At 38.7% G+C, this 105384-nt stretch carries 95 protein-coding genes, 6 tRNA genes, 1 rRNA gene and 1 riboswitch; of the genes, 61 read left to right on the forward strand and 41 right to left on the reverse strand.

Annotated elements, in window-relative coordinates; translation table 11 throughout:
* The first annotated feature begins 60 nt into the window (after positions 1 to 60).
* Positions 61 to 137 (forward strand) — tRNA-Thr (locus BTO22_RS19310).
* A gap of 17 nt (positions 138 to 154) precedes the next feature.
* Positions 155 to 270: ribosomal RNA gene (gene rrf / locus BTO22_RS19315) — 5S ribosomal RNA — on the forward strand.
* Between the two features lie 49 nt (positions 271 to 319).
* Here the strand turns inward: rrf and ilvY are convergent.
* Entirely contained in the window at positions 320 to 1204 is an 885-nt protein-coding gene (ilvY, locus tag BTO22_RS19320; protein WP_105056899.1) for an HTH-type transcriptional activator IlvY, read from the reverse strand.
* Positions 1205 to 1329: 125 nt separating this feature from the next.
* Between ilvY and ilvC the strand changes: the two genes are divergently transcribed.
* Complete coding sequence (gene ilvC / locus BTO22_RS19325; RefSeq protein ID WP_105056900.1) at positions 1330 to 2814, forward strand: ketol-acid reductoisomerase; 1485 nt, start codon at positions 1330 to 1332, stop codon at positions 2812 to 2814.
* Between the two features lie 109 nt (positions 2815 to 2923).
* Here the strand turns inward: ilvC and ubiK are convergent, their stop codons facing one another.
* The 4 genes from ubiK to BTO22_RS19345 all read right to left on the reverse strand — a co-directional run bounded on the left by ubiK (position 2924) and on the right by BTO22_RS19345 (position 8056).
* Positions 2924 to 3175, reverse strand: a complete 252-nt coding sequence (ubiK, locus tag BTO22_RS19330) for a ubiquinone biosynthesis accessory factor UbiK (RefSeq protein WP_105056901.1) — start codon at positions 3173 to 3175, stop codon at positions 2924 to 2926.
* A gap of 109 nt (positions 3176 to 3284) precedes the next feature.
* Positions 3285 to 6353 carry a multidrug efflux RND transporter permease subunit gene (locus BTO22_RS19335; RefSeq protein WP_105056902.1) on the reverse strand — a complete coding sequence of 1023 codons (3069 nt, stop codon included), beginning with the start codon at positions 6351 to 6353 and terminating at the stop codon, positions 3285 to 3287.
* A gap of 11 nt (positions 6354 to 6364) precedes the next feature.
* The gene (locus tag BTO22_RS19340; RefSeq protein WP_061005532.1) at positions 6365 to 7471 is read right to left on the reverse strand and encodes an efflux RND transporter periplasmic adaptor subunit; all 1107 of its coding nucleotides are present in this window, start codon (positions 7469 to 7471) and stop codon (positions 6365 to 6367) included.
* Positions 7472 to 7489: 18 nt separating this feature from the next.
* Entirely contained in the window at positions 7490 to 8056 is a 567-nt protein-coding gene (locus tag BTO22_RS19345; protein ID WP_081091628.1) for a TetR/AcrR family transcriptional regulator, read from the reverse strand.
* Between the two features lie 187 nt (positions 8057 to 8243).
* Here BTO22_RS19345 and rep point away from each other — a divergent pair, with 187 nt between their 5' ends.
* Positions 8244 to 10259: a DNA helicase Rep gene (rep, locus tag BTO22_RS19350; RefSeq protein WP_105056903.1), complete on the forward strand. Its 2016-nt coding sequence runs from the start codon at positions 8244 to 8246 to the stop codon at positions 10257 to 10259.
* A 74-nt stretch (positions 10260 to 10333) separates the two neighbouring features.
* On the opposite strand, the gene BTO22_RS19355 is transcribed toward rep, so the two are convergent.
* Positions 10334 to 10747 carry a c-type cytochrome gene (locus BTO22_RS19355; protein WP_105056904.1) on the reverse strand — a complete coding sequence of 138 codons (414 nt, stop codon included), beginning with the start codon at positions 10745 to 10747 and terminating at the stop codon, positions 10334 to 10336.
* Positions 10748 to 11027: 280 nt separating this feature from the next.
* Here BTO22_RS19355 and BTO22_RS19360 point away from each other — a divergent pair.
* The 10 genes from BTO22_RS19360 (at position 11028) to BTO22_RS19405 (ending at position 19406) form a co-directional block, all read left to right on the forward strand.
* Positions 11028 to 11104, forward strand: a tRNA-Arg gene (locus BTO22_RS19360).
* A 35-nt stretch (positions 11105 to 11139) separates the two neighbouring features.
* A tRNA-His gene (locus BTO22_RS19365) sits at positions 11140 to 11215 on the forward strand.
* A gap of 85 nt (positions 11216 to 11300) precedes the next feature.
* Positions 11301 to 11377, forward strand: a tRNA-Pro gene (locus tag BTO22_RS19370).
* Positions 11378 to 11419: 42 nt separating this feature from the next.
* Positions 11420 to 11495: transfer RNA gene (locus BTO22_RS19375), tRNA-His, on the forward strand.
* Between the two features lie 69 nt (positions 11496 to 11564).
* Positions 11565 to 11641, forward strand: a tRNA-Pro gene (locus BTO22_RS19380).
* A 558-nt stretch (positions 11642 to 12199) separates the two neighbouring features.
* Positions 12200 to 13915, forward strand: a complete 1716-nt coding sequence (locus tag BTO22_RS19385) for a dipeptide ABC transporter ATP-binding protein (RefSeq protein WP_105056905.1) — start codon at positions 12200 to 12202, stop codon at positions 13913 to 13915.
* Between the two features lie 64 nt (positions 13916 to 13979).
* The gene (locus tag BTO22_RS19390) at positions 13980 to 15533 is read left to right on the forward strand and encodes an ABC transporter substrate-binding protein (RefSeq protein ID WP_105056906.1); all 1554 of its coding nucleotides are present in this window, start codon (positions 13980 to 13982) and stop codon (positions 15531 to 15533) included.
* Positions 15534 to 15666: 133 nt separating this feature from the next.
* A complete protein-coding gene (locus tag BTO22_RS19395) occupies positions 15667 to 16644 on the forward strand; it encodes an ABC transporter permease (RefSeq protein WP_105056907.1) in 978 nt (325 codons plus the stop codon).
* 2 nt (positions 16645 to 16646) lie between these two features.
* Positions 16647 to 17588 (forward strand): ABC transporter permease, encoded by a 942-nt coding sequence (locus BTO22_RS19400; protein ID WP_105056908.1) that lies wholly within the window; start codon positions 16647 to 16649, stop codon positions 17586 to 17588.
* A 237-nt stretch (positions 17589 to 17825) separates the two neighbouring features.
* On the forward strand, positions 17826 to 19406 hold the full coding sequence (locus tag BTO22_RS19405; protein ID WP_061013937.1) for a BCCT family transporter: 1581 nt from the start codon (positions 17826 to 17828) through the stop codon (positions 19404 to 19406).
* An 80-nt stretch (positions 19407 to 19486) separates the two neighbouring features.
* On the opposite strand, the gene BTO22_RS19410 is transcribed toward BTO22_RS19405, so the two are convergent.
* Both BTO22_RS19410 and BTO22_RS19415 read right to left on the reverse strand, forming a co-directional pair.
* The gene (locus BTO22_RS19410) at positions 19487 to 20203 is read right to left on the reverse strand and encodes a 3'-5' exonuclease (protein WP_105056909.1); all 717 of its coding nucleotides are present in this window, start codon (positions 20201 to 20203) and stop codon (positions 19487 to 19489) included.
* 9 nt (positions 20204 to 20212) lie between these two features.
* Positions 20213 to 22093 carry a DUF294 nucleotidyltransferase-like domain-containing protein gene (locus tag BTO22_RS19415; RefSeq protein ID WP_105056910.1) on the reverse strand — a complete coding sequence of 627 codons (1881 nt, stop codon included), beginning with the start codon at positions 22091 to 22093 and terminating at the stop codon, positions 20213 to 20215.
* Positions 22094 to 22269: 176 nt separating this feature from the next.
* On the opposite strand from BTO22_RS19415, the gene BTO22_RS19420 reads away from it, so the two are divergent.
* On the forward strand, positions 22270 to 23148 hold the full coding sequence (locus tag BTO22_RS19420) for a hypothetical protein (protein ID WP_105056911.1): 879 nt from the start codon (positions 22270 to 22272) through the stop codon (positions 23146 to 23148).
* The gene (locus BTO22_RS19425) at positions 23132 to 23395 is read left to right on the forward strand and encodes a hypothetical protein (protein WP_181044705.1); all 264 of its coding nucleotides are present in this window, start codon (positions 23132 to 23134) and stop codon (positions 23393 to 23395) included. Before BTO22_RS19420 ends, BTO22_RS19425 begins: the two co-directional genes overlap by 17 nt.
* A 43-nt stretch (positions 23396 to 23438) precedes the next feature.
* On the opposite strand, the gene BTO22_RS19430 is transcribed toward BTO22_RS19425, so the two are convergent.
* The 10 genes from BTO22_RS19430 to BTO22_RS19475 form a co-directional block, all read right to left on the reverse strand.
* Positions 23439 to 25361: a BglG family transcription antiterminator gene (locus BTO22_RS19430; protein ID WP_105056913.1), complete on the reverse strand. Its 1923-nt coding sequence runs from the start codon at positions 25359 to 25361 to the stop codon at positions 23439 to 23441.
* Positions 25362 to 25553: 192 nt separating this feature from the next.
* Entirely contained in the window at positions 25554 to 26294 is a 741-nt protein-coding gene (gene dagF / locus BTO22_RS19435) for a 2-dehydro-3-deoxy-phosphogluconate aldolase (RefSeq protein ID WP_060994046.1), read from the reverse strand.
* 12 nt (positions 26295 to 26306) lie between these two features.
* Positions 26307 to 27410 carry a DgaE family pyridoxal phosphate-dependent ammonia lyase gene (locus BTO22_RS19440; protein WP_060994045.1) on the reverse strand — a complete coding sequence of 368 codons (1104 nt, stop codon included), beginning with the start codon at positions 27408 to 27410 and terminating at the stop codon, positions 26307 to 26309.
* A complete protein-coding gene (locus BTO22_RS19445) occupies positions 27394 to 28530 on the reverse strand; it encodes an amidohydrolase/deacetylase family metallohydrolase (RefSeq protein WP_105056914.1) in 1137 nt (378 codons plus the stop codon). The genes BTO22_RS19440 and BTO22_RS19445 overlap by 17 nt, the downstream gene beginning before the upstream one ends.
* Before the next feature lie 59 nt (positions 28531 to 28589).
* Positions 28590 to 29240 (reverse strand): DUF4310 family protein, encoded by a 651-nt coding sequence (locus BTO22_RS19450; protein WP_060994043.1) that lies wholly within the window; start codon positions 29238 to 29240, stop codon positions 28590 to 28592.
* Positions 29241 to 29254: 14 nt separating this feature from the next.
* Positions 29255 to 30034: a DUF4311 domain-containing protein gene (locus tag BTO22_RS19455; protein WP_060994042.1), complete on the reverse strand. Its 780-nt coding sequence runs from the start codon at positions 30032 to 30034 to the stop codon at positions 29255 to 29257.
* A gap of 60 nt (positions 30035 to 30094) precedes the next feature.
* Positions 30095 to 30391 (reverse strand): DUF4312 family protein, encoded by a 297-nt coding sequence (locus BTO22_RS19460; RefSeq protein WP_061005512.1) that lies wholly within the window; start codon positions 30389 to 30391, stop codon positions 30095 to 30097.
* Between the two features lies 1 nt (position 30392).
* Positions 30393 to 30755, reverse strand: a complete 363-nt coding sequence (locus BTO22_RS19465; RefSeq protein ID WP_105056915.1) for a glycine-rich SFCGS family protein — start codon at positions 30753 to 30755, stop codon at positions 30393 to 30395.
* A gap of 1 nt (position 30756) precedes the next feature.
* On the reverse strand, positions 30757 to 31104 hold the full coding sequence (locus tag BTO22_RS19470) for a transcriptional regulator (protein WP_105056916.1): 348 nt from the start codon (positions 31102 to 31104) through the stop codon (positions 30757 to 30759).
* Between the two features lie 330 nt (positions 31105 to 31434).
* A complete protein-coding gene (locus BTO22_RS19475) occupies positions 31435 to 34281 on the reverse strand; it encodes an Ig domain-containing protein (RefSeq protein ID WP_105056917.1) in 2847 nt (948 codons plus the stop codon).
* A gap of 225 nt (positions 34282 to 34506) precedes the next feature.
* Here BTO22_RS19475 and BTO22_RS19480 point away from each other — a divergent pair, with 225 nt between their 5' ends.
* Positions 34507 to 35370, forward strand: a complete 864-nt coding sequence (locus tag BTO22_RS19480) for a hypothetical protein (RefSeq protein ID WP_060994037.1) — start codon at positions 34507 to 34509, stop codon at positions 35368 to 35370.
* A 65-nt stretch (positions 35371 to 35435) separates the two neighbouring features.
* Here BTO22_RS19480 and BTO22_RS19485 read toward each other — a convergent pair whose 3' ends face one another.
* From BTO22_RS19485 to BTO22_RS19500, 4 genes are read right to left on the reverse strand one after another with little or no spacing between them, the layout of a single operon-like run.
* Positions 35436 to 37004, reverse strand: a complete 1569-nt coding sequence (locus BTO22_RS19485) for a hypothetical protein (protein ID WP_105056918.1) — start codon at positions 37002 to 37004, stop codon at positions 35436 to 35438.
* A gap of 5 nt (positions 37005 to 37009) precedes the next feature.
* Positions 37010 to 37576 (reverse strand): ECF-type sigma factor, encoded by a 567-nt coding sequence (locus BTO22_RS19490; protein ID WP_060994035.1) that lies wholly within the window; start codon positions 37574 to 37576, stop codon positions 37010 to 37012.
* A gap of 13 nt (positions 37577 to 37589) precedes the next feature.
* The gene (locus BTO22_RS19495) at positions 37590 to 39023 is read right to left on the reverse strand and encodes a chromosome partitioning protein ParA (RefSeq protein ID WP_105056919.1); all 1434 of its coding nucleotides are present in this window, start codon (positions 39021 to 39023) and stop codon (positions 37590 to 37592) included.
* 27 nt (positions 39024 to 39050) lie between these two features.
* Positions 39051 to 40385: a serine/threonine protein kinase gene (locus BTO22_RS19500; protein ID WP_060994034.1), complete on the reverse strand. Its 1335-nt coding sequence runs from the start codon at positions 40383 to 40385 to the stop codon at positions 39051 to 39053.
* 318 nt (positions 40386 to 40703) lie between these two features.
* Between BTO22_RS19500 and BTO22_RS19505 the strand changes: the two genes are divergently transcribed.
* The 4 genes from BTO22_RS19505 (at position 40704) to BTO22_RS19525 (ending at position 45163) form a co-directional block, all read left to right on the forward strand.
* Complete coding sequence (locus BTO22_RS19505; protein WP_105056920.1) at positions 40704 to 41294, forward strand: hypothetical protein; 591 nt, start codon at positions 40704 to 40706, stop codon at positions 41292 to 41294.
* Positions 41295 to 41818: 524 nt separating this feature from the next.
* A complete protein-coding gene (locus BTO22_RS19515; protein ID WP_105056922.1) occupies positions 41819 to 43915 on the forward strand; it encodes a protein-disulfide reductase DsbD family protein in 2097 nt (698 codons plus the stop codon).
* Positions 43915 to 44412, forward strand: coding sequence for a protein disulfide oxidoreductase (locus BTO22_RS19520; protein WP_061030533.1), 498 nt, complete (start codon positions 43915 to 43917; stop codon positions 44410 to 44412). Before BTO22_RS19515 ends, BTO22_RS19520 begins: the two co-directional genes overlap by 1 nt.
* A 22-nt stretch (positions 44413 to 44434) precedes the next feature.
* Positions 44435 to 45163, forward strand: a complete 729-nt coding sequence (locus BTO22_RS19525) for a DsbA family protein (protein WP_105056924.1) — start codon at positions 44435 to 44437, stop codon at positions 45161 to 45163.
* 98 nt (positions 45164 to 45261) lie between these two features.
* Here the strand turns inward: BTO22_RS19525 and gorA are convergent, their stop codons facing one another.
* Positions 45262 to 46617 carry a glutathione-disulfide reductase gene (gene gorA, locus BTO22_RS19530; RefSeq protein ID WP_105056925.1) on the reverse strand — a complete coding sequence of 452 codons (1356 nt, stop codon included), beginning with the start codon at positions 46615 to 46617 and terminating at the stop codon, positions 45262 to 45264.
* A 195-nt stretch (positions 46618 to 46812) separates the two neighbouring features.
* Positions 46813 to 47652, reverse strand: a complete 840-nt coding sequence (locus BTO22_RS19535) for a 23S rRNA (adenine(2030)-N(6))-methyltransferase RlmJ (RefSeq protein ID WP_105056926.1) — start codon at positions 47650 to 47652, stop codon at positions 46813 to 46815.
* Positions 47653 to 47804: 152 nt separating this feature from the next.
* On the opposite strand from BTO22_RS19535, the gene prlC reads away from it, so the two are divergent.
* Positions 47805 to 49847 carry an oligopeptidase A gene (gene prlC, locus BTO22_RS19540; RefSeq protein WP_105056927.1) on the forward strand — a complete coding sequence of 681 codons (2043 nt, stop codon included), beginning with the start codon at positions 47805 to 47807 and terminating at the stop codon, positions 49845 to 49847.
* A gap of 134 nt (positions 49848 to 49981) precedes the next feature.
* Here the strand turns inward: prlC and cyaY are convergent, their stop codons facing one another.
* Complete coding sequence (gene cyaY, locus BTO22_RS19545; RefSeq protein ID WP_105056928.1) at positions 49982 to 50296, reverse strand: iron donor protein CyaY; 315 nt, start codon at positions 50294 to 50296, stop codon at positions 49982 to 49984.
* 81 nt (positions 50297 to 50377) lie between these two features.
* Between cyaY and lptM the strand changes: the two genes are divergently transcribed.
* The 5 genes from lptM to xerC all read left to right on the forward strand — a co-directional run bounded on the left by lptM (position 50378) and on the right by xerC (position 54330).
* Positions 50378 to 50497: an LPS translocon maturation chaperone LptM gene (gene lptM, locus BTO22_RS19550; RefSeq protein ID WP_105056929.1), complete on the forward strand. Its 120-nt coding sequence runs from the start codon at positions 50378 to 50380 to the stop codon at positions 50495 to 50497.
* A 68-nt stretch (positions 50498 to 50565) separates the two neighbouring features.
* Positions 50566 to 51819: a diaminopimelate decarboxylase gene (gene lysA, locus BTO22_RS19555; protein WP_105056930.1), complete on the forward strand. Its 1254-nt coding sequence runs from the start codon at positions 50566 to 50568 to the stop codon at positions 51817 to 51819.
* A 78-nt stretch (positions 51820 to 51897) separates the two neighbouring features.
* On the forward strand, positions 51898 to 52728 hold the full coding sequence (gene dapF, locus BTO22_RS19560) for a diaminopimelate epimerase (RefSeq protein ID WP_105056931.1): 831 nt from the start codon (positions 51898 to 51900) through the stop codon (positions 52726 to 52728).
* The gene (locus tag BTO22_RS19565) at positions 52725 to 53426 is read left to right on the forward strand and encodes a DUF484 family protein (protein ID WP_105056932.1); all 702 of its coding nucleotides are present in this window, start codon (positions 52725 to 52727) and stop codon (positions 53424 to 53426) included. Before dapF ends, BTO22_RS19565 begins: the two co-directional genes overlap by 4 nt.
* The gene (gene xerC / locus BTO22_RS19570; protein WP_060994020.1) at positions 53419 to 54330 is read left to right on the forward strand and encodes a tyrosine recombinase XerC; all 912 of its coding nucleotides are present in this window, start codon (positions 53419 to 53421) and stop codon (positions 54328 to 54330) included. Before BTO22_RS19565 ends, xerC begins: the two co-directional genes overlap by 8 nt.
* Positions 54331 to 54500: 170 nt before the next feature.
* Here xerC and BTO22_RS19575 read toward each other — a convergent pair whose 3' ends face one another.
* Together BTO22_RS19575 and BTO22_RS19580 are read right to left on the reverse strand one after the other, a co-directional pair.
* Positions 54501 to 55298: a Cof-type HAD-IIB family hydrolase gene (locus tag BTO22_RS19575; RefSeq protein ID WP_105056933.1), complete on the reverse strand. Its 798-nt coding sequence runs from the start codon at positions 55296 to 55298 to the stop codon at positions 54501 to 54503.
* A 141-nt stretch (positions 55299 to 55439) separates the two neighbouring features.
* Complete coding sequence (locus tag BTO22_RS19580; protein ID WP_105056934.1) at positions 55440 to 56405, reverse strand: alpha/beta fold hydrolase; 966 nt, start codon at positions 56403 to 56405, stop codon at positions 55440 to 55442.
* A gap of 245 nt (positions 56406 to 56650) precedes the next feature.
* On the opposite strand from BTO22_RS19580, the gene BTO22_RS19585 reads away from it, so the two are divergent.
* Entirely contained in the window at positions 56651 to 57868 is a 1218-nt protein-coding gene (locus tag BTO22_RS19585) for an EAL and HDOD domain-containing protein (protein ID WP_105056935.1), read from the forward strand.
* Between the two features lie 78 nt (positions 57869 to 57946).
* On the opposite strand, the gene BTO22_RS19590 is transcribed toward BTO22_RS19585, so the two are convergent.
* The 4 genes from BTO22_RS19590 to hslR all read right to left on the reverse strand — a co-directional run bounded on the left by BTO22_RS19590 (position 57947) and on the right by hslR (position 63431).
* Positions 57947 to 59917, reverse strand: coding sequence for an AsmA family protein (locus BTO22_RS19590; RefSeq protein ID WP_105056936.1), 1971 nt, complete (start codon positions 59915 to 59917; stop codon positions 57947 to 57949).
* 178 nt (positions 59918 to 60095) lie between these two features.
* Positions 60096 to 61721, reverse strand: coding sequence for a phosphoenolpyruvate carboxykinase (ATP) (pckA, locus tag BTO22_RS19595; protein WP_105056937.1), 1626 nt, complete (start codon positions 61719 to 61721; stop codon positions 60096 to 60098).
* A 338-nt stretch (positions 61722 to 62059) separates the two neighbouring features.
* Positions 62060 to 62935, reverse strand: a complete 876-nt coding sequence (gene hslO / locus BTO22_RS19600; protein ID WP_105056938.1) for an Hsp33 family molecular chaperone HslO — start codon at positions 62933 to 62935, stop codon at positions 62060 to 62062.
* Positions 62936 to 63029: 94 nt separating this feature from the next.
* Positions 63030 to 63431, reverse strand: a complete 402-nt coding sequence (gene hslR, locus BTO22_RS19605; protein ID WP_105056939.1) for a ribosome-associated heat shock protein Hsp15 — start codon at positions 63429 to 63431, stop codon at positions 63030 to 63032.
* 279 nt (positions 63432 to 63710) lie between these two features.
* Between hslR and gspC the strand changes: the two genes are divergently transcribed.
* The 15 genes from gspC (at position 63711) to nfuA (ending at position 77184) form a co-directional block, all read left to right on the forward strand.
* Positions 63711 to 64619, forward strand: coding sequence for a type II secretion system protein GspC (gene gspC, locus BTO22_RS19610; RefSeq protein ID WP_105056940.1), 909 nt, complete (start codon positions 63711 to 63713; stop codon positions 64617 to 64619).
* A gap of 32 nt (positions 64620 to 64651) precedes the next feature.
* Entirely contained in the window at positions 64652 to 66685 is a 2034-nt protein-coding gene (gene gspD / locus BTO22_RS19615; RefSeq protein WP_181044706.1) for a type II secretion system secretin GspD, read from the forward strand.
* Complete coding sequence (gene gspE / locus BTO22_RS19620) at positions 66685 to 68184, forward strand: type II secretion system ATPase GspE (RefSeq protein ID WP_105056941.1); 1500 nt, start codon at positions 66685 to 66687, stop codon at positions 68182 to 68184. Before gspD ends, gspE begins: the two co-directional genes overlap by 1 nt.
* Complete coding sequence (gene gspF, locus BTO22_RS19625; RefSeq protein ID WP_105056942.1) at positions 68185 to 69402, forward strand: type II secretion system inner membrane protein GspF; 1218 nt, start codon at positions 68185 to 68187, stop codon at positions 69400 to 69402.
* Between the two features lie 63 nt (positions 69403 to 69465).
* Positions 69466 to 69918: a type II secretion system major pseudopilin GspG gene (gene gspG / locus BTO22_RS19630; RefSeq protein ID WP_045103155.1), complete on the forward strand. Its 453-nt coding sequence runs from the start codon at positions 69466 to 69468 to the stop codon at positions 69916 to 69918.
* A gap of 31 nt (positions 69919 to 69949) precedes the next feature.
* Positions 69950 to 70543 (forward strand): type II secretion system minor pseudopilin GspH, encoded by a 594-nt coding sequence (gene gspH, locus BTO22_RS19635; protein ID WP_105056943.1) that lies wholly within the window; start codon positions 69950 to 69952, stop codon positions 70541 to 70543.
* Positions 70536 to 70916 (forward strand): type II secretion system minor pseudopilin GspI, encoded by a 381-nt coding sequence (gene gspI, locus BTO22_RS19640; RefSeq protein WP_105056944.1) that lies wholly within the window; start codon positions 70536 to 70538, stop codon positions 70914 to 70916. The genes gspH and gspI overlap by 8 nt, the downstream gene beginning before the upstream one ends.
* Positions 70903 to 71571, forward strand: a complete 669-nt coding sequence (gene gspJ / locus BTO22_RS19645; RefSeq protein ID WP_105056945.1) for a type II secretion system minor pseudopilin GspJ — start codon at positions 70903 to 70905, stop codon at positions 71569 to 71571. The genes gspI and gspJ overlap by 14 nt, the downstream gene beginning before the upstream one ends.
* Positions 71571 to 72599, forward strand: a complete 1029-nt coding sequence (gspK, locus tag BTO22_RS19650; protein WP_105056946.1) for a type II secretion system minor pseudopilin GspK — start codon at positions 71571 to 71573, stop codon at positions 72597 to 72599. The genes gspJ and gspK overlap by 1 nt, the downstream gene beginning before the upstream one ends.
* Positions 72568 to 73848, forward strand: coding sequence for a type II secretion system protein GspL (gspL, locus tag BTO22_RS19655; protein WP_105056947.1), 1281 nt, complete (start codon positions 72568 to 72570; stop codon positions 73846 to 73848). Before gspK ends, gspL begins: the two co-directional genes overlap by 32 nt.
* Positions 73848 to 74339: a type II secretion system protein M gene (locus tag BTO22_RS19660; RefSeq protein WP_105056948.1), complete on the forward strand. Its 492-nt coding sequence runs from the start codon at positions 73848 to 73850 to the stop codon at positions 74337 to 74339. The genes gspL and BTO22_RS19660 overlap by 1 nt, the downstream gene beginning before the upstream one ends.
* Positions 74336 to 75097, forward strand: a complete 762-nt coding sequence (locus BTO22_RS19665) for a type II secretion system protein N (protein WP_105056949.1) — start codon at positions 74336 to 74338, stop codon at positions 75095 to 75097. The genes BTO22_RS19660 and BTO22_RS19665 overlap by 4 nt, the downstream gene beginning before the upstream one ends.
* A gap of 9 nt (positions 75098 to 75106) precedes the next feature.
* Positions 75107 to 75658 (forward strand): ADP compounds hydrolase NudE, encoded by a 552-nt coding sequence (gene nudE / locus BTO22_RS19670; protein WP_105056950.1) that lies wholly within the window; start codon positions 75107 to 75109, stop codon positions 75656 to 75658.
* A gap of 5 nt (positions 75659 to 75663) precedes the next feature.
* On the forward strand, positions 75664 to 76482 hold the full coding sequence (gene cysQ, locus BTO22_RS19675) for a 3'(2'),5'-bisphosphate nucleotidase CysQ (RefSeq protein WP_105056951.1): 819 nt from the start codon (positions 75664 to 75666) through the stop codon (positions 76480 to 76482).
* A gap of 117 nt (positions 76483 to 76599) precedes the next feature.
* Entirely contained in the window at positions 76600 to 77184 is a 585-nt protein-coding gene (nfuA, locus tag BTO22_RS19680) for a Fe-S biogenesis protein NfuA (protein WP_045103146.1), read from the forward strand.
* Positions 77185 to 77266: 82 nt separating this feature from the next.
* Here nfuA and recG read toward each other — a convergent pair whose 3' ends face one another.
* Positions 77267 to 79348: an ATP-dependent DNA helicase RecG gene (recG, locus tag BTO22_RS19685; RefSeq protein WP_105056952.1), complete on the reverse strand. Its 2082-nt coding sequence runs from the start codon at positions 79346 to 79348 to the stop codon at positions 77267 to 77269.
* A gap of 16 nt (positions 79349 to 79364) precedes the next feature.
* The gene (locus tag BTO22_RS19690) at positions 79365 to 79697 is read right to left on the reverse strand and encodes a DUF2500 domain-containing protein (protein WP_105056953.1); all 333 of its coding nucleotides are present in this window, start codon (positions 79695 to 79697) and stop codon (positions 79365 to 79367) included.
* Positions 79698 to 80036: 339 nt separating this feature from the next.
* Here BTO22_RS19690 and BTO22_RS19695 point away from each other — a divergent pair, with 339 nt between their 5' ends.
* Together BTO22_RS19695 and BTO22_RS19705 are read left to right on the forward strand one after the other, a co-directional pair.
* Positions 80037 to 80402 carry a DUF4145 domain-containing protein gene (locus tag BTO22_RS19695; protein ID WP_105056954.1) on the forward strand — a complete coding sequence of 122 codons (366 nt, stop codon included), beginning with the start codon at positions 80037 to 80039 and terminating at the stop codon, positions 80400 to 80402.
* An 844-nt stretch (positions 80403 to 81246) separates the two neighbouring features.
* Positions 81247 to 81489 carry a YecH family metal-binding protein gene (locus BTO22_RS19705; protein WP_105056955.1) on the forward strand — a complete coding sequence of 81 codons (243 nt, stop codon included), beginning with the start codon at positions 81247 to 81249 and terminating at the stop codon, positions 81487 to 81489.
* Positions 81490 to 81541: 52 nt separating this feature from the next.
* Here BTO22_RS19705 and BTO22_RS19710 read toward each other — a convergent pair whose 3' ends face one another.
* The 3 genes from BTO22_RS19710 to rsmD form a co-directional block, all read right to left on the reverse strand.
* Complete coding sequence (locus BTO22_RS19710) at positions 81542 to 82135, reverse strand: YhgN family NAAT transporter (RefSeq protein WP_105056956.1); 594 nt, start codon at positions 82133 to 82135, stop codon at positions 81542 to 81544.
* A gap of 137 nt (positions 82136 to 82272) precedes the next feature.
* Positions 82273 to 82545 carry a DUF1145 domain-containing protein gene (locus BTO22_RS19715; RefSeq protein ID WP_105056957.1) on the reverse strand — a complete coding sequence of 91 codons (273 nt, stop codon included), beginning with the start codon at positions 82543 to 82545 and terminating at the stop codon, positions 82273 to 82275.
* Positions 82546 to 83148, reverse strand: a complete 603-nt coding sequence (gene rsmD / locus BTO22_RS19720) for a 16S rRNA (guanine(966)-N(2))-methyltransferase RsmD (protein WP_105056958.1) — start codon at positions 83146 to 83148, stop codon at positions 82546 to 82548.
* Between the two features lie 70 nt (positions 83149 to 83218).
* Between rsmD and ftsY the strand changes: the two genes are divergently transcribed.
* The 6 genes from ftsY (at position 83219) to glpG (ending at position 88740) form a co-directional block, all read left to right on the forward strand.
* Positions 83219 to 84457, forward strand: a complete 1239-nt coding sequence (ftsY, locus tag BTO22_RS19725) for a signal recognition particle-docking protein FtsY (protein WP_105056959.1) — start codon at positions 83219 to 83221, stop codon at positions 84455 to 84457.
* A 3-nt stretch (positions 84458 to 84460) separates the two neighbouring features.
* Positions 84461 to 85129, forward strand: coding sequence for a cell division ATP-binding protein FtsE (gene ftsE / locus BTO22_RS19730; protein WP_060993993.1), 669 nt, complete (start codon positions 84461 to 84463; stop codon positions 85127 to 85129).
* The gene (gene ftsX, locus BTO22_RS19735; RefSeq protein ID WP_105056960.1) at positions 85122 to 86075 is read left to right on the forward strand and encodes a permease-like cell division protein FtsX; all 954 of its coding nucleotides are present in this window, start codon (positions 85122 to 85124) and stop codon (positions 86073 to 86075) included. Before ftsE ends, ftsX begins: the two co-directional genes overlap by 8 nt.
* Positions 86076 to 86294: 219 nt before the next feature.
* Positions 86295 to 87155 carry an RNA polymerase sigma factor RpoH gene (gene rpoH / locus BTO22_RS19740; RefSeq protein ID WP_060993991.1) on the forward strand — a complete coding sequence of 287 codons (861 nt, stop codon included), beginning with the start codon at positions 86295 to 86297 and terminating at the stop codon, positions 87153 to 87155.
* Between the two features lie 421 nt (positions 87156 to 87576).
* Positions 87577 to 87900, forward strand: coding sequence for a thiosulfate sulfurtransferase GlpE (gene glpE / locus BTO22_RS19745; protein WP_105056961.1), 324 nt, complete (start codon positions 87577 to 87579; stop codon positions 87898 to 87900).
* Positions 87901 to 87906: 6 nt separating this feature from the next.
* Positions 87907 to 88740: a rhomboid family intramembrane serine protease GlpG gene (gene glpG / locus BTO22_RS19750; RefSeq protein WP_105056962.1), complete on the forward strand. Its 834-nt coding sequence runs from the start codon at positions 87907 to 87909 to the stop codon at positions 88738 to 88740.
* 72 nt (positions 88741 to 88812) lie between these two features.
* Here glpG and BTO22_RS19755 read toward each other — a convergent pair whose 3' ends face one another.
* Positions 88813 to 89223 (reverse strand): flagellar basal body-associated protein FliL, encoded by a 411-nt coding sequence (locus tag BTO22_RS19755; protein ID WP_105056963.1) that lies wholly within the window; start codon positions 89221 to 89223, stop codon positions 88813 to 88815.
* 121 nt (positions 89224 to 89344) lie between these two features.
* Between BTO22_RS19755 and BTO22_RS19760 the strand changes: the two genes are divergently transcribed.
* Entirely contained in the window at positions 89345 to 89884 is a 540-nt protein-coding gene (locus BTO22_RS19760) for a chorismate lyase (protein WP_060993987.1), read from the forward strand.
* Positions 89884 to 90741, forward strand: a complete 858-nt coding sequence (ubiA, locus tag BTO22_RS19765) for a 4-hydroxybenzoate octaprenyltransferase (RefSeq protein ID WP_061005457.1) — start codon at positions 89884 to 89886, stop codon at positions 90739 to 90741. Before BTO22_RS19760 ends, ubiA begins: the two co-directional genes overlap by 1 nt.
* Positions 90742 to 90828: 87 nt before the next feature.
* Here ubiA and plsB read toward each other — a convergent pair whose 3' ends face one another.
* Complete coding sequence (gene plsB, locus BTO22_RS19770) at positions 90829 to 93252, reverse strand: glycerol-3-phosphate 1-O-acyltransferase PlsB (RefSeq protein ID WP_060993985.1); 2424 nt, start codon at positions 93250 to 93252, stop codon at positions 90829 to 90831.
* Between the two features lie 241 nt (positions 93253 to 93493).
* Here plsB and lexA point away from each other — a divergent pair, with 241 nt between their 5' ends.
* From lexA to dinF, 3 genes are all read left to right on the forward strand, one after another.
* Positions 93494 to 94114, forward strand: a complete 621-nt coding sequence (gene lexA, locus BTO22_RS19775; RefSeq protein ID WP_060993984.1) for a transcriptional repressor LexA — start codon at positions 93494 to 93496, stop codon at positions 94112 to 94114.
* Positions 94115 to 94254: 140 nt separating this feature from the next.
* Entirely contained in the window at positions 94255 to 95049 is a 795-nt protein-coding gene (locus BTO22_RS19780) for a class I SAM-dependent methyltransferase (RefSeq protein ID WP_060993983.1), read from the forward strand.
* A 105-nt stretch (positions 95050 to 95154) separates the two neighbouring features.
* Positions 95155 to 96486, forward strand: coding sequence for an MATE family efflux transporter DinF (gene dinF / locus BTO22_RS19785; RefSeq protein ID WP_060993982.1), 1332 nt, complete (start codon positions 95155 to 95157; stop codon positions 96484 to 96486).
* A gap of 82 nt (positions 96487 to 96568) precedes the next feature.
* On the opposite strand, the gene sthA is transcribed toward dinF, so the two are convergent.
* Positions 96569 to 97984, reverse strand: coding sequence for a Si-specific NAD(P)(+) transhydrogenase (sthA, locus tag BTO22_RS19790; protein ID WP_060993981.1), 1416 nt, complete (start codon positions 97982 to 97984; stop codon positions 96569 to 96571).
* Positions 97985 to 98217: 233 nt separating this feature from the next.
* Between sthA and fabR the strand changes: the two genes are divergently transcribed.
* Both fabR and BTO22_RS19800 read left to right on the forward strand, forming a co-directional pair.
* On the forward strand, positions 98218 to 98895 hold the full coding sequence (gene fabR, locus BTO22_RS19795; RefSeq protein WP_060993980.1) for an HTH-type transcriptional repressor FabR: 678 nt from the start codon (positions 98218 to 98220) through the stop codon (positions 98893 to 98895).
* A 51-nt stretch (positions 98896 to 98946) separates the two neighbouring features.
* Positions 98947 to 99321 carry a YijD family membrane protein gene (locus tag BTO22_RS19800; protein WP_060993979.1) on the forward strand — a complete coding sequence of 125 codons (375 nt, stop codon included), beginning with the start codon at positions 98947 to 98949 and terminating at the stop codon, positions 99319 to 99321.
* 101 nt (positions 99322 to 99422) lie between these two features.
* On the opposite strand, the gene trmA is transcribed toward BTO22_RS19800, so the two are convergent.
* Entirely contained in the window at positions 99423 to 100529 is a 1107-nt protein-coding gene (gene trmA / locus BTO22_RS19805) for a tRNA (uridine(54)-C5)-methyltransferase TrmA (protein ID WP_060993978.1), read from the reverse strand.
* Between the two features lie 148 nt (positions 100530 to 100677).
* Positions 100678 to 100907: riboswitch (cobalamin riboswitch) on the forward strand.
* A gap of 46 nt (positions 100908 to 100953) precedes the next feature.
* On the opposite strand from trmA, the gene BTO22_RS19810 reads away from it, so the two are divergent.
* From BTO22_RS19810 to murI, 3 genes are all read left to right on the forward strand, one after another.
* The gene (locus tag BTO22_RS19810; RefSeq protein WP_060994065.1) at positions 100954 to 102801 is read left to right on the forward strand and encodes a TonB-dependent receptor domain-containing protein; all 1848 of its coding nucleotides are present in this window, start codon (positions 100954 to 100956) and stop codon (positions 102799 to 102801) included.
* 49 nt (positions 102802 to 102850) lie between these two features.
* Positions 102851 to 103522 (forward strand): Dph6-related ATP pyrophosphatase, encoded by a 672-nt coding sequence (locus tag BTO22_RS19815; RefSeq protein WP_061005452.1) that lies wholly within the window; start codon positions 102851 to 102853, stop codon positions 103520 to 103522.
* Between the two features lie 65 nt (positions 103523 to 103587).
* A complete protein-coding gene (murI, locus tag BTO22_RS19820) occupies positions 103588 to 104376 on the forward strand; it encodes a glutamate racemase (RefSeq protein ID WP_060993976.1) in 789 nt (262 codons plus the stop codon).
* On the opposite strand, the gene BTO22_RS19825 is transcribed toward murI, so the two are convergent.
* Positions 104339 to 104821 carry an RNA recognition motif domain-containing protein gene (locus BTO22_RS19825; protein WP_060993975.1) on the reverse strand — a complete coding sequence of 161 codons (483 nt, stop codon included), beginning with the start codon at positions 104819 to 104821 and terminating at the stop codon, positions 104339 to 104341. The two genes, murI and BTO22_RS19825, sit on opposite strands and share 38 nt — an antisense overlap.
* Positions 104822 to 105384 lie beyond the last annotated feature (563 nt).

Below are 105384 nucleotides of genomic sequence, written 5' to 3' on the forward strand. Positions count from 1 at the left end.
GAATTTTAAAAAGCCATCTTAACGGATGGATTTTTTCGATTACATAAGTAAATAGATATTGCTGATATAGCTCAGCCCGGTAGAGCGCACCCTTGGTAAGGGTGAGGTCCCCAGTTCGAGTCTGGGTATCAGCACCATTTACTGACAGATTTTGCTTAGCGACCATAGCGTTATGGACCCACCTGATCCCATGCCGAACTCAGAAGTGAAACGTAATAGCGCCGATGGTAGTGTGGGGTTTCCCCATGTGAGAGTAGGACATCGCTAGGCTCAAATTTTAAAAGGCTTCCCATTGGGGAGCCTTTTTCCGTTTCTAAACCTAAATAAATGTATTTTCTGCTATTTGCCATAAAGCTTGAACTACAGGGTCATTAAGCTTTGATTTTTTACAACATAGCCCTAATTTAAATGGTGCTATAGGTGTAGTATTTAAGCGTTGAATTTTGTCTTTTACAGGGCTGTTATTAATAACCACATCTGGCGCAATTCCAATCCCACAACCTAAAGCCACCATGCTGACAATAGCTTCATGTCCTGAAACTTGAGCGTAAATTGTTGGTTTGATTTTTTGTTCTTTAAACCATTGATTTGCTCTGTTTCTAGCGGTTCCAGATTCAGGAAGAATGAAAGGCAGTGAATTCCAATTTGTATTTTCTTTATTTATATCGCCAATAAATTGATTATTTCCTGTAGGGGCAATTACAGATAGTGGTATTTCACTGATGATTTCAAAAGCTAATTTATTTGAAATCTTCTCTGGAATCGCAGATATAGCAATGTCAGCATCTGAGCTTTCAATTTTTTCTATTGCTTGTGCTGGATCTCCAGTAGATAACTTAATGTCTATATGAGGATAATTAACTTTAAAATCATTTAGTAGTTGAGGGAGGTGACTATAGCTAGCAGTTACGGAGCAAAATAGTTTTAACTGCCCTTTCAAAGCATTATTTACAATATTTGAATGTGTTTTATAACTATTCCATTCTGAGCATATATTCATTGCGACTGGTATTAATTGTTTGGCTGCGCTAGTTAATTCTACACTGCGATTGTCTCTGATAAATAAGGGATGTCCTATGTCCTCTTCAAGTTTCTGAATTTGCCTACTTAATGCTGAAGGACTTAAATGCATAGCTTTAGATGTATAAGTAAAACTATGGCTCTCACAAAGGTGTAGAAATGTTTGTAGTAATTTTATATTCATATCGTTGCTATTTTTGCAATCATGTGTTGCTAATATATCACTTTTTACAATGTTAATCTTTCGTTATTATCTTTGTATACAAAGAATCATCCTAATGGATTAAATGATATTTACGGAGTTTTATCATGGCTAACTACTTTAATACACTGAATTTACGTGAGCAATTGGATCAACTTGGTCGTTGTCGTTTCATGGGCCGAGAAGAATTTGCAACCGAAGCTGATTATCTAAAAGGCAAGAAGGTTGTAATTGTTGGTTGTGGTGCTCAAGGGCTTAATCAGGGCCTTAATATGCGAGATTCAGGTTTAGATGTTGCATATGCACTACGTCAGGCTGCTATTGATGAACAACGTCAATCATTTAAAAATGCAAAAGAAAATGGGTTTGTAGTTGCTAGCTATGAAGAATTAATTCCCCAAGCAGACCTTGTTGTTAACCTAACCCCAGATAAACAACATACGAATGTTGTTGAAACAGTAATGCCATTAATGAAAGAGGGTGCGGCATTAGGTTATTCTCATGGCTTTAATGTTGTTGAAGAAGGCATGCAGATTCGTAAAGACATCACTGTTGTTATGGTTGCTCCTAAGTGTCCAGGTACAGAAGTTCGCGAAGAATATAAGCGTGGCTTTGGTGTTCCGACTTTGATAGCTGTTCATCCTGAAAATGATCCAAAAGGTGAAGGTTGGGATATTGCAAAAGCATGGGCTGCTGGTACTGGCGGACATCGTGCTGGTTGCCTTGAGTCTTCTTTTGTTGCTGAAGTTAAATCTGACTTAATGGGTGAACAAACAATTTTATGCGGCATGTTACAAGCTGGTTCAATTGTTTCTTATGAAAAAATGATTGCTGATGGCATTAAACCTGGTTATGCCGGTAAGCTATTACAATTTGGTTGGGAAACTATCACTGAAGCACTTAAATTTGGTGGTGTTACTCACATGATGGATCGTTTGTCTAATCCAGCTAAAGTTAAAGCTTTTGAACTTTCAGAAGAGCTTAAAGATTTAATGCGCCCTCTATACAATAAACATATGGATGACATCATCCAAGGTGAGTTTTCTCGTACAATGATGGCGGATTGGGCAAATGATGATGTTAACCTTCTAGGTTGGCGTGAAGAAACAGGGCAAACAGCTTTTGAAAACTACCCTGAGTCTGATGTTGAAATCTCAGAACAAGAATATTTTGATAATGGTATTTTGTTAGTGGCAATGGTTCGTGCTGGTGTAGAGCTGGCGTTTGAAGCAATGACGTCATCGGGTATCGTTGATGAGTCTGCATACTATGAATCACTGCATGAGCTTCCATTAATTGCAAATACAGTAGCTCGCAAGCGCTTATATGAAATGAATGTCGTAATTTCAGATACTGCTGAGTATGGCAACTACCTATTTGCTAATGTAGCAACACCGTTGCTTCGTGAGAAGTTTATGCCATCTGTTGAGACTAATGTAATTGGTCGAGGTTTAGGTGAAACATCAAATCAAGTTGATAATGCAACGCTAATCGCTGTTAACGAAGCCATTCGTAATCACCCAGTAGAGTATATTGGTGAGGAGTTGCGTAGCTATATGAGTGATATGAAGCGAATTGCCGTAGGCGGTTAATTCTAATTGAATTAATATCTGAATTAAAAAGGCTTGGTTTAATGACCAAGCCTTTTTTGTATCTTTTGGATAACGTAATGATTTATCCTAGTCGTATATAAATACGATTTTATTTTTCTGACAATTTTTCTTCTATTTCAGTAAGTTTTTGTTCCATCGCTGTTAGTTTCTGACGGGTACGTAGGAGAACTTGTGTTTGAACATCAAATTCCTCTCTACTCACCACATCAAGTTTATTCAATTGCCCCTGAATTACTTGACGTACTTTTTGCTCTACATCACTACCTAACTCTTTGACTGGTTGTGGCATTGAATCATGAATCTGTTTTGCTACCTGCTCTAACTTTTTTGGATCAAACATCATTTATTCCTTGGTCGATACTTTTCTTTATTTTAAATAAAGCACAGCTCATTGTCGCTATTCAAATATAAAAAAGGCTACCGAAGTAGCCTTTAAAATTTTACTTACCTTATTCTTGAATTTCTTTGCCTTCTTCAAAAACAGGTAGTGGTTTATGTTCACTTGCTAAGTAGCTGTAAATTACAGGAAGTACAAATAGAGTAAACAGGGTACCAATTGCTAGTCCCGCAACGATAACAATACCAATACTAAAGCGTTGTGCTGCACCTGCACCAGTTGCGTACATTAACGGAATTAAACCGGCAATCATTGCAGCTGTTGTCATTAGGATCGGGCGAAGACGAACTTTTGCAGCTTCGGTTACCGCTTCCATACGAGTTTTTAGATTGTGTAATTGTTCTTCTTTGGCCACTTCACAAATAAGAATACCGTGTTTTGTAATTAGACCAACCAAGGTGATTAGGCCTACTTGTGAGTAGATATTCATTGTTGCGGCACCCCAAGCAAGTGCAATTAATGCTCCACAGATTGCTAATGGAACAGAAACCATAATTACTAATGGGTCTCTAATTGATTCAAATTGAATCGCAAGAACTAAGAAGATGATCGCTAACGCTAAACCAAAGGTTGCATATAATGCGCTACCTTCTGTTACATATTGGCGAGCTTCGCCCATGTAATCATGATTGTAACCACTTGGTAGTGTCGTGTTTGCTATATCTTCAAACCAAGAAATCGCATCACCCATAGCCACTCCTGGAGATGGTACAGCTCCAACGGTAGCAGAGTTTAACTGATTGAAGTGAGGTAAAGAACGAGGTTCAGCAATTACATCAATAGAGACTAAGCTACCTAATGGAACGGCTTCACCACTGAGAGAGCGAACATAATAACTGTTCATTGATTCAGGGTTTAAGCGGTATTTACGCTCTACCTGAGGGATTACCTCATAAGATCGTCCATTTAGATCGATACGGTTAACGTAGCCATCAGCCATCATTGTACTTAACGTAATACCAATATCTTGCATGGTTACGCCATAAGCTCCTGCTTTGTCTTTATCGATATTGATTTTCATTGTTGCTGAATCAAAGTTTAAATCGATATCAGAATAAACAAATAAAGGACTACCTTTAACATCAGTTAATACTTCGGTTGCTATTTGGAATAGGCTCTCAAAGCTATTTGGTGTTGTAATTACAAATTGAATTGGTAAACCAGAACCAGCTCCTGGCAGTTCAGGCATTTGGAAGGCAGTTACAGCCATACCTGGAACATCTTGTACTAATTTGCCTACACGACCAGTTACATCAGCTTGACTTGCTTCTCGTTGGCTCCAAGGAACCATTGATGCAATACCAAATGCTTGATTTGAGTTAGGTACCCCAGTAAATACTTGAGCAAAGGCAATTTCAGGTTGGTCTGAAAGAATTGCGTTAACATCATTCATTGTATTTTGTAGATAATCTAAGTTAGCGTTAGATGTACCAGTACCCATCAGCATTACAACTCCTTTATCTTCAGAAGGAGCGAGCTCACTTGGAATGAACTTGAATAGCAATGGTAGACTGGCAAAAACGATAACAGCGAATGCTATGATTACTGGACGGTGTTGCATTACCGAACCGAGGATGCGCTCATATTTGCTTGTCATGCCATCAAGGAAGTGATGAACTGTGCTTTCAAACTTACTTGGTATTTCATTTGCTTTAAGCATCTTAGAACACATCATTGGAGATAGTGTTAGTGCGACGATCCCTGAAACAAATACTGAGCCAGCAAGGGTTAAGGCAAACTCTTTAAATAGAGAACCAGTAATACCGCCCATCATAGCGATAGGAGCATATACGGCACCCAGTGTTAAAGTCATTGCAATTACAGGTATCGCAATTTCACGCGTACCAATAATCGCAGCCCTAAATGGAGTCTCTCCAAGTTTGACGTGCCTATCTACGTTTTCAAGTACAACGATAGCATCATCTACTACCAAACCAATGGCGAGAACCATGGCAAGAAGTGTCATCAAGTTCCATGAGAACCCCATAGCTTGCATTACCATTGCAACACCAACAAGAGATAATGGGATCGTTACAATAGGGATGATTACTGCTCGGAATGAACCTAAGAACAATGTGATAACGATAAGTACGATAACAGCCGCTTCAACAATGGTCTTAATTACTTCATGGATTGATTCGTTAATCGCAATCGTAGAGTCGTACATGATGTTCATTTTGATGTTTTTAGGAAGGTTTTTCTCTAGTTGAGGTAACAGTTCCAAAACATCTGCAGCAATGTTAATCGGGTTAGCGCTTGGTGCAGCATTGATTGCAGCAACAACAGCTTCTTTACCGTTAGCACTTGCTCGGTATACATCATGACTTTTTTCTAGGGATACTTTCGCAATATCACTTAGACGAACAACTTCACCATCTTCACTTTTAATAACTAAACGTTCAAGTTCTTCTACATTAGAGACTTGTGTGTTTGCGCTACCATTATAAAGAACGAACTCACCGGTTGCTTGACCTGCTGCTGATTGGAAGTTATTGGCATTTAATACACCCATAACATCAGTTGCTGTCATATTTATTGCAGCCATACGAGCAGGGTCTAACCAAATACGTAACGCATATTTCATACCACCATAAAGGTCGATTTTTGAAACACCATTCACAGTAAATAGTTGAGGATTAACCACTCGCTCTAGGTAATCGGTAATTTGACTTGATACAAGCTCATCACTTGTAAAACCAATATAAAGTACAGCAGTTGTAGAGCCTGTCGACATAGTAACTGTTGGATCTTCGGCTTCTTTTGGAAGCTGAGATCGAACAGAGTTAGTCTTAGCTAACACATCAGACAATGCGGCGTTGGGGTCTGTATTTAATTTCATCGTTACCGTAATAGTCGATTGACCCATTACAGATTGTGACGTCATGAAATCTATATTATCAGCCTGAGCCACCGCTTGTTCTAAGGGTTGAGTGATGAAACCTTGGATAAGGTCAGCACTCGCACCGTAGTAGCTTGTTGTTACCGTTACAACGGTATTCGTCATTTCAGGGTATTCACGAACCTGCATTTTGAAAATAGCTTGGATACCAAGCAAAGCAATCAAAAAGCTGATTGATACCGCTAAAACTGGACGTTTAATAAAAACATCAGTAAAGCGCATAGTTCCTCCGGTTACAGCATTGGTGTTTCAGCAGGTGGTGTTGTTGCATCGCTTTCAACGATACGTACTTTCGCGTCATTACTTAAACGAACTTGGCCAGATGTAACAACAACATCGCCAGGTTTAACACCGTCAAGAATGTGTGCGATAGCTTCTGAACGCTCACCAACTTTTACTACATGCTGTTGAACACGCTTATCACCGTCTTTTTCAGTAACGATGTAAACATTGTCACCATAGAGAGTGTAGGTAATTGCTGTTTGCGGGATAACAACTTGGTTCTCTAATGTAGGTAAGATGATATCTGCTTGAGCAAACATACCACTACGTAGTTTTCCACCATTATTAGGGATATCAGCTTGAACTTGAATTAGACCACTTTGAATATTTACCGCTGGCTCAATCGCGCTAATTGATCCTTTAAATACATCATTAGGGTATGAGTCAACCGTAATATCAATATCTTGGCCAATGTTGATACGAGAAATATCCGTTTGAGGAACAGTGAAACGTAAACGCATGATGCTAGTGTCTTCTAAACGAACGATATCAGTACTTGGTTGTAAGTATTGACCAAGATACACGTTACGAATACCAACTACACCAGAGAAAGGTGCTTTAATCTCACGACGCTCAATTGATGCTTTCATACCTTCAATATCAGCAGCAAGAGAGAAATAATTCGCTTCAGCTTCATCGTATGATTCTTTAGAAATAGACCCTTTTTTGTACAAGCCTTTATAACGCTTATATTTTGCTTCAGCTGCAGGTAAGCGAGCTTGAGTACTTTTTAAATTGGCTTTTTCTACTTTAGAGTCAAGAGAAAGCAGTAATTGCCCTTCTTTTACTTGGCTGCCAGAATCAAAGGAAATCTTATCGATTACGCCATTAACTTCAGTGGTAAGAGTTACACCTTGGTTTGGCTCAATGAAACCAATCGCTTCGATAGTTGGAGTCCAAAGAGACGAAGTAACCGTTTCAACCGTAACAGGAAATTCAGGTTCAGGTCTGTTTGCCATGTACTCAGCAATTTTTTGTTGTTTAAACATGTTAAAACCAATAACGCTACCAAAAAGAAGTAGCGCAAGAAGTAACATAAAGAAAGTCCACTTTTTCATTCTGATTAGAACTCCAAATTAGTGTTTAATAATGGCATCCCAACTGGCTTCAATTGCCGCGTCAAGATCATCGTTTGTTAAAGTAAAAAAACCTTGAGCATGTTTTCGAGCTAAACAAACACTCGCTTCTAAACTAAGGCCAGTTAATATTTCTACGCTAAGAGGCTTAAAGACACCTTGCTCAAGTCCATCAATAAAGAGTTGATTAACTTGGGCAAACATTTTTTCCTCTAGTTCCTTTAGTTTGACTAAATCAAAGCAAGGAAGTGAATCGTATTGATTGCGGTTCAAAAATGTATTTCTTTCTGAAATAGCAAAATGCCAAATATTTAACCACATAGTACGAAAACGGACTTTAATTGGATCTGAATCTAGTACGTTTTCTTGAATAGCAAAGGCTACTCGTTGCATTATATTTAGCTTTATTTCTTGGATTAATGCTTCTTTATCATCAAAGTAGCGATAGATAGTACCTGCGGCAACACCCGCTTGGTTTGCTACTTTTTGCATGGATAAACCGCTAAACCCATCGGTGGCTAACAACTGTTCAGCTGACTCAATGATGAGTTGGCGTTTTTCCTTCATAAATAGATCCTTATGAAATGAATGAACGTTCATTCATTATTCTAGGACACGACGAATAAAATGTAATCTATTTTTGTGTCAAGAAACGTAAAGGTCACATTTTTTGATTGATTGTTTACATGGTATTCCAAAGTAGACCGCTTTATTATAGACCCAAATAATTCATTATCGATTTAATAGGTGATTCATGAGACTTAATCCACAGCAGGATGAGGCAGTTAAATTTGTCTCAGGGCCATGTTTAGTATTGGCTGGTGCAGGGTCAGGTAAAACCCGTGTAATCACAAATAAAATAGCTTACCTCGTCCAGACGTGTGGTTATAAAGCGAGAAATATTGCAGCGGTAACATTTACCAATAAAGCGGCACGAGAAATGAGAGAGCGTGTCGGGCAAACGCTAAACAAGCAAGAGTCCCGAGGGTTAATGGTTTCTACTTTTCACTCATTAGGCTTAGATATTATTCGACGTGAATATAAAGTACTTGGCTTGAAAGCTGGTTTTTCTTTATTTGATGATCAAGACCAGCTGGCTTTATTAAAAGAGTTAACAGAAAAGCAGATTGATGGTGATAAAGATTTACTGCGTCAGTTATTAAGCAGTATATCTAATTGGAAAAATGACATGCTGACACCTGCGCAAGTTAAAGGCTTCGCTCGTTCAGAGCAAGACCAATTATTTGCCTTTTGTTATGAGATGTATCTAACACAAATGAAAGCCTATAACGCGCTTGATTTTGATGATCTTATTTCATTACCTGTATTACTGCTTCGAACTAATCAAGAGGTTCGTGAGCGTTGGCAAATGAAGATCCGCTATTTACTTGTGGATGAGTACCAAGATACCAATACCAGTCAGTATGAATTGGTGAAACTATTAGTCGGAGAAAGAGGCCGCTTAACAGTCGTAGGGGATGATGATCAATCAATCTACTCATGGCGTGGTGCAAAACCTCAAAATTTGGTGCTATTAAACGAAGACTATCCAAATTTACGAGTGATTAAATTGGAGCAAAATTACCGCTCGACCAGCCGAATTCTACGAGCAGCTAATATATTGATTGCTAATAATCCCCATGTATTTGAAAAGCGTCTTTTTTCAGAGATCCCTGATGGTGAGCAAATAAAAGTACTTACTGCAAAAGATGACGAACATGAGGCCGAACGAGTGGTGGGTGAAATCATTGCTCATCGATTTTTAAATAGAACAGACTATAAAGATTATGCCGTATTATACCGTGGTAATCACCAATCACGTTTGATAGAAAAATCGTTAATGCAAAACCGAGTGCCTTATAAAATATCAGGTGGGACTTCCTTTTTCTCGCGAGCTGAAATCAAAGACATCATGGCGTATTTACGCTTGCTAACAAACCCTGATGATGACAATGCATTTTTACGAGTGGTAAATACGCCTCGCCGTGAAATTGGCCCTGTGACGTTAGAAAAATTAGGTACTTACGCCAATATGCGCGGAAAGAGTTTGTTTGAAGCCAGTTTTGAAATGGGATTAGAGCAAACTCTTACAGGGAGAGGATTAGAATCACTACGTCGTTTCAGTCATTGGATTGTTTCTATTTCTGAAAATGCAGAACGGGGTAATACAGTAGAAGCGGTGCGTTCGTTAGTAAAAGACATTCATTATGAAGACTGGTTGTATGAAACATCAACCAGTGCAAAAGCCGCTGAAATGAGAATGAAAAACGTCTCAGATCTCTATTCATGGATTGTTGCTGATTTAGAAGGTGATAATTACGATAATGAAGAGAAGACATTAAAAGAGGTGGTACAGCGCCTTACACTTCGGGACATGATGGAGCGAGGTGAAGACGAAGATGGTGCCGATCAAGTTCAGCTAATGACCTTACATGCATCAAAAGGTTTGGAGTTTCCGTATGTCTTTTTAATTGGTGCTGAAGAGGGTATTTTACCTCATCAAGTTAGTATGGATGAAGACAACGTAGACGAGGAGCGTCGTTTAGCTTATGTAGGAATAACACGAGCTCAAAAAGAACTGACTTTTACATTATGCAAAGAACGTCGACAATATGGTGAATTAATTCGTCCGGAACCAAGTCGTTTTCTAGAAGAGTTACCACATGACGATTTAGATTGGGAGATGAAAAAACCAAAGCCAACTCAAGAAGAGAGAATGGAAAGAGGGAAGAGTAATATTGCTAACCTTAGGGCCATGCTTAAAAAGTAATAGAAAGAAAAATGCCCACAGCTATTTAGTTGTGGGTATTTTTGATTAACTTATTTGTTTGGATTAAGTCAGTCTTAATTTACTAACCCTTTAACTAGGTAATTAATTGCATCGACAACTTCGTCATCAGTACAATTCATACAAGTACCACGAGCAGGCATCGCATTAAAGCCATTAAGAGCGTGCTCTTTTAATACGTCCATGCCTTTTGCTATACGTGGGGCCCAATCTGCTGCATTTTGAGTTTTTGGTGCACCAGCAGCTCCAGTTGAGTGGCAAGCAGTACAAAATGTTTTGTATACTTGCTCCCCTGAGCGAGGTCCTGTCGGCTCTTCAACCACAGGAACGTCACTTGCTAGGTAAACTTGACCTACAGGCTTAATTCGTTCAGCTATTGCATCATCAGAGTTACCCGCTGCAAAAGAGGTAGTTGAAAAAGTTAATGCAGCAACCGTTGCAATAATGATGTTACGAATAGATTTTTCCATAAAGCTCACTTTCCACTCCCAGTTATTATTATTGGCTTCAGCCCATTTTATTGTATTTACCCAGTTGAAAAGCGAACTTAATAAAATAGCCGCGTTAACTTTGTGTAAACATTGAGTGAGTATATCTGCTTAAATTGTTGCAATAAACCACTAGAGCTAAAGAAAATGAGGATAAATAGGTAGAAATTGTTGAAAAAGAGACCAAACGATAAAAAAAGTAAAAAAAACACTAGACGCAGGTCACGCAGATCCGTATTATTCCTCTCCGCCGATAGGGTATACGCCCGTAGCTCAGTTGGATAGAGCGTTGGCCTCCGGAGCCAAAGGTCGAAGGTTCGAATCCTTTCGGGCGTGCCATCCGGAATATAAATTAAAGGCGAAAAAAAGTAGTGGTGGCTATAGCTCAGTTGGTAGAGCCCTGGATTGTGATTCCGGTGGTCGCGAGTTCGAATCTCGTTAGCCACCCCATTATTTTGGTAACCAAGTTTTATGTAGTGAATAAGGTTTCCAGTTTTGATTCAAGAAACACCCCAAGAATCGAAACGAAATTTGTCGGTGAATAGCGCAGCTTGGTAGCGCATCTGGTTTGGGACCAGAGGGTCGGGGGTTCGAATCCCTCTTCACCGACCACTATTTCAATAATCGCAATAGCGGTTATATAAAAAATTAGTGGTGGCTATAGCTCAGTTGGTAGAGCCCTGGATTGTGATTCCGGTGGTCGCGAGTTCGAATCTCGTTAGCCACCCCATTAATTTTGGTAACTGTAAAAGCAGTTTCCCTTTTGATTCATTTATACCCCAAGAATCAAATAAAAGCTCGGTGAATAGCGCAGCTTGGTAGCGCATCTGGTTTGGGACCAGAGGGTCGGGGGTTCGAATCCCTCTTCACCGACCACATTTGAAAGCCTCGTCAGAAATGACGAGGCTTTTTTCATTTCTGCTTTATATTATTCTTATCTTCATCACAAAATCGCTATTTTACATTACGTTCTATGCCTCATTTCTTTCTTTTTTCTTTGAGTTCCAACTGCTTCTATTTATCTTTATTTTGATAGCTTGCACTGATTATTTATAGTTAAATCAATATAAAACACTGACTTTTACTTCTAATTCCAATTAAAAAGTTGTTTTAAATGTTAAATTTATTTTTGTCTATTTATCTAAAGTGAGATGGGTTTTAGATAAATCACTATCTTAGTAGTTTATTTTTAACTGTATGTTTTATTTGGTTGTTATTGCTATTTAAAATAGTTCTTCATATTAGGCTAGGTTACGTAAAGTGAATTTTTATTCAATATATTGGCATGTATTAGTTTTATACTCTTTGATTGTTGCTTTTTTGTGAACAATTGACTACATTGGTGTCCTAGTCAAGTTACAGTACTTATTGCTGTTTCGAATGGAATCAATGTGCAGACAGGGCAGGATGCTGCCGAGTAGTCGGAGTCTGATAATGTCACTTTTAGAAGTTAAAAATTTACGTATCGAATATCCATCTCGTCATGGGGTTCATGCCGCGGTTAAGTCGCTGTCGTTTTCAATAGAACGCGGTGAGATTGTTGGTGTTGTTGGAGAGTCTGGTGCAGGTAAGTCAACTGTCGGTAATGCTGTAATTGATTTATTAAGCCCTCCAGGTGTTATTGCTGGAGGTGAGGTATTTCTTGATGGCGAAAAAATATCAGGTCTAACAACAGAAGATATGCGTAAAGTTAGAGGTTCTAAAATTGGTTTTATTTTCCAAGACCCAATGACCTCGTTAAACCCTTTATTTACGGTTGAGCAACAGTTAACCGAAACCATTCATGCCAATTTAAAAATGTCATCTGGAGAAGCTTATGCGAGAGCATTATCTTTGATGGAGCAAGTTGGTATTCCGCAACCTGAAAATCGCTTAAAACAATATCCACACCAATTTTCAGGTGGCATGCGTCAACGTGTTGTTATTGCAATAGCATTAGCCGGTGAACCGGACCTTATTATTGCCGATGAACCGACTACAGCCCTAGATGTTTCGATTCAAGATCAAATCTTAAGTCTTATCCGAGATCTTTGTGTTAAGAAAAACGTAGGTTGTATGCTTGTTACTCATGATATGGGGGTTGTATCAAATGTAACGGATAAAGTCGCGGTAATGTACCGTGGTGATTTGGTTGAGTTTGGTAAGACAGAGAAAGTATTAGGTAATCCTGATCACTCATACACTCGTAGTTTGATTTCTGCGGTTCCTCGCTCTGATGTTAAGTTAGAACGTTTCCCGTTAGTGAGCTATATCGAAGAAGCTGTTCAACACGACCCTATTGATGTAAAGAATCATTGGTTAGGTCAAAGCCAAGATCAGCGTGAATACGTAGGGCCGTTATTAAAGGTAGAAAATGTAAATTTACGATTTATAACGAAAGACTCATTTTTCGAAAGTCGCCGTGAATACGTTCAAGCCTCTAATAATGTTAGCTTTGAAATTCATGAAGGGGAAACATTCGGCCTTGTTGGTGAGTCTGGTTCAGGTAAATCTACCATTGCCCGTATTATCTCTGGTTTATATCCGCCTAATTCCGGTTCTGTTATTTTTGAAGGCATTGACCTTACAGCGTTGAAATCAGAAAAAGAGCGCCGTCCTATGCGCCGTCAAATGCAAATGGTGTTCCAAAACCCTTATACGTCGATGAATCCTCGTATGAAAATTTTCGATATCATTGCAGAACCGATCCGTTTTCATAAGCTAACGCGTTCAGAATCAGAAACGCAACAGATCGTTAATGATCTTTTGGATCATGTTGGTTTGGGAAGAATGGCTGCATTGAAGTATCCACATGAATTTTCTGGTGGTCAACGCCAACGTATTTCTATTGCTAGAGCATTAGCAACGCGCCCACGTCTACTTATTTGTGATGAACCTACATCTGCTTTGGATGTATCAGTTCAAGCTCAAATCCTCAACCTATTAAAAGATTTACAAGATGAGTTAAACCTAACCATGTTGTTTATCAGTCATGATTTACCTGTTATTCGCCAAATGTGTGATCGTGTCGGTGTAATGCAAATGGGAACACTTTTAGAAGTGGCTCCAACGGAAAATCTTTATACCAACCCACAGCACGAATATAGCAAGCAATTGATTTCGCTTATGCCTGAGTTTAAAGGGTTAAGAGATGATCTAGCAGCGGTTTAAACCGTCTAATAATAAGTATAAATACAACAAATTAGGGATAAATTCCCGCATAAGGAGTTATGCAATGAAAACCATGAAGACAAAATTAGCTATCGCACTTATGGCTGCTGGCCTAAGTTTTAGTGCGGCAGCTGCTGACATTACTGTTGCTTACGATGCCGATCCAGTATCACTTGATCCACATGAGCAATTGTCTGGCGGTACACTACAACTTTCTCATATGGTGTTTGATCCCCTAGTGCGTTATACGCAGTCATTTGATTTTGAACCACGTCTTGCTGAAAAGTGGGAACGTATTGATGAAAAAACATTCCGTTTTAATTTACGTAAAGGCGTTAAGTTTCATTCAGGTAATGAGATGATGGCTGACGATGTTGTTTGGACGTTTGATCGTCTAAAAGACTCTCCTGATTTTAAAGCGATTTTCGAACCTTATGAAAAGCTAGTTAAAATTGATGATTACACGGTTGAACTTGTTTCTAAAGGCGCTTATCCGTTAGTTCTGCAGACAGCAACATACCTTTTCCCAATGGACAGCAAGTTCTATTCTGGTAAAACAGAAAATGGTAAAGATAAGTCTGAAATTGTAAAACACGGTAATTCATTCGCTTCAACACACATTTCTGGTACGGGTCCATTTGTTGTTAAATCTCGTGAGCAAGGCGTAAAAGTTGTTTTTGATCGTTTTGATGGTTACTGGGATAAAAACTCTCCAGGTAATGTAGACGAATTAACTCTTGTTCCAATTAAAGAAAATGCAACGCGTGTTGCAGCTCTTTTTTCTGGTGATGTTGATGTCATAGCTCCTGTGGCCCCAAATGATCACAAGCGAGTAAAAAATACCAAAGGTATTGATTTAGTTACGCTACCAGGAACTCGTTTGATTTCCTTTCAAATGAACCAAACAAGTAATGAAGCACTAAAAGATGTACGTGTTCGTCAGGCAATCGTTCATGCAATTAATAACGAGGGCATCGTTAAGAAAATCATGAAAGGTTTTGCTACTGCAGCTGGCCAACAAGGACCTTCAGGTTATTCTGGTTATGATGCTGACTTAGTTCCACGTTATGATCTTAAGAAAGCAAAAGAGCTAATGAAAGAAGCGGGTTACGAGAATGGCTTTAAACTTAGCATGATGGCGCCAAATAACCGTTACGTAAATGATGCAAAAATTGCTCAAGCTGCTGCGGCAATGCTGTCTAAAATTGGCATTAAAGTTGATTTAAAAACTTTACCAAAAGCGCAATATTGGCCTGAGTTTGATTTATGTTCAGCGGACATGATGATGATTGGTTGGCATTCGGATACAGAAGATTCAGCGAATTTCTCTGAGTTCCTAACAATGACGCGTAATGAAGAAACTGGTAAAGGTCAGTACAACTGTGGTCATTATTCAAACCCTGAAGTTGACCGTTTAGTCGAAGCGGCAAATGTAGAAACTGATCCAGCTAAGCGTAGCCAAATGCTAAAAACAGTAGAAGATACACTGTATAACGATGCTGCGTTTGTTCCACTACATTGGCAAAACCTTGCATGGGGTGCGAAATCTAACATTGATATCAAACCAATCGTAAATGCAATGGAATACCCATACTTTGGCGACCTAGTTGTTAAATAGTCATTAAACAAAAATAAGTAGGTTGCTTTGAATGAATCAAGGCAGCCTTTATTTTATACCCACAGCAATAACAACAATGTGTTAGGCATGAAAATAATCATGTCATTCTTAGGATAGATTAAGGGGACAAGGAATGTTTACGTTTCTGGTCAAGCGCCTGTTTCAGGCACTGATAGTGATGTTTGTGATCAGTCTGGTTGCGTTTTCCATTCAAGATAACTTGGGTGACCCGTTACGTGAATTGGTTGGACAATCAGTTTCAGAAGCAGAGCGTCAAGCTCTGAGAGATGATCTTGGGTTAAATGACCCATTCATTACAAAGTATACTCGTTTTATTACTAATGCGGTTCAAGGTGATTTGGGCACGTCTTATTTCTTCAAAAAACCAGCAGTTGAGGTCATCCTTGATAAGCTCGTTGCAACCCTTGAGTTAGTACTGGGTTCTGCGGTTATCATTATATTTCTCTCAATCCCTCTGGGCGTATATTCGGCGATTCATCCAAAAAGTTTTTTTACTAAAGCCATTATGGCGTTCAGTAGCATTGGTATATCGATCCCTGTCTTCTTAACCGCAATAATGCTGATGTATGTTTTTTCAATTGAATTGAATTGGCTTCCGTCTTATGGACGTGGAGATACCTATAATTTACTTGGTTGGGAATCAGGTTTTTTTACTATTGATGGTTTAGCTCACTTAGTATTACCTTGTATTTCATTAGCTTCCATTATGTTACCCCTATTTATTCGTTTGGTGCGTTCAGAAATGCTTGAAGTATTGAGTTCTGAGTACATTAAGTTTTCAAAAGCTAAAGGTGTCGCAACGAATAAAATTTATTATCAGCACGCATTAAAAAATACCATGTTGCCTGTCTTGACGGTTGGTGGTGTTCAAATTGGTACTATGGTGGCATATACAATTTTAACTGAAACTGTTTTTCAGTGGCCGGGAACAGGCTCTTTATTCTTAGAGGCGATTAACCGTGTAGATACTCCTTTGATTACCGCTTACGTTATCTTTGTCGGGTTGATCTTCGTCGTAACGAATACGATTGTTGATTTATTATATGGACTAATTAACCCAACCGTAGATATTACAGGTAAAGGAGCGTAATCATGAACACTACAACTAACCACGTTCCAACTCGTTGGGAGCGATTTAAATCTTCAGATTTTTTGTATTATTTTTTACGCGACAAAGTGGCAATGTTTAGTTTTGCTGTCTTTTTGGTCTTTGTTCTGGGGGCATTACTTTCACCAGTTATTGCTCCAAGTAATCCATATGATCTTAGTTCAATTGATATTATGGATTCAGAGTTACCTCCTTCTGGGATGGAAGAGGGAGATGAACGCTTTCTTTTAGGCACTGATGACCAAGGTCGTGATGTATTGTCGACCATTCTTTATGGCTCGCGTTTATCATTAACGATTGGCTTCTTAGCTGTAGCAGTACAACTGACATTAGGTATTATTATTGGCTTATCTGCAGGTTATTTCGGTGGTCGAATAGATAGCTTTTTAATGCGATTTGCTGATGTGCAGTTGTCTTTTTCAACCATGATGGTTGCAATCATTGTTTCTGCTATCTTTAAAGCCAGTTTTGGAACAGAGTTTTTTAGTCAATATGCCGTCGTAATGTTGGTGGTTATTATCGGTATTGCTGAATGGCCACAATACGCACGTACAATCCGTGCGTCAGTATTGGCTGAGAAGAAGAAAGAATACGTAGAAGCAGCGAAAGTGATGGGCTTTCGTTCTCCGAGAATCATGTTCCGTCATATTCTGCCTAACTGCTTATCTCCAATTTTAGTTATATCTACAGTACAAATTGCCAATGCGATTATGTCTGAAGCTGCGTTGTCTTTCTTAGGTTTAGGTTTACCGGTAGACCAACCCTCATTAGGTTCATTAATCAGTATTGGATTTAATTATATTTTCTCTGGTTCATGGTGGATTACCGCTTTCCCTGGATTAGTTTTGGTTACTTTAGTCTTGGTAATTAATTTACTTGGTGATTGGTTAAGAGATGTATTTAATCCTAAAATCTATAAAGGTTAATCATAGCTAACTAATAAAAAGCGATGATTTAGTCATCGCTTTTTTTTCATTTGTAAAACATAAACAATGTCTTACAGATAAGGAAATTTCGCTTGTTTTATTGTTTTTCTGGCTTATTTACCGCTTTTACTGGTAATAATTTGCTCAGTTGTTAGGATCATAAGGTGTGTTTAAATATTTTAAAGCGAGTATTTGAATTAAACCAAAACAGAGAGCTAAGGCTCGAAGTGAGGAATAATGAGTAGAAATAAGGACAAGTACAGTATAGATAATACAGATTATACTGTTGGACAGGATAACGTTCAAAAATGGGGATTGGATATTCATAACTCCGTCTTCGGTATTAGTGCTGGCTTGATTGCACTCTTCTTAATAGCAGTTGCAGTGACGGATCCTGAAACTGCAAAAACAGTGCTAAATGGTTTGAAATTACAGATTATCAATGCATTTGATGGTTTGTTTATGTGGTCAGCGAATATCTTTGTTATTTTCTGTTTAGCATTGATTGTCTCACCATTTGGTAAAATTCGTCTTGGTGGTGATAAAGCAAAACCTGATTACTCGATGGTCTCTTGGATCGCGATGTTATTTGCTGCTGGCATGGGTATTGGTCTTATGTTTTGGGGTGTATCAGAACCGGTTGCTTACTTTACTGGTTGGTTTGAAACACCACTAGGCGTTGAAGCGTATACACCGGAAGCAAAACAATTAGCACTTGGTGCAACCATGTTCCATTGGGGTATTCATCCATGGGCTATTTATGGTGTTGTTGCCTTGTCATTAGCTTTCTTTTCTTACAATAAAGGCTTACCACTTTCTATGCGCTCAATCTTCTATCCAATTTTAGGAGATCGCACATGGGGATGGCCCGGTCATATTGTTGATATTCTTGCTGTTCTAGCAACGTTATTTGGTCTTGCTACCTCTTTAGGTCTTGGTGCTCAACAAGCAGCAAGTGGCTTCCAACATGTGTTTGGAATTGAAGGTGGATTAGGTTTACAAGTCGCGATTATTTTCATTGTTACCTTGCTTGCTGTTGTTTCAGTAATGCGTGGTATTGATGGTGGTGTAAAAGTCATCAGTAACATTAATATGATTATTGCGATTGTATTAGTTGTTTTTGTTGCTTTGGTTTCATTTTCTGTCTCGATGGGGACGATTCCAACGACAGTTATGGGCTACATTGAAAATATTATTCCATTAAGTAATCCACACGGTCGTGGTGATCAAGCGTGGATGCACGGTTGGACTGTTACTTATTGGGCGTGGTGGATTTCATGGTCTCCATTTGTAGGTATGTTTATTGCTCGAGTATCTCGTGGTCGTACTGTTCGTGAGTTCTTGATTGCAGTATTAGTTGTACCAACTGTATTTACCGTGCTTTGGATGTCTACGTTTGGTGGTGTTGCGATTGATCAGGTGATCAATCATGTAGGTACCTTAGGCTCTGAAGGGTTAACGGATGTCTCTCTAGCTATGTTCCAAATGTTTGATGCTCTACCTATGGGGAATATTCTTTCTCTGATCGCGGTTGTGCTAGTGTTGGTATTCTTTATCACCTCATCAGATTCGGGTTCATTAGTTATCGATAGCATTACTGCTGGTGGTAAAGTTGATGCGCCTGTACCACAACGAGTGTTCTGGGCATTTATGGAAGGGGCAATTGCAGTTGCTCTGCTATGGGTTGGTGGTACTCAAGCAATTGAGGCTCTTCAAGCTGGGGCTATTTCAACAGCCTTACCATTCACCATTATATTGCTTGTCATGTGTGTGAGTTTACTTATGGGTATGAGAACTGAGAAACATAACCGTTCTTAATTTTTTAGTGAACAAACAATAAAAAGCCGATGAGAGATAATCTTCATCGGCTTTTTTGTTTTTAGGTTGAACGGTTTTTATTATTGCCATAACTTACGAATAGGGTCATTCTCCGAGAAGTGATGACGCACTTGAGCCTGAAATAATTCAGCTGTCGCAATCGCATCAGTTAATGCGTGATGAGGAGGGTAAGCCGGTAGGCCATAACGTAATCGGCTATTTGCCAAACGGATTGATTCAGGACGCTTTCCTTTAAGCCAATTAATTAGGCCTTTAGATTGACCTTGTTGATAATCCCCCTCGATTTGCATTGTATCGACCACTGGAAAAACAATACCCTCACCAATCAAGCTTCGTAAATTAGCATCAAAAAAATCACGTTCTATTTTTCGGTAATGAACCACTACGACTTTTCCTGCTAACGCATCGAGCACCTTCTCTAAGATACGACGTAAATCAGGAGCGCCTTGTAAGTCAGAGTGAGTAATTCCGTGAATGACAACAGAATTTTCCTCTAAGCTGTCTTGAGCTTTAACAAACCAATGTTGAGATTCTCGACAACGAATACGCTGTAAAGTAAATGGCACTAAACCAATACTAATAATGCTGTTTTGATTTGCATCTAATCCTGTTGTTTCAAAATCTAAAGCAACAAATTCAATATCTTTGAGTGGTGTTTCTTCTTCATACGTTCCGGTTTGGTAAAAATTTTTAAGCCGTTTATCTTTACTCATTTCAAACTTATGCGTAAAGAAAGCAGGCCAGTTGAGAATTTCTTGTTGAGTGTTCGATATCATCATTCACTCCTAAAATTTGTTAGCGCTATAACGGAACTTAAGGAAGTTTTGCGCATTACTCAGTACTTGGAACGCATCTTTTAGATTTCGACGTTCAAAGTCAGACATGTTCTCTGGCTCTATATTGTTATCAGGTTCTATCCCCGCTTCGACATCTAATGCCTGATGGCGTAGACGAACCAATGAAATTAATTCCATTGCATGGTGAAGATCACTGCCTTTTGATTTAGGTAAAATACCAGCTTCAATAATATCGTCTAAACGTTCAAATGAGTTTTGTGCTTGAGAGCCAATCGCTAATGCATGAACTCGGATTAAATCAGCAAGAGGTGCTGTACCACGGCGTTTTAAATTTATTGAATTATTATGGCGGCCATCTTTCTCCATCACAAAATCCTTAAAGAAACCCAGTGGTGGTGTTCGGCGTAAACCATTTCGAGCAAGGCAAGCAAGGAAACGGTTATTTTTCTTTGCTCGACGGACAATAAATCCATTGAGTTGTTCTGCCCATTTGGTTCGGCCATAAACGCCATTTAAGTCAAAGAAAATAGAACTATTTAATAGTGCTTGTGGATCTGGGTTATCAATCCAATCGGCAAAACATTCTTCCCATTCTGATTGCGTTTTACGCCATTCAGGATTCGTTGCCATTATGTCGCCAGTGCAGTAGGTATATCCACACGCAGCTAAACCATCACAAACAAAAGTAGATAATGCTTTAAAGTATTCACCATGCTCTTGTTCGTTATAATCATTATCTAAAATAATCGCGTTGTCTTGGTCTGTAACAATTAACTGCTCATCACGAGCCATAGAACCAAGCGCTAAGAAGCAATAAGGGACTGGAGGTGCACCTAGTTCTTCCTCGGCCAACTCTAATAAACGTTGTTTAAAGCTTCGACCAATCTCAGACATCGCGCTACCAACCATGTGAGAATTAGCGTCTTCATTTACCATTCGAATAAAGCAATCTTTCAATTGGCTAGATAAAATAACCAAGTCTTCGATAGTTTGTTGTTGGAAAATACTGCTTACGAACAACAGGCTATTTTGAGATTCGTAACGTACGATGTCAGACACCTCTAGAACACCGATTGGTTGCTTATTTCTCAATACTGGTAAGTGATGTACGTTGTATCGAAGCATCATGAGCATGGCTTCAAATACATAGGCATTATGGTCGAGTGAAATCAGCTCTGTAGACATGACTTCAGATACGGGGGTTTCAAAATCTAACCCACAGGCAAGCACTTTAGTACATAAATCACGGTCAGTAATAATACCGACAAAATCATTGTCTTCTTCTTCTGTATCGATTTCAGGATCGGTGATTAATACCGCAGATACGTTTTCTTCTGCCATGGTTTTAGCGGCGGATTGAATTGTTTCGTATTTGGTAATCATGACCGCTTCACGAGTCAGTAATGTTTTTACTTTGGACGTGGTTAGATCGTTAGCGTCATCATGATTGTTTTCAACCGCTTGCTTTAAGCGAGTGGCATCTTCTACTTCAACAAAATCTGAGAACTCATCATAGCGTTCACAGAAATCATCAAATACCGATTCAGGGATGCAATATAATAAAGAATCGTTCAGAGCCTTGGCTGGGAAACGAACCTTATTATTCATTAATAGGCCCATTTGCCCGAAAATACTGCCTTCATCAAGTCGGTTATAAAGCTCGCCATTACGACGATAGACTTCAATTATTCCGCTGCGAACCATATAAAGGTCTTTGATCTCATCACCAAACCCAATCACCATACTTTCTGTACGGTAATAAGATATTTCTACGCTTTGAGCCGCTTCTTTTATTGCCTCTTCAGGTAATAAGTTAAAGGGCGGGTATTGTGATAAAAAGTGTTGGATCTCTAACAGTTCAACTTCCATGCGTCACTCAACATAAATTAAAGGAGAATAGACTATAATTTTAGTTTATCGCTTTATGGATAGCTATGTTAATTCAATTAAATTGAGTGAGACGAAGGCATTGGAAATAGGATCTCGGATCTGAAACAGAACTTTTGCTATGCTGATAATATTGTAAGTTTGTTTGGAGAAGTCTAGTGGCTAAATTAATAAAAAGAACAGCAATATCATTAGGTGTTCTCGGTAGTTTCGTAGCAGTCGCAAGTGTATCTGCGAACGAAAAGGCGACAGAGTCAGAAACTCTAAATAAAGGTGTTTTATCTGCGGTTTGCTTTTCTAAAGGAGACAATAAAAAAGAAGAGCATATTTTGTCTGAACTTTGCCCGATAGGGGAAGGACTATGGGGAAGTCTACCTACAAAAGAGAAAGTTGATAATAGTGAGTACTGGATCCAATGTGGCCTGTTTAAAAAAGAGTTAACTAAAGACGCTATTGAACAAATTAATCGCGCGGTAGATATGCCAATTAATATGAAAAAAGAAGGAGAGCTTAACCGTTGTTTAGTTGGTCCGTATATTGATTATTTTATAGCGAATAAAGAATTGAAAGCTTTACAAAATCAGCGGTTATTTAAACATGCAGGACTGCGTGAAGTCGATTTATCAGATGTTAATAAAGAAGCACTGATGCCTGAAAAGGTAATAGAACCAGATCCGATAACTATTCGTAAAGAAGTGATTATTAACCAAGTTCATTTTGCAGTGCCGTTTATTGATAATGGAAATGAAGGCTTCTATATGGAAAATAAAATGCCTTGGTTAAGAGTAACAGCACAAAATGCTCACACAGTTTGCCAAAAAATAGAGATGGATTTATTGACGAAAGAGCAATGGCAAATACTAGTTGATTCAACGATAATGACAAAAGATAAATGGCCAATGCAATTACCTTATTGGGGCGCGGATAATATCGGTCTCTTTAAAGGGGGTACAGCCAGAAAATTAAAAAACACATCGATGCTGAATGTGGTGTGTACTAAGAAGATAGAGGATAAAGTCGTTGGAAATTCAATTTAAAGGTCGTTGGGACAGTAAATCTCTGGCTGAGAACTTACAAGAAGCATTAGAAACATTAGAAGAAGAGTTTGGCGTTAAGGCGTTATCAGATATTTCATTAAATATCTGTCTGGAAGATGAGCACAAAGAAGAGCTCGCACTGCTAAGTCCAACAGGTCGAGCATTAGATTTAATCGTGATTAATAACCCTAAAGATGTGAATGACGGTGAAAAAGCGCCAGTATTGGAGTTTAAGCCGCGACCGTAATCTCTTTTCTATAAAAATCCCAGTTATGCTGGGATTTTTTATACTACCAATCTTTTTTTCTATTAAACCAACACTCTTTCGCTACGTATTGAAATTCTTCATACGATAAACAATCAAGAATGGTATCCACTGCTTTTCCATTCATGAAGGTCACGAATAAATCATAAAGGCTCATCGCTTCTTCATAATCATCTTTATTTATCGCAAAAAGAAAAATGACATGCGCTATTTTCCCATTTCCCCAATCAACACCATGAGGTGAGATAATGGTGTATACCTTGGTCTCATTGGCTAATAACCCCAGAGAGTGAGGGATAGCGATACCCTCCCCTAAAATAGTCGATGTAATATTTTCACGTTCGATCACTGAATTATAAAATCCAGTTGGGGTGATATTGTCTTGAGTTAAGTGGCTCGAGAAGGTTTTTAATAACTCTGCTTGTGTGGTTGGTTTTTCGAGCACAGAAAAATAACGATGATCAAAAAACTTATCCAACATATAGGGATGAGAGCGATTCATCAGTATCAATTTATTTACTTGTTCTATCTGAAAACTGGTTGGTATTGGTGATACTGCGATAGTCGGTTTATTTTTTTGTGATACTTTTTCTGTAGAGATAACAAAGTCAGCATCTATTTTTGTTAACGCTTCATATTCTCTGACAGAGCCTATTTTTTGGATATCTAATTGCGGTAAAGATCTAAGTAATTGAGATTCAAGCAGACGCATAATAGAAGTACCAGAATCACACACCAATAAAGCTCTAGGAGGTTGCTGTTCTTCTAAGGCAAAATTTCGTTCTAATCCAACCCCAATATGCATGACTAGATAACCTACCTCTCCATCAGGAATTAAATGTTTCCCCCAATGAGAAATAGCGGCTACGGTCATATCGTAAGCGAGTGGATAGTAGCGTTTGATATGATCTACTAATGGATTTGGAATGGTGATTTGGTATTTTACACGCAATATCATCGTCGTGATATGACACAATAAATCACGCTTCAGTAATTCGTCGTTACGTAAATCGTAATTATAATGCTTGTTAACGTAATCCAATAAAAAATTCGTTAATTCTAACTGTTCTGTATGCTTTTCTGTGTCGATCACTGTGACCCATGTAACTCGACGAGCTGCAATTTGAATACTTAAATAATCTATCTCTGATTGAGGTAAAGGAGCTCCAAGTAAGATTTCAATCGTTTTACTGAGGTCTAACGCGGCACTTTGTGCTTCATTGCTGAGTTGTGGTTGATGAACATGATGAATAATGGCATTTAATTTAAGTCGATGTAAGGTAACACCGCAATATACTAATAAATGATGAAGTCCTTCATCAGTTAATTTTATGTGATTCTGATTAATTAAATGAAGTAAGTCTTCGCGTAAAGAAGGAAGGTTTATTTCAGGAAAAAAATGCTCACATACATCAACAAATGTGCGATCACTGGGTTTGAACTGAAACAAGACATGAGCGATGCATCCTCGAATAGCTTGTTCTTCACCAAACAACTTCAACCCATGGTGGGCTTTACTGACAATTTCTAAATTATACTGCTCTAATATTTCACGAATTTCGCTCATGTCTGCCTGTAAAGAGGTTCGGCTAACAAACCACTGATTGGCTAAGTCATCTAATTTGCATTCTTCCTCTTGAGAAAGAAGACGCATAATTAAATACACCACGCGATCTTTTGCATTTCGTGGTGAGGTTTTCATCTTTTTTGTTTGTTTTTCAATATCAGAAAATCGTGTTTCATCGTAAATATCGAAGTAATAGCCTTTTCCGCGTTGATGCTGAATTTGAGCACCATAAGAGGCTAAAATATCATTTAAGGCAGAGATATCTGTACGAATGGTTCGAGTTGAAATATCACAGCGCTGTGCAAGCTCTTGTTGAGGAAGAGCTTCGTATCTAAGAGCTTCAAAGATGATGTTAAGGCGTGGATAAGGCAATTGAATCATAAGAAAACCGATAAAGTTAATTGATGTTTATTAACAATAATATCAACCAGTTTTAAGTAACTAGATATCAATATTTATTGAATGTGTGATTGCTATCTTGAGTTATTTTTTTTCGACTAAAAATAAGTATATTTTTAGAAAATAAAAAAGCCAGAAACCTGGGGGCAGGGTTCCGGCTTTGGAGGAGCAAACTTAGTTAAGCAATTTTTTTGTCATCTCAAGTAGAGTTGTTACGTCTTCTGGGCGGGTGTTTCCTGTCGCTTTATCAATAATCGAGCTATAGATGTGAGGGATGATTTTACTCACGCCTGCATCTAATGCGATTTGCATGATTTCTTCGTAGTTTTCAAGATCAATACCGCCAGTTGGTTCTAACCAAAAATCTTGTTCTGCACAAGCTTTAGCAACGTACGCAAATTCTTCGCGACTTTCTAGGCCACCCATTGGGAAGTATTTTACAGAGCTTCCGCCCATGTCTTTTAGCATCGCAATCGCGGTTTCAACAGGAACAATCGCATCTTCAGCTCGAGAGCTTAGTGGGCCCGTTGAGATTTTCACCATACCAACAGTACCTGTTGGTGAAATTAAACCATTAACGATACTTTTATCTTGCCCAACTAGTGCTCTGCTTGTGGCTACACCCGTAAATACTTGGTTGATGTGTTGTGGCTGTACATGCTGAGAGATAAGAGAAACCATCATTGATTGATTTGGATCGCCAGCGCCCAAGCCAACAGAAACGGCATTGTTTGTTACTTCGCTGTATTTTTTCATGTCACTAACGGCAGTATCAACATCTGGGTAGTTTTTAGATAAAACACCAACCAAAACATGGCCTTCTGCGGCGTCATAAATTTCACCTGCATTATCAACAGAGCCTGCTAATACGTTTAGGCATACACGATTTTTGTAGAAGTTAGCTTTTAAAGTCATGGAGTGTCTCTCTTAAAATAATTCGTTAATTTTTACGAAAATAGTATTAAGCTGAGTAGCGTTAACACTACGAACGTCAATTTCGATAATGCCTTCGTTGGCTTTGTAACCGCGGCAATAGATTGCTGGGTTACCGTGATTTAATCGTTTAACAATATCTGTTGTGGTGGTACTTAAAACATCATGGTCAAATGCGATTTCAGCTCTTGCAATATCACGACCCGCACTGTCCCATACCACACGAGATTTAACGCCGTTAATGGTATTGATATCAAAGATGAATTTTTCCATCTTAGCGACCATCTCTTGGCCTGTTTCTTTTTCAATTGTCAGGTAATCAGTAATGGCATGGGTTAGTCCTAGGATGCCTTCTTTGCCAACCTTCATTGCTCGACCAATACCTTGAGATTGTTTTCGCACCCAATCTACATATTGTGTTTTACCTACAACCAAACCACTTGTAGGGCCTTCAATTGCTTTCGCGCCACTGTAAATAATTAAATCAGCACCCATAGCAAAATAGCCTTGTAAATCTTCTTCAGCAGCGGCATCAACAATTAATGGCAAATTATGTTTTTGTGCGACAGCAACGGCTTGTTCAACCGTTAAAATACTTTTTTGAACACAATGGTGAGACTTTATATATAAAATAGCTGCGGTATTTTTTGTGATTGCTGCTTCTAGCTGCTCAGCGGAACATTCATTGGCATAACCTGCTTCTTTGATAGTACCGCCGCCTAATGTCACCATGGTGCCGACTGGAGCGCCAAAGTTAACGTTGTGGCCTTTTGGAAGAACAATCTCAGAAGGAACATCATGCGCGTGAGCGTGTAAGTTTTCTAATCGATATTGGCTGTCTTTCACAATCACAGCGGCAACAGATTGAGCGATGCCCGCAGAGGCACAAGAAACAACAACGGCTGCATTAACATTTAAAAGGTTTGCAATATATTCACCGGTTTTTATCACCAGATCTTTCATATCAAAATATTGACCAAGGCCTTCTTTCACCGCATTTACAACGTCTTCGTTTGGCGTTGAAACCCCTAATGCTGTCATTCGACCTGATGCATTAATCACTTCAGTAAGACCGTATTTTTCATGCATTGAAGACATTATGTTGTTCCCCATGTTGTGTAGTAATTAGTTTGCCTGAAACAATACAGGCTAGCGGTAAAAAGGATTCAGAGCCTTTGCGCGAACCTTGCTCTGAGTCTTCAAAGGTACAAGGTTCATTGAGAATATTAAAAATAGTGATATCAGCGTCTTTGCCTACTTCTAATCTCCCTTTCGTTGTTATTTTTAACGCATTAGCAGCGTTGGTGGTGACACATTCGATCACTTGTTCCATTGGTAAGCCAATAGTTAAAAACTTCGACATAATATGAGATAAGCTACGTACAGGGCCCGAGATTCGATTTTTACAGTAAATATCAGAGCTTATAGTGTCTGGATAAATACCTTTCTTAATTGCCTGCTCAGCAACATCAAAACTGAAACTGGCACCGCCATGACCAACATCTAAAATAACGCCGCGTTTAATCGCTTTTTTCATCGACTCTTTTAACTCACCCTCAGGGGTTAAAATTCGGTTTGGTTTCCCGTTATAACAGTGTGTAATGATGTCACCTTCTGTTAGTAGCTCGGCAATATCATCTAAATTTGGTGGATTATTTCCAACATGCACCATTAAAGGTAGGTTGTTATTTTGAGCCTGCATTTCTTTGGCTCTAACCAGTGGTGCTAATCCGTTATTTTTTACTACGCTGCCACTCATTCTTGCTTTAATACCAACGACAAAATTGGAATGGTTAGTAATGGCGGTTTTTGCAACATCTAAATCAATATCACTCATGTCAGCCAGTTCATCTTGTCGTAATAAACCAATGCGAGAGATATTTAAAATACTGTATACGTTAGTTGCACTTTGTTGAGTTAAACGATAAAAATCATCGATGTCATCAGCACCAACACTACCGGCATCAACTACGGTAGTAACGCCATGAGTAACACCAATTAAATCTGGTTCGTCGTTGTAGATTGGCGATAAAGGGTAGCAATGAGTGTGTAAATCAACCCAACCAGCACTAAGGTAGTGTAAACCTTGTAAATCTATTGCTTTAGTCGCTACTTCGTTGATATTAGAGCCAAGTTCCGCGATTTTTCCATTTAGAATAGCTACATCGATAATGTCGCCATTTGTTAGTTTTCCGTTTTTTATCAGTAAGTCATACATAATTCTTACCTGTATTACTAATGCCCTCTCTTATTGAAAGAGCATTAATGTGGAGAAGATTAGCCAATAGCGACTGGGAATAGAGAACCAAATACCATTGCACCGATAATTGCACCGCCAGTGATTGGCTTTTGCCATTGATAGAATGCAAGCGCACCAATTAATGAACCGATACCAATTGGAATTGACGCGGCAATTGCAGATAGAACAATCAGTGGACCTAAGAATCTACCTGATGAGTTACCTGCACCCATCATGACATCAGCACCATAAGTCGAGTTACTTTGACCAATGGTATATTTACGAGCCAAGATAATGATGTAGCCAATCGCTAAGCCTAGTAAGAAGCCGACAATCAATGAAGCGACGAAGTTTTCTAATGGGTAAACGATACCAGCACCGAGCAGCAGGGCAGGAACACCTAAACCAACACCCGTTTGAACCGCGCCACCAATATCTAAAATACCAACCAGTGAACCTTCAATGATTCGAGCGAATAAGAAGCTCGCACCAAAGGCAGCTACTGCACCATATACACCACTGTCCATTCCTGCGCGTAACATCGATACGAATGCCACTTCATTAAATGCGCCAATGCCGTATAAATAGTACATGTGTGTACCAGCAAACACGCCTGAAGACAGCAGACCTACGAAGAAAGGAAAAGACCAATCTGCGTACCAAAAGTTATTCTTTAATTTGTCATCCATTTTCAACTCCAGACTTACTGATTGCCGCTAAGGGTGGTATGAACATTCTCTAACCAAGTAGGAACGGTGAGCCTGAAAGACTCGATAAGCTCAATGTCGAATCCACGGAAGAAGGCACTCATAACAAACAGAGTGATAACCGCTGCCAGCATGATTTTAGTAACTTTATTCCATCCGCCATCTTCAACGCCTTTACCGATTAAGATGCCAAGAACAAGGCCTGGTACAGCGTTACCCATGATCATTTGAGCAAGGCCACCAAAAATAGTTGCCCAAAAACCAGAGCGACGGCCTGCTTCGATAGCGGCTAACCAGAAGATTACTGGCATCGCAATGTTTACGAGTAAATTAGCGGCAGGAACTAGAACTTTTACCGCGGTAATTTGTAGGCTCTCAGGAACAGCAGACGCAGTTGAGTTTAAAAATGCCACGACAATCATGCCGATAATGCCACATGCAATACCCATTTTTTTTGGATCATGCATTGTCTCTGCAACATTTTTGTTTTTAAACATTAGAGCTGCAGCACCCCAGTGAGGGATGATTCGATGGTCAACATCTTGAGTGAAGGCACCCGCTGCAACAGAAGACGCCCATGCGTTAAAGAAGAAGCCAAGGCCAAAAGAAAAGTGAGATGCAGGATCGCCTTCACAAGAGTTAAGTTCACCAAGAGTACGGAATGCGCCCATACCTTGAACGGTTGGAGCGTGGAACATACGAGCGGCACCCACACCGACGCCCACGCCCACTAAAGCCCCTATTATTAGAGACTTCATTAATATAATTAAGAACATCTATATATACCTTCCATTTATATATTTAAATAAGTTTTACTATTTAAAGCGAATAGGTTTTTATATTGATTTAAAATCCAGTTGGTCAATATTAATAATGGTGACATTAACAGTGACATCTAATGTTACTGAATACGTGGCTTTATTTCGTGGTAAAAAGAAAAACATAAACTTTTCTATTCTTTCTTTTTTGTCCGCAGTAATTAATTTCACATCAACAGGTTCTATACGTAAAATAACTTGTTCATTATCTTTAAGAATTGTTTTTTGAATATTATTTAATGCGGCACTGAAAGCTGATTGTTTTGTATTTCCATCACCACTAACCGTTACGGTTGTTGTAATAGATTCTTTCATATTAGCTTCTGTATTTTTTAACAAATGCTTCAACCAATTTTTGGCCAAGTTCTTCTTTATCCATGAAACCAAAACCTAAAACGTTGTAGCCTTCATTAATAGCTGTTACGCCTTCTTCAACAGAACGCATTCCATATTTTGCTTTGTAGCCATATTTGTTTTGAGCTGTGATTGCACCAGCGCCGCCGCTGCCACAGAAAGAAATACCAAAGTCTGCTTGCTCTTGGTTCATGATGTCACCAAGCTTCATGTCTGCAGCCATTCCAGGAATAACGGTAACAATACCACCTGCTGCTTCAGCGCCTAAACCTACTTTTTGCCCTTTACCTAAGCGGTCGCCAATCACTACTGTTATATTTGTCATGTTATGCTCCAAATTCTTCGGTTAATTCGTTTTCTTTTGCCACTTCAAAGTGAACAGATAATAAATAAGATTCTTCGTACGCTAATGTTGGAAATAAATTAACAACATCTTCTGCTAATTTGTGTGATGATTTTGATATTTCATCAAACATGTCAATTTCAACTTCGGGTAATGGTTCATGAGTATGAGATCTAATTACCATTGCTTTTAAGTGAGAATAAAGCATTTGTTTTTGAACACTGTCTGGAAATATTTTCTCAGCTCTTAAAATAGAAATTATTTTATTGAACGTTGAATCTACTTCTTCAGTGAATAACTCTTCATTAATTTCTAGAGTAGGACTATCCACGTTTTATATTTCCCTTAAATAATAAGTTTTTGTGTTTAACTTGATGATGAAAGAATATAAGTGGAAGGGAAAAGTGAACAGGGGTAGTTTTTCCACTTTGAAGTGGAAATTGGAAGGTGTTGGTGGGGTGAGTTCAAAGTTTTAAATTTATTTACTTAAATATTATAGGGTTATGAACTGGAAATCGCAGTAATGGAAAGTGGAAGCTAAATTGAGAGTAATGAGTTTTGTGATTCTGGTTGGATTTTTAGATTGAATTGGAAGTTAAGGTTTGGGTCGTAGATAAAAGAAACCCCGACGAGTGTCGGGGTTTATCATAAATCATTAGAATTAGTCGTTGATTGCAGGACCAGTCCAATCCATGTTGAAGTTGATATCACTAAGAGCTGATCCCCAATCATTAGAGACTTTACCCATAATGCTGTAGGTTTCATTCGCATTTAATTTGTAGTTGTTGTTCATACCAAGTAGGAATGAAATAACAGCGTTTGGTGTTCCATTTTCTTCCGAGGTAAAGCATCCAGAGTGATGTAATTGGTTACTGTACTCATTATTCCGAGAAATTGAATCGGATGTTACGATGAATTTTTCAAAGATAGGACCGTCACCATCGATACCTTCGAATAAACCGTCACAGCTCACACCATTAATCCAAACTTTAATATAATCATGACTGTTGCCAGGGCTATTTTCTGCTGTATTCATTTGCAGTGATGTTGATCTCAGTACATATTCACCATCTTGCTGACCTGGCCAGTATAGAGGTGCATCACGTAACTCTGGACCGTCATTTGAGTTTACATTAATGCGTTTTTCTGCATCTACGTTATCGGCAAAGAATGTTTTTGTTTCATGCTCAATTTGACCTTGTTCTTCCATTGAGAAAAGAACTGATTTAGAACCAATTGAGATTTCATCCATTGGTGCATTAGTATCGTCATTAATTGAGACAGTGAAGGTCTCTGTTAATTGTTCGCCATTTTCGATGAAAGTAAATGTAGCAACAATGTTGTTATTTTCATCAATTACGTATGTACCATTGTCATCTTGTGCAAAAATTTCATCTGAACAGGTATTTTTATTTATTGATGAGCGATTATTACTTAATACTATCCCGTTTTCAAAACTGTACGTATCACACCAAACACGCGAGTAGTTGTTATTGTCGATACCGTCACCATCATCACTACCACGCTCTAAAACATACCAGTTTTTATTTTCAAGAGGGTGTTTTCCGGCTGGTGGTGGTGTTACTTCATCTGCTGGTTGAACATTTGGAAGTGTTAACATCACCATTTCTGATTCAATGTCATTATCTTCGCCACCAGAGAAGTTGATCCCTTGAGCTAGATATAGAACAACACCATTGGTTACTTTAGTTGGGGTACCTGTTAATGTAACTAGACCACTTTGATCAACGCTTACTTCAACGCCGTTAATTGGGTTTTCTGGTAGTGTATTATCATACTCTGCGTAGTTAGCATAATATTGAACATCACCATTTACTGCAGAATCAAACAATTCGTTAATGTTTAATGTTTGGTTAAATTCAGTGCCAACTTTTAATTTCCATGCTGCTGCTTTCGTTTGTAACTTGGCTTTAGCATTTGTATTTATTGTGATTTCACCAGCCTCAATAGCAGGTAATGTGAAGTTTGCAGCTTCAGAAGCTAGTCGAGTTGCAGGGTGACCATCATCAGCCGTAATCGTAAATACTAATTGGCCTAAGTGATTAGGTTGAGGGTTACCTGAAATAGTGATTTTGCCAGTATTTTTATTAAATGCAGATGTTAAACCTGATACCACTGAATTAATGTTCGTTGTATAAGTTAAAGCATCACCTTCTCGGTCATCAAATAAGCCATCAACAGAGAAAGTTTGTGAGAATGTGGCACCTTGTTGTAATTCCCAAGAATTAACCACAGTTTGAATGCTTGCTTGAGTTTTAGTGTCTACAACTGGGGCTGTGTTTAGCATCTCAACTTTAAATGAGAATGTTGTGCTTAGTGTATTTAATACTTCAGTGTCTGCCTTTGCTTTATCTTCAGCTGTTAGCGTAATGGTATAGATATCTGACGTTGGTTGTAGATTTTCAGCTGAAAGAGTTAGTGTTTCACCTACTAAATTAGCTGTAATTTCACCTTTACCGTTAATTTCTACCACTGCTTGTACATTAGTTTGCGTATTGTCGTACTTGTCTTGGAATAGGTTTGCAGGAATAGTAATTGTGGTATCTAGAGATTGACCTTCAGTGATAGCTAATGCACTAATTTCTTTTTGAATGGCAATTTTAGCGCCTTCATTCACTAATAATTTGTAGTTGGTAATAATAACATCTGGCTCTGAAGGATTAATAACAGGCTTTTGGTTTAATAAATCATCAGAACCCATTGTTTCATCAGTTACGATTTTTTCAGACTCTTCTTGAGCAACGGCAGCAATTTCAGCTGAATTTTTCTCATAAACAGCAGGGTTCTTTGCTTTTGATTCTGTCAGAATTTGTGCTGTTTTGTGTAATTTAGCGCTTTCTAAATTTGTCTTTGAGTCTTTTACGAAATCAGAGAATAGATCAATAGGCTGCTCTGTTGTGCCACCAAGCGCAGTGGTTACTGCTGCGATTGCTGCTTCTTCACTTACTGGATTTTCAGCAGTGCCTTTTGCCATTTCGATAGCAACAAGGTCAGTCAGTGGAGAAATTACAGCGGTTTTATCTTCAGCTGAAATAGGTGTACGGAAAACCACGGCATTAGCCATTGGTTGACCTTCATAGTCCATATCCGTTGTGTATGTATTCATGAAATCAGCGTAAGAATCAGCAGCAGGACTTAGTGCTGCTAGTTTTATTGCAAGATCTTTGTCTGTATCGCCTGGTTTTAATGTTTTAAGAGCAAGAGAACCTTGGATTTTTACTCCCTTTGGTAGAGTAATCTTACCGTCAGCCTTGGTAAGACCAAATACAGTATCAACATTAACGTCTAGAGAGCCGTTGTTGTTTACATCATCAAACACCACTGCATTCTTAAAGTAACCATCAAAACCGGTAATAACGATACCACCTGCTGAAGGAGTTTCAGTATTTATATTATGATCTGAACCACCGTCAGAACCTCCATCAGAACCACCACAACCTACTAACGCAAATGCCACTGACGCTGCTAATAAACTTACCTTTTTCATTCTGTTCAATCCTTTTTGGTGAGGGTAGCCTTCCCCTCAATAGTGTTTATTTATTTGTAAAACTCAAAAGTGCGACACTTTTACGCCGATTCAAAAAGCAAAACAAGACACGAGAAATAGGAAAAAAACCGTAAAATTTATTTTATTTTTTTATCAACCGTACTATTGGTTTTTTGGAATGAATCACTCATATTTCGCACCCAAAAATACATATAGGGATGAACAATGAAAAAAATATACTGGTTAGGTTTATTGCCATGTTTTGCAATGGCACATGAGGGAGAAAAAAACTATGGGTATTCGTATTTTACGTTTGGTTTAGAAAATGTAACGTATCAAGAATATTATGGAGGGGTGCAATCAAAAGTCACTATTACAAACCCGGTGTTAAATAGTGGTGGTTTGTATTACATCAATGATAATTTTGATTTTTCGATAGATGCATTAGCTTCTTTTTCACCTCAAAGCGCAGAGGAGGATTGGGAGTATTACAGCCATTTAATGCAAACTAATCAGTTTGAGTATTTAAAAACGGCGACCAATATACAATTGCACTACAAGCTTACTGATGAGTGGCGAGTAATAGGTGGACCAGCACTTACTTATCAAACCTATACTCGTTACGGTATGAGAAATCATAATGGGTTCACCAATAAAGCGTTTTATGGGACATGGGAAGAAACGTCGACCGATATTTTTGTCGATTTAGGTGTGGCTTACGATAATGGTTCACTGTTTAGTGATAAAAAATGGAAAGTAAGCGGACGAGCTGTACTAGGTATGCCAATTTATAGTGTGACTAAAAATACCAAATTTGAAGATAATACTTTTAATGATTTTGGTATTAGGACATCCATTGAAGGAACCGTTAGTTATGAAATAATGAAAGGGCTTCACTTGGGATGGTACGCTATGCTTGGTTATGAAAAACGTTTTGAAACCGATAAACAAAAAGTACAGTTTGAAACGTGTGTCACTATGGTTGATGGTGAATGTACAGAGCGTGAGAATAAAAGTGGATATGCGACGTTGCCAGAAGCTGATACGTACACCTTCAGTACTGGCTTTCAAGCACTTTGGAGTTTTTAGCCTACGATAGGTCAACAACTAAAAGAGCCATGGGCTTGCTCTTTTAGTTGTTATTTATTAATGAGTTAGTTTAGATTTGGTTCGTGATAAATTAAATTGATCTTAAACTCTTCAACTAAATGAGCAAGCTCTGGTTTAGGCTTGAGAACGTAACTGTAAACTTCTCCATTTACTAACTCATCATAATTAGAATAATCTAAATCCAGATAAGAATAGCGTTTTCCTGTTTCTGAGTTTATCCTTTCTTCGCATTCTATAGGATCGATATTATTTGGTGCCAATGAACTTGTTGTTATATCTGCATATACCCCCTTCCCACCTAGTATTGAACTTTGGTAAAAAGACAGAACATGCTTACAAGTGACATCATGAGTATCTGAATTAATATTTAAGTCTGAATCTAAATCTCGCCAATTTGGGTTTATTAGACGTGAATCCATCATGTACATACCAGCAGTCCCCTTAATGTAATGACCTTCCATATCTTTAGGCAAAAAGTATTCAAACTTTTCCATTTGGTAAGGGTATTCACCTGTTACTACATTAAGTCGCGATTCCATTGCAGCTTTATTTTTTAATATTGTGTAGGTTTCAAATTTTTTTCCATTATGGACGGTGGTGAGCAGGCTTTCTCCTTTTTTGTGACTGGATTTATATTCATGTTTAATTTCCCAGTGCTGCTCTGCGTTAAATACTGAGCCGTTACTAGTTAAAATTAGTTGATTCTCATCGGCTTGATAAGTTCCTATTTCGGTTAAACGATCCTCTTTTGGGCATGTTTGTTTATTAGTTGATGCTGCATAGAAAGCAATATTATTGATGAACTTAAATGCTTCACAATAGACTATTTCATAGTCGTAACTACTACCGAGAAAATTTTTGGATGTTTCTAGGCGGTACAGTGTTTGTCCAATTAATGCATTTTCACCTATAAGGTTCGAGTCTTCGGTTGAAGGGAGTGAAAAGCTTACTTGTGCCCAAGAGCTTTCATCTTCTCCATGATGATCATCTTTAGCTGAAATTATGAATTTAGTTGGTTTTTTATTTTTTATAGGGGTACCAACCAAAGTCAGCCCTGCTTTATTGATTAAAGATAAGCCTGGATATGAAAAATGTATTTTTGTGGTAATAAAATCATCGTCTTCATCATAAAAAAGTCCATGGATACTGAAAGAGTACCTGATGGATGTTGATTCAGTTAAGTCCCATGCGTAAATCATTGTTTGAAGTTGCTGTTGGATTTCTTTATTGATTTGGGGCTTTTGATTCCCTTTTGACCCTAATTTGTCAGCGTCCTTTAATAAATTATCTTCTTGAATGTTGTATTTTTCATGCTCGTTATTCTGTAAATTTTGTTTTTCAATTTGAGTAGGCGAGGATTTTTCTATTTTTTTATTTTTTGTAATGGTTTTTTTTTCTTGTCCATGTTTTTTAATCTCATTATTTATGAGTATTTTTTGTTTATCAAAGCTAGAAAGAAAAGCTTCATCAGAAGAGGGTTCTTTGATACTTGCTTGTGTCTCTTGCTCTATTGGTTGAGTGCTATTGGATGGTGAAGATAGAGCTGAATGTAGCCAAAAGCCACTCAATGTAATTATTACTATTGGAATTAAAGGTAACGCGTATTTTTTCATATTTCTTACATCATGCGAGTTTGCAGCCAGCTGCGTGAAAATTTTAAATCCTTTTCTATTAGGCTTGGACTGCATTCTAATAATTGGCAGATTTCAGTATTTTTCATCCCCATTAAGTACTTTAATTTTAAAGCGCTGGATTGGCGAGGGTAGCGAACACTAAAGCTATCTAATGCTTTGTCCATTGTAATTAGTTGTTCAAATTTATTATGCTCACCTTCTATTGATGTTAATGGCTGACGTTTTTGAGCTTGTTGTGAACGAGCGTTATCAATCAATATTTGACGCATTACTTTAGTCGCCATTAAGAAAAAATCACGTTTTGTTTTTATGTCGGTTAATTCTGCATTTGATAGTTTGATGTAAGCGTCGTGTATTAATGCTGTTGTACTATTTACGCTATCAGAAAGTACGTCATTATTTTCACCGTATTTTTCTGCATTACGCTTACGTTCTTCTTGAGCGATACTATGTAATTGTAAATAGGCGAATTGATATAAATGACTTTCGGCTTGTTTATCACCAGATTGCCAGTTTTGAATGATTCGAGTTAATTCTGTTGTTTTCGTCATGAAAAGGATCCCGTTATATTTTGCTAAATTCAGAGACAGTAAACGTATTTATTTCTTCTGTGCCATCAGATTGTCGTTGAACGGTTTGTCGGTACCGATAAAGAATGCCTTGGTTCCATTCTTCTCCTGCTGGTAAGTACTCCCACGTTGTATGTTGTGGTTGATTTCCGTTTTGATACCAACGAACGAGTAAGTTCATTTGTTCTAAATGTGCGGTTTTATTTTCGTTATTAATCCACCACATATCGGGATATTTTTTCGTTACATTGAGAACGTAATGCTTTTCATTTTGAGAGCAAGAATCTTTGACTTCTGGATCTTGAAAAATAACGCCTTGTTTTATTAATAAGCAATATGAATTAATGGTTTTACCCTGATATTGGGTTTGGCGCCAAATCCCCTCGAAAGGAATGTTTTTTCCTTTTTCTTTTGGGTAAGTAAATATTATTTTTTCACTTTGATTTTGATGTTTGATGTGTTCATTTGGACCAAGTCCTTGTACTTTTTCCATAAATAATTCAGTTTCAGGATCAAAATTCATTGCGGTTGTGCGATATTTCCAATCTCCTTCATCGTTGTAATTATCTAAAGAAAAACCATTTAAATCATTACGAGTACATCCTGTATTTGCACAGCCAATCAATCCTTCCCAATGTTTAAATTGAGAGATATGTGTTTTTTCAGAAGATAATGATTTTGTTTTATCTAGAAAACAGCCATTAAAATAATCACCAACGCTTGGGTATTGAATTAAATGTGTTTTATTGATTGTATATTCTATATTGCCAAAAGGAGGGCTAGATCTAGGGTGGTTACGGTATTTAAGGTCGTATGCACAAAGCCTTCCTTGTGAGTCTTTCTTCTTAATGATGATATGCTCAAGGCGTTTATTTATTGGGTGGTAGATGATTTCATTTGATGTGAAATTATTTTCTATGTATTGCTGACTTTGGTTTAAATGATTGACTGCTTCTTTGACTGACACTAAATTTAAATTGAGATCTTTTGTTGATTGATCCAATACATTAAGGTCAATGTTTTTTAACTGTTGTTGAAAATTGATATCAGAAAGCATTTTACTCGCTAAAATAATTTCTTTTCGATCGTTTGGGGTGCTATCAAGAGAAAGAAGCAATCGAGTAAGGTTAATGCTTTTGCTCGGTGTTGTTGTTGTTAATGTAGGCGTTATTACTTCTTGCCCTGATAGCGTGCTAACCAAATACCCATTCTCATCTTTTCCTAAAAAAAAGCGAACAACATCTCCTGAGCGATAGTTAAATGCGCCTTTATTTGTCGTCCCTGAAAGTTCAGAGCTTGTTTGGTAGTAAAGTCCAGTCACTGGTGAATCAATAAAATAACCAGTATGAACTTCAGTTGCAGAAGCGGCTGAGATTGTTTCTATAACTATATAAATTAGTAATAGAGATGAGGGTATTGTCTTTTTCATTAAATAGACCTTTTCTTACTGAAATTCTTACAGTGTTTGTTGTTCTTTTTCTATGTTCTCGCTGATTACTTTGTGCTTTGTTGGTATTGGCGTCATCATAGCTAGCAGCATTTTTTGTTTTATATGAGTCGGTAAATCTGGATTAGAGAGGATCCTACGTCGAGTTAATTCCAGCATCGAGTTGATAGATACTTTAGAAACATCTCTTCCTTTTGAATGAAACAATAATTGTGTGACCTCATACATCATATTTTCAGCAACTATTTTTTCTTGTTCTAATTGGTGGTTTTTAAAGATCAAAAGGCCAGAAAAAAGAAGGCCTGATAATATTAATAAAACCAAAAGAAACGATGGCACAGGCTTTCGTTTTAGTAAGCAATGAAGCACATATAAAGGATTTTGTTGTTTTAATGTAATCGGTTGAGAGCTGACGACTGATTCAATGTCGTGACGCAGATCTTCTACGGAGTTGTAGCGTTTAGATAAATTTATTTGCGTTGCTTTTTGTTGTATACAAGCAATATCGTGTTTGCTTTCTAGATCTGGGAAAAGAAGGTGTAAGATTTTTCCGAGAGAATACACATCACTTAATGACGTTAAGTAATCTCCTTTTTTTTGTTCTGGGCTGGCAAAATGCTCACTATAAGCAACAAGTTCTTTAATACCACGGCCTCTACTGTTCTGTACTTTTTGAGTTAAGTTAAAATCAATCAGTTTTGGGCAGTGTTGCTTATCGATTAAAATGTTTTCAGGTTTTAAATCTGCATGTAAAACATCATTTTGATGTGCATGTTCTAAAGCTTGGCAAATTTGGCTAAACAACAGCAATTTTTCTTTTGGTGATAACGGTGTGGAGTATAAAAATTCATTGAGCGTTGTCCCAATAACTTTTTCCATAACGACATAAACCGTTCCTTCATGCTCTCCACCATCAAAGACTTTTGCTATATATGGGTGATTTAAGCGTGCGAGTAATTGCGCTTCTTCAAATAGAGCATGTTTATCTAGCAAGTTATTAAAATCAGGTTGAATGAATTTAATCGCAAGTTCTTGTTCAAACGTTCCGTTATTTCTGTATGCAGAATATACGACACCCATCCCACCACGACCTAACTCTTCTGTGATTTGGTATTTATCAACGATTTGGTGGCTAAAGTCCCATTCAACATGAAAAGCTTGTTGCGCGTGAAAGCCAAACAGATCTGAGAAGTGGTCTGAAGTAGTTATATTAAGTAATGGAGTGACGTCACGATAAATATCAGGATGACTATTTTTTAGGTCATCAAGCATCTTTCGTTGTTGTTCGTCATCAAGATCCATTAAATGATAAAAGACTTGAGTTGGAGAGGTTATTAGCTGCAAAGAATTAATTTATAAGAATTATTTTCGCGTACTGTATAGATTTATATATGGAATGTGAATGATTTTTATCATTTTTGAGAACAATTAAGACGTTTTATTTAATTGCGTTTTTAACGATTGAAAAACAGGCTGAAAATTTTGTTTTTTGCCTGATTTATAGTCATTGAAAAGGCTTTAGTTCGTATATATTAAATGTGAATGACGATAACTTTTACATATACGTAATAGTCATTTGCCTTTTACTGGGATAGTCATTTCTCAAATAAAGATTACACTTATCTCATCAAATCGAGCTAAGAATCTACTAAGGTAATCATTATGGCTGAACACAACACTCCGCAATTTCAAGTTGGACAAACGTTTACAGATCACCCATTTCAAGAAGGTGATGGCGCAATGCTTGAGTTGTTCCGTAATGACTTACCAAATATGCTTTATGTTGGTTTGGGTAATATTACCGCCGACGAACAAGCGATGTTAGGCCAAACTGGCGCGCAACTTGGTGTAATTACCTCTGATAATGGGGGTTGTTTAGTTGTCGTTAGCTTTGGTGATCTAGCGTTTGAAATGCAATTAAACTCAGCTGCTATTCCTGACGATTACTTCACTGTGACTGAAGATAAAACATTGTCTGTTTCGATGATTGCAGTAGATACAGCAACCAATTTGTTATGTGCGATTCGTGAATTTAAGCTACCTGAAGAGTTAAGCCGTCAGTTTATTGAAGTAACTAAAGCACAGCGTGAGTTGGGTAATGTGGATGCGGTTAATATGGAAAATATGCAGTTAATAAACTCGTTAACGCCAGAAGCCCTGCAAGAAAAAATGGAATTTCATCCACTACAAAGTGTGATCGCAGCCCCAACGTGTGGTTGTGGACATAGCCATCATCACGATCATTCGCACTAAATTTAAATATCTGAACTAGGAAACTATTTATAGGAACGTTTGTCCTAATGGCACTCATTCCTATTTTGGTAGCTAACTAGTTTATGCAACTTGCGCTTTACAGACATAAATTTCTTAGATGGCCCCTCATTCTCGTGTGTTGGGTTATCTTTGTCTGTGCGGCAAATAATATTGGTTTATTGAGTTCGTGCTCTTTGCCGTTGAATGATCCTGCATCTAATTCGGTCCAGCAGAAGTTAGACGCAGAGCAAGGTAAAAATGGGTTAACCGACAAATGTGAGTTATCGGATCATTTAGTCCATTTTGAACAACATCAAGTTGGCGAGCATGTACTTATTGTGCAGATATTTACAGTCCTATTAATAATAGGGTTGCTGTTATCTTTTAGTTATACCTCCTTATTTACAGAGCCCATTCTTCATAAAGGAAGGCGGCTTCATCTCAAGTTCTGTGTTTTTAGAGAATAAATAATCGAATGTTTTTATCGACATTCGACGTATATTTATTTTTTAAAGGAAACACAAATGCAAAAATCAGTAATGACAGCACGTATAGTCCTCTTTGGGCTATTCGCGATGCTGTGCAGCGTATTTATATCCGTTGCTCAAGCAGAAACTCCGAATACTGGGTGGCTTAAAAACCCAAATCATACCCCGATTGAAACTCGTTTTGTTCTTACAGGGCAAATCAATAAAGTTGATCAAACCGTTGCTGGATTCTTAGAAATTCGTCTTTCGGGCGATTGGAAAACCTATTGGAGAAGCCCTGGCGAAGGGGGAATAGCCCCTAGTATGGATTGGGATGACTCTCAAAATATCCGTAATATTGATTGGTATTGGCCTTACCCAAAACGTTTCGACCTACTTGGTATTGAAACCTTAGGTTATAAAGGAAGTGTTATTTTTCCGATGACGCTCCATATTGACGACCTCAATAAGCCAGTTACTTTTAAGGCTGATCTCACCTTGTCATCTTGTACCACTATCTGCGTACTGACTGACTATCCATTTGAACTGACGTTCACTCCTACCGATTTAACGCTTTCTAAAGAAGCGATGCACGTTTATGCCCAAGGGCTAAGTCAGGTTCCGAAAGAATCGGCATTGATCAGCGATGTGAAAGCGGTGTGGGATGCGACAAAAATGCAGCTTCAGGTTACAGCAACCAAAAAAATGGGATGGATTGCGCCTGATGTCTTGGTTGATGGCCCTTCCGATGAAATGCAGGATGATAATTTCTCCCGTCCAAAGATTGATGTGGATGGCGATAATATTACCGCAACTTTTGATGTGAGTAGTTGGATGGGTACCCCCGACCTAACCGGTGAAGATATCAGTGTTACCTTAAAAGATAAGGAATTCATTGCTGAACAACCTGCAAGTATTGCTGATGGAATGATCACAAGCAGTAATGGACTCCAATCCATCGTAAAAATGATTCTATTTGCTTTATTTGGAGGTTTACTTTTAAACGTAATGCCATGTGTATTCCCTGTACTGGGAATGAAGTTAAGTAGTGTTATTTCAGCTCAAGGCCTTGAGAAAAAACAGATTAAATTGCAGTTTTTAGCTTCTGCAAGTGGGATTATTTTCTCTTTTTGGCTTCTTGCCTCTTTCTTAGTTGTGCTCAAGTTATCGGGGAGTGCCATTGGGTGGGGGATTCAATTTCAGAGTGCGTGGTTTATTGGCATTATGGCTCTAATTACGGTGCTATTTGGTGCCAATATGCTGAGCTTATTTGAAATCCGATTATCATCAAATACCAATACTTGGATAGCATCAAAAGGGAATAACTCCTATTTTGGTCACTTTATTCAAGGAATGTTTGCTACCTTACTTTCTACTCCTTGCTCTGCGCCTTTCTTAGGTACAGCCGTTGCTTTTGCTTTAGCAACAAATATTCCAACCATGTATGGCATATTCACCGCGTTAGCGCTTGGTATGGCGTCTCCGTGGATATTGGTTGCTATCTTCCCATCTATAGCTCTTTCGTTACCAAAACCCGGACCATGGATGAGTAAGCTGAAATATCTCTTTGGTGGAATGATGTTAGTTACCAGTATTTGGTTGTTGAATTTACTTTCTAATCATCTACCTGAACTTTGGATTTATGGTATTGCAGTGATAGCGGGAGGCGTAATTTTACTGAGAACCGTTCAAGTTCACAGTAAAAAAGCGGTGGGGTGGTTGAGTATTTTATTTGCGGTCACGTTTGGTTTTGGCACCGTGATAGACAGTATGACCTCAACGGATCTCCTTCCTGCTGAACCTCAATGGGTCCCCTTATCGAGTGAATCTATTCAGCAATATGTCAATGAAGGGAAAGTGGTATTTGTTGATGTTACCGCTGATTGGTGTGTGACGTGTAAGGCGAACAAAATTGGAGTGTTGCTTCAAGAGCCGGTTTATAGCGAGTTAAACAGCACCAATGTTATTGCTATGCAAGGAGACTGGACAGTACCTAGTGAAGAGATTACTACTTATTTGCAAGAGCATGGCCGATTTGGTGTGCCATTTAACGTGGTTTATGGCCCTAGTGCGCCAAATGGCATCGAACTTCCGGTTATTTTGAATGAAAAAGTCGTTATGGACGCGATTAAAAAAGCGGGAAGTAAGCAGTAATGAGAAAGAAAATGAAACGTTGGGGTAAAGAGACACTTATTTATCTTGTTGTGATCATTGTTCTTAGCATTGCTGTTGATGCATGGAGAACCAAAGATATGCCAGTTAATACCGCCCCTGTTCTTGAGGGGATAAGTGCTACCGGAGAGGTTATTGATGTCATTGCTATGAGTCAAAAGAAACCAGTCATCGTTTACTTTTGGGCGACGTGGTGTGCAGCGTGTCGATTTGTGACGCCAACGATTAATTGGTTCAGTGACTCTTATCAAGTTGTAGGAATAAGTACAAGTTCAGGAGAAGACAGAAGAGTATCTGGCTACATGGCATCTCATAATTATACCTTCACCAACATTAATGATACGTACGGTGATATTTCAAGAACGTGGGGTATTCGAGTAACCCCAACGATCGTCATTATCGATAAAGGCGAGATAAAAAATATCACCACGGGGATAACAACACCTCCGGGCTTACTTGCTCGCTTATCACTTATTTAACGAATAAATTTGGACAATGAATATGAAATTTAAAACGAAATTAATCACAACACTGGTAATGGCATGCTTATTTTCTCCTTTTGCTTCTGCAATGACTCAGTCAGAGAAAATTGAAGATATTAATGAGATGCTTAAAGGAAATCCTACGATTATTGATAGTCTTCATGAAAGTTTAGCGATGTATATTGTTCAACAAGGTAACTATCAAAAAACATTGGCGGATTATCATGATTATATGTACAACAATCCAGACCTTCCGTCGTTTGGTGCCAAAGATCCCAAGCTAACTATTGTGGTGTTAACTGATTTAAGTTGCCCGTGGTGTAAAAAATTAGATCCAGTTTTAATGAAATTGGTCGATGAGCATCCTGATGACCTTAAAGTTATAAACATTTATGTGCCACTTAAAGAGGGTTCAAATCCGACGAACTCGGCAACCTTTGCAATGAGAGTATGGAAAGAAAGCCCTGAGAAATTTAATAAGATCAATGAAACCTTATTAAGTAAACCTGGAATTCACAATATGCGCTCTATTATGAAGGTCGCTAAAGCAAATGGTGCAGAAAAATACGTATCAACTAATAACGAAGTGAAAGATATGGTGGCGAAGAACTACCAACTATTTACGGACTTAGGTGTGCGAGGGACACCTGCTATGTTGACCGATGGCCAACTTCTTCCGGGATATTTACCTTATGAAAAATTAGCGCCAATGGTTGAAGCTAAAATCGCAGAAAAATCGGGTAAATAGTTACTTTAGAATTGAGTCTACCGTGATTTAAAAACAAAAACGCCGCCAATATTAACTATTGGCGGCGTTTTTTATCGTTAAAACAGTCTAAAAATAGACTATCGCATCGTTACAAATTCTTCAGAACCTGTTGGGTGGATAGCAACAACTGCATCGAAATCAGCCTTAGTTGCGCCCATCTTCATTGCTACTGCAAAACCTTGGATCATTTCATCAACTGTGAAACCGATACCGTGTAGGCCAACGACTTTCTCGTCTTCACCCGCACAAACTAGTTTCATTTTACAAGGTTGACGGTGCTTAGTTACCGCTGTGTACATTGCAGTGAAGCCTGATGTGTACACTTTTACGTTGTCTTTGCCGTATTGCTCGTCAGCTTCTTGTTCAGTAAGACCAATCGTGCCAATCGGTGGGTGGCTAAATACAACAGTAGGAACTAATGTGTAGTCCATTTTTGCGTTTGTTTGACCGTTGAATAGACGCTCAGACAATAAACGCCCCGCTTTAACTGCGATAGGAGTTAGCTCAATACCGCCTTCCATGATGTCACCTACACAGTAGATGCCTTTCACGTTAGTTTCTTGGTATTCATCAACTTTGATGTAACCGCGATCGTTAGTAGCAACGCCTGTTTTTTCTAGGTTGATAGCATCAGTCGCAGGGTGACGACCAATTGCCCAAATTAGCGTATCAACGTTTTGTGTTTCACCATTTTCTAGGTGAAGTGTTAGGCTGCCATCCGCTTCTTTCACTACTTCTTTTGGTACAGAGTGAGTATGAAGAGTTGGGCCTTCTGTGTTCATCACTTCAACTAGCGTATCGATGATCATTGGGTCAAAGCTACGAAGAGGAGATTCTTTACGGCAGAATAGGTGAGTTTCAGTGCCTAGAGAATGAAGAACACCAGCGATTTCAACCGCAATGTAACCTGCACCAATAACCGCAACACGTTTTGGTTGCTCCATTAGTTCAAAGAAACCGTTTGAATCGATACCGTGTTCAGCACCTGGAATATTTGGGATTGATGGACGACCACCAACAGCAATAAGAATATGATCCGCAGTGTAGTGTTCGCCATTAACTTCAACAGTGTTTGCGTCTACAAACTTAGCGAAACCTTTAATTACATTGATTTTATTGTTACCAAGAACGCGATCGTAAGATTCATGAATACGACCAATGTAAGCTTGGCGGTTTTCAACCATTTTGCTCCAGTTGAATTTTTTCAGTTCAACATCAAAGCCGTAATCTTCAGCGTATAAGTTAATCGCTTCAGCAACTTGTGCACCATGCCACATCACTTTCTTAGGAACACAACCTACGTTTACACAAGTGCCGCCAAGCTCTTGCGCTTCAATAAGAGCAACTTTTGCGCCGTGCATAGCCGCACGGTTTGCTGATGCGATACCGCCAGAACCACCGCCGATACAGATATAATCAAAATGCGTAGCCATTACTTTCTCTCCAATAATTTTTTAATTCTTTTTACATACTATGTATGAAATGCGACCAAATTTTTCTTTTTCAAGGTCTATTAGGTTTCAGGTCGCTTCGCTTGCAGGTTTCAGGAAGGAGATAAAACTGAGCAATGCTATCTGCTTTTCCTGAATCCTTTGAGGGAGCTTGCGACCGGCCTGAACCCTTATTTTTTATTCTGGAACAATCCACTCAACTTTAAAGTGACCTGTTGCTGGTGCAATTGCTTCTTTTAAGAAAGGCAAAATAGTGTTCATTTGGCTTTCTAATTTCCACGGTGGGTTAATGACGATCATGCCAGATGCTGTCATGCCACGCTCGTTAGTATCTGCAGAAACACCCAACTCAATTTGTAGAATGTTACGGATATCTAATTTTTTAAGTCCTTTAATCATATCGTCGATGTCACAACGATTAACCACTGGATACCAAATCGCATAAATGCCTGTTGCCCAGCGCTTGTGGCTTTGGCCAATAGCGTTAACGACATCGTAATATTCTTTTGCAAGCTCATAAGGTGGGTCGATTAGGACTAATCCTCGGCGCTCTTTTGGTGGAAGACTTGCTTTTAATCGTGCAAAGCCGTCTTCTTTATAAATAGACACTTGGCGATCACGGTGGAACTCTTGCTCAAGCAGAGGGTGATCAGCAGGATGAAGCTCGGTTAATACCATACGATCTTGACGACGCAGGTGAGCATGACCAACACGAGGTGAGCCTGGGTAATAACGCAGCTCTTCACCGTCGTTTAATTCAGTGATGGCATTTAGGTAGCTTGTGATCTCTTCAGGAAGGTCAGTTTGCTCCCAAATGCGAGCGATACCTTGCTTGTATTCACCTGTTTTTTCAGACCATTCATGCGTTAAATCGTAACGACCAACCCCTGAGTGGGTGTCGTGATAAACAAATGGCTTATCTTTTTGTGTTAATGAATTAAGGATAAGGCTTTGAACAATGTGTTTAACCACATCGGCATGGTTGCCTGCATGAAAACTGTGACGATAACTTAGCATGGATGAACTCTCACTATTGGAATCACATGATTATACCCAAGTTTATAGCTCAATGTGTCTACTCTTGCATCAACCATTGAAATTTTATCCATTAAGCACCATCTTTAAGGGATAAGCCGATCCTAAAAACGAAAAATAGAAAAGGAATGAATATGTCTAACCCGTTACTTACCTTTACTGACTTACCGTTGTTTTCTCAAATTAAGCCTGAACACATTCAGCCAGCGGTAGAACAAGCCATTGCTGATTGTCGCGCGAAAGTGGAAGACGTATTAGCGTCTGATGCTGTTCCAAGTTGGGAGAGTATTATTATTCCTCTAGCAGAAACCGATGATCGCCTAAGTCGCATTTGGTCACCAGTGAGCCATTTGAACTCAGTACAAAATAGTGAAGAACTGCGTGAAGCGTATGAAGCGTGTTTACCTGCGTTATCTGAGTACGGCACGTGGGTTGGTCAACATAAAGGACTGTACGAAGCATATAAATCGATCAAAGAGAGTGAGACGTTTGCAACCCTATCTCAAGCTCAACAAAAAACCATTGTTGATGAGCTGCGTGATTTTGAATTATCAGGCATTGGTTTACCTGCTGATCAACAAAAGCGCTACGGTGAGATCAGTAAGCGTACTTCAGAATTAAGCTCAAATTTCAGCAATAATGTGCTTGATGCAACCATGGGTTGGTCAAAACACATTACTGATGAAGCTGAATTATCAGGTTTACCAGAATCAGCAATGGCAGCAGCAAAAGCCGCGGCAGAAGCAAAAGAGTTAGACGGTTGGTTACTAACACTAGAAATGCCCTCGTACATTCCGATCATGACTTATGCTGATAATAAACCACTGCGTCGTGAAATTTATGAAGCGTTCGTTACTCGCGCATCGGATCGTGGTCCAAATGCTGGTAAATGGGATAACACCGATTTAATTTCTGAAGAGTTGCAACTTCGTCATGAAGTATCACGTCTATTAGGTTTTGCTTCTTACAGTGAAAAGTCATTAGCAACCAAAATGGCGGAAAGCCCAACGCAAGTACTGGGTTTCTTAAATGACTTAGCAGCGAAAGCGAAACCACAAGGCGAGCGTGAAGTACAAGAGCTAAAAGCCTTTGTAAAAGAAGAGTTTGATATTGATGAGTTAGATCTGTGGGATGTGACTTATTACTCTGAAAAGCTAAAACAAAAGCTGTACCAAATCTCTGATGAAGAGCTACGCCCTTACTTCCCTGAATCAAAAGCAGTATCTGGCCTATTTGAGGTCTTAAACCGTCTATTTGGTATGACAGTGGTTGAACGTGAAGGCGTTGACGTATGGCATGAGTCAGTGCGTTTCTTTGATATCTTTGATTCTACCAATACCTTGCGTGGTAGTTTTTACTTAGATTTATACGCGCGTGAGCACAAACGTGGTGGCGCATGGATGGACGAGTGTCGTGTGCGTCGTATTACTGAAAATGGTGAACTGCAAACGCCAGTGGCGTACTTAACCTGTAACTTCAGTAAGCCTATTGGTGGTAAGCCAGCGCTGTTTACTCATGATGAAGTGGTTACTTTATTCCACGAATTTGGTCATGGTATTCACCACATGCTAACGCAAATTGATGTGGCGTCAGTGTCTGGTATCAATGGCGTGCCTTGGGATGCGGTTGAGCTACCAAGTCAGTTCCTAGAAAACTGGTGTTATGAAGAAGAAGCGTTGGCGTTTATTTCTGGTCACTATGAAACGGGTGAGCCACTGCCAAAAGAGATGCTAGATAAAATGCTTGCGGCGAAAAACTTTCAATCAGCGATGTTTATTTTACGTCAGCTAGAGTTCGGTATGTTCGATTTCACGCTGCACACAAATTACGATCCTGATTTAGGTGCAAAAGTATTAGAAACGCTGGCTGAAGTAAAAGCGAAAGTCGCAGTATTACCAAGTGTTGAGTGGAACCGTTTCTCTCACAGCTTTAGCCATATTTTTGCAGGTGGTTACGGTGCGGGTTATTACAGCTATCTATGGGCAGAAGTATTATCGGCAGATGCGTTCTCTCGTTTTGAAGAAGAAGGTATTTTTAATACGGAAACAGGTCAAAGTTTCTTAAATAATATTCTTGAAATGGGCGGCAGTGAAGAGCCAATGGAATTGTTTAAACGCTTCCGTGGCCGTGAGCCACAAGTGGATGCGATGCTGCGTCATGCGGGTATAGGGGCTTAAGGGATAAGACGCAGCAAGCTGCTTGAGGGCGGCTTCGCCTTGAGACGAGCAAAGCTCTGGAGAAGGACTTTACTCTCAAGGGCGAAGCCCGTCTTTAGAAAATTTATTTTCTTCTTAAGCCGCAGGCGTCTTAATTAAGCCCACTCAATCTCTTCATCTGCGTGCTTCTGGCACTCTTCTTTTACCATCTCGATAAACTCCATGCCCGTCTTAGAACATGTCCATTTCTCATCAGTATAAGCAAAATGGAAGCCGCCAGATTTTGATGCTAACCAGATCTCGTGCATTGGTTCTTGTTTGTTGATCACGACTTGGCTGCGGTTTTCAAACTCTAGTGTTAGAACGTTACCCGTGATTACTGGTTCAATATCTGCACCAGATTCATCAATCATATCTTCGATTAATTGCAGTTTTTCATCAACTAGTTCGTGAAATTCAGTGTTATTCATCTTATTTATCCTATTGCTTTTCTTGGCTGTGGTGCGATTATAGAGAGCATAACCAGATATTAACACTAATGGTAAAATCTTATGCAAAAAAGAGTGATAGCGTTAATGCTATTGAGTGCCTTAGCACTTGCCGGTTGCGGTCAAACTGGGGCGTTATATATGCCTGCGGATGATGCACCAAAAACAGAAGCAGCAGAATAATTTATTTGTAGCCAGTGTATTTTGTAATGACTGGCTAATGAACACTGAACTAGACAAGGAAGATAACATTGGATTATTTCAATTATAAGGATGATGGACAACTTTGGGCTGAAGAGTTACCTGTTGCACAGTTAGCAGAGCAATATGGCACGCCATTGTATGTGTATTCTCGTGCGACATTAGAGCGTCACTGGAATGCGTTTGATAGCTCTGTTGGTGAGCAACCACATCTTGTGTGTTATGCCGTTAAAGCAAACTCAAATATTGGTGTGTTGAATGCACTTGCCCGTCTAGGCTCTGGTTTTGATATTGTATCTCAAGGTGAACTTGAGCGCGTTGTTGCCGCGGGTGGCGATCCAACAAAAGTTGTATTTTCAGGGGTTGGAAAAACAGCCGTTGAAATGCGTCGAGCGTTAGAGCTTAATATTAAATGTTTTAACGTTGAATCTGAACCAGAGCTTGAGCGTCTAAATGCAGTGGCTGTTGAAATGGGTGTGATTGCGCCAATTTCATTACGAATCAATCCCGATGTTGATGCTAAAACGCACCCTTATATCTCGACAGGACTGCGTGATAATAAGTTCGGTATTGCGTTTGATCGTGCTCCTGAAGTGTATAAGTTTGCACAAACATTATCGAATTTAGATATTCAAGGCATTGATTGTCATATTGGCTCTCAGTTAACGGATATTACCCCGTTCATCGATGCCACTGATCGTCTTCTTGCCTTGATTGATGATTTAAAAGCACAGGGTGTGAATATTAGACACCTTGATGTTGGTGGTGGCTTAGGCGTTGTTTACCGTGATGAATTACCACCACAACCATCAGAGTATGCGACAGCGCTATTAAGTCGTTTAGCTGGTCGTGAAGATCTTGAACTGATTTTCGAACCAGGCCGTGCGATTGCAGCAAATGCAGGTATTTTAGTAACTAAAGTTGAATTCTTAAAGCACACAGAGCACAAAAACTTTGCCATTATTGATGCGGCAATGAACGATTTAATGCGTCCAGCGTTATATCAAGCATGGCAAGATATCGTGCCTGTTGCACCTCGTGAGGGGGACGCTCAAAGCTATGATTTAGTTGGCCCTATTTGTGAAACGGGTGACTTTTTAGGTAAAGATCGTGACTTAGTTCTCGAAGCTGATGACTTGCTTGCAGTTCGTTCATCTGGAGCCTATGGTTTTGTGATGTCATCAAACTATAATACACGTACTCGCGCCGCAGAAATTATGGTCGATGGGGACCAAGTTCATCTCGTTCGTAAGCGAGAAGAGTTAAGCTCTTTATGGGAGCTAGAATCCATCTTACCAAGTTAACTTAGATTAAAGAGCAAGGACCTGAAGGTTACTTGCTCTTTTGGTATTCAACCTAAAAATATAAAAAGAAGAACAACTATGCACTTTCATTTTTCTAAAATGCACGGGCTTGGCAATGACTTTATGGTGGTTGACTGCTTAACTCAAAATATTTTCTTTTCACCCGATTTAATTCGTCGCTTAGCGGATCGTAACCGCGGTATTGGTTTTGACCAGCTATTGGTGGTTGAAGCTCCCTATGATCCTGAAACTGATTTCCACTACCGTATTTTTAATGCCGATGGTACAGAAGTAGAGCAATGTGGTAATGGCGCTCGCTGTTTTGCACGTTTCGTGCGAATGAAAGGCTTAACCAATAAGATCAGCATTTCAGTGAGCACTAAAAAAGGCAAAATGACCTTAAAAGTGGAAGATGATGATCAAATAACGGTAAACATGGGTGAGCCAGTATTTGAACCAAATAAAATTCCATTTAAAGCAACTCAAGCTGAGAAAACCTATTTATTACGAGCAGACGATAAAACACTTTTCTGTGGTGCAGTAAGTATGGGTAACCCACACTGTGTCACGGTTGTGGATGATGTTGATAACTATGACGTTGATAAATACGGCCCCTTAGTTGAAGGTCATGATCGTTTTCCTGAGCGTGTGAATGCAGGCTTTATGGAAATCGTGTCACCTAATGAAGTGAAATTACGAGTTTATGAGCGCGGTGCCGGTGAAACTCAAGCGTGTGGCAGCGGTGCGTGTGGTGCTGTTGCTATTGGTATTATGCAAGAGTTATTAGGTGAAGACGTTAAAGTTTCTTTACCTGGTGGTGATTTACAGATTTCATGGAAAGGTCCGGGTTATCCGTTGTTTATGACAGGACCTGCAGCTCATGTTTATGATGGTCAATTATCAATATGAATGATGTCGCACCAATAGAGCAGCAACCAACTCAGATTACTGAAGACGTTGTTGCTCAATTTTTAATGGACCATCCGGATTTTTTTCAACAGCATCCAGAGCTGCTTGGGCGAATTAAAGTAGACACGCCTGAGCGAGGCGTGGTTTCTTTAGTTGAAGTACAAGTCAGTAAATTGCGTGATCGTATCGGTGACTTAGAAGAAGAAATAACTCAACTTATGTCACTTGCTGCGAAGAATGATCGATTATTTCACGATTTTTCGAATGTACAAAAACAATTACTCGCGTGTGAGGATTTTTCTCAAGCAGTAAAAATTATTGAGCAGAAAGCACTTTCTCTAGGTTTAACTGCACATATTAAAATTATTGATCATTCTCATCCTAAGTATCATGTCGATAAAACTGCACTCGATAATTTTATTAAAAAGTTTTTGAATGGACACTCTGCGTATTTGGGGCGCTTGCGTCAAGCAGAGCGTGATAACTTATTGGCCTATGGTGGGCTAAACCAATCAAGTGCTGAATTAGGTTCATTTGCGGTTCTTCCATTAGGTCAATCTCAACCGATTGGGGTTATGGTTTTTGCTAGTCGTGATGGTGGGCATTTCGAACCTAATATGGATACCTTATTTTTAGAACAGCTGGTTAGTGTTTTCCATTATTTATTAATGCAATGGTCGAAATCTTCTCATGAGTGATGTACTCCCTCTTCAGTATTCAAAACATCTTGATGCCTTTTATGAGTTTTTACGTAATGAGAAAGGCTTAAGTATTTATACTCAGCGTAGTTATAAACGCCAACTCACCACGATTGCTGAGCAGTTGGTTGAGTTAGGTGTTGAGTCGTGGCAAGACGTTGATGCGGGTTGGGTGCGTCAAATTACCAGTAAAGGCATGCGAGAAGGATTAAAGGCGAGTAGCTTATCTACTCGGTTATCTTCACTGCGCAGTTTTTTTGATTTTCTTGTATTACGTAACGTATTAGCGGCAAACCCAGCTAAAGGCGTTTCAGCGCCTCGTAAGTCACGTCCATTACCAAAAAATATCGATGTTGATGAAATGGGGCAGTTACTCGAAGTAAATGAAGATGACCCATTATCTATTCGTGATCGCGCCATGATGGAACTAATGTATGGTGCAGGCTTACGTTTGGCTGAATTGGTGGGCATTGATGTTCGTGATATTCAATTACGCCAAGGTGAATTACGCGTCATTGGTAAAGGCGATAAAGAACGTAAAGTTCCTTTTTCAGGTCAGGCGAAAGAGTGGTTAGGGCATTGGTTGCAAGTTCGAAATCAGCTTGCTAAACCGGAAGAAACTGGATTGTTTGTCTCTAAATTAGGGGTTCGTATTTCGCATCGAAATGTACAAAAACGAATGGCTGAATGGGGAATGAAACAAGGGGTTAATAGTCATATTAGTCCGCATAAATTACGTCACTCATTTGCAACTCACATGCTTGAATCGAGTGGTAATTTACGTGCCGTTCAAGAGTTACTTGGGCATGAAAATATTTCTACTACGCAAATTTATACCCATTTAGATTTTCAGCACCTTGCTCAAGCGTATGACCAAGCGCACCCAAGAGCGAAGAAAAAATAATCTGGGTAGTTACTTATTTAGATTGAGAGCAACATAAAAAAGCCAGGTGCGAATTATGACGTATCTGGCTTTTTTTAGGTTTGATAGTTTTCACTTTAAACTTTTATAACTACTTGTTTTAAAAGAGTAGTTAACTATTTGGCCTATGATGGACCAAGTGAGCTATAAGCTTACTTTAATAGTAGGTTTTCTAAGTAATGAGCAACCGCTTCGTCGGCAGACGAGCCAATAACTTCATTATTTGGCAGGGCTTTTTTTACTTTCTCATGCGATGTACCCATCACGATCCCTTTGCCTGCCATGCTCAACATTTCATAGTCATTCATGCCATCACCAAACGCGATGCAGTTATCTAACGTTTTACCAAGTAACTTAGCAACCGCTTCTAATGCTGCGCCCTTTGAGACTTCAGAGGCCATTACCTCTAAACACCAAGGGGTAGAGAAAGCTACCATTAATTCATCACCAAATTGTGCTTTTAGCTTAGTCTCATATTCTACTAAGTAGTCATGCTCTGGCATAGTTACAAAGATTTTTGCGATATTTTCAACTGGTGGTTTATTTGCATCAAATAAGGTGTAAGTGAATCCATTATCATGAAAATCTTTTAGGCTTTCGTCTTCTTTATGCATAAACCATTTATCGTCTGAGTACATATGAATAGATAAAGATTCATCGTCTTTTAATAGATTTAGTACTTGTGGAATAAAAGCTTCAGGAAGGTTTTTACTGTAAATAAGATTGTCGTTGACATCATGAACACGAGCGCCGTTAGAAGTTATCATGTAAGCCGGGATGCCGACATCTTTACGAATATTACCAACATCAATGTGGTGGCGACCAGTAGCAAAAATAAACGTTAGGTCTTGTTGGTGAAGTTTATTTAGCGTTTTTTTAGTGAAATCAGCAATTTTGTGTTCAGGAGTAAGCAGTGTGCCGTCAAGATCAGATGCAACAATAGTAATCATAAAGCCTCAGAGGAAAGGAAAAGAAAAGAATAGACTCGAAGTTAATTGAATTTAGTTTACGTGACTTTATAAAGAAAAAAGAGGGTAAAGATAACAATATTAGCCTTCCTCTTTTTTCTTTGGTGGGGTGTCACGCTTTAATTATTTTGTGTGCTGAGAAAAAAAGCTGAGGATCTCGCTCAACGCTTGATTTCGGCATGCATCTGATTCAAACAGAAGTTCGTGTTTTGCGTCTTTAATTGTAATTAGCTGACAATTGGCCGCTTTTTTTTGGAAGGAGATGTGCGCATTATTATCGACGATACGATCATTCTCCCCTTGTAATAATAAAGTTGGAATAACACAAGATGGCGCGTGTTTAATACAACGTTTTGCCCCTTTTAACCCTTGATTTACCCAGTGATTACTTGGACCACCGATTTGCAGCTCTGGTTTTAAGGCGTATAGCTCTCTAAACCATTGGTAGCGGATCTCACTTGTTGTCAGTGTATTATTTAAAAAAGGCTTCGCATGATAAGGTTCTTGCCCTAATGCGTAAGTAGGGTGTGAAGCCCAACGACTTAAATAATGACTGACTGTACCTGCTATTGGTTTTAACCAAGGTTCAATATGAATGCCATGCATTGGAGCGCTTAACGCTAATGCTGAATATGGGTGAGAATGAGTTTCTACGTATTGAGTGGCAATAGCGCCTCCCATGGAATGGCCCAACAAATAGCAATCTTGATAATGTTCAGGCGTGATCAAATGGTGAGTCATATTGTTGAGATCTAGTACATAATCATTAAAATCTTCGATATGACCAATATCACTGTTTTCTGTTAATCGATCAGATAAGCCTTGCCCACGATGATCAAATGAATAAATGTCATAACCTTGGCAAAAGAGGTCATAAAATAGCTCTTGGTATTTATAAACACTTTCAATGCGGCCATTAACGATCATAATGGCTTTCTGATTTGTGGGGCTAGTAAAGCTAACCCAATGAAGTTGTGTTTCTTTTTCACCTTGGTAAAAACCATGCTGACGCTTCTCCCAAAAAGGAGTGATGTGGTTTTTTATTGTTTCTAGGTAGTTTGTTTCTTGGGTGAAATCGTTTTTTTTCATTGGGCTCACTGCATGATTATGAATGCGGGTTCAATCTTATTATAATAACAATAGTGAAATGTGTATCATATTTTGGTAAGTTCTTGCACAGTTCTTAAGCAAGCGCATTTTTTTACTCATTTGATTAGACTACTATGTTTTTTTAGTAGGTCGGCATTAATTTAAATTACTCAAGATTCGAAGTAATTAGCCGATATAATTATTTATCATACCTATATATTTTCACAGGATACCGCTTTCAAGTTATGTATGCATACGTTGCCCGACAACCGATACTTAATCGAAAAAAACAGACGATAGGGTATGAGTTACTTTTTCGTGATGGTGAGACTAATGCGTTTCCAGATATGGAAGCGAATCAGGCTACGTGCCGATTATTAGTTGAAAACTTTATGTCGGCGGGCAGTAACCCTGCATTAGAATCTCCTCGTAGCTTTATAAATTTCCCTCAAGAGTCTTTGATTTCTCTTGTCCCTACAGCTTTCCCTAAACGTAAAATTGTCGTTGAAGTATTAGAAACTTGTATTCCTAATGATGAGCTTTTTAGTGCGATTAAACACCTTCATCGAATGGGGTATATTATTGCGTTAGATGACTTTAGTTTGGATGCGGAGTGGGACAGATTCTTACCTTATTCACACATCGTTAAATTAGACATTATGCAATTAGGTATTGATGTTGCTTGTGATTATGTGAAAAAGAACAAACAGCAAGGCTGTAAGCGTCATTATCTTGCTGAACGCGTAGAGACTTATGAAGAGTTTGAGAAAGCGTTTCAAGTAGGCTTTCATTTTTATCAAGGCTACTTCTTTAGTAAACCACAAATTATTAAAAATCGAGTTGTGAAGCCAGAAGAAGTATTAACGATGCAACTGTTTCAAGAAGTGTGTCGTGAAGAAGTAAACTTTGCTCGGATTGAACAGTTAATTGCTCAAGACGTGTCATTGTCGTATCAGCTTCTGAAATTTGTAAATACCGCTTCTGTACGACTTGAAAAACCAATCTCGTCATTTAAACAGGCATTAGTCTATTTAGGTGAAGAACAAATAAAAATGTTTGTGACCTTAGTAGCAACCGCGCACGCTGCAATTAATAAACCGAAAGAATTGTATAAACAATCGTTAGTGAAAGGTCGTTTTTGTGAATTAATGATTTGTCGCTGCCAAAATGGAACGCCAGGGCAGCAAGCATTTATTGTTGGTCTGTTTTCACTGCTTGATGCTTTGCTTGATCGGAAATTAGATGATGTGTTAGAACAACTTTCGTTAACGGATGAAATTGAACAAGCAATATTACTTCGTGCAGGTTTATTAGGATCAATGCTAAAGCTATACGAAAGCATTAAGTCTGGTGATTGGACTCAGCTTGATAAGACAAGTCGTTTGCTTGGTTTTTCTCCAAAGACGGTAGAAAAGACATACCAAGAGGCAGAAAATTGGTATCAAGCGATTCTTGTTAAATAAAGTCACTCTAACTTAATACAACGAAGCCCCATCAACCGTAATGTTTGATGGGGCTTTTGTTTTCTAATTTTTTAAAGATTACTGACAATAATTGATGATTTGAACTTCTTTAGAAAATAATTTCTGTACTAACTGATGACACTCTTGAGTGATAGAAGTAACGGTTTGAGCGTTTTCTGGATTGACTAAATCGTAATCACCTTCAATGTTGTAATTAAAACCGTCACCAATAATGGTTATGGGTGTGATTGAAATTCGCCCTCTGTTAGCCACTATTTTAATTGGCTCCACTTGTATTGGATAATGTATAGAAGAGACTTCCTTATTAATGTCATTGCCATTAGATGAAATATTAGGATGATCTTCGTCAGGGGTTAATCCTAGTTTAAATTGCCACAGTTCTTTCGCTGTTTTGGTGGTTGTCATCTCTCTTGGAATAATATTTAACTCACCATTAAAGCTGTAATTAAAACTGTCTCTATTAGCAGCAAGACCATTCGCATTTAAGTTAAATTCAGCAACGCCTTCTAGAGGTATAGTATTTGGGAAAAAAGTGGTTAGGTAACTGATTGGTAAGCCATCGCCATAAGCCTCTAATTGCCAGGGTTGGCTATCTTGAGTTAAATAAATACTGCCATTTAATCCAACAAGTCCTTCAGCTAAAGGGAAAAGTGCTCGCTCTATTGTCCATAATCCATTTTCAGCGTTCATTTCTATTAATAGTTGTTGAGTTAATAGGTAATTAAAGCTGGCGTTAGAGGCACTAAGAGATAATTTTCCATCCCATAATCCCCATTGATAATAGCGCAATAAATCGAGATCGTGACCTTCAGCATTAACTCCTGAAACTTGATAAGGGTGTTGATTATCAAGTTGAATCAGTTGAATGTTATTAATGTCCAGCTCCGCTATTTTAATTTGCTCAAGTTGTTTAATATATTTTTGAATAGTGGACACTTCTCTTTCGCTAAGTAACCATTTTATTTGACTTAACGTCAATGATTTTAAGTTAATTTCGGTAGGAGATATTTTACCTTCAAGTTGAACATTTCCATCAAAAATATCAAAAGAAAGTGTTGAGATATTGGCTTCTTTACCATTTAACATTAGGTTGAAAATAGGCTTTTCAATGATGCGCTCATTCCATACTAAGCTATCTGCATTAAAAGAAATATTCGCATTACTTTGTTGCCATAAATGGTAAGGCAGCAACACATTCTCCGCAGATAAACTTAAATTATTTACCGAGAATTGAGGGAGTTCAATATTAATATCTAACAGATCAATTCGTTCAAATTGATAGGTGAAGTTTTGCTTAGTAAGCCATTCCAATGGTTTACCGATAATGTCTGCATTGTCAGATTCTAAATTAAATTTTCGCAGAGTGAATTGAGGGATAACCCATAGTTTGTTGTCTTTCAGCTCAGCTTGAGCTGTGATAGTACTGTCACGCCAAGTGAGTGATATTCCATGTAATGCAGTGTAATTTTCACTGTAATAACCATCAATTAACACATCGTCAAGGGCTTCACCCTGCCAATATAGTTGTTGAGTTGAAAATTGGAAATCACCTTCAAATGGCACTGTTTTTTCTTGTTCAACAGACCAATTGGTGAGTTGGACTTGTGCGTCACGAATAACTAAGTCGTCATTGGCAAAGTCTAAATTAGAGATGCTTAACTGGGCAATAGAAATCCAATCGAGATGCTCTGTTTTTGGTAATCCATTTTGTAAACTTAAGCCATCAATTTTAATGCTATTAAATGCTAACTTACCTTGTTGGATAGGGTGCTGAGAAAGCCAAAAATCAACATGCTGTACGAACAATTCATTCTCAGTGCGGATAGTGACTTCTGACAGAGTAAGGTGAAGAGGATCTTGAATTGAGTAATTAAGCTCACCAAAAGAGATTTTTTGATCTGATAATTTTTCAACTAATGGGTTTAATAATGGTTGCGCATAAGGAGTATGCAAAAGGGATAAGAATGCGACCACAAGTAGTAGGAAGAAAGTAATAAACCAACCAAGGCTTTTCAGCGTGGTATACATTGTTAACTCCAGAAAGAAATAAGAATAGAAAGAGTGGATTAAAAGTGAGATTCAATCAAGTTATTGTAATGTTTTACTTAAAGGTAATCACTGTTTTGAAAGCAAGATAGGGATCAAATAGAATAAAAAAAGCCCTTCGTTATCGAAGGGCTTGAATTTATCGAGGTATTAACTTGGGTTAGTCAAGTTGAGGGCCTGCTTTCACAAGCGCCTTACCTTCATCGTTATCTGTGTATTGAGCAAAGTTTTTGATGAATCGTTGTGCAAGATCTTCAGCTTTACTGTCCCACTGTAGAGGGTCAGTGTAAGTATCACGAGGGTCTAGAATCGAAGTATCAACACCTGGTAATGAGGTTGGGACTTCAAAGTTAAACACTGGGATATTTTTCGTCTTAGCGTGGTCAATTGATCCATCTAAGATTGCATCAATGATGGCACGAGTATCTTGAATAGAGATACGTTTACCCGTACCGTTCCAACCTGTATTGACGATATACGCTTCTGCGCCAACCGCTTCCATACGCTTAACTAATACTTCTGCATATTGTGTTGGGTGTAGCGTTAAGAACGCTGCGCCAAATGCTGCAGAGAATGTTGGTGTTGGTTCAGTAATACCACGTTCTGTACCCGCTAATTTAGCAGTAAAGCCCGACAAGAAGTGGTATTTAGTTTGTTCTGGCGTCAATTTCGCAACAGGCGGTAAAACACCAAATGCATCAGCCGTTAAGAAAATAACTTTATTTGCATGGCCTGCTTTTGACACTGGCTTAACAATATTATCAATGTGATAAATTGGGTAAGAAACACGCGTGTTTTCTGTTTTTGAACCATCATCAAAATCAATCGTGCCATCGCTACGAACGGTTACATTTTCTAGTAGTGCATCGCGGCGGATTGCATTGTAGATATCTGGTTCAGCTTCTTTAGATAGGCGAATTGTTTTTGCGTAACAGCCACCTTCAAAGTTGAAGATACCGTCATCATCCCAACCGTGCTCATCATCACCAATCAGTTGGCGTTTAGGGTCGGTTGAAAGCGTTGTTTTACCTGTGCCTGATAAACCGAAGAATACCGCGACATCGCCTTCTTCACCCACATTGGCAGAACAATGCATAGAGGCAATGCCTTTCAGTGGAAGAAGGTAGTTCATCATTGCGAACATGCCTTTTTTCATTTCACCGCCGTACCAAGTACCACCGATAATTTGAACACGTTCTGTTAGATTGAAGGCAACAAAGTTTTCAGAGTTTAGGCCTTGTGCTTCGTAATTAGGGTTTGTGACTTTCGCGCCGTTCATTACCACAAAATCAGGTTCAAACGTTGCTAGCTCTTCTTCTGTTGGACGAATGAACATGTTTTTTACGAAGTGTGCTTGCCATGCAACTTCAGTAATAACTCGGACACTTAAGCGAGTATCAGGGTTTGCACCACAGTAACCGTCAATAACAAATAGACGCTTACCAGAGAGTTGCTCTGTTACTAGGGCTTTTAGATCATCCCAGACTGCAGGTGTGATAGCTTTATTGTCGTTTTTACCTTGATCAGACCACCATAATGTATCTTTAGTTGTCTCATCTTTTACGATGTATTTATCTTTTGGTGAACGGCCAGTAAAAATACCAGTATCTACCGCAACCGAGCCAAGCTCAGTCATTACACCGCGCTCATAACCTTCTAGGTCTGGACGGGTCTCTTCTTCAAACAATTGGTCATAGCTTGGGTTACGAAGAACGTCAGTAACGCCAGTTAGGCCATGTTGAGTAAGATCAAGTTGTGCAGCCTTTTTGTGTTCCATAACAGTCATAGGTGCTCCTTAAAGGAATTTTGTAGGGATTTTAATATTTTGTAATTATTTATTGTCTGCTAAACATGCTATCAATGCGGTAAATTGAAAACAGGGAGATAAATCATAAATTAACCACAAAGTAGTAGTGGTTATTTAATCAGCATCACAAAATAGCAATTGCCCTATTCTACTCTTAAAGAAATCGATTGCGCTAGATGTAATTGATTATTATTTAAGCAAAATTAAGTGTGGATAAGTGGAATTAAAAACGTGGTTTATATCAAATTTAGTTATAAAAAAAGCCAACCTAATGGCTGGCTTTTGTAACATTTCTACAACTTATTCTATGCAGTAAATTAATGAACGGTGTCATTACCTTTTGTTGCTTCTTCGAATATGTTGGCAACATCAATGCTATCAAAATCGTAGCTTGTGCCACAGTAGTCACAATGAAGAGATACTTTGCCTTCTGTTTTTACAATATCATCAACTTCAGCACGTTCAATTGTTACGATTGCACCTGCACTGCGCTCACGAGAACAGCCACAGAAAAACTCAACAGTTTGAGGTTCAAAAAGTTGTACTTTATCTTGATTATATAAACGGTATAGAACATCTTCAGCTTCTAGGCCAAATAGCTCTTCGTTTTTAATGGTATCTGTCAATTGCTCTAAATGTTCAAAGTCATCAGCAGAACCTGTGCCGTCAGGCATGACTTGAAGAAGCATACCTGCTGCATGAGGTTTACCTTCAAATTCACCAAGGCGTAACCATAGACGAGTTTTTAATTGTTCTGAACGCTCAAAATAGCCTTCAAAACAAGCTGCTAAATCTTTGCCATCAAGAGCAACAACACCTTGGTAACGCTCACCATCTTTTGGAGAGATCGTGATAACCAAGTAACCTTTACCCATTAATTGGTGCAAGGTAGCATCGTCAGCAATATCACCCTCAAAGCGAGCTACGCCACGAACTTTTTGATCGTTATCGCCATTGATAACAGCCAGTGATACAGGACCATCACCTTGAAGTTGAAGAGTAATAGATCCTTCAAATTTTAATGTCGCAGTTAATAGCGTCGTTGCAACTAATAGCTCACCCAATAAATTCTGAACTGCTTTTGGGTATTCCTTGCTAGAAATAATTTGTTGGTAAGCATCATCTAGTTGAACCAATTCACCACGAACTGATAAATCTTCAAATAGGTAGCGATGCAGTGTGTTATTTGCCATGAAATACTCCAGCAATTGTATTAGAGGGGTTGTCGTTACTTATAGTATAGCGAAGACAACCGGTATAAATAAGGGATGAAACAGAAAGACAAGTCTATTGCTGTTTAAACTTCATAATATCACGTCGCTGCTTCTTATCAGGACGTTTATCTGGGTGCGGGCTACCAAGTGAATTGAGCTTGCGTAATTTCGCGTTTTCTTCACGGTGCTCAATACTATTTTGTGTTTCTTTGTAAAGAGTTTGTGCAACAGGAGCGCCACGGCGTTGATCGGATAGGATCTCAATGATCACGACGATTTCTTCGTTATTGCCTTGGCGAAGTTTTACCTCAGCGCCTACTTCAACTAATTTACTTGGTTTTGCACGTTGTCCATTATAATGAACTTTCCCGCCATCAACCATATTACGAGCAATAGAACGAGTCTTGTAAAAACGAGCCGCCCAGAGCCATTTGTCGAGCCTGATACCATCGCTAGTATTGGATTTTGAACTCATTATGGGTACCTAATGTCTTATCTCTGCTTATTAAGATGGTGTTAGTAAAATTTTTTTCAATCTTTTGAGGTGAATTAATCAAAATTGATAAGCAACTAGAGTCATTAATGAGAAATAATGCTCTAATACAAGGTCATCTGCTTAAATTACGTGATATGGCTGCGAGGAATTTAAGAAATCGGCATCATTTGCGGAAATTATGCCGGGTTATTTTATAATTCATAAATACATCAGATATTTAATTGCTCTGTGAGACAGAAAAGGAAGATCAGTACCTACATGATAGCTAATATGAAAATCGAAAAAGTTTCTCAATATTGGTCAACATATCAATCTGCAATTTCAAAAGGCTTAACGGTTATGTTAGTGGCTTGCTTTGCGTGGATCTGTGGTTCTCTTTTTTGGTCGATATTAGCCCCACAGACATCGGTTTCTCAATGGACACCGAAAGCGGTCGCTATTAACGGGTCACCAAAGAAAAGCAATGATGATTCTTTGTCTGGTTTATTAAACGGCCAAGTTTTTGGGCAGTTTAATCCTGAAAAAACAGTAGAGCAGCCAAAGGTTGTTGAAGTAAAAGACGCACCTAAAACCAAACTGAACTTGACTTTATCTGGTGTGGTAGCCAGCTCTAATTCAAAATTGAGTTTAGCTGTTATCGCGAATCGAGGTAAACAAAACACGTACGGTATTGATGAAATGATTGATGGAACAAGAGCAACAGTAAAAGCGATTAGTGCCGATCGTATTATTATTTCAAATAATGGACGTGATGAAACATTGATGCTTGAGGGTGTTGAGTACACCAAAATTTCGGTAGAACAAAATCGTACTGGTAGTTCTGGTACGGTATTAGGGAATAATCGTCAGAATTCAGATCAAGATGAATTAGATACAATTCGTCAAGAGATGGCGAAAAACCCTCAATCAATCTTGAAATATATTCGCCTTTCTCAAGTGAGTAATAATGGGAAAATTGAAGGTTACCGAGTTAATCCAGGTAAAGATAGAAAATTATTTGATTCGGTGGGTCTGAAGCCGGGTGATATCGCAACAAGTTTAAACGGGATTGATTTAACCGATCCTGCTGCAATGAGTGCATTGTGGAAAAATATGTCAGAAATGACAGAGCTTAATTTAACCGTTCAACGTGACGGACAACTACATGACATCTTTATCGGTTTATAACTGGTAGATGAAAAAATGAATAAGGGTGTATTGTGAAAAAGTGGATGGGCAAGGGAGCCTTATTACTTGCGGGTAGCATGATGTGGACATCGGCTATCGCAAATGACTTTAGTGCCAGCTTTAAGGGAACTGATATTCAAGAGTTCATCAACATTGTTGGTCGAAATCTAGAAAAGACCATTATTGTTGATCCGTCGGTACGGGGAAAAGTGGATGTTCGTAGTTACGATCTTTTAAACGAAGAGCAATATTATCAGTTCTTCCTTAGTGTGTTAGAAGTGTACGGTTATGCTGTTGTTGAAATGGACAATGGCATTTTAAAGGTAATTAAAGATAAAGACGCAAAAACATCGGCGGTTCCTGTTCTTGGTGCAAAAGACAAAATAACCGGAGACGCGGTAATTACGCGTGTTATTGCGGTTCGTAATGTGTCGGTTCGTGAACTTTCTCCTTTATTACGTCAACTTAATGATAATGCAGGCGCGGGTAACGTTGTTCACTATGATCCTGCAAATATCATTATGATTACTGGTCGTGCTGCTGTTGTTAATCGTCTGGCTGAAATTATTGAGCGTGTTGACCAAGCGGGTGATAAAGAAGTTGAAGTGGTTGATTTAAAAAATGCTTCAGCCGCTGAAATGGTGCGAATTGTTGATGCGCTAAATAAGACCACTGACGCTAAAAATACCCCAGCGTTTCTACAACCTAAATTGGTTGCTGATGAGCGTACCAACTCGATCCTTATTTCGGGTGACCCAAAGGTACGTAATCGCCTTAAAAAACTCATTAAGCAACTTGATGTTGAAATGGCGACGAAGGGCAACAACCAAGTTGTCTATTTACGTTACGCCAAAGCAGAAGATTTGGTTGATGTATTAAAAGGGGTTTCTGATAATTTAACCGCAGGTAAAGGTGGCTCCCAAAAAGGAAGTTCAAATAATCGTAGTGACGTAATGATCTCTGCTCATGCCGATACTAATGCCTTAGTGATTACTGCGCCGCCTGATGTAATGCGTGCGGTGAAGGATGTTATTGCGCAGCTAGATATTCGTCGTGCTCAAGTATTGATTGAAGCGCTAATCGTTGAACTTGCTGAAGGTGATGGCATTAATCTTGGTGTGCAATGGGGCAACTTAGAAACCGGTGCGATGATCCAATACAGCAATACGGGTGCATCGATTGGTGCCACCATGGTTGGTTTGGAAGAAGCAAAAGATAAAACGACGACCACTGCTGTTTATGATGACCAAGGTGATTTTGTTCGAAATGAAACCACAACAGAAGAAGGTGATTATACTGCGTTAGCCTCTGCGCTTGGCGGCGTTCAAGGTGCGGCGGTTAGTGTAATGATGGGTGATTGGGCTGCGTTGATTACTGCTGTGTCTACTGATTCAAACTCCAACATTCTGTCTTCGCCAAGTATTACCGTTATGGATAATGGTGAGGCTTCATTCATTGTGGGTGAGGAGGTTCCGGTATTAACGGGGTCAACATCTGGTTCAAATAATGAAAACCCATTCCAAACGGTTGATCGTAAAGAAGTGGGTATCAAACTTAAAGTTGTTCCACAAATCAATGAAGGTGATTCTGTTCGTTTAGATATCGAGCAAGAAGTATCGAACGTATTGGGCGCTAATGGTGCGGTGGATGTACGTTTTGCTAAACGTCAGCTAAACACCTCAGTAATGGTACAAGATGGCCAAATGTTGGTGCTAGGTGGCTTGATTGATGAACGTGCAATGGAAAGCGAATCAAAAGTGCCTTTCTTAGGCGATATTCCAGTATTAGGTTACTTATTTAAATCAACCAGTACTCAGGTCGAGAAGAAAAACCTAATGGTATTTATCAAGCCAACTATTATTCGAGATGGCATGACTGCTGATGGCATTACCCAGCGTAAATATAACTATATTCGCGCAGAGCAGTTGTATAACGCAGAGAAAGGCTTGAAGTTAATGGATGATGCTAATATTCCAATCTTGCCTAAGTTTGGTTCTGATGTGCAGCACCCTGCAGAGATCCAAGCTTTCTTTGATCAGCTTGATGATGAGAATAAGGATAAATAATGGCGGATATGCTATTTCCTGCTCCTGTTGCCGTTTTACGTTTGCCTTTTTCATTTGCAAAAAGACATTCCGTTGTTATTGAAGCAAGTTCTGAAGGGTGGGTTTTGTATTATGCAGTAACCCCCTCGCCAATTGTATTGTGTGAGATCCGCCGAGTATGCAAAGCGAGTTTTTCATTAATTCAATTAACCAAGGATGAGTTCGATACCAAAGTTACTCAAGTCTATCAACGTAACTCATCAGAAGCGCAGCAATTGATGGAAGACATTGGGGCTGATAATGATGATTTCTTCTCATTAGCCGAAGAGTTACCAGACAATGACGATTTACTAGAATCAGAAGATGATGCGCCAATCATTAAATTGATCAACGCCATGTTAGGTGAAGCGATCAAAGAAGGGGCATCAGATATTCATATTGAGACATTTGAGAAAGTTCTGTCGATTCGTTTCCGAGTTGATGGTGTATTACGTGATGTTCTTAGCCCAAGCCGTAAATTAGCGCCATTATTAGTGTCGCGTGTAAAAGTAATGGCGAAGTTAGACATTGCAGAAAAACGTGTTCCTCAAGATGGTCGTATTTCATTACGAATTGGTGGTCGAGCGGTAGACGTTCGTGTATCAACCATGCCGTCTTCTCATGGTGAGCGAGTTGTAATGCGTTTATTAGATAAGAACGCAACACGTCTAGACTTAAACAGCTTAGGAATGGAAGAAAAAAACCATCAAAACTTCCAGCATATTATTAAGCGACCTCACGGTATTATTTTGGTTACTGGTCCTACGGGGTCGGGTAAATCAACGACTTTGTATGCCGGGTTAGGAGAATTAGACAGTACTCAATCAAACATCTTAACGGTTGAAGACCCAATCGAATTTGATATTGATGGGATTGGACAAACACAAGTTAACCCAAAAGTAGACATGACATTTGCTCGTGGGCTACGTGCCATTCTTCGTCAAGATCCAGATGTGGTGATGATAGGTGAAATTCGAGATTTAGAAACCGCAGAAATTGCTGTTCAAGCCTCTCTAACTGGTCACTTAGTTATGTCGACACTTCACACTAATACTGCTGTTGGTGCGATTACTCGTCTTCGTGATATGGGAATCGAACCTTTCTTAATTTCGTCATCTTTATTGGGTGTTCTTGCTCAGCGTCTAGTTCGTACTTTATGTAAGGAATGTAAAACGCCTTATCAAGCTGATGACGAGCAGAAGAAACTCTTTTCTTTATTACCCTCTGATGATTTAGTGCTTTATAAACCAGCGGGTTGTGAGCACTGTAATGGTAAAGGTTATCGCGGCCGTACTGGTATTCATGAATTGCTAGTGGTGAATGAAAAAGTACAAGAATTGATACATAAAGAAGTGGGCGAGCAAGAGATTGAAAAAGAAGTTCGTAAGAGCACTCGTGGTATTCAGCAAGATGGGCTATTAAAAGTTCAACAAGGTATCACTACGCTAGAAGAGGTGATGCGAGTCACTCGGGAAGGGTAAATGGCAGCATTTGAATACAAAGCCCTCGAAAAAAATGGCAAACAGAAAAAAGGCGTAATGGAAGGTGACAATGGTCGCCAAGTTCGTCAACGCCTCAAAGAGCAAGGGCTTATTCCTGTTGAGGTTATTGAAACTAAATCAAAGCAGCAGAAAAACGCCTCTCAAGGTTTAAGCTTTAAGCGTGGCATTAGCGTTAATGATTTATCGTTAATTACGCGCCAGCTAGCCACCTTGGTTCAGGCGGGTATGCCATTAGAAGAGTGCTTGAAAGCTGTCGCAGAACAAGGTGAAAAAGCACACATTCGCAGCATGATGATGGGTGTTCGTTCAAAAGTGATTGAAGGGTATCCATTAGCCGAAAGTTTTGGTGAATATCCTCATGTGTTTGATGATTTGTTTTGCTCAATGGTCGCAGCGGGTGAAAAGTCCGGTCATTTAGATACGGTATTAAATCGGTTAGCGGATTACGCTGAGAATCGCCAGAAGATGCGCAGTAAATTACAGCAAGCGATGATTTATCCAATCATGCTGACGTTGATTGCGATAGCGGTTATCTCCTTTTTGCTTGCTACTGTGGTACCGAAAATTGTCGATCAGTTTGTGCAAATGGGGCAAGGTCTTCCAACCGTGACTGAAATATTATTGGCTGCCAGTAATTTTGTTGTTCACTGGGGGTTGTTGGTTGTTATCGCTGTTGTGGTGTTAATTGTAGGAGTGAAGTGGTTACTTACTAAGCCTCACTTACGTTTAGCGTGGGATAAAAAAATATTACGGCTACCTGTTATTGGTAAAGTGGTTTGTGGCTTAAATACCTCTCGTTTTGCTCGAACATTATCGATCTGTACTTCAAGTGCTATTCCATTACTGGATGGCATGAAAGTCGCCGCAGACGTAATGAGTAATAAGTATTTTAAACAACAAGTATTAGAAGCGGCGGATAATGTTCGTGAAGGGGCAAGTTTGCGAATTTCGCTTGAGCAAACCAAATTATTCCCACCAATGATGCTGCATATGATTGCCAGTGGCGAGCAAAGTGGTGAGTTAGAGCAAATGCTAACACGTTCGGCTGATAACCAAGACCGAGATTTTGAATCATTAGTGAACATGGCATTAGGCATTTTTGAACCCTTGCTTATTGTCTTCATGGCAGGGATTGTACTCTTCATTGTTGTTGCGACCTTGATGCCAATTATCGAATTAAACAATTTGGTTGGGTAGCATTCACTGCTATCTATTTTTCTTTTATTTTATATATGAATTTTTAACGTTAGGAGTTATTCCATGCAAGTCAATTCAGCTCAACGTAAACAAGGCGGCTTTACTCTTTTAGAAGTTATGGTTGTTATCGTTATTCTTGGTGTGTTAGCGAGCTTAGTTGTTCCAAACTTACTGGGTAACAAAGAGAAGGCCGATCAACAAAAAGCGATTACTGATATCGTGGCACTAGAAAACTCATTAGATATGTACAAGCTAGATAACAGTGTGTACCCATCAACAGATCAAGGGTTAGAAGCCTTAGTATCTAAGCCATCAGCAACGCCTGAGCCTCGTAATTACCGTGCTGACGGTTACATTCGTCGTTTACCAAATGATCCATGGGGCAATGAGTACCAGTACTTAAGTCCTGGTGATAACGGCACGATTGATATCTTCTCTTTAGGTGCAGATGGCCAAGAAGGTGGTGAAGGTGCGAATGCAGATATTGGTAACTGGAACATGCAAGACTTTCAATAAGTCATGAGCTTATAGCTAGATAAGAGCAATGATGAAAATAAAACGTGAGGCTGGGTTTACCCTAATCGAAATTATGTTGGTATTGGTGCTGCTGTCGGTGAGTTCGATGGCGGTTATCATGAGTTTGCCTGAAAGTAGCGATGACCAACTTGAAGAGCAAGCCTCACGTTTTTATCAATTAGTACAACTTCTTAATGAAGACGCTTTACTCAACGGGATGGATTACGGCATCTATTTTAATCAAGAGCGACAAGAATATCGCTTTATGACATTGAAATCAGATGGCTGGCAGCCTCTTGAGAAAAGTCGCTTTTTTACCGAAGTGAAGATGGAAGACGACACTCGATTTGAAATGGAACTTGGCGGTTCTGCATGGGCTGATGATGATCGTTTATTTGAACCCGGTTCTTTGTTTGATGAAGAAATGTTCGCGGATGTTGAAGAAAAGAAAAAACCGAAACCTCCTCAAGTGATGGTGTTATCAAGTGGAGAAATGACCCCGTTTATTGTTCGTTTTTTACCGAGTAATGAGCGCGGTAATTTAGATGATAAAACATGGACAATTAACGTAGATGAATCGGGATTGATCACTTTAATTAAGCCTGGAGAAGAAATTGATGAGTAACTCTTCATCAAGTAATCGATCATTAAATAAAGGCATGACTCTGCTTGAGGTTTTGGTTGCTCTGGCTATCTTTGCTACCGCAGCGCTGAGTGTGCTTCGCTCAGTGACGCAGCACATTAATACGTTAAGTTATTTAGAAGAAAAAACATTCGCCTCTATGGTGGTTGATAATCAAATGGCATTAATGATGCTAGATAAACCGCCAACCTCGGTAAAAAAAGGGGAAACAGAATTGGCAGGTCAAACATGGTATTGGACTATTGCCCCAGTAAAGACGACCTCTGATATTTTAAAGTCGGTCGATGTGTCTGTTGCAACAACCAAAGATCAAAAATCATCATTATTAACGGTAAGAACCTATGTTGCGCCGTAATTCAACGTGTAAAAAGTCGCGCGGTTTTACCCTTATTGAAGTGATGGTAGCAATCTCTGTGTTTGCCACGTTAAGCTTTTCAGCCTACCAAGTGGTAAATCAAGTTCAGCGTAGTAATGAACAATCATTGGAAAAAAGCAATCGAATTAAAGCCTTACAACGAAGCTTGGTTTTTTTAGATAATGATTTTCGACAAATAGTTGCTCGCCAATTCAGAATTAATGGGGAAAAGGCCGACGGGAAATTACTTTTGGCCGGTGAGTATTTATTGGATTCAGAATCTCAAGGCATTTTATTTGTGCGTTTAGGGTGGAAAAACCCTCAGCAGGCTTTCCCTCGTGGTGAAATTACTAAAGTGGGTTATCGAGTTGTTGAGAATAAACTTGAACGACTATGGTGGCGCTACCCTGATACTCCGGTAGGTCAGAAACCAGTAGTAACGCCATTAATTGATGGCATTGATGAACTGAAATTTGAATTTTATGATGGCAAGAAATGGCAGAAGAAATGGGAAATAAAAGATCAATTACCAAAAGCTATTAAAATGATTGTGACATTTAAAGATTATGGAGACGTCGAACGAATTTATCTTACCTCTGGCTATAAACTGGATCAAAGTGGTCAGAATGATGATGACACTAAGAGTGGTGGGTAATGACAATACACACTAAAACGCAGAGAAAACAGAAAGGCGTCGCATTAATCGTCGTCTTATTATTGTTGGCTATTATGGCGACAATTGCGGCTCAAATGTCAGAGCGTTTATTTATTCAGTTTCACCGTGCTGAAAACCAAATAAATCATCAGCAAGCTTATTGGTACTCTATTGGTGTTGAAGCGTTAGCAAAAGCTGGAATAGAAGAGGCATACAAAGATGGCGACACCATCAATCTTAGTCAAATGTGGGCAACAGAAGAAACCACTTATCCGCTTGATTATGGTGAAGCACTAGGCAGCGTTAAAGATAAGCAAGCTTGTTTCAATTTAAATGCATTAAGCAATATAGAACCACAGACTGATCCTTCTCAACGTCCATTTTTGGTCAAAGTTTGGATTAATTTATTGGAGTCTGTAGAGGTAGATAATTATTTAGCAGAAGTGATTGCAGACTCCAGTTGGGAGTTTATGGATGAAGACGATATTGTCCGTTCAATGACTGGAGTTGAAGACAGTACTTACCAATCGTTTAAGCCTGCGTATTTAGCTCCGAACGGCTGGATTGCTGATGTTAGTGAATTGAGAGCGATTAATGGCGTGACTGCAGAAGTGTTTAATGCCGTCTCTCCTTTTGTATGTGCAATACCAAGTGCGAATTGGTATTTGAATGTGAATACAATGCAACCAGAGCAGGCAAAAATATTAGTGGCGTTATTTTCACCGAATTTAAGTGATAATGACGCTCAAGAAGTATTAGAGAATCGTCCTTTTGATGGCTGGGCAAGTGTTGATGATTTTTTAGCAGAATCTGCGATTAGCCAAGTTGATGAAAAAACAAAGAAAGAAGCAAAAGCCTATTTATCCGTAGATAGTCAGTTTTTTGAGTTAGATGCTCAAGTATTAGTAGAAGATTCGCGCGTACGTGTGCGTTCTTTATTGCATAGCAGTGATAAAAAAGTGGTGAACGTTATCCGTCGCCAATATGGAGGAATGAATGAGCGAACATCTGATAATAAGGCTGAATAGTCAGTCGTCAGATCCCATTCAATGGATAGTCTGGTCACCAGAAAATAAAGAAGTGATTGCATCAGGAGAGTTAAGCTCTTCTGAAACCTTAGAGTCATTAACTCAATACAGTGCTCAACGCAGTGTATCGGTGCTTTTACCAAGTAGCGATGTTTTATTGCGTGAAGTCTCTATCCCTGAAGGGGCTGCTCGACAGTTTCCTTCTATGCTACCTTTTATTATTGAAGATGATTTAGCGCAAGATGTAGATGACTTACATATTGTGATTTTGAAAAAAGACAGCAAGACAGCTCAAGTTGCGGTTGTTGAACATCAAAAAATGGAAAGATGGATATCTCTACTAGCGGATGCTGGAATTCAGACTAAACGATTTATTCCAGATGTATTGTCATTACCTTCTCATCAAGATGGTGTCGCTATGGTTGAGTTAAATCAACAATGGTTGTTACGTTATGGTGAATATCAAGGTGCTATCGCTGAACCTGAATGGCTATCAATGCTGCTGAATGGCTTAGTGAAACATGCCGTTCAAACCGCCGATGGCATTGTTGTTCAAGAAGATAAGGAAGAAGAACAAGAGGAAAGTGATGAGGTGGATGATGTGCCGTGTTATGCGCTTCATAGTTACTCACCTTGCTTGGTTGAAATTGAAAACACAAAGTATGTTCAAGAAACACCAGAGTTGGTGATGCAACTGCTTGCAGAGGGTGTTTTAACATCGAGAGTAAATCTACTTAGTGGTAAATACCGTCCTCAATCGTCATGGCGAAAGCATTGGCGAATTTGGCAAAAAGTGATTTTAGCGTTTGGTTTGGTCATGGTGGCCTTTGTTGCTCAACACGTTTCAGAAGTACAAAAATTGGAACAACATAGTCTTGCATTGCGTGCTGAAAGCGAACGCATTTTTAGGGATGTGTTCCCAGGAAAACGTAAGATCCCAACCATGAGCTATTTGAAATCCCAAATGAAAAATGAAGAATCACGTTTACAAGGTGGTTCGGATGGAGATGACTTATTAGCGTGGATGTCAGAGTTGACGCCATATTTAATAAAAGTACCTCAAGTGAAGTTGCAGAGTTTAAAATTTGATGGAAAACGCGATGAATTACGCCTACAAGCAAGTGCATCCGATTTCCCATATTTTGAGCAATTAACGTCAGAGTTAAATACCAAGTTTGACGTTGAGCAAGGTCAATTAAATAAAAATCAAGGCCAAGTGTTTGGTGCGATTATTATTAGGAGAAAATAATGAAAGCCTTAATGACCTGGTGGCAAAGTATCTCACCACGTGAACGTGTTTTGGTTGGTGGTGGCAGTATAGCGTTAGTGATTGCTGCATTGTATTGGGGTGGAATTAAGCCGTTAAATGATCGCGCTGAAATTGCTCAAAACCGAATCAATAGTGAGAGAAGTTTATTAACGTGGGTACAAAAGAAAGCCGATGCGATTGTGACATTAAGAGGAGGGGCGTCATCAACCTCTCAAACGGCAATTCGACCAATGAATCAGGTAATACCAAGCAGTACTCGTCAATTTAAGATTGAATTGATCCGTATGCAACCTCGTGGCGAGCAAATGCAAGTATGGGTTAAACCACTTCCATTTAATACGTTGGTAAATTGGTTAGCGTACTTACGAGACTCTCAAGGCATCAATGTTCAGTTTTTAGATTTAAATAAAACCGATACGGAAGGTGTGGTGGAAGTGAACCGTCTGCAATTAAGTCGAGAGGCATCATGAAATTTAAATTATTGATCGCGACGGTATTTTCTACGTTTTTTACTTTTAGTGCCTTATTACACATTCCGATTCAGTGGGTAGTAGAGCAAGCACCAAAAGTAAGAGGTTTATCGTTAACAGGATTATCAGGGACACCTTGGAAGGGACAAGTGGATTCTCTTTCTTGGCAAAGAGTGAACTATGGCCAAGTTCAATGGCAGATTGACCCATTTGCTATTTTAAAAGGGCATGCGGTATTTTCTGTGCGCTTTGGGCGTGGTAGTGAATTGGAATTACGTGGTAAAGGTATTGTTGGTTATAGTGTTTCAATGGGAGCTTACGCTGAGAACATGGTGGTTTCTTTTCCTGTCTCTAATGTGATGAGTCGATTACCAATGGCATTGCCTGTTTCTTTGCAGGGTCAGGCAGAGATCAGTGTTAAGTCTTTTCAACAGGGTCAGCCTTGGTGTAAGCAGGCAAGTGGAGAAGTGGTTTGGTCTGACGGGAAAATTATTTCGCCGTTGGGTAATATTGACCCTAAAACGGCAATAGCAGAAGTGACTTGTGTTGATAACAAAGTTACATTGATTAGCAAACAATCATCAGAAGATGTCGCTAGCCAGTTTAATGTGGTATTGAACTCTAACCGTTCTTATCAAGTGAATGGATGGTTCAAACCTGAGGCAAACTTCCCTTCCAGCTTAAGAAGTCAGCTGAAATGGCTAGGCAAGCCGGATTCAAAAGGGCAATATAAAGTAACTTATTCAGGACGTTTGTAAGGAAATACAATGGCTAAAAAACAATTGCCGACAATTTTAGATAAACGCGTTGAAGCACAATCAAAGTTGTTTTGTATTGAATCGGTAGATTTACGTTTTTCTAATGGGGTTGAACGAACCTACGAAAGAATGAAACCGAGTGGACGTCATGCCGTGATGATGGTTCCTGTGACCGAGCAGGGTGATCTATTATTAGTTCGGGAGTATGCCGTGGGTACAGAAAGCTATGAGTTAGGCTTTCCTAAAGGACTCATTGACCCAGGCGAAACACCATCAGAAGCCGCAAACCGAGAGTTAAAAGAAGAAATTGGATTTGGTGCTGAAACATTAGCACCATTAAAAGAGTTGGTGTTAGCGCCGTCTTATTTCTCAAGTAAGATGACGTTATTTGTCGCTCAAGGTTTATATCCTGAACAACTTGAGGGTGATGAGCCTGAGCCGTTAGATATTGTTCGTTGGCCTTTGGCGCAAGCGTCAGAGCTATTGCATCATCTTGATTTTTCAGAAGCGAGAAGCATTAGTGCGTTATTGCTTGCTCAACAATTTTTAGCAAAGGAGTGATATTGATGGATTCTACACTTTCTCACCTGCTTCCTGAGGTGATCAATATTGCACGAGCGTCTGGCCAGCTTATTCTCGATATTTATGAGAAAGGTGATTTTGAAGAATTTACTAAATCGGATGATACTCCGGTGACTAGTGCAGATTTAGCCGCTCATAAATTAATAATGGAAAAGCTATCTCAACTGACGCCAGATATTCCAATCTTGTCAGAAGAAGATGCGGATATCGCATTAGAGCAGCGTGCTCAGTGGGATCGTTATTGGTTAGTCGACCCATTAGATGGTACGCAAGAATTTATCGCTCGTAGTGGTGATTTTGCGACGATCATTGCGTTAGTGGAAAATAACCGCCCAGTTATGGGTGTTGTTTATGGTCCCGTTTCAGGTGTGACTTATTATGCTTATGAAGGCAAGGGTGCGTGGAAAATTCCAGATATGGATGAAAGTATCCGTATTAGCACTTTAAAGCATGAAGAAGAAAAGCAGCCAATCGCAATTGCTATCAGTCGTCGTCAAAACATTAACAATATTACGCGTTGTATGAGTCCAGAATGGAATTACGATTTAGTTCCTTTAGGTTCTGCGGCATTAAAAGCGTGTCTTGTGGCAGAAGGTGCAGTAGATTGCTATTTACGTTTAGGCCCTACGGGTGAGTGGGATACAGCAGCAACACAATGCATTGTTCAAGAAGCGGGGGGACGTATATTATCAACTGAGCTTGAGCCTCTTTCTTATAACGAAAGAGAGTCTTTAGAGAATCCAAATTTTATCGTATTAGGTGATGAAAATTTACCATGGAATAAAATTCTTACGTGTAAATAATCGATCTAATCTTGATAAATTGATCATTAAGATTGCTATAATTTGAGAACGCTACTCGAAAATATTCCTTTTTCAGAGTACAATCCTTAATCATACTAATTTAGTCGGGTATTACTTGTGTCTTCAATCAATATTACTGAAAGTGCCCAAGAGCATTTTGCAAAACTTCTAGCGCAACAGCCAGAAGGGACAAACATTCGTGTATTCGTGGTTAATCCAGGTACGCAAAACGCAGAGTGTGGCGTATCTTACTGTCCACCAGAAGCAATCGAAGCAAATGACACTGAGCTGAAATTTGAAAAATTATCAGCGTATGTTGATGAGTTAAGCTTACCTTTCCTTGAAGATGCTGACATCGATTATGTTACTGATAAAATGGGTTCTCAATTAACATTGAAAGCGCCAAACGCAAAAATGCGTAAAGTAAACGATGATGCACCTTTGTTTGAGCGTGTTGAATACGCAATTCAAACTCAAGTTAACCCACAGCTTGCTGGCCATGGTGGTCATGTTAGCCTGATGGAAATCACTGAAGCAGGCATTGCGATTGTTCAGTTTGGTGGTGGTTGTAATGGTTGTTCAATGGTAGATGTGACTTTAAAAGAAGGCATCGAAAAAGAACTACTAGTTCAATTTGAAGGTGAGCTGACAGCCGTTAAAGATTTAACCGAGCATGATCGTGGTGAGCACTCTTACTACTAAGAGCCTACTTAAATCAATGCATTAAAAAGGTGAGTGTGTACTCACCTTTTTTGTCTCTGCTATTTAGATAATATTCTTTTACTTACGCATTGGCGTAAATATCTCGTTCTCCTAACCAACGTAAAATTATGGCTTTGGCATTACTAGGGTAATTATCGTGTAAGTGACGAGCGATACGTTGCACTTCAGGAATTAAATGTTGGTCACGCACTAAATCTGCAATTTTAAAATCAGCCAGTCCTGTCTGTTTTGTTCCCAGTAATTCTCCCGGTCCTCGGATTTCTAAATCTCTTTGAGCAATTACAAAACCATCGTTACTTTCGCGCAGAACGCTTAAGCGCTTTTGAGCTGTTTTCGATAATGGGGAGTGATATAACAAAACACAATGGCTTGCAACTGAGCCTCGGCCCACTCGGCCACGTAATTGGTGTAATTGTGCTAAACCTAAACGTTCAGGATTCTCTATGATCATTAAGCTAGAATTTGGTACGTCAACGCCCACTTCAATAACCGTAGTAGCCACTAACAAGTGAAGCTTTCCTTCTTTAAATTCTTGCATGATTTGCTGTTTTTCTTTTGATTTCATTCGACCATGAACTAAACCAATATTCAACTCAGGTAGCTGTAAGCGTAATGCGTCAGCAGTATCTGAAGCCGCTTGTGCTTCAAGAACTTCAGAATCATCGATTAGAGTACAAACCCAGTACGCTTGTCGCCCATCGTTCATACAGGCATTTCTGACTTTATTGACGATTTCATCGCGTCTTGTGTCTGGTAAAGCGATGGTTTGAATTGGCGTTCGTCCTGGTGGAAGTTCATCAATCACGGAAGTTTCTAGGTCAGCATAGGCTGTCATTGCTAAGGTTCTTGGAATAGGGGTTGCAGTCATGATTAATTGATGTGGGTAAGCGCCATCTTTCTCGCCTTTCTCTCGTAGCTCTAAGCGTTGATCTACCCCAAAGCGATGTTGTTCATCAATAATGACTAAAGCAAGATGATGAAACTCAACGTGCTGTTGAAAGAGTGCGTGAGTGCCCACTATCATTTTCGCTTCACCATTGGCAATGCGAGCCAATTCTTTTTCTTTTGCTTTACCTGTCAGTTTGCCAGCTAACCAGCCAATGGGAATGCCCATGCTTTCAAACCAATTACCAAAGTTTACTGCGTGCTGCTCTGCTAATAATTCTGTGGGTGCCATTAAGACGACTTGATAGCCATGTTCAATCGCTTGTACGGCTGCTAGTGCGGCAACTAAGGTTTTACCTGAACCAACATCTCCCTGAACCAAGCGCATCATTGGGTGTGGTTTTGCTAAGTCTTGTTCTATTTCCGCTACAACACGTTGTTGAGCTCCTGTTGGAGTAAAAGGTAATTGAGCTAATAGTTTGTGCTTTAAATCTGTCACTGTTGCTAATGGTAAGGCATTTTCTTGTTGGCCTTTACTACGAACTGAAAGCATCGAAAGGTTTTGAGCCAATAATTCTTCCATAATTAAACGTTGTTGTGCAGGGTGTTTTCCTTCATCAAATGCATCAAGGTTAATTGAAGGATCTGGGCGATGAATAATATGCAAAGCTTGGTTGAGTGTAATTTGGTTGTTGTACAAACCTTGAGGTAATAACTCAGTAACGGCAGCTTTATCTAGTAATTCCAATGCTTGGTCGGTCAAACTACGTAGCGTGTTTTGACGTAAACCATCTGTGGTTGGATAGACTGGTGTTAACGTGGCTTCTATATCTAAAGATTTAGAAGGGGTGTGGAATTGATATTCGGGATGAACGATCTCTAAGCCATTTCCGCCACGTTTAATTTCACCATAGGCATGAACCACTTTTCCTTCGCTGAAACTATTTTTCATTCCAGCATTAAAATTAAAAAAGCGTAAGGTAATGGTTCCGTTGCCGTCGCTTATTTTGACTAACAGCATTTTCCGTTTACCAAATTGCATATCGCAGGACATCACTTTACCTTGAACGGCAGCAAATAAACCAGAATGAACTCGTGCCATTGGATAAACACGAGTTCTGTCTTCATAACGAAGAGGAAGGTGGAAAAGGAGATCTTGAATAGTGACCAACCCAATTTTTTCGAGCTTCTCTGCTACTTTGGCTCCAACACCAGAAAGGGAGGTTAATGGAATAGCAGAAAGCATTGCGTTGGTCATAGTGAATTTCCTAGAGTTAATCTCGCTTTAAAGCAAAGTGATGAAATTTTCGCCCTTGATAGGTCATTATACCTTTATCTCCAGGATTTAAAGCATGAAAATAATGAACGCCGATTTCAAATTCTCTTTTTGGCCCGAATTTACCTTTTTGTACGAATATCCAAAACTCTTGGTTTTCTTCTCCGGGTTGTGTATCTGGGATTTCGACTATTTGCTTATCTAGAATCGTTACCTCTGCTTTCATCTCGGGAGCGTTATCACCCAAAATAAATTTAGTTTGAAAGCGCTGGAATAATATCGCAGCAACCAAAATAAATACGAGCAAAAGAATAATATAAGTAACTGGCATGATTTTCCTTAAACTTGCGAGTATGTACGTAGTGGGTTGAGAGTGAGGGATAACGCTAAAAAGTCCTCGTCTTTTATTGCTCATCATTCTAACTTTTCTTTATCGATAGATAAGGAGTATTTGTTCAGTTTGTGCGGGTTTTCAGATTATTTTATCGATATTGTTTTGAGATCAAAAAAATCAAGTGTGAACTGGGATCTGGCTCGAATACTATTGACTCATTATCTCCTATCCTTTTATCTAGAAACTTAAAGCAATCTTAAGGATCAGTAAGAGAAATCGATGCGAGAGTGGTATAAAGTAGAAAAGAGACATTCAGAAAAAGATTAGGAGAGTGATATGTCTGATATTGATCTTGTTGTAAAACAAAGTCGAAAAATTGAATCTTTATTAAAGACACATTATCACGCAGAAGGAAAAGGACTTCATCAACTTATCACCAGTTGTGAGGAGCGTTTACCGCATGGAGTGATCGGGAAATTACGCTTTATTGCGACTATGAGGAATAAGGTAGTGCATGAAGAAGGGTATAGGTTGGAAGATAAATCGAGCTTCAAAGCAACATGCAATGAAATGAACGATATTTTAACACCAAGAGCAAGCCGTTTTTTATGGAAACTGGTTGGAGGGATTGTTTTGATTTCAACCTTGATATCTGTTGCTATCTATTTGATTCATTGGGATAACATTGTAAATTTATTTTAGACTTAAATTTTTAATATAAAAAAACGGACGCAAATGCGTCCGTTTTTTTATAGAAACTTATTTGAATGTATATTAGTACATCATTGGCAGAGTCATTAGTCCAACAACTACTGCGATCATCATAAGTCCTTGTTTTTGCGATGAAGTAATCATTACTATGCTCCTTTAATGTCTTCAATCATTGCTTGATAAATAGAATAACATCGTTTTTGGTTGTTGATCAAGTGTGTAATGATCAAAAGCTTAAAAAAATAACTTTTCTATGACAAAAGTAGCAGTCTGCTTGTTGGTTAAGGTGTGTTTTTGTCTGTTGGTATTGTGGTTTATTCTGTATTCTTTGTGTTAAATCAATATAAGCTATTGATTTTAATGTGTTTTTATGGATTTTTTATGGTTTAATAATTAAGCATATAGTTTGTTGGTGATTTTGCGCTTTAACCTTGCTATAGACTTCGAATTATACTTTTCTGTTTTTCATAAACTATATATTTATCTCTTTGTTACTAGTAATTGTATTATTAACTCATATAAGGTCATTTTTTTTATCTAAGTAGTATATTTAGAAGTGAACTTTAATGACTTTATTTTTATAAAATTAATATTTAAGGTTTTTATCTTATTGTTTTTTAATTTGTTTATTTTGATTATCTTTCTTTATGTTGCTGTTTGATAAAGCAGCAATTGTTTAACTACTTGTACTTTTGCTAAGTTGGTACTATTAGAGTGATTAATTAGCTCTTATTCTGAGGCTTATATGAAGTGTTTCAATGAATGAGATTGATCATAAAGGGAGGGTAATTCTTTTGTTATGCTATCTACTTCGTTTTTTAAAGAAGAATAAAGTATGAAACAAGATATCCATGGTCATGTCGTTCTAAATCTCTTATTGGACGCTCCTGAGCCTCTTTCTCGTTTAGCCCTAGAAGAGAAGATAGAAACAGAGTTTGGTAGTGATGTGTGTTTTCATACTTGCAGCCAGCAAGATTTAAGCTTAAACGAATTACTTGAGTTTCTTTTATCTAAAAGAAAGATCGTAGAAGTTGGTGCGGGTTTAACAGCAAACCCTGACCGTATGTGCAATCATTAATTTGCATACAAAAAAGGCCGCACTGATGCGGCCTTTTTTGTAACACGGGAGGTTATGCGTGCGAAAAGTAGCTTGTAATACCATCTAAGAGCATTTGTACTGAAATCATAAGTAATAACATTCCCATCAGTCTTTCTATTGCTGCTAAGCCCTTCTCTCCCACAATGCGCTGGAATAACTCTGAGAACATTAAAATAACTGTTGTTAAAGACCAAGCGCCTAATAACGCTAAACTCCAGTCAACCATACGATCTGGTTCTTGATGGGCAAGTAATAATAGTGTTGCTAGAATTGAAGGACCGGCAATCATCGGGATAGCTAAAGGTACGATTAAAGGTTCATCTCCAGCACCTAAGCTCGCTCCTAATCCTCCTTCTGGAGGGAAAATCATTTTTAAACCAATTAAAAATAGAATAATCGCACCCGAGATAGAAACCGCTTCTTTTTTCAAACTTAAGAAATTGAGTATCTGCTCTCCCATAAATAAGAATGCCATCATAATTGCAAGAGCGATCAATAATTCTCTAATTAAAATAATACGTCTTCGTTTCTTTTCGACATGTTTAAGGATGGAGGTAAAAACAGGTAAGTTACCCATTGGGTCCATGATTAGAAAAAGCATGACCGCAGCTGAAAGTGTTTCCATAAATGAGTACCAAAATTAAAATCATAAAAATAAGATAAGATCATAACATAGATAATTAATTGAAATAGGAGTAAGCATAATGTTGAGGCGTAAAAAAGGAGCTGTACATGCTCCTAATTGAATCATTTGATGAGGTGTTATTTATCCATCATATGTTTTTTTCTAATATCAAGTAGTGCAAAAACACCAAAGATAAGAATGGACCACTTCTCCCATCGACTCATTGATATTTTATCGCCAAAAGCACCAATGAAGATAAGCATTTGTAGACCGTGCATCATAAATAAAAATGCAGTTAGGATATAAAGTGCAATTGCCCCTTTTCCTGGAAATGGCATAAATAGGTTAAGTAATAGTATTAACCAAACGCCTCCAAGAGCGATTTTGGTTAGAATGATCAATCCTTTCATCTATTCCTCTCTTTCATATAATTTAAACGTAACCTGCCCAGCTGTTTTATCTCGATGTAAATGCCAATGAGCGGGTACGGGTAATGAGCTGAGTTCTTTTTCTGCTTCAATGTATATCATGGCATTTGCAGCTAACCATCCATTATTTTCTAATTTTGTTAGCGTTGCTTCTAATAAATCTTTTCTAAATGGAGGATCAATGAAAACCACATCAAATGGTGTTGCCGCTTTATCTAAAAAGGTAAGTGTATCGATATGGTGAAGTTCGATATTATCGGCTTTTAAGCTTTCTGCATTTTGCTTTAATTGAGAGTGTGCTTGTTTGTTTAATTCAAGCATGACTACTTTTTCTGCACCGCGAGATGCAGCCTCAAAACCTAAACCACCGCTGCCTGAAAACAGATCTAAACAACGAGCGCGAGGAATATCTGGCGCTAACCAGTTGAAAACTGTTTCTTTTATTCGGTCGGTTGTTGGTCTTAATCCTTCCGCATCATGTACTGGAAGTTTGCGTCCGCGCCAGCGTCCGCTGATAATACGAATGCTTCCAGAGCGACCATTTGTGCCAGAAGTGCGAGATGAATGTTGTTTACGTTTAAGCATAGATTTTTTGACCGCTCAGAAAGTGATAGTATACGAGAAAATGGTACCAATTTAATTCTAGGATTTCCCAATGACAGGCAAAAAGAAACGCGGATTATTGTCTTGGTTAGGTTTTGGTGATGAAGAAAAAGCCGAACAACCAACCGTAGAACAACAATCAGTAGAAAATACCGATACTCTTTCTCAAGCACCATCTCTAGAAGACAGCGCTGCAGAGAGTGTAGTGGAAGACGTTGAACTTGAACAGCGTAAAACTAATGAAGATTTAATAGAAAGCAACGATAGTGTTGTTGAGACTATTTCTGAAGAAGATGTAGAAAAAGTAGAAGAACCACTTGTTGAATTGAATACTGAGTCTGTAATAGAAGAAGTACAAGAAAAACCAACAGAAAGCTTTTTTGCTCGATTAAAACGTAGCTTACAACGCACTAAAGAAAATATTGGCGCAGGTTTCTTTGGTTTGTTCAGTGGTAAAAAAATAGATGATGATCTATTTGAAGAATTAGAAGAGCAGTTATTGATTGCTGATGTGGGTATGGATACCACGGTTAAAATCATTAATAGCTTAACGGAGAAAGCAAGCAAACGTGATTTAAAAGACGGTGAAGCTTTATATGGCCTATTAAAAGAAGAAATGGCTGAGATCCTAGTTAAAGTAGAAAAACCGTTAGAAATTGATGAAAAAAACATGCCTCACGTTATTTTAATGGTTGGGGTTAATGGCGTTGGAAAAACAACGACAATTGGTAAGTTAGCAAAACAATTCCAGAGTGATGGTAAATCAGTCATTTTAGCGGCGGGCGATACATTCCGTGCTGCTGCGGTTGAGCAACTTCAAGTATGGGGTCAACGTAACGATGTGCCAGTGATTGCACAACACACAGGAGCAGACAGTGCTTCGGTGATTTATGATGCAATTGAAGCGGCAAAAGCACGAAAAGTGGATGTTGTTATCGCAGATACTGCGGGTCGTCTCCAAAATAAGAGCAATTTAATGGAAGAATTGCGTAAAATCGTACGTGTAATGCAGAAGATTGACCCAACAGCACCGCATGAAGTGATGTTAACGCTTGATGCCGGTACGGGGCAAAATGCCATTAGCCAAGCCAAATTATTTAGTGATGTTGCGCCAGTAACTGGCATTACGTTAACTAAATTAGACGGTACAGCAAAAGGTGGTGTTATCTTCTCTATTGCCGATCAATTTCAAATTCCAATTCGTTATATTGGTGTTGGTGAAGGTATCGATGATTTACGTCCATTTGTGGCGCAAGATTTTATTGATGCACTGTTTAGTCGTGAGGAATAACGTGTGATTCGATTTCAGCAAGTATCAAAAGCCTATCGAGGTGGTCGCCCAGCATTACAAAAAGTGAACTTTCACCTTAATAGAGGTGAGATGGCTTTTTTAAGTGGTCATTCAGGTGCAGGTAAAAGTACCTTGCTGAAATTGATCTGTGCGATAGAGCGACCAAGTGATGGCAAGATTTTATTTAATGGTCATGACATCACTAAGATCTCCAATCAAGATATTCCCTTCTTACGTCGTAATATCGGGATTGTCTTTCAAGATCATAAATTATTAATGAATCGAACTGTATTTGATAACGTTGCATTGCCAATGCGTGTTGAATCGGTTCGTGAAAATGATATTAAACGTCGTGTGTCTGCTGCTTTGGATAAAACAGGTTTGTTAGATAAAGCTAAAAGTTACCCAATGCAGTTATCTGGTGGTGAACAACAGCGTGTTGGTATTGCTCGTGCTGTGGTTAATAAGCCAATGTTATTGTTAGCCGATGAGCCAACAGGTAATTTAGATCCTCAGTTATCTCGCCAAGTATTTAATTTATTTGCTGAGTTTAATCGAGTGGGAGTGAGTGTATTAATGGCGTCGCATGATTTGTCGTTAATTGGTGGTAATAAATACCGTCGTTTTGATTTGCACCAGGGTTGCTTGCGTGAGGTTTCTGATCATGGCTAAACGTAAACCAAAAAATACCCAAGGAGCATCAAGCGATGGTTTTTGGGCTACTCACAAAAAACAAGCAAAATTGTCTTTTCAAGAGTTGCTGCGTCGTCCTCTTGGTAATATGTTGACGTTAGCCGTAATTGCGATGTCACTCACTTTGCCATCGACTATGTATTTAGTTGGTAAAAATTTAACGATGGTTGCTTCTAAATGGCAAGCGCCTTCGCAAATAAGTTTGTATTTACAACAAGAGACGCCAGAATCAAAAGTAAAGAACTTACAATCTGAGCTAGAAGGGTGGAAAGAGATTGATGCTGTTCAATATATTTCACCGCAAGAAGGTTTGAATGAACTGAGTGAACATTCAGGATTCGAACAAGCGTTAACATTACTTGATACTAATCCACTACCATCAATATTGATTGTCTCTCCTAAAAGTGAGTGGCAAAGTACCGATAACGTAAATCAGTTAGTCAGCCGCCTTAAACTTCAATCTAATGTGAGTGAGGTGCGTTTAGACGATGATTGGCTGCAACGTTTAGATGCGATTAAACATGTAGCGGTAGTGGTTGCAACTACCTTGGCGATTTTGATGTTTATTGCTGTTTTCTTAATTGTGGGTAACACCCTACGCTTTAATGTATTAGAGCAAAAAGATGAAATACAAGTAATGAAATTGGTTGGCGCCACTAATACTTTTATTTTACGTCCATACTTATACACTGGAATGTGGTTTGGTTTGCTAGGCGGTTTCGTTGCTTGGTTATTGACCGCGATCATTACCGTAACGCTTAATGGGGCGGTAGATAATGTAGCCGTACTTTACGACAGTGTATTTCGATTGATTGGCCTAACATGGGATGAAAGCTTGTTATTGCTAATGTTATCGTCATTTTTAGGCTTATTAGCCGCTCGTATTTCAGTATTGCGTCATCTAAAAGAGATTGAGCCTGTTTAACAATAAAGATCATATCGACATTAACTAAGATCTTATGAGCCGTTAATTCATTGAATTAGCGGTTTTTTTGTATTCATTTTGTTAAAAATTGAACTTAGTTAACAGAATTTAGTCCATAAAGTGTGGATAATTTTCCGCCTTTCACTTGCAGTCTGTTTATTTTAAGTACATTATTGCAAGGTTAAGTTAAGTAACACCTAGATATAAATGGGGATTTGAATGTCGAAAGAGATGTATTCAATGGCTGCTATTTCACAAGATAGTGTAGATAGCTATCTGCGATCTGTTAATAGTTATCCGATGCTAACGGTAACAGAAGAACGTGAATTGGCTGAGCGTTTACACTACAAAGAAGAAATAGAAGCAGCGAAAGAGCTAATTTTATCTCATCTTCGTTTCGTCGTGCATGTTGCCCGTGGTTATTCTGGTTATGGCCTACCTTTAGCAGACCTTATCCAAGAAGGTAACGTTGGCTTAATGAAAGCGGTAAAACGTTTTAATCCAGAAGTGGGCGTTCGTTTGGTTTCTTTTGCTGTGCACTGGATTAAAGCTGAAATTCATGAATACGTATTAAGAAATTGGCGTATTGTGAAAGTAGCAACGACGAAAGCACAACGTAAACTGTTTTTTAACTTACGAAAGAATAAAAAACGTCTTGGTTGGTTTAATAATGGTGAAGTTGAAGCGGTTGCTAAAGATCTTGGTGTTGCGCCCTCAGAAGTGAGAGAGATGGAATCCCGCCTTGCTGCACAAGATTCTACGTTTGAAGCGCCAGCAGAAGATGATGACCGTGATATGGCCTTTACGGCGCCAGTTTACTATTTAGAAGATAAGCAGTCAGATGTTGCTCATTCTTTAGAGGAAGATAACTGGGAAGATTACACCAATAATCGTCTAGCGAGTGCAATTGCAACCTTAGACGATCGTAGTCAGCATATTGTACAATCTCGTTGGTTAGCTGATGAGAAGGTAACGTTGCAAGAATTAGCTGATACTTACCAAGTGTCTGCTGAACGTATTCGTCAACTTGAGAAGAATGCAATGAAAAAGCTAAAAGACGCCGTTGGTGATGTGTTTTAGTTAAATAGAATTCGATAGAAGGCTGATCTCGAAAGAGGTCAGCCTTTTTTTTATCTTAAATAATGGATCGAATTTTATATACTAGGATATTATTTCTTGTGTATAAGTAGGGAATTATCTGTTTAGATCTTACTATTTTTCTGATAATACTAGGGAAAACGGACGCTTGGCGCTAATATTTATATCCACACATTAAAAAGGATCTTTACTACATGTAGTGGATCGAATTCATTAAAAACACTTTATCAACGTAATCCACAAGCTTTTCCACAGGAGGTTGAAAAATGACCACTAAGTATTCTCGTTAAAAATAATGTGGATAATAAGTCTGTGAATAACTTTGTTTAACCCTTACATACTCTGTGTTTTTCTTGTGGTTAATCGAGAGTACAATGAATAAAAAATAGAGAGAAAGGCTCAAATGGAACAGTTTCAGCATATATCGGTCGAAGACGCACAAACAAAATTAATGAATCAAGATCTCAACGCAGTGATCGTTGATATTAGGGATCCTCAATCATTCAGCCGTGGGCATGTAGAGCGTGCTTTTCACTTAACTAACGATACTGTTGTGGAGTTAATGAATACCGTTGATTTTGAACAGCCAGTATTAGTGATGTGCTATCACGGTCACAGTAGCCAAGGTGCAGCGCAATACCTTATCAACCAAGGTTATGATGAGGTGTATAGTGTAGATGGTGGATTTGAAGGTTGGCATAAAGCAGGGTTGCCTGTGGAGAAATAAAATTATATGCAGAGATTAATGGCATTATCTAACCCAAGAGCAGGGCAAGCGTTTATTGATTATATGGCTTCTCGTCAAATTGATATTCGTATGATGCCGGAAGGCGAGGGACAATTTGCGTTATGGGTTGTGTCTGATGATACGTATTTATTAGAGGTTGAATCAGAGCTACAAGCTTTTTTGAATAACCCTAATGATACTAAATATCAGTCTGCATCATGGGAAATGGCAGATACCCGAACGGCTAAATTTACTTATGGCTCTCCAAATCTGCTTAAGATGATCAAAGTCAAAGCTGGTGCTTTTACTTTGTTGGTCATGGTTGCTTGTATTGTTATTTTTGCTTTACAGCAATTAGGTTGGAATAATTCGATTTTCCAAGCGCTACATTTCCCCGCATATCAAGGGCAAAGTATCGAGGTGTGGCGTTGGTTCTCTCATGCATTACTTCACTTCTCTGCAACCCATATTATTTTTAATTTATTGTGGTGGTGGCAACTTGGTGGTGATATTGAACTGCGGCTAGGTAAGACAAAACTTGTTCAGTTATTTTTGTTTTCCGCTCTGTTTTCTGGTTTAGGTCAATTCTGGATTGAGGGGGCTAATTTTGGCGGCTTATCAGGGGTTGTATATGCGTTACTTGGCTATTCTTGGTTTATTGGTTGGTTAGCGCCAGAGAAAGGTATTTCAGTCTCTAAACCTATCGTTGGTTTTATGTTAGTGTGGTTGATCTTAGGGTATGTTCAGCCATTTATGGCGATTGCGAATACAGCGCATCTTGCAGGATTAATTACGGGGTGCGCGATTGCATTTATTGATAGCAAGTTGAAGAAAGCGTAGCCACAGAGCCATCTCTAGAAAATGAGCGAGGTAGAAATACGTCGCTCATTTTTATTTCTGGTTTTAGTTTTTTTATTGATAAATATACTTAGTAAAAAGTAAATCTACGGCTAAGGTTTTTCCTGTTTCAGTTAATAAAACTTCATTGATTGCTGTTAAGCACTCTTTTCGGATCTCTTCTCGACCAGCCAGTGATTTAATGCGTTGCTCTGGTTGTTGACCAAGAACTTCGACTAATGCATTTCTGATTTGTGGGTTATGGTGTTCTAAGTTTGGTAACTCACGGTTATCTGCCACTAGAATATCAACTCGAACTTGAATGTAGCCGAGTTTTTTTCCTTTCGTGACAAAGTTGGTTGTTAAGTCCGGTGCCAAAGTAAAGTAGCCCATTTGAGGGGCCGCGTCTTCTTCTGCAAAAACAGCAGGAGAAAAAAGTTGGCTAATAATTAGCAGCAACCCTACAAATAATGATTTCTTTGTCATTTTCTAATCCATTCGTCAGTCAATTTATTATATTACTTGTTACAATAGTCGGCCGTTGTGAGAAAAAATTAACCGTAATCTCTCAATTTAATCGATATATGTGAGAGATGTTATAGAGAATATGTCAGAGATCAATTCTTGGTGTGCTTCTGTGCTTAAAAAAGTACGGTGGCAAGATGCCGATACCTTTGAGTGTCATAATGAATGGCAGCAATACTGGCTGCTTGGATTAGATTCATTATCACGCCGTTTAGAGCAACATTGCCAATTGTTGTCTGTATCGGTATTAGATAATACACACGTGAGCCCAGACACATTAACCGAAGTGGAATTAGATCTTCTTGGTAATGAAGTATGTTTACGTCGAAAAGTGATTTTAAAGGGAGATCTAGAGTCGTGGGTATATGGTAGAACATTAATTCCATTGTCATCACTTCAAGACCAACCACACGATTTGACTCGTCAAGGTCACGTACCATTAGGTATTACTGTTTTTAGTGCTCAAAGTGCACACAGAGATAAGCTGCAAGTTGGAAAGATTGAAACAGAGAAAGGAATGCTATTTGCTCGACGTTCTCGTTTATGGATGAATGAAAAACCTATGTTGGTAGCGGAATTATTTTTACCTAGCGCACCTATTTACTCAAAGGAAATTGAATAATGACCACGTCAAAAGCACAAGCGTTTTGGCAATTAACTCGAATGAATCGTCCTATCGGTTCTTTATTGCTTTTATGGCCAACGCTGTGGGCATTGTTTTTGGCTGCAGATGGGCTACCTGATTGGCATGTATTGATTGTATTCGTATTGGGCGTTTTATTTATGCGTTCTGCTGGGTGTGTAATTAATGATTTTGCTGATCGTAAAGTGGATGGTCATGTAAAGCGTACCGCTAATCGTCCATTGCCTTCTGGATTAATCTCATCAAAAGAAGCATTAACGCTTTTTGCTGTTTTAGTGGTGTGTTCATTTTTATTGGTGTTAACCATGAACACATTGACGATTATGCTTTCTGGGATTGGTATCGTTCTTGCTGTTGCCTATCCTTTTATGAAGCGAGTGACGTATTTACCTCAGTTTGTTCTTGGCTTGGCATTTAGTTGGGCGATTCCAATGGCGTACGCAGCAGAATCCAATCAAGTGCCCCCAGAGGCGTGGCTGCTGTTTGTGATTAACGCATTATGGACTATTGCTTATGATACTCAGTATGCAATGGTGGATAGAGACGATGACCTAAAGATTGGCATTAAATCAACTGCGATATTATTTGGTCGTTTCGATAAGCTCATCATAGGCCTACTGCAATTAAGCGTATTGACGTTATTGATTGTTCTTGGCTCTGAGTTAGCACTTTCAAGTGTGTATTATTGGGGAGTGTTAGCGGCGGCTGGCTTTTTTGTTTATCAACAATGGTTGATTAAAGGCCGCGAAAGAGATGCTTGTTTTAAAGCGTTTTTAAATAATAATTATGTCGGTGGTTTAGTGTTTGTTGCCATTAGTGCAAGCGTTCTGATTTAACTTATCTTCGTATATTAAAAAGAAAAGCCAGTATGAGCGTTTCAATAAGAAATGTCATACTGGCTTTTTTGTATCTAATTATTGGTATTAGTCTTCTTTATTCATAACCGCTTGGATTGTTAATTTAATCTCAGGACTTAATAATTTCGATATGTCGTGTGCGAATGGTGCAACTTTTTCAAGTACAGCGTTTCCGTCACTATCTAGATAGCCTTCGGTTTTTAAACTGTTAAACAAGATACCAAAAACGCCTTTGTCGAAGAACTCTGGAGCATTGATACCATGTAAACGACTTAGACGCTGAGCCATGATCTGGCTTTGCTCTTCTAATTCGCTTTTATCTAATTCAGGCGACGCTTGCAGGTGCGTAAGAGCAATTGCGTAGCGCTGTAGTGTTTCTGAAATAGTGTGAGCTAATAGGTGAAGCTTACGAATATTAGTCGAGTTAAGTTGTAACAGCCCATTTTCTTGCATTATCAACTTTTGACGAACCAATTCTTCAATATGTAGATTCACAACATCACTTAACTCATCTTGACCATAATGCAAAAATAATTCTGCTTTTAAGAATGGATAGATTTGTTGAATTTGTCGTTGAATATTCTCTACAGAAATAGAACGAGATTGCACCACTAATTTTGCAATTAATGATGGTAATGCAAATAGATGAATAATGTTATTACGGTAATAGGTCATCAGGATAGATTGGTTTCTATCTAATGAGATTATTTCGCCTAACGTATCTTTCTCTATAACGAACTTATCTAAAGCAATAGCATGTTTTAAGAGTGCTTCTGCATTTTCTGATGGCACTGTTGCTGTGTTTGAATAAGGAATATTACGAAGTAGCTGTAAATAACAGTCTAATTGTTCAGTAAGATCTTCTTTACTTAGTGCACGTTGACGAGCAGCGAGTAAAGCGGTTGCACATAAGGTTAATGCATTGGCCGCCGCAGCATCATTAATGTGCGTCATCATCTTATTCGCAATGCCATTAACGACTGGTGTCATCCATTCTGGTTTCTGTGGTTCAATTGGATTAATTGATTCAGACCAGTTTGGTGCGTGCTCATTTAAGTAATGATTTAAAGAGATTGGCTCACCAAAGTTTACATAGCCTTGGCCAAAGTTGCGTAGTTTTCTAAGTGTACGTAATACTTGCCCGGCATTCTCTTTTTCTTTGCGCTTACCTTGCAGTTCTTTAGCGTAAGTGGTCACTTCCATAACGTGTTCATAGCCAATGTATACAGGCACAAGAGTTACAGGGCGATTTAAGCCACGTAACATTGCTTGTACTGTCATTGCTAACATACCGGTTTTTGCTTCTAATAAGCGACCTGTACGTGAACGCCCACCTTCACTGAAATATTCCACAGAATAACCTTTAGCAAAAAGCTCTGCTAAATATTCACGGAAAATCGTTGAATAAAGACGGTTGCCTTTAAAGCTACGACGAATAAAGAAAGCACCGCCACGACGGAAGATTGGTCCTGCTGGGAAGAAGTTTAAGTTAATACCGGCCGCAATATGTGGTGGAACTAATCCTTCATGATAAAGCACATAGGAAAGTAACAAGTAATCCATGTGGCTACGATGACAAGGAACATAAACAATCTCGTGACCTTCTTGTGCTAATTTACGCACTGTCGCCGCGTTATTGATGTTTAAGCCTTGGTATAAGCGGTTCCATAACCATTTAAGTAGGCGATTACCATTTTTAATTAATGAGTAAGAGAAGTTAGTTGCGATTTCTTCCATGATGCTCATGGCTTCTTTACGAACTTTTTCTACTTCCACATTGCGTATTTTTGCTTCTTCTAAAATTACTTTTTCTATCGCTTGAGATTTTAATAAGCGATTAAAGAGTGCTTGGCGATTAGGAAGATTAGGTCCTGACGCTGCTAACTTTTGACGAGAAAAGTGAATTTTCGCTACACGAGCCAGTTTATGAGCAATAGCCTCATCTGAACCGTGATTGTCAGCCATGTAACGTAAAGATACGACTGGGCTAATACGCACTGTAGAATCACGACCGGCTTTAATTAGCGTGATGAATTTTTCCGGTCCATTAAGTGGCATTAAATGAGGTTTACTCGTGCCTTCTTTACCTGGTTTTCTTCCCCATAAAATAGATGTAGGGATCAGTTGGAAATCAGCGTCTTTATTTTCTTCGTGATGCTTTAGAACTATTTTAAATAGATCTAATGATTCTTGCGGTAGGTCTTCATCGGTATCGAACATTTTTGGTCCGATAGAGGTGAATACATAGCGCGGGTATTCAACCCCGTCTATTTCAAGTGGAGAAAGAGGGTCCGGTAATCCTAATTCTAACGCGCTTTTTTGTAGTGTCAGCAAATCAACATGCGAGCGAAATGGCAGCGCATAAATGATTGGTCGCTCAAGATCGATCTTAAGGTCTTCAATTGGATTTGATGGAATTGAGCTACTCTTCACCATTACCGATAGCGGTAATTTTAGCAAAGAATGATAAATAGTTTGTCCTGTAGACATAATGACAATAACGCCTTAGTTATGTACCGAGCAGTCGGTTATATATAGATGCTTACAATTTGTTGGCAAGAATAGCAGAACTGGTCAAACCTTTTAATAGAAATGAACACATAATCCCCAATAGTACGACTAATATGACAGAAAAGAGGCTCAGTTTGTCTTATTTTTAATCAGTAGGTCTTTCAAAGCATAGCACAGCTGTATATACTCACAGTTAACTGTATAAACAAACAGGTGAGTTATGAAGCCACTAACGGCAAGACAGCAAGAAGTCTTTGAGCTAATCAAAGCAAAAATTGATGACACTGGAATGCCACCGACACGTGCAGAGATTGCTCGTGAGTTGGGGTTTCGTTCAGCTAATGCGGCAGAAGAGCATTTAAAAGCCCTTGCTCGTAAGCAAGTTATCGAAATTATTCCTGGCGCCTCTCGAGGCATCCGTATTCTTTTACAAGAAGCTGAAAATGAAGAGCTTGGCGTACCTTTGATTGGTCAAGTCGCTGCGGGTGAGCCTATTCTTGCTCAAGAGCATGTAGAGAGCCATTACCAAGTTGATCCTGGTATGTTTAAACCACAAGCTGATTTCTTGTTACGAGTAAACGGCGAGAGCATGAAGAACATTGGTATTATGGATGGTGATTTACTCGCGGTGCATAAGACTCAAGATGTTCGCGATGGGCAGGTTGTTGTCGCTAGAGTCGATGATGATGTAACTGTTAAACGTTTAGAGCGAAAAGGTTCTATGGTTTTTCTTCATGCAGAGAACGAAGAGTTCTCACCAATTGAAGTAGATTTAACCTCACAAAGTTTAAGTATTGAAGGTCTTGCTGTCGGTGTTATCCGTAGTACGACATGGATGTGATCTAAAAACTAAGAGAATAGCCTGAGTTATTTCTTAGGAAGTTATTATTAAATTGTCATTATCGCTTGTTGTGGTGAAATAGCGCTTTACAAGTGGTAATGATAGTTATTATCATCTAATTTCTTTCATAGGAGATGATAATGACACAGCTCGGCCATAAAGTTCCTTCTCGCTTACTTCAACCTCTTTGGTTGAGAAGTCGCGAAAGTATGATCGACAATGGGTTAATTTATGATCCTATCGCTGCTGCTGCATGTCGACATTGCCACCTTTCTTCTGAATGTCTTTCTGGAGATATCGATCAAAAGCAACTATTACACGCTACTCTCACTGTCCAATGTGACCAGCAAGTATCTCAATTCCTTAAACGCCATCCTTCGGGTTGGGTCGTTAATGTTGGTGCAGGATTGGATACCCGATTTTATCGTTTGGATAATGGTCGATGTCATTGGCTTGAATTAGATATCAATGAAAACCTTCTTTGGCGTCAAAAGCTGTTTCATACCAATGAGCGTTATTACTTACGCTGTGGTTCTGCGACGGAAGACAGTTGGGTTGATAACCTCCCTGTTCCTAATGAAGTACCTTTAATGATTGTTTGCGAGCATGCCTTACTAGAGTGTAATGAAATACAATTAGCTAAATTTATTCAATTACTAGGTCGCCGCTTTCATCATGCTGAAGCACTATTCGTAGTGGCGGGTGATCGTTGTAATACTATGATAGGCAAAAAGCTTGGTTGCATTGAATATAAGCACGGATTGCATCAACCTAAACAACATTTTACAGGTTGGTTACCGTGGATAGACTGTTTATCAGTCAAATCACCTATTGAGCATGATTGTGGAAGATGGAAAGTATGGCAGCGATGGTTAGTTAAATTTCCATTATTTAAACATCGTGTTACTCCATTGCTAATTCATATGAATTGGTAATTATGTAATACGGTATAGCTAAGCAATAAATTCAGTTAAGCAAAGGTTTAGGATCGAAAGAAAGTAAGTAATAATGTTGTTACTTTTTTCAATCGGTATGTTCCAATGTGGCAATCATTAAGAAATATCTCTTTGCATCGGCAAGTTTTGGCTTTAGCTATTCCGATGGTTCTTTCAAATATCACAATACCATTATTGGGGTTGATTGATGCTGCTGTTATTGGGCATTTAGAACATGCGTGGTATTTAGGGGGGGTAGCCGTAGGCGGCACGATGATCAGTGTGACGTTTTGGCTGCTAGGGTTTTTACGTATGGCAACCACTGGGCTATCGGCTCAGGCGTATGGTGCTGAAAATAAAACAATGCTGAGCCAGACCTTTTCTCAGGGCATTTTTTTAGCTCTGTGTTTTTCATTTGTTTTGCTTCTTTTCCATCAACCTCTTTCTTACGCTATTTTTTCTTTCAGTAATGCTGCGCCAGAAGTTAAGTTATATGCAGAGCAGTATTTCTCTATTCGCATATGGAGTGCGCCAGCTGCTTTGAGTAATTTAGTTATTATGGGCTGGTTACTCGGAACACAAAATGCGCGTTATCCTATGTGGCTTGTGATTATCACTAACAGCATTAATATCATTCTCGATTTACTTTTTGTTGTCGGTTTTAATTGGAAGGTTGAAGGGGCAGCATTAGCTTCTGTGATTGCGGATTATTCTGCGTTTGTTATTGGTTTATTTTTCGCTCTTAAGCAAAGTAAAAAATTGGACTTACCGCGCTTTATTATGCCATTTGCTGATCTTATCTCTGGCTTTAAGCGCTTATTTAAATTGAATAGAGATATTTTCTTACGATCATTATGCTTACAAGCTTGTTTTACTTTTATGACTTTCCAAGGTGCATCGTTAGGGGTTGATATTGTTGCTGCGAATGCCGTGTTGATGAGCTTTCTAATGATGATTTCGTATGGAATGGATGGCTTTGCGTACGCTATGGAAGCCATGGTAGGAAAAGCTATTGGAGCTAAGAGTAAATCACAATTATCAGATTCTTTAATAGGCACTACTTTTTGGAGCTTAGTGATAAGCCTTGTACTAAGTTTGGTATTTGGCTTCTTTGGGTATCAATTAATTTCGATGATCTCTTCGATTGAAGAAGTGCAAAAAACAGCGATGATTTATTTACCATGGCTAGTAGCAATGCCATTAGTATCTATGTGGTGCTTTTTATTGGATGGTATTTTTGTAGGAGCAACAAAAGGCTCTGAGATGCGAAATTCAATGTTTGTGGCGATGCTGACTTTCTTTTTAACATGGTGGTTAATGCAAGATTATGGCAATCATGCATTATGGGCAGCGATGTTATCTTTTATGGCGATGCGTGGAATTAGTCTGGCGATCACTTTCTCTATTCAATGGAAAAAAGCAATTTTCCTATCATAGGCCAACTACTCTATTTGTTTGATAGTTAAATAAAAAGGAATTAAGTCATGCTAATCCCTTTTTATTACTCTCTTCTTTTGGTTTAAAAGAGTCGGTTTAATCCATTTAGAGCGGCAACACGATAGGCTTCAGCCATTGTGGGATAGTTGAATGTGGTATTAACAAAATACTCAATAGTGTTGGCTTCGCCTTTTTGTTCCATAATGGCTTGACCGATATGAATGATTTCAGCAGCACGCTCACCAAAGCAATGTATACCTAAAATTTCTTTGGTTTCACGATGGAAAAGAATTTTTAAACTGCCAATATCCATTCCTGCAATTTGAGCGCGAGCTAAATGCTTGAATGATGCTCTTCCTACTTCATAAGGTACTTTTGCAGCGGTTAGTTCTTGTTCTGTTTTCCCAACTGAACTAATTTCAGGAATGGTATAAATACCAGTAGGAATATGATCAATCAATTGAGCCTCCGCTTTTCCTTTGGTAATCGCTTGAGCAGTAAAGCGACCTTGATCATAGGCGGCACTCGCAAGGCTAGGGTAACCAATAACATCACCAACAGCATAGATGTGTTCGACAGGGGTTTGGTAGCTGCCATTGACTTTAAGTTGCCCACGCGAGTCAGCTTCGAGTCCAACTGCTGATAGGTTTAATTTGTCCGTATTTCCCGTTCTACCATTGGCAAATAAGATGCAGTCGGCTTTCATTTTTTTACCAGACTCAAGGTGCATCACTATGCCGTCATCACTGGCTTCAATCTTTTCAAAGGTTTCATCATTACGGGTAACAATCCCGCTATTCCAAAAGTGATAAGAGAGGGCATCAGACATTTCATTGTCTAAAAAGGAGAGCAAACGATCGCGAGTATTTACTAAGTCAACTTTCACTCCTAATCCTCTAAAGATCGACGCGTATTCACTACCAATAACGCCTGCTCCATAAATAATGATATGGCGCGGGTCATGCTTTAATGACAAAATTGAGTCACTATCATAAACACGGCTATGGTTGAAGTTTACACCGGCTGGGCGGTAGGGACGAGAGCCTGTTGCAATAATGAACCTATCTGCGGTATAAGTTTCTATCGAACCATCTTTTGCGGTCACTGCAATCGTATTTTTTTCGACAAAACTGGCTTCACCAAAAATGAGTGAGCATTGGTTTCGATCATAAAATCCTTGCCTCATTCTTGTTTGTTTATCGATAACACTTTTCGCATGCCCTAAAATATCCGAAAAAGTAGAATGAAGACTGGTATTATTCTTACAGTAAAGAGGATTGGAGTTAAATTCGATAATACGGCTAACAGCATGACGCAGTGCTTTTGATGGAATGGTTCCCCAGTGAGTACAACCGCCACCAACACTTGGTTCTCTTTCAATAATGGCCACATTTAGGTTTGCTTTGGTCAACCCCATTGCCGCTCCTTCTCCCCCAGGACCACTCCCTATTACGATGGCATCAAAGTGGGTTGAATGTGTAGGGGTCGAGTTAGTCATTATTGGCGCCTTATTATTATCAATCTCGCAACATTGCTAGCTAACTATATTAACCTTTTCATTCGTTTGGTAAATCAAGTGAGTAAGATAGAGTGGAGAGGATCACGTTGTTTATGGAAATCTAGGTGATTATGGATTTCATTATTTACATCGCTCGATAGAAATTCATAATGTGAGTTAGCGAAAGTTTGTGATACCCATTTAATTAAATTGTGAAATATATGGTAAAGAATATGTATCCTGAATTTGAAGCGGATGATCTCAATGCAGTATCAGAAGTAAAGCGACCAGTAAGTACCAAAGGTGTGAGAGCACAACAAAAAGAAAGAACACGCAGAACCATTATTGATGCAGCTTTCTGCCTACTATGTGCCGAAAGAGGTTTTACGAGTTTAAGCCTACGCGAAGTGACCAGAGAGGCTGGTATTGCGCCAACCTCATTTTATCGTCATTTTAAAGATATGGACGAACTTGGCTTAACTTTAGTTGATGAAGGTGGCTTAATTTTACGCCAATTAATGCGCCAGGCTAGACAACGTATTGTGGTTGAAGGAAGTGTAATACGGACATCAGTTGAAACCTTCATGGAGTTTATTGAGGGAAGTCCGAATGTATTTCGACTGTTATTACGTGAGCGTTCAGGTACGTCACCTGCATTCCGAGCAGCAGTAGCAAGAGAAATTCAACATTTCGTTGCGGAACTTACTGAATATTTAATTGCCACAACAGGTGTTGCTCGTGAGGAAGCATCGGTTCAAGCTGAGGCATCAGTAACCTTAGTATTTAGTTCAGGGGCAGAAGCTCTGGATCTTGATTCCCCACATAGAGAAGAGCTTTCTCGACGATTAATATTTCAATTACGCATGCTATCTAAAGGTGCTTATTGGTATCGGAAAGAAAATGAGAAATAGAATTTAGATGCATTGGTCGCAGTGAACCAATGTCTATACAAGGTGGTAAACATGACACATGAAAATAGTAGAAATGAACGCAAAACATTAGCGCTATCCGTGGTGACAGGTCTTTGTTTGAATGCCGTTTGGGTTGGTTTTACGGTGACAGAAGTCACATTTTCAATCTTTCCAATCATCGCATTGGTTCTAGCTGCTCAAGGTTTGTATCAAGAATATTTACGCCAGCCTGCAAATGACGATACTTCTCTTGTTGCTGTCGCTTGTTTTTTTGTTGGTTTATTCGGTCATTCTGCTTTCGTCAAAGCACAGTATCCTGAAATTGGTTCAAACTTCTTCTCAATTATGGTGGCATTAGGCTTGTTGCTTTGGATTGGCGTGAAGATGGGTGTCTTGAAAAAGAAAGAAGAAGTGACAGAACTTTAATTACTCGTATTTTGATAAATATGAAATGAATTAATATTAGAATTCAAAGAAAAGGCTCAGGATATAATGTTCTGAGCCTTTTTATTTTTAAACGTTTAGAGTTATTTTCTTTCTAAGAAAACACCTGCCTCCATATGATGTGTATATGGGAACTGGTCAAAAAGAGCAAAGCGAGTGATGTTGTGTGTTTTGCTTAATATCTCAAGGTTTTCCTTTAATGTGTCAGGGTTGCAAGAGATATACATTATACGCTCGTAACCTTGAACCATTTTACAAGTGCCCTCATCCATACCAGAACGTGGTGGATCGACAAAAATGGTATTGCAGTTGTAGCTTTTCAAATCAACATTTTGATCTTTTAAACGTCTGAATTCACGTTTACCTTCCATTGCATCAGTAAAATCTTCTGCTGACATACGAATAATTTGTACATTATCAATATTATTGGCAGCTATATTATATTGAGCTGAGTCTACAGAAGGTTTTGCAAGTTCAGTAGCAAGTACACGATCAAAGTTTTTAGCTAACGCTAAAGAGAAGTTACCATTGCCACAGTAAAGCTCTAGTAAATCGCCTTGGCTGTTTTGAGTACAATCTACCGCCCATTCCAACATTTTTTGAGCAACAATACCGTTCGGTTGTGTAAAGCTATTTTCAACTTGCTTATAAGTTAAAATATCATCATTAACTTTTAGTTTTTCTATAACGAACTCTTGGTCTAGAACGATTTTCATTTTACGAGCACGACCAATAAGATTTAAATTAAACCCTTCATCATTTAAGCGTTGTTTTAATGCAGCGGCTTCTTCCTTCCAAGCATCATCTAATTGACGGTGGTAAAGCATAGAGACTAAGATCTCACCGCTTAGTGTTGATAAAAAATCGACCTGGAACATTTTATAGCGCAGTGTTTTACTTTCTTTTACTGCTTCGGCAAGTAGTGGCATTAAGTCATTAATAAGACGAGTAGCAGGTAAGAAATAATCTACACGGTATTTCTCTTTTGTTTTTTGATCGAACATGACGTAATACATATCGTCACCTTCGTGCCAAACTCGAAATTCTGCACGCATACGGTAGTTTTCAGCAGGAGAAGAGAAGACTTCCAATTCTGGAACGTCAAATTCAGAAAATAGAGCAGACAGTGTTTCTGCTTTTTCATCTAACTGTACTTGATAATTTTCTGGGTTCATGACGGATTGTGTCATTGTCTTGCCTCGCGCTGCTCAAAATAAGAGCGCCGATTTTATGCGATAGAGATCTGTTGTCCAGTATTTGTGTGTGATTGGTCGAAACTAATTGGATTTGTGCTGCGATATTAAGCGCATAAACCTAGACAAATATAACGTACGCTATTACTATTCCGGCCATGTTGGTGCGCTATTTTCATTTTTGATAATAGCCTGAAAAGGGAATCTGGTGGAAATCCAGAACTGACGCGCAGCGGTAAGAGAGAACGAAGGTACAACTATTATTCACACTGTTATTTTTCTGTATGGAAAGGATATAGAGAAAAATGATGGGAAGTGAGTACCGTAGGTTAACTGCTCTCAAGTCCGAATACCGGCCAACAATAAGTAATGCATTATGCATTGCTATATGGACTTAACGCGATTTTAGGAAACAATGGAAATGAAAAAAACTGCCCTTGCGACTGCAATAGTGTCGCTGCTTTCTCACGCCTATACTTCTCCTGTATTTGCTCAAAACACTACAATTGAAACCGATGAAACAATGGTTGTCACTGCTAATCGATTTGAACAATCAGCGAAAGATGTGATTGCGCCTATGAGTGTCGTTACAAAAGAAGAAATTGTTCAAATTCAAGCAAAAACAATTACAGATATTTTAAGGTTACAACCAGGAATAGAAGTCGCTAATAATGGTGGCATCGGTCAAAATGCGTCAATTTTTATGAGAGGAACCAACTCCGACCATGTTCTTGTTTTAATCGATGGTTTTAAAATGAATAGCTCGATTAAAAGTGGGATGAATATAAATAAAATCCCTGTAAACCAGATCGAAAGAATTGAAATTATTCGAGGTTCCGGTGCAGTTATGTATGGTTCTGATGCGGTTGGGGGGGTTATTAATATCATAACAAGAACTTCTCAAAATGATGTATCAAAATCAGCAACGATTGGAGTTGGTAGTAATAAATACAAAGAAGGCAACTTTGCAGCAAACACAAAAGTTGGAGAAAATGGGCATCTCAAAATGGCTGCCGGATTTACTCAGACTGAAGGGTATAACGTAAACCCTCAACCGGGCAAAAATGATGGCGATAAACATGGTTTTGATAATAGCCAATTTATGCTTAATTATGAGCACCAGATTTCATCTTATTTAAGTCTTTTTACTGGTGTTAGATGGTTCAATAGTACTTCTGAATATAATCATTATACCAACACTAAATCTCAATCAGAGTCTGAATCGATAACTTATTCAACAAAAGCATCTTTCCATAAAGATAACTTATCATCTGACTTAAGTCTTAATTATCAAGATAATCAAAATTTAGAATATCTTGAAAATGGTTCTTTAGATTCAGAACAGAAAATAGATCAACTTAATGCTCAATGGACAAATCAGTATAAGCTAATGGATTCATGGTCCATTAATGGAGGTATTGATTGGAGTAATGAGCGAGTAAAAGCTGATATTACAGATTGGTCTAATAAAGTTATTATTGATGAAGGTGAAAGTAGAACATCTACAGGTATCTATTTAGGAACAACGTACCGACTAGAGCAATTGACTCTAGAGGGGAATACTCGATTTGATAAACATGATAAATATGATGAATACACGACATGGGGTGTCGGTGCGAGCTATCAAATTAATGATATTTATAAAATACGTAGTGCCTATAATACTGCCTTTAAAGCTCCATCTTTCTATGATTTATCAACAGAACCTGATTTAGAGCCTGAAACATCGAAGAATATTGATATTGGCGTCACTGCAGAATATGAAATTGTTAACGTAAATTTATCTTTATATAAAAATAAAGTCGACAATTTAATTATTTATTATGACGCACCAAATCACCAAGGCTATAGTGCTAATGTTGATGCTGAGATCAAAGGTGCTGAGTTAGAATTGTTATTTGATACTGGTATTGTTTCACACACTGTCGTTGCTGAATATAAGGATCATGAAGATACACAAGGTCAGCAATTAGCAAGAAGAGCTAAGCAAAACTATAAATGGGTTAGTAATGTTAGTTTTGGAGATTTAGATATGAATCTCTCTTATATCTATACAGGAAAGCGTTCAGATCTACCTTCAGCTCCTGGTACGACTACGAACTACTTAGCCCCTTATTCTTTATGGACCATTGCAGGAGCTTATTGGCTTACTGAAGAGTTGGCTGTCCGTGGTCGAGTTGAAAATTTACTGGATGAAGAATATGAAACGGCTGGTGGTTATAAACCTGCAGAGCGCTCATATTATGTTAGCTTAGATTATCAATTTTAATTTTCTCTAAACCGCCTTCATCGGCGGTTTTTTCTTTTCTGAGGTTTATATGAAAAAGAAAGTCATTATCAGTTGGTCTTCTGGGAAGGATTCAACACTTACGCTTATTCGTCTACTTAATAATCCTAAATATGAAGTAGTGGCTTTGTATACAACCCATGTGGCAAATGAAGTCCCTTTTCAAGTAACTCCTATATCTGTTGTTCAAATGCAAGCTGAACTGGCGGGATTGCCATTAATTATGATTGAATTACCTACCGTGTTTCCTGCTAATAATGAATATCAAAGTTTAGTTGTAACTGGTCTAAAGGAGTGCGGAATTGAGTTTGAGGCTGTAGCTTTTGGAGATATGTTTTGTAATGGTATCGTAGAGTATCGAAAAAGCTATATAGAAGAGGCGGGTTGGGAATGTGTTTTTCCTCTTGTTGGTCAATCTAGCTATGATTTGGCAAATGAGATCATTTCGTGTGGGATCAAAACAATTTTAGTTACAACAGATGGTACTCAGCTAAGTAACTATTTTTGCGGTAAAGAATATACCAAAGAGCTATTAATAGAATTACCTGAGAAAGTTGACCCATGCGGTGAGGACGGTGAGTTTCATACTTTAGTTATCCAAGCGCCTTGTTTTAAGGGGGCTATTAAATTATTTGATCTTAAGATTGATGAACAAGAGCGTTTTACTCATTTACGCTATAGCGCTTCTATTTTACAAAAATAGTGCAAGCGGTATGATAAGCGTCTTAAGTTTTCATATCTATTTAAATAGAGTCTGTGGTTTTAGTTATGCCAAAACACATTTTAATTTTTGATTCAGGCGTCGGTGGGTTATCTGTATATAAAGAGATCCAACAACAATTACCTTCAGAGAAATATATTTACGCATTCGATAATGCAGCATTTCCATATGGTGAGTTAACTGAATCTGTATTGATAGAGCGTACAACACACATAATAGCTCAACTATGCAGCCTCTTTCCTATTGATATTGTTGTTATCGCGTGTAATACCGCAAGTACAATTGTTTTACCTACCCTTAGAGAAAAGCTTTCTATTCCTGTTGTTGGTGTTGTCCCTGCGATTAAACCTGCAGCGTTGGTATCTAAGAAAATTGGTTTGCTAGCGACCCCTGCGACAGTAAAGCGCAGTTATACTTATGATCTTATCAAATCTTTTGCTCCGATATCCGATGTGCAACTATTAGGTTCAACACGTTTAGTTGAAATGGCAGAAGAGAAGATGATTGGAAAAAACGTAGATTTAAAAGAACTAGAAGAAATTTTATTACCATGGAAAGAGACGGTAGATACTATCGTTCTTGGTTGCACGCATTTCCCATTCTTAAAAAGTGAAATTAAAAAAGTACTTAATAATAACGTTTTACTTATCGACTCTGGTGAAGCCATTGCAAGAAGAGTGACACAGTTATTAGGGACGATAGAAAGGGGAGGTCAAAGTGAACAGAAAGGAGAAGTGTATTGTAGTGCCCCTACAAAGAATGAAGAGGCACTAAATAAAACATTTAGAGAACTAGAATTTAGTCCTCTTCAATATTTGGATTACCCGAAGTTTTAGGATCGTTAGCAATACGAACTTTAAGTGTACGCTGATCAAATTCGTTATTGTTTAAGTTTTCGATAACGTTATCCGCATCTTTACTTGCAACAACAACAAAACCAAAGCCTCTTCGTTTACCTGTACGTTTGTCTTTCATTAAACGCACGGCAAATACATCACCGAATTCAGCAAATAGATCTTTTACATCTGATTCATTTGCACGGTAAGGCAAATTACCAACATAAAGAGTTGTACTTGCTTGATCTGTTGTTTGAGTATCATCAACAGATGTCTTTGTACTTGGCTTAGTTGGAGCTTTATTAATAGTTAATAATGTAAAACCTGTAATTACTGCGCCAAAAGCGAAAGCAAAAGCGGGAGATACCGTTGGGAATAGCGACATTGCACCTGCACCTAGTGCAGCAATAGCAATAATAATAATATTTGAGTTAGTAGATTTCATGATAAGTAAGGTCTAATAAATAAATGGAAAGTGATGAATTAACAATAAAATCACATTGATACTACTTATATTATTTATCAATTGCCAACTAATTAAGCCATTGTTCATTTCTTGTAGGGCTTTTGTTTGAAAAAAAGTGATCTGTGTAGAAAATAATCACTTAGATTGGAATATTGAAAAAGTACTTGCGAAACACTTTTAGCTCCCTATAATGCGCATCCGTTCCCAAGGGAAAAGTAATAGCTTAACCCTGAAGAACATTAAGTTTTGAGTATTTAAAATTAGTTTTAAATAACCCTTGACTTAAAAGTCTGGCTAGGTATTATACGCAGCCTGAAACGACGAAGCTGAAACGCTAAGTGGTTGAAAGACAACGCTCTTTAACAATTTAACCAAATCAATCTGTGTGGGCACTTGTGAGTTGATAATCAACTAGTTTGCTCTTACTTCTCGAAGTAAGACAAACAAAATAATCAATGAACTGAGTGACTACACAAAATTACTTTTATGTAACAATCAGTATTAATCATTGAGCCGGTTTTGTTTCTGCTGAAACAAACCAC

The sequence above is a fragment of the Aliivibrio sifiae genome (assembly GCF_002954705.1).
Classification (GTDB): Bacteria; Pseudomonadota; Gammaproteobacteria; order Enterobacterales; family Vibrionaceae; genus Aliivibrio; species Aliivibrio sifiae_A.

Excerpts from the sequence above, each read along its gene's own strand:
- BTO22_RS19455 (WP_060994042.1), bottom strand. The coding sequence starts at position 30,034 with ATGTTCTTAATTATATTAATGAAGTCTCTAATAATAGGGGCTTTAGTG.
- ilvY (WP_105056899.1), bottom strand. The coding sequence starts at position 1,204 with ATGAATATAAAATTACTACAAACATTTCTACACCTTTGTGAGAGCCAT.
- BTO22_RS19480 (WP_060994037.1), top strand. The coding sequence starts at position 34,507 with ATGAAAAAAATATACTGGTTAGGTTTATTGCCATGTTTTGCAATGGCA.
- gspF (WP_105056942.1), top strand. The coding sequence starts at position 68,185 with ATGGCAGCATTTGAATACAAAGCCCTCGAAAAAAATGGCAAACAGAAA.
- gspK (WP_105056946.1), top strand. The coding sequence starts at position 71,571 with ATGACAATACACACTAAAACGCAGAGAAAACAGAAAGGCGTCGCATTA.
- nudE (WP_105056950.1), top strand. The coding sequence starts at position 75,107 with ATGGCTAAAAAACAATTGCCGACAATTTTAGATAAACGCGTTGAAGCA.
- BTO22_RS19345 (WP_081091628.1), bottom strand. The coding sequence starts at position 8,056 with ATGAAGGAAAAACGCCAACTCATCATTGAGTCAGCTGAACAGTTGTTA.
- BTO22_RS19390 (WP_105056906.1), top strand. The coding sequence starts at position 13,980 with ATGAAAACCATGAAGACAAAATTAGCTATCGCACTTATGGCTGCTGGC.
- lptM (WP_105056929.1), top strand. The coding sequence starts at position 50,378 with ATGCAAAAAAGAGTGATAGCGTTAATGCTATTGAGTGCCTTAGCACTT.
- cyaY (WP_105056928.1), bottom strand. The coding sequence starts at position 50,296 with ATGAATAACACTGAATTTCACGAACTAGTTGATGAAAAACTGCAATTA.
- BTO22_RS19410 (WP_105056909.1), bottom strand. The coding sequence starts at position 20,203 with ATGATATCGAACACTCAACAAGAAATTCTCAACTGGCCTGCTTTCTTT.
- BTO22_RS19355 (WP_105056904.1), bottom strand. The coding sequence starts at position 10,747 with ATGGAAAAATCTATTCGTAACATCATTATTGCAACGGTTGCTGCATTA.
- ilvC (WP_105056900.1), top strand. The coding sequence starts at position 1,330 with ATGGCTAACTACTTTAATACACTGAATTTACGTGAGCAATTGGATCAA.
- BTO22_RS19575 (WP_105056933.1), bottom strand. The coding sequence starts at position 55,298 with ATGATTACTATTGTTGCATCTGATCTTGACGGCACACTGCTTACTCCT.
- BTO22_RS19490 (WP_060994035.1), bottom strand. The coding sequence starts at position 37,576 with ATGACGAAAACAACAGAATTAACTCGAATCATTCAAAACTGGCAATCT.
- BTO22_RS19690 (WP_105056953.1), bottom strand. The coding sequence starts at position 79,697 with ATGCCAGTTACTTATATTATTCTTTTGCTCGTATTTATTTTGGTTGCT.
- BTO22_RS19825 (WP_060993975.1), bottom strand. The coding sequence starts at position 104,821 with ATGAAATCTACTAACTCAAATATTATTATTATTGCTATTGCTGCACTA.
- BTO22_RS19800 (WP_060993979.1), top strand. The coding sequence starts at position 98,947 with ATGACACATGAAAATAGTAGAAATGAACGCAAAACATTAGCGCTATCC.
- BTO22_RS19465 (WP_105056915.1), bottom strand. The coding sequence starts at position 30,755 with ATGACAAATATAACAGTAGTGATTGGCGACCGCTTAGGTAAAGGGCAA.
- gspG (WP_045103155.1), top strand. The coding sequence starts at position 69,466 with ATGCAAGTCAATTCAGCTCAACGTAAACAAGGCGGCTTTACTCTTTTA.
- glpG (WP_105056962.1), top strand. The coding sequence starts at position 87,907 with ATGCAGAGATTAATGGCATTATCTAACCCAAGAGCAGGGCAAGCGTTT.
- BTO22_RS19535 (WP_105056926.1), bottom strand. The coding sequence starts at position 47,652 with ATGCTAAGTTATCGTCACAGTTTTCATGCAGGCAACCATGCCGATGTG.
- rpoH (WP_060993991.1), top strand. The coding sequence starts at position 86,295 with ATGTCGAAAGAGATGTATTCAATGGCTGCTATTTCACAAGATAGTGTA.
- plsB (WP_060993985.1), bottom strand. The coding sequence starts at position 93,252 with ATGTCTACAGGACAAACTATTTATCATTCTTTGCTAAAATTACCGCTA.
- BTO22_RS19715 (WP_105056957.1), bottom strand. The coding sequence starts at position 82,545 with ATGAAAGGATTGATCATTCTAACCAAAATCGCTCTTGGAGGCGTTTGG.
- gspI (WP_105056944.1), top strand. The coding sequence starts at position 70,536 with ATGAGTAACTCTTCATCAAGTAATCGATCATTAAATAAAGGCATGACT.
- xerC (WP_060994020.1), top strand. The coding sequence starts at position 53,419 with ATGAGTGATGTACTCCCTCTTCAGTATTCAAAACATCTTGATGCCTTT.
- hslO (WP_105056938.1), bottom strand. The coding sequence starts at position 62,935 with ATGGCAAATAACACACTGCATCGCTACCTATTTGAAGATTTATCAGTT.
- BTO22_RS19335 (WP_105056902.1), bottom strand. The coding sequence starts at position 6,353 with ATGCGCTTTACTGATGTTTTTATTAAACGTCCAGTTTTAGCGGTATCA.
- BTO22_RS19495 (WP_105056919.1), bottom strand. The coding sequence starts at position 39,023 with ATGAAAAAGACAATACCCTCATCTCTATTACTAATTTATATAGTTATA.
- ftsY (WP_105056959.1), top strand. The coding sequence starts at position 83,219 with ATGACAGGCAAAAAGAAACGCGGATTATTGTCTTGGTTAGGTTTTGGT.
- BTO22_RS19475 (WP_105056917.1), bottom strand. The coding sequence starts at position 34,281 with ATGAAAAAGGTAAGTTTATTAGCAGCGTCAGTGGCATTTGCGTTAGTA.
- BTO22_RS19340 (WP_061005532.1), bottom strand. The coding sequence starts at position 7,471 with ATGAAAAAGTGGACTTTCTTTATGTTACTTCTTGCGCTACTTCTTTTT.
- BTO22_RS19395 (WP_105056907.1), top strand. The coding sequence starts at position 15,667 with ATGTTTACGTTTCTGGTCAAGCGCCTGTTTCAGGCACTGATAGTGATG.
- BTO22_RS19590 (WP_105056936.1), bottom strand. The coding sequence starts at position 59,917 with ATGTATACCACGCTGAAAAGCCTTGGTTGGTTTATTACTTTCTTCCTA.
- BTO22_RS19520 (WP_061030533.1), top strand. The coding sequence starts at position 43,915 with ATGAGAAAGAAAATGAAACGTTGGGGTAAAGAGACACTTATTTATCTT.
- BTO22_RS19405 (WP_061013937.1), top strand. The coding sequence starts at position 17,826 with ATGAGTAGAAATAAGGACAAGTACAGTATAGATAATACAGATTATACT.
- ubiA (WP_061005457.1), top strand. The coding sequence starts at position 89,884 with ATGACCACGTCAAAAGCACAAGCGTTTTGGCAATTAACTCGAATGAAT.
- murI (WP_060993976.1), top strand. The coding sequence starts at position 103,588 with ATGCCAAAACACATTTTAATTTTTGATTCAGGCGTCGGTGGGTTATCT.
- BTO22_RS19810 (WP_060994065.1), top strand. The coding sequence starts at position 100,954 with ATGAAAAAAACTGCCCTTGCGACTGCAATAGTGTCGCTGCTTTCTCAC.
- BTO22_RS19460 (WP_061005512.1), bottom strand. The coding sequence starts at position 30,391 with ATGAAAGAATCTATTACAACAACCGTAACGGTTAGTGGTGATGGAAAT.
- dinF (WP_060993982.1), top strand. The coding sequence starts at position 95,155 with ATGTGGCAATCATTAAGAAATATCTCTTTGCATCGGCAAGTTTTGGCT.
- BTO22_RS19515 (WP_105056922.1), top strand. The coding sequence starts at position 41,819 with ATGCAAAAATCAGTAATGACAGCACGTATAGTCCTCTTTGGGCTATTC.
- glpE (WP_105056961.1), top strand. The coding sequence starts at position 87,577 with ATGGAACAGTTTCAGCATATATCGGTCGAAGACGCACAAACAAAATTA.
- hslR (WP_105056939.1), bottom strand. The coding sequence starts at position 63,431 with ATGAGTTCAAAATCCAATACTAGCGATGGTATCAGGCTCGACAAATGG.
- rsmD (WP_105056958.1), bottom strand. The coding sequence starts at position 83,148 with ATGCTTAAACGTAAACAACATTCATCTCGCACTTCTGGCACAAATGGT.
- sthA (WP_060993981.1), bottom strand. The coding sequence starts at position 97,984 with ATGACTAACTCGACCCCTACACATTCAACCCACTTTGATGCCATCGTA.
- BTO22_RS19710 (WP_105056956.1), bottom strand. The coding sequence starts at position 82,135 with ATGGAAACACTTTCAGCTGCGGTCATGCTTTTTCTAATCATGGACCCA.
- gorA (WP_105056925.1), bottom strand. The coding sequence starts at position 46,617 with ATGGCTACGCATTTTGATTATATCTGTATCGGCGGTGGTTCTGGCGGT.
- dapF (WP_105056931.1), top strand. The coding sequence starts at position 51,898 with ATGCACTTTCATTTTTCTAAAATGCACGGGCTTGGCAATGACTTTATG.
- gspL (WP_105056947.1), top strand. The coding sequence starts at position 72,568 with ATGAGCGAACATCTGATAATAAGGCTGAATAGTCAGTCGTCAGATCCC.
- BTO22_RS19565 (WP_105056932.1), top strand. The coding sequence starts at position 52,725 with ATGAATGATGTCGCACCAATAGAGCAGCAACCAACTCAGATTACTGAA.
- cysQ (WP_105056951.1), top strand. The coding sequence starts at position 75,664 with ATGGATTCTACACTTTCTCACCTGCTTCCTGAGGTGATCAATATTGCA.
- BTO22_RS19760 (WP_060993987.1), top strand. The coding sequence starts at position 89,345 with ATGTCAGAGATCAATTCTTGGTGTGCTTCTGTGCTTAAAAAAGTACGG.
- BTO22_RS19660 (WP_105056948.1), top strand. The coding sequence starts at position 73,848 with ATGAAAGCCTTAATGACCTGGTGGCAAAGTATCTCACCACGTGAACGT.
- BTO22_RS19505 (WP_105056920.1), top strand. The coding sequence starts at position 40,704 with ATGGCTGAACACAACACTCCGCAATTTCAAGTTGGACAAACGTTTACA.
- BTO22_RS19440 (WP_060994045.1), bottom strand. The coding sequence starts at position 27,410 with ATGTCTTCAATGCATGAAAAATACGGTCTTACTGAAGTGATTAATGCA.
- pckA (WP_105056937.1), bottom strand. The coding sequence starts at position 61,721 with ATGACTGTTATGGAACACAAAAAGGCTGCACAACTTGATCTTACTCAA.
- BTO22_RS19815 (WP_061005452.1), top strand. The coding sequence starts at position 102,851 with ATGAAAAAGAAAGTCATTATCAGTTGGTCTTCTGGGAAGGATTCAACA.
- BTO22_RS19695 (WP_105056954.1), top strand. The coding sequence starts at position 80,037 with ATGTCTGATATTGATCTTGTTGTAAAACAAAGTCGAAAAATTGAATCT.
- BTO22_RS19665 (WP_105056949.1), top strand. The coding sequence starts at position 74,336 with ATGAAATTTAAATTATTGATCGCGACGGTATTTTCTACGTTTTTTACT.
- dagF (WP_060994046.1), bottom strand. The coding sequence starts at position 26,294 with ATGACTTTAAAAGCTAACTTCTACAAAAATCGTGTATGCCTAAACGTA.
- gspC (WP_105056940.1), top strand. The coding sequence starts at position 63,711 with ATGATAGCTAATATGAAAATCGAAAAAGTTTCTCAATATTGGTCAACA.
- BTO22_RS19580 (WP_105056934.1), bottom strand. The coding sequence starts at position 56,405 with ATGAAAAAAAACGATTTCACCCAAGAAACAAACTACCTAGAAACAATA.
- trmA (WP_060993978.1), bottom strand. The coding sequence starts at position 100,529 with ATGACACAATCCGTCATGAACCCAGAAAATTATCAAGTACAGTTAGAT.
- BTO22_RS19400 (WP_105056908.1), top strand. The coding sequence starts at position 16,647 with ATGAACACTACAACTAACCACGTTCCAACTCGTTGGGAGCGATTTAAA.
- BTO22_RS19430 (WP_105056913.1), bottom strand. The coding sequence starts at position 25,361 with ATGATTCAATTGCCTTATCCACGCCTTAACATCATCTTTGAAGCTCTT.
- recG (WP_105056952.1), bottom strand. The coding sequence starts at position 79,348 with ATGACCAACGCAATGCTTTCTGCTATTCCATTAACCTCCCTTTCTGGT.
- gspJ (WP_105056945.1), top strand. The coding sequence starts at position 70,903 with ATGTTGCGCCGTAATTCAACGTGTAAAAAGTCGCGCGGTTTTACCCTT.
- gspH (WP_105056943.1), top strand. The coding sequence starts at position 69,950 with ATGAAAATAAAACGTGAGGCTGGGTTTACCCTAATCGAAATTATGTTG.
- gspE (WP_105056941.1), top strand. The coding sequence starts at position 66,685 with ATGGCGGATATGCTATTTCCTGCTCCTGTTGCCGTTTTACGTTTGCCT.
- rep (WP_105056903.1), top strand. The coding sequence starts at position 8,244 with ATGAGACTTAATCCACAGCAGGATGAGGCAGTTAAATTTGTCTCAGGG.
- prlC (WP_105056927.1), top strand. The coding sequence starts at position 47,805 with ATGTCTAACCCGTTACTTACCTTTACTGACTTACCGTTGTTTTCTCAA.
- BTO22_RS19485 (WP_105056918.1), bottom strand. The coding sequence starts at position 37,004 with ATGAAAAAATACGCGTTACCTTTAATTCCAATAGTAATAATTACATTG.
- fabR (WP_060993980.1), top strand. The coding sequence starts at position 98,218 with ATGTATCCTGAATTTGAAGCGGATGATCTCAATGCAGTATCAGAAGTA.
- BTO22_RS19705 (WP_105056955.1), top strand. The coding sequence starts at position 81,247 with ATGAAACAAGATATCCATGGTCATGTCGTTCTAAATCTCTTATTGGAC.
- ftsX (WP_105056960.1), top strand. The coding sequence starts at position 85,122 with ATGGCTAAACGTAAACCAAAAAATACCCAAGGAGCATCAAGCGATGGT.
- BTO22_RS19780 (WP_060993983.1), top strand. The coding sequence starts at position 94,255 with ATGACACAGCTCGGCCATAAAGTTCCTTCTCGCTTACTTCAACCTCTT.
- BTO22_RS19525 (WP_105056924.1), top strand. The coding sequence starts at position 44,435 with ATGAAATTTAAAACGAAATTAATCACAACACTGGTAATGGCATGCTTA.
- lexA (WP_060993984.1), top strand. The coding sequence starts at position 93,494 with ATGAAGCCACTAACGGCAAGACAGCAAGAAGTCTTTGAGCTAATCAAA.
- BTO22_RS19450 (WP_060994043.1), bottom strand. The coding sequence starts at position 29,240 with ATGGATGACAAATTAAAGAATAACTTTTGGTACGCAGATTGGTCTTTT.
- BTO22_RS19445 (WP_105056914.1), bottom strand. The coding sequence starts at position 28,530 with ATGTATGACTTACTGATAAAAAACGGAAAACTAACAAATGGCGACATT.
- BTO22_RS19415 (WP_105056910.1), bottom strand. The coding sequence starts at position 22,093 with ATGGAAGTTGAACTGTTAGAGATCCAACACTTTTTATCACAATACCCG.
- BTO22_RS19585 (WP_105056935.1), top strand. The coding sequence starts at position 56,651 with ATGTATGCATACGTTGCCCGACAACCGATACTTAATCGAAAAAAACAG.
- ubiK (WP_105056901.1), bottom strand. The coding sequence starts at position 3,175 with ATGTTTGATCCAAAAAAGTTAGAGCAGGTAGCAAAACAGATTCATGAT.
- BTO22_RS19755 (WP_105056963.1), bottom strand. The coding sequence starts at position 89,223 with ATGACAAAGAAATCATTATTTGTAGGGTTGCTGCTAATTATTAGCCAA.
- BTO22_RS19385 (WP_105056905.1), top strand. The coding sequence starts at position 12,200 with ATGTCACTTTTAGAAGTTAAAAATTTACGTATCGAATATCCATCTCGT.